This window comes from Mesorhizobium sp. USDA 4413, from assembly GCF_056280365.1.
Window position 1 is genome coordinate 617,151 of the sequence record NZ_JBVPRP010000001.1, and the last position, 112,242, is coordinate 729,392.

Annotated in this window: 109 protein-coding genes, 1 tRNA gene and 1 pseudogene (1 of these 111 cut by a window edge); 56 read left to right on the top strand and 55 right to left on the bottom strand. The window is 63.4% G+C overall.

Going from position 1 to position 112,242, the window contains the following annotated elements; all coding sequences use genetic code 11:
- Positions 1-111: 111 nt before the first annotated feature.
- A complete protein-coding gene (locus ACVMIM_RS03135; RefSeq protein WP_476110347.1) occupies positions 112-357 on the bottom strand; it encodes a hypothetical protein in 246 nt (81 codons plus the stop codon).
- Positions 358-669: 312 nt separating this feature from the next.
- Here ACVMIM_RS03135 and ACVMIM_RS03140 point away from each other — a divergent pair, with 312 nt between their 5' ends.
- From ACVMIM_RS03140 to ACVMIM_RS03150, 3 genes are all read left to right on the top strand, one after another.
- Positions 670-2,127 (top strand): DHA2 family efflux MFS transporter permease subunit, encoded by a 1,458-nt coding sequence (locus ACVMIM_RS03140; RefSeq protein WP_476110348.1) that lies wholly within the window; start codon positions 670-672, stop codon positions 2,125-2,127.
- Positions 2,128-2,233: 106 nt separating this feature from the next.
- The gene (rlmN, locus tag ACVMIM_RS03145) at positions 2,234-3,466 is read left to right on the top strand and encodes a dual-specificity RNA methyltransferase RlmN (protein ID WP_476110350.1); all 1,233 of its coding nucleotides are present in this window, start codon (positions 2,234-2,236) and stop codon (positions 3,464-3,466) included.
- Complete coding sequence (locus ACVMIM_RS03150; RefSeq protein WP_476110351.1) at positions 3,463-3,930, top strand: hypothetical protein; 468 nt, start codon at positions 3,463-3,465, stop codon at positions 3,928-3,930. The genes rlmN and ACVMIM_RS03150 overlap by 4 nt, the downstream gene beginning before the upstream one ends.
- 13 nt (positions 3,931-3,943) lie before the next feature.
- Here ACVMIM_RS03150 and ACVMIM_RS03155 read toward each other — a convergent pair whose 3' ends face one another.
- The gene (locus ACVMIM_RS03155) at positions 3,944-4,585 is read right to left on the bottom strand and encodes a LysE family translocator (RefSeq protein WP_476110353.1); all 642 of its coding nucleotides are present in this window, start codon (positions 4,583-4,585) and stop codon (positions 3,944-3,946) included.
- Between the two features lie 192 nt (positions 4,586-4,777).
- On the opposite strand from ACVMIM_RS03155, the gene ACVMIM_RS03160 reads away from it, so the two are divergent.
- Both ACVMIM_RS03160 and ACVMIM_RS03165 read left to right on the top strand, forming a co-directional pair.
- Positions 4,778-6,001: an argininosuccinate synthase gene (locus ACVMIM_RS03160; protein WP_476110355.1), complete on the top strand. Its 1,224-nt coding sequence runs from the start codon at positions 4,778-4,780 to the stop codon at positions 5,999-6,001.
- Positions 6,002-6,144: 143 nt separating this feature from the next.
- A complete protein-coding gene (locus ACVMIM_RS03165; RefSeq protein WP_476110357.1) occupies positions 6,145-6,732 on the top strand; it encodes a hypothetical protein in 588 nt (195 codons plus the stop codon).
- A gap of 86 nt (positions 6,733-6,818) precedes the next feature.
- On the opposite strand, the gene ACVMIM_RS03170 is transcribed toward ACVMIM_RS03165, so the two are convergent.
- Complete coding sequence (locus ACVMIM_RS03170; protein WP_476110358.1) at positions 6,819-7,622, bottom strand: lytic murein transglycosylase; 804 nt, start codon at positions 7,620-7,622, stop codon at positions 6,819-6,821.
- Between the two features lie 438 nt (positions 7,623-8,060).
- Between ACVMIM_RS03170 and ACVMIM_RS03175 the strand changes: the two genes are divergently transcribed.
- From ACVMIM_RS03175 to rpsP, 5 genes and pseudogenes are all read left to right on the top strand, one after another.
- Positions 8,061-8,666 carry a DUF1236 domain-containing protein gene (locus ACVMIM_RS03175; RefSeq protein WP_041000439.1) on the top strand — a complete coding sequence of 202 codons (606 nt, stop codon included), beginning with the start codon at positions 8,061-8,063 and terminating at the stop codon, positions 8,664-8,666.
- Positions 8,667-8,811: 145 nt separating this feature from the next.
- Positions 8,812-9,762, top strand: coding sequence for a lysostaphin resistance A-like protein (locus ACVMIM_RS03180; RefSeq protein WP_476110360.1), 951 nt, complete (start codon positions 8,812-8,814; stop codon positions 9,760-9,762).
- A 285-nt stretch (positions 9,763-10,047) separates the two neighbouring features.
- Positions 10,048-11,641: pseudogene (gene ffh / locus ACVMIM_RS03185) on the top strand (signal recognition particle protein).
- Positions 11,642-11,648: 7 nt separating this feature from the next.
- Positions 11,649-11,975 carry a chorismate mutase gene (locus ACVMIM_RS03190; RefSeq protein WP_476110362.1) on the top strand — a complete coding sequence of 109 codons (327 nt, stop codon included), beginning with the start codon at positions 11,649-11,651 and terminating at the stop codon, positions 11,973-11,975.
- Positions 11,976-12,032: 57 nt separating this feature from the next.
- Entirely contained in the window at positions 12,033-12,434 is a 402-nt protein-coding gene (rpsP, locus tag ACVMIM_RS03195; protein WP_041000448.1) for a 30S ribosomal protein S16, read from the top strand.
- Between the two features lie 65 nt (positions 12,435-12,499).
- On the opposite strand, the gene ACVMIM_RS03200 is transcribed toward rpsP, so the two are convergent.
- The 5 genes from ACVMIM_RS03200 to ACVMIM_RS03220 form a co-directional block, all read right to left on the bottom strand.
- The gene (locus tag ACVMIM_RS03200) at positions 12,500-12,763 is read right to left on the bottom strand and encodes a YMGG-like glycine zipper-containing protein (protein WP_041000450.1); all 264 of its coding nucleotides are present in this window, start codon (positions 12,761-12,763) and stop codon (positions 12,500-12,502) included.
- A 147-nt stretch (positions 12,764-12,910) separates the two neighbouring features.
- Complete coding sequence (locus ACVMIM_RS03205; protein ID WP_476110365.1) at positions 12,911-13,438, bottom strand: SRPBCC family protein; 528 nt, start codon at positions 13,436-13,438, stop codon at positions 12,911-12,913.
- 9 nt (positions 13,439-13,447) lie between these two features.
- The gene (locus ACVMIM_RS03210) at positions 13,448-13,858 is read right to left on the bottom strand and encodes a DoxX family protein (RefSeq protein ID WP_476110367.1); all 411 of its coding nucleotides are present in this window, start codon (positions 13,856-13,858) and stop codon (positions 13,448-13,450) included.
- Positions 13,859-13,968: 110 nt separating this feature from the next.
- On the bottom strand, positions 13,969-14,343 hold the full coding sequence (locus tag ACVMIM_RS03215) for a bestrophin family protein (RefSeq protein ID WP_476117080.1): 375 nt from the start codon (positions 14,341-14,343) through the stop codon (positions 13,969-13,971).
- Positions 14,321-14,875, bottom strand: coding sequence for a bestrophin family protein (locus ACVMIM_RS03220; protein WP_476110368.1), 555 nt, complete (start codon positions 14,873-14,875; stop codon positions 14,321-14,323). The genes ACVMIM_RS03215 and ACVMIM_RS03220 overlap by 23 nt, the downstream gene beginning before the upstream one ends.
- Positions 14,876-15,031: 156 nt before the next feature.
- Between ACVMIM_RS03220 and ACVMIM_RS03225 the strand changes: the two genes are divergently transcribed.
- Entirely contained in the window at positions 15,032-15,439 is a 408-nt protein-coding gene (locus ACVMIM_RS03225) for an ACT domain-containing protein (protein WP_476110370.1), read from the top strand.
- 143 nt (positions 15,440-15,582) lie between these two features.
- On the opposite strand, the gene ACVMIM_RS03230 is transcribed toward ACVMIM_RS03225, so the two are convergent.
- Positions 15,583-16,617 carry an aspartate-semialdehyde dehydrogenase gene (locus ACVMIM_RS03230; protein ID WP_041000460.1) on the bottom strand — a complete coding sequence of 345 codons (1,035 nt, stop codon included), beginning with the start codon at positions 16,615-16,617 and terminating at the stop codon, positions 15,583-15,585.
- A gap of 462 nt (positions 16,618-17,079) precedes the next feature.
- On the opposite strand from ACVMIM_RS03230, the gene ACVMIM_RS03235 reads away from it, so the two are divergent.
- Together ACVMIM_RS03235 and ACVMIM_RS03240 are read left to right on the top strand one after the other, a co-directional pair.
- Entirely contained in the window at positions 17,080-18,921 is a 1,842-nt protein-coding gene (locus ACVMIM_RS03235; protein WP_476110372.1) for a DEAD/DEAH box helicase, read from the top strand.
- Between the two features lie 142 nt (positions 18,922-19,063).
- Positions 19,064-19,720 carry a DUF805 domain-containing protein gene (locus tag ACVMIM_RS03240; RefSeq protein WP_476110374.1) on the top strand — a complete coding sequence of 219 codons (657 nt, stop codon included), beginning with the start codon at positions 19,064-19,066 and terminating at the stop codon, positions 19,718-19,720.
- Here ACVMIM_RS03240 and ACVMIM_RS03245 read toward each other — a convergent pair.
- From ACVMIM_RS03245 to leuD, 7 genes are all read right to left on the bottom strand, one after another.
- Positions 19,710-19,949 (bottom strand): GNAT family N-acetyltransferase, encoded by a 240-nt coding sequence (locus tag ACVMIM_RS03245; protein ID WP_476110376.1) that lies wholly within the window; start codon positions 19,947-19,949, stop codon positions 19,710-19,712. The genes ACVMIM_RS03240 and ACVMIM_RS03245 overlap by 11 nt on opposite strands.
- The gene (locus tag ACVMIM_RS03250) at positions 19,949-20,191 is read right to left on the bottom strand and encodes a hypothetical protein (protein WP_476110377.1); all 243 of its coding nucleotides are present in this window, start codon (positions 20,189-20,191) and stop codon (positions 19,949-19,951) included. The genes ACVMIM_RS03245 and ACVMIM_RS03250 overlap by 1 nt, the downstream gene beginning before the upstream one ends.
- A gap of 4 nt (positions 20,192-20,195) precedes the next feature.
- Positions 20,196-21,299 (bottom strand): 3-isopropylmalate dehydrogenase, encoded by a 1,104-nt coding sequence (gene leuB / locus ACVMIM_RS03255; RefSeq protein ID WP_041000467.1) that lies wholly within the window; start codon positions 21,297-21,299, stop codon positions 20,196-20,198.
- 375 nt (positions 21,300-21,674) lie between these two features.
- Complete coding sequence (locus tag ACVMIM_RS03260; RefSeq protein WP_476117082.1) at positions 21,675-22,025, bottom strand: VOC family protein; 351 nt, start codon at positions 22,023-22,025, stop codon at positions 21,675-21,677.
- A 62-nt stretch (positions 22,026-22,087) separates the two neighbouring features.
- Positions 22,088-22,471: a RidA family protein gene (locus ACVMIM_RS03265; RefSeq protein ID WP_320309239.1), complete on the bottom strand. Its 384-nt coding sequence runs from the start codon at positions 22,469-22,471 to the stop codon at positions 22,088-22,090.
- A gap of 332 nt (positions 22,472-22,803) precedes the next feature.
- Positions 22,804-23,721 (bottom strand): hypothetical protein, encoded by a 918-nt coding sequence (locus ACVMIM_RS03270; RefSeq protein WP_476110380.1) that lies wholly within the window; start codon positions 23,719-23,721, stop codon positions 22,804-22,806.
- A 65-nt stretch (positions 23,722-23,786) separates the two neighbouring features.
- The gene (gene leuD, locus ACVMIM_RS03275; RefSeq protein WP_041000473.1) at positions 23,787-24,392 is read right to left on the bottom strand and encodes a 3-isopropylmalate dehydratase small subunit; all 606 of its coding nucleotides are present in this window, start codon (positions 24,390-24,392) and stop codon (positions 23,787-23,789) included.
- Between the two features lie 187 nt (positions 24,393-24,579).
- Here leuD and ACVMIM_RS03280 point away from each other — a divergent pair, with 187 nt between their 5' ends.
- The 5 genes from ACVMIM_RS03280 (at position 24,580) to ACVMIM_RS03300 (ending at position 27,252) form a co-directional block, all read left to right on the top strand.
- Positions 24,580-25,005 carry a GNAT family N-acetyltransferase gene (locus ACVMIM_RS03280; RefSeq protein WP_041000475.1) on the top strand — a complete coding sequence of 142 codons (426 nt, stop codon included), beginning with the start codon at positions 24,580-24,582 and terminating at the stop codon, positions 25,003-25,005.
- A gap of 98 nt (positions 25,006-25,103) precedes the next feature.
- Positions 25,104-25,424 (top strand): ArsR/SmtB family transcription factor, encoded by a 321-nt coding sequence (locus ACVMIM_RS03285; protein ID WP_476110382.1) that lies wholly within the window; start codon positions 25,104-25,106, stop codon positions 25,422-25,424.
- A complete protein-coding gene (locus ACVMIM_RS03290; RefSeq protein WP_041000478.1) occupies positions 25,421-25,870 on the top strand; it encodes an SRPBCC family protein in 450 nt (149 codons plus the stop codon). The genes ACVMIM_RS03285 and ACVMIM_RS03290 overlap by 4 nt, the downstream gene beginning before the upstream one ends.
- A 44-nt stretch (positions 25,871-25,914) precedes the next feature.
- Positions 25,915-26,400, top strand: a complete 486-nt coding sequence (locus ACVMIM_RS03295; protein ID WP_476110384.1) for an SRPBCC family protein — start codon at positions 25,915-25,917, stop codon at positions 26,398-26,400.
- A gap of 42 nt (positions 26,401-26,442) precedes the next feature.
- On the top strand, positions 26,443-27,252 hold the full coding sequence (locus ACVMIM_RS03300; RefSeq protein WP_476110386.1) for a DUF72 domain-containing protein: 810 nt from the start codon (positions 26,443-26,445) through the stop codon (positions 27,250-27,252).
- On the opposite strand, the gene ACVMIM_RS03305 is transcribed toward ACVMIM_RS03300, so the two are convergent.
- The 3 genes from ACVMIM_RS03305 to ACVMIM_RS03315 are packed head-to-tail and all read right to left on the bottom strand — an operon-like array spanning position 27,171 to position 30,623.
- Positions 27,171-28,337, bottom strand: a complete 1,167-nt coding sequence (locus ACVMIM_RS03305; protein WP_476110388.1) for an NAD(P)/FAD-dependent oxidoreductase — start codon at positions 28,335-28,337, stop codon at positions 27,171-27,173. The genes ACVMIM_RS03300 and ACVMIM_RS03305 overlap by 82 nt on opposite strands.
- A 28-nt stretch (positions 28,338-28,365) precedes the next feature.
- Positions 28,366-29,937: a sensor histidine kinase gene (locus ACVMIM_RS03310; RefSeq protein ID WP_476110389.1), complete on the bottom strand. Its 1,572-nt coding sequence runs from the start codon at positions 29,935-29,937 to the stop codon at positions 28,366-28,368.
- Positions 29,925-30,623 carry a response regulator gene (locus ACVMIM_RS03315; protein WP_476110391.1) on the bottom strand — a complete coding sequence of 233 codons (699 nt, stop codon included), beginning with the start codon at positions 30,621-30,623 and terminating at the stop codon, positions 29,925-29,927. Before ACVMIM_RS03315 ends, ACVMIM_RS03310 begins: the two co-directional genes overlap by 13 nt.
- A gap of 721 nt (positions 30,624-31,344) precedes the next feature.
- On the opposite strand from ACVMIM_RS03315, the gene ACVMIM_RS03320 reads away from it, so the two are divergent.
- Positions 31,345-32,226 carry an HpcH/HpaI aldolase/citrate lyase family protein gene (locus ACVMIM_RS03320; RefSeq protein WP_476110393.1) on the top strand — a complete coding sequence of 294 codons (882 nt, stop codon included), beginning with the start codon at positions 31,345-31,347 and terminating at the stop codon, positions 32,224-32,226.
- An 83-nt stretch (positions 32,227-32,309) separates the two neighbouring features.
- Positions 32,310-32,516, top strand: coding sequence for a DUF1737 domain-containing protein (locus tag ACVMIM_RS03325; RefSeq protein WP_476110395.1), 207 nt, complete (start codon positions 32,310-32,312; stop codon positions 32,514-32,516).
- A 154-nt stretch (positions 32,517-32,670) separates the two neighbouring features.
- On the opposite strand, the gene ACVMIM_RS03330 is transcribed toward ACVMIM_RS03325, so the two are convergent.
- Positions 32,671-33,108, bottom strand: coding sequence for a metallopeptidase family protein (locus ACVMIM_RS03330; RefSeq protein ID WP_041000495.1), 438 nt, complete (start codon positions 33,106-33,108; stop codon positions 32,671-32,673).
- A gap of 320 nt (positions 33,109-33,428) precedes the next feature.
- Here ACVMIM_RS03330 and ACVMIM_RS03335 point away from each other — a divergent pair, with 320 nt between their 5' ends.
- The 5 genes from ACVMIM_RS03335 to ACVMIM_RS03355 all read left to right on the top strand — a co-directional run bounded on the left by ACVMIM_RS03335 (position 33,429) and on the right by ACVMIM_RS03355 (position 41,121).
- The gene (locus tag ACVMIM_RS03335) at positions 33,429-34,115 is read left to right on the top strand and encodes a HipA family kinase (RefSeq protein ID WP_476110397.1); all 687 of its coding nucleotides are present in this window, start codon (positions 33,429-33,431) and stop codon (positions 34,113-34,115) included.
- Positions 34,112-34,906, top strand: coding sequence for a DUF3037 domain-containing protein (locus ACVMIM_RS03340; protein WP_476110399.1), 795 nt, complete (start codon positions 34,112-34,114; stop codon positions 34,904-34,906). The genes ACVMIM_RS03335 and ACVMIM_RS03340 overlap by 4 nt, the downstream gene beginning before the upstream one ends.
- A gap of 398 nt (positions 34,907-35,304) precedes the next feature.
- Entirely contained in the window at positions 35,305-36,360 is a 1,056-nt protein-coding gene (locus ACVMIM_RS03345) for an ImuA family protein (RefSeq protein WP_476117084.1), read from the top strand.
- Positions 36,302-37,792 (top strand): DUF6504 family protein, encoded by a 1,491-nt coding sequence (locus ACVMIM_RS03350; RefSeq protein WP_476110401.1) that lies wholly within the window; start codon positions 36,302-36,304, stop codon positions 37,790-37,792. Before ACVMIM_RS03345 ends, ACVMIM_RS03350 begins: the two co-directional genes overlap by 59 nt.
- A complete protein-coding gene (locus tag ACVMIM_RS03355) occupies positions 37,789-41,121 on the top strand; it encodes an error-prone DNA polymerase (protein ID WP_476110403.1) in 3,333 nt (1,110 codons plus the stop codon). The genes ACVMIM_RS03350 and ACVMIM_RS03355 overlap by 4 nt, the downstream gene beginning before the upstream one ends.
- A gap of 156 nt (positions 41,122-41,277) precedes the next feature.
- Here the strand turns inward: ACVMIM_RS03355 and ACVMIM_RS03360 are convergent, their stop codons facing one another.
- From ACVMIM_RS03360 to ACVMIM_RS03375, 4 genes are all read right to left on the bottom strand, one after another.
- Positions 41,278-41,523 carry a Trm112 family protein gene (locus tag ACVMIM_RS03360; protein ID WP_041000500.1) on the bottom strand — a complete coding sequence of 82 codons (246 nt, stop codon included), beginning with the start codon at positions 41,521-41,523 and terminating at the stop codon, positions 41,278-41,280.
- 14 nt (positions 41,524-41,537) lie between these two features.
- Positions 41,538-42,209 (bottom strand): LON peptidase substrate-binding domain-containing protein, encoded by a 672-nt coding sequence (locus tag ACVMIM_RS03365; RefSeq protein ID WP_476110405.1) that lies wholly within the window; start codon positions 42,207-42,209, stop codon positions 41,538-41,540.
- 364 nt (positions 42,210-42,573) lie between these two features.
- Entirely contained in the window at positions 42,574-43,566 is a 993-nt protein-coding gene (gene trxA, locus ACVMIM_RS03370; protein WP_476110406.1) for a thioredoxin, read from the bottom strand.
- A gap of 104 nt (positions 43,567-43,670) precedes the next feature.
- Positions 43,671-44,165 carry a prolyl-tRNA synthetase associated domain-containing protein gene (locus tag ACVMIM_RS03375; protein WP_476110408.1) on the bottom strand — a complete coding sequence of 165 codons (495 nt, stop codon included), beginning with the start codon at positions 44,163-44,165 and terminating at the stop codon, positions 43,671-43,673.
- 279 nt (positions 44,166-44,444) lie between these two features.
- On the opposite strand from ACVMIM_RS03375, the gene ACVMIM_RS03380 reads away from it, so the two are divergent.
- A tRNA-Gly gene (locus ACVMIM_RS03380) sits at positions 44,445-44,519 on the top strand.
- A 280-nt stretch (positions 44,520-44,799) separates the two neighbouring features.
- Positions 44,800-46,623 (top strand): hypothetical protein, encoded by a 1,824-nt coding sequence (locus ACVMIM_RS03385; protein WP_476110410.1) that lies wholly within the window; start codon positions 44,800-44,802, stop codon positions 46,621-46,623.
- 107 nt (positions 46,624-46,730) lie between these two features.
- On the opposite strand, the gene ACVMIM_RS03390 is transcribed toward ACVMIM_RS03385, so the two are convergent.
- Positions 46,731-47,057 (bottom strand): helix-turn-helix domain-containing protein, encoded by a 327-nt coding sequence (locus ACVMIM_RS03390; protein ID WP_476110412.1) that lies wholly within the window; start codon positions 47,055-47,057, stop codon positions 46,731-46,733.
- 80 nt (positions 47,058-47,137) lie between these two features.
- Here ACVMIM_RS03390 and ACVMIM_RS03395 point away from each other — a divergent pair, with 80 nt between their 5' ends.
- Positions 47,138-47,890, top strand: a complete 753-nt coding sequence (locus ACVMIM_RS03395; RefSeq protein WP_476110414.1) for a hypothetical protein — start codon at positions 47,138-47,140, stop codon at positions 47,888-47,890.
- A 45-nt stretch (positions 47,891-47,935) separates the two neighbouring features.
- A complete protein-coding gene (locus ACVMIM_RS03400; protein ID WP_476110416.1) occupies positions 47,936-48,484 on the top strand; it encodes a hypothetical protein in 549 nt (182 codons plus the stop codon).
- A gap of 185 nt (positions 48,485-48,669) precedes the next feature.
- Here the strand turns inward: ACVMIM_RS03400 and ACVMIM_RS03405 are convergent, their stop codons facing one another.
- The 7 genes from ACVMIM_RS03405 to ACVMIM_RS03435 all read right to left on the bottom strand — a co-directional run bounded on the left by ACVMIM_RS03405 (position 48,670) and on the right by ACVMIM_RS03435 (position 56,170).
- On the bottom strand, positions 48,670-48,831 hold the full coding sequence (locus ACVMIM_RS03405; protein WP_476110417.1) for a hypothetical protein: 162 nt from the start codon (positions 48,829-48,831) through the stop codon (positions 48,670-48,672).
- Between the two features lie 236 nt (positions 48,832-49,067).
- Positions 49,068-50,306: a tyrosine-type recombinase/integrase gene (locus ACVMIM_RS03410; RefSeq protein ID WP_476110419.1), complete on the bottom strand. Its 1,239-nt coding sequence runs from the start codon at positions 50,304-50,306 to the stop codon at positions 49,068-49,070.
- Positions 50,307-50,770: 464 nt separating this feature from the next.
- Positions 50,771-52,510, bottom strand: coding sequence for a hypothetical protein (locus tag ACVMIM_RS03415; protein ID WP_476110421.1), 1,740 nt, complete (start codon positions 52,508-52,510; stop codon positions 50,771-50,773).
- A 1-nt stretch (position 52,511) separates the two neighbouring features.
- Positions 52,512-53,042 (bottom strand): bifunctional DNA primase/polymerase, encoded by a 531-nt coding sequence (locus ACVMIM_RS03420; protein ID WP_476117085.1) that lies wholly within the window; start codon positions 53,040-53,042, stop codon positions 52,512-52,514.
- A 190-nt stretch (positions 53,043-53,232) separates the two neighbouring features.
- Positions 53,233-53,466 carry a hypothetical protein gene (locus tag ACVMIM_RS03425; RefSeq protein WP_476110423.1) on the bottom strand — a complete coding sequence of 78 codons (234 nt, stop codon included), beginning with the start codon at positions 53,464-53,466 and terminating at the stop codon, positions 53,233-53,235.
- Positions 53,467-54,031: 565 nt separating this feature from the next.
- The gene (locus ACVMIM_RS03430; protein WP_476110425.1) at positions 54,032-54,832 is read right to left on the bottom strand and encodes a GIY-YIG nuclease family protein; all 801 of its coding nucleotides are present in this window, start codon (positions 54,830-54,832) and stop codon (positions 54,032-54,034) included.
- Between the two features lie 78 nt (positions 54,833-54,910).
- A complete protein-coding gene (locus tag ACVMIM_RS03435) occupies positions 54,911-56,170 on the bottom strand; it encodes a DNA cytosine methyltransferase (RefSeq protein ID WP_476110426.1) in 1,260 nt (419 codons plus the stop codon).
- Positions 56,171-56,349: 179 nt separating this feature from the next.
- On the opposite strand from ACVMIM_RS03435, the gene ACVMIM_RS03440 reads away from it, so the two are divergent.
- The 8 genes from ACVMIM_RS03440 to ACVMIM_RS03475 all read left to right on the top strand — a co-directional run bounded on the left by ACVMIM_RS03440 (position 56,350) and on the right by ACVMIM_RS03475 (position 64,837).
- Positions 56,350-57,585, top strand: coding sequence for a hypothetical protein (locus ACVMIM_RS03440; protein ID WP_476110428.1), 1,236 nt, complete (start codon positions 56,350-56,352; stop codon positions 57,583-57,585).
- Between the two features lie 10 nt (positions 57,586-57,595).
- Complete coding sequence (locus ACVMIM_RS03445) at positions 57,596-58,996, top strand: DEAD/DEAH box helicase (protein ID WP_476110430.1); 1,401 nt, start codon at positions 57,596-57,598, stop codon at positions 58,994-58,996.
- 16 nt (positions 58,997-59,012) lie between these two features.
- Entirely contained in the window at positions 59,013-59,438 is a 426-nt protein-coding gene (locus ACVMIM_RS03450) for a very short patch repair endonuclease (RefSeq protein ID WP_476110432.1), read from the top strand.
- Positions 59,439-59,609: 171 nt separating this feature from the next.
- Complete coding sequence (locus tag ACVMIM_RS03455) at positions 59,610-60,929, top strand: hypothetical protein (protein ID WP_476110434.1); 1,320 nt, start codon at positions 59,610-59,612, stop codon at positions 60,927-60,929.
- Positions 60,930-61,153: 224 nt separating this feature from the next.
- Positions 61,154-61,864 carry a CHAP domain-containing protein gene (locus ACVMIM_RS03460; RefSeq protein WP_476110436.1) on the top strand — a complete coding sequence of 237 codons (711 nt, stop codon included), beginning with the start codon at positions 61,154-61,156 and terminating at the stop codon, positions 61,862-61,864.
- Between the two features lie 13 nt (positions 61,865-61,877).
- Positions 61,878-63,182 carry a caspase family protein gene (locus ACVMIM_RS03465; protein ID WP_476110438.1) on the top strand — a complete coding sequence of 435 codons (1,305 nt, stop codon included), beginning with the start codon at positions 61,878-61,880 and terminating at the stop codon, positions 63,180-63,182.
- A gap of 8 nt (positions 63,183-63,190) precedes the next feature.
- Positions 63,191-63,754: a hypothetical protein gene (locus ACVMIM_RS03470; RefSeq protein WP_476110440.1), complete on the top strand. Its 564-nt coding sequence runs from the start codon at positions 63,191-63,193 to the stop codon at positions 63,752-63,754.
- 870 nt (positions 63,755-64,624) lie between these two features.
- The gene (locus ACVMIM_RS03475; RefSeq protein WP_476110442.1) at positions 64,625-64,837 is read left to right on the top strand and encodes a hypothetical protein; all 213 of its coding nucleotides are present in this window, start codon (positions 64,625-64,627) and stop codon (positions 64,835-64,837) included.
- 164 nt (positions 64,838-65,001) lie between these two features.
- Here the strand turns inward: ACVMIM_RS03475 and ACVMIM_RS03480 are convergent, their stop codons facing one another.
- Positions 65,002-65,442 (bottom strand): Lrp/AsnC family transcriptional regulator, encoded by a 441-nt coding sequence (locus ACVMIM_RS03480; protein ID WP_476117087.1) that lies wholly within the window; start codon positions 65,440-65,442, stop codon positions 65,002-65,004.
- Positions 65,443-65,572: 130 nt separating this feature from the next.
- Here ACVMIM_RS03480 and rocF point away from each other — a divergent pair, with 130 nt between their 5' ends.
- Together rocF and ACVMIM_RS03490 are read left to right on the top strand one after the other, a co-directional pair.
- On the top strand, positions 65,573-66,505 hold the full coding sequence (rocF, locus tag ACVMIM_RS03485; RefSeq protein ID WP_476110444.1) for an arginase: 933 nt from the start codon (positions 65,573-65,575) through the stop codon (positions 66,503-66,505).
- Positions 66,506-66,507: 2 nt separating this feature from the next.
- Positions 66,508-67,566 (top strand): ornithine cyclodeaminase, encoded by a 1,059-nt coding sequence (locus ACVMIM_RS03490; RefSeq protein WP_476110446.1) that lies wholly within the window; start codon positions 66,508-66,510, stop codon positions 67,564-67,566.
- 82 nt (positions 67,567-67,648) lie between these two features.
- On the opposite strand, the gene ACVMIM_RS03495 is transcribed toward ACVMIM_RS03490, so the two are convergent.
- The 5 genes from ACVMIM_RS03495 to ACVMIM_RS03515 all read right to left on the bottom strand — a co-directional run bounded on the left by ACVMIM_RS03495 (position 67,649) and on the right by ACVMIM_RS03515 (position 73,500).
- Positions 67,649-68,650, bottom strand: coding sequence for a LacI family DNA-binding transcriptional regulator (locus ACVMIM_RS03495; protein WP_476110448.1), 1,002 nt, complete (start codon positions 68,648-68,650; stop codon positions 67,649-67,651).
- A 22-nt stretch (positions 68,651-68,672) separates the two neighbouring features.
- Entirely contained in the window at positions 68,673-69,680 is a 1,008-nt protein-coding gene (locus ACVMIM_RS03500) for an ABC transporter permease (protein WP_476110450.1), read from the bottom strand.
- Complete coding sequence (locus tag ACVMIM_RS03505) at positions 69,677-71,176, bottom strand: sugar ABC transporter ATP-binding protein (RefSeq protein ID WP_476110452.1); 1,500 nt, start codon at positions 71,174-71,176, stop codon at positions 69,677-69,679. The genes ACVMIM_RS03500 and ACVMIM_RS03505 overlap by 4 nt, the downstream gene beginning before the upstream one ends.
- 132 nt (positions 71,177-71,308) lie before the next feature.
- Positions 71,309-72,274 (bottom strand): substrate-binding domain-containing protein, encoded by a 966-nt coding sequence (locus tag ACVMIM_RS03510; RefSeq protein ID WP_476110453.1) that lies wholly within the window; start codon positions 72,272-72,274, stop codon positions 71,309-71,311.
- Positions 72,275-72,480: 206 nt separating this feature from the next.
- Complete coding sequence (locus tag ACVMIM_RS03515) at positions 72,481-73,500, bottom strand: LLM class flavin-dependent oxidoreductase (RefSeq protein WP_476110455.1); 1,020 nt, start codon at positions 73,498-73,500, stop codon at positions 72,481-72,483.
- Between the two features lie 237 nt (positions 73,501-73,737).
- Between ACVMIM_RS03515 and ACVMIM_RS03520 the strand changes: the two genes are divergently transcribed.
- The 6 genes from ACVMIM_RS03520 (at position 73,738) to ACVMIM_RS03545 (ending at position 79,582) form a co-directional block, all read left to right on the top strand.
- Positions 73,738-74,640: a MurR/RpiR family transcriptional regulator gene (locus tag ACVMIM_RS03520; RefSeq protein ID WP_476110457.1), complete on the top strand. Its 903-nt coding sequence runs from the start codon at positions 73,738-73,740 to the stop codon at positions 74,638-74,640.
- An 84-nt stretch (positions 74,641-74,724) separates the two neighbouring features.
- Positions 74,725-75,729 carry an ABC transporter substrate-binding protein gene (locus tag ACVMIM_RS03525; RefSeq protein ID WP_476110459.1) on the top strand — a complete coding sequence of 335 codons (1,005 nt, stop codon included), beginning with the start codon at positions 74,725-74,727 and terminating at the stop codon, positions 75,727-75,729.
- 22 nt (positions 75,730-75,751) lie between these two features.
- Positions 75,752-77,548, top strand: a complete 1,797-nt coding sequence (locus tag ACVMIM_RS03530) for an ABC transporter permease (protein ID WP_476110461.1) — start codon at positions 75,752-75,754, stop codon at positions 77,546-77,548.
- Positions 77,545-78,588 carry an ABC transporter ATP-binding protein gene (locus tag ACVMIM_RS03535; RefSeq protein WP_476110463.1) on the top strand — a complete coding sequence of 348 codons (1,044 nt, stop codon included), beginning with the start codon at positions 77,545-77,547 and terminating at the stop codon, positions 78,586-78,588. The genes ACVMIM_RS03530 and ACVMIM_RS03535 overlap by 4 nt, the downstream gene beginning before the upstream one ends.
- 26 nt (positions 78,589-78,614) lie before the next feature.
- A complete protein-coding gene (locus tag ACVMIM_RS03540) occupies positions 78,615-79,370 on the top strand; it encodes a COG4280 domain-containing protein (protein WP_476110465.1) in 756 nt (251 codons plus the stop codon).
- Complete coding sequence (locus tag ACVMIM_RS03545; protein WP_278049828.1) at positions 79,367-79,582, top strand: hypothetical protein; 216 nt, start codon at positions 79,367-79,369, stop codon at positions 79,580-79,582. Before ACVMIM_RS03540 ends, ACVMIM_RS03545 begins: the two co-directional genes overlap by 4 nt.
- Before the next feature lie 272 nt (positions 79,583-79,854).
- Here the strand turns inward: ACVMIM_RS03545 and ACVMIM_RS03550 are convergent, their stop codons facing one another.
- Positions 79,855-80,487 carry a methyltransferase family protein gene (locus ACVMIM_RS03550; protein ID WP_476110467.1) on the bottom strand — a complete coding sequence of 211 codons (633 nt, stop codon included), beginning with the start codon at positions 80,485-80,487 and terminating at the stop codon, positions 79,855-79,857.
- A gap of 181 nt (positions 80,488-80,668) precedes the next feature.
- On the opposite strand from ACVMIM_RS03550, the gene ACVMIM_RS03555 reads away from it, so the two are divergent.
- The 3 genes from ACVMIM_RS03555 (at position 80,669) to ACVMIM_RS03565 (ending at position 84,099) form a co-directional block, all read left to right on the top strand.
- Positions 80,669-81,466, top strand: coding sequence for a COG4705 family protein (locus ACVMIM_RS03555; protein ID WP_476110469.1), 798 nt, complete (start codon positions 80,669-80,671; stop codon positions 81,464-81,466).
- Positions 81,467-81,924: 458 nt separating this feature from the next.
- Positions 81,925-82,602, top strand: coding sequence for a winged helix-turn-helix domain-containing protein (locus ACVMIM_RS03560; RefSeq protein ID WP_041000520.1), 678 nt, complete (start codon positions 81,925-81,927; stop codon positions 82,600-82,602).
- Positions 82,603-82,725: 123 nt separating this feature from the next.
- On the top strand, positions 82,726-84,099 hold the full coding sequence (locus tag ACVMIM_RS03565) for a sensor histidine kinase (RefSeq protein WP_476110471.1): 1,374 nt from the start codon (positions 82,726-82,728) through the stop codon (positions 84,097-84,099).
- A gap of 7 nt (positions 84,100-84,106) precedes the next feature.
- Here the strand turns inward: ACVMIM_RS03565 and ACVMIM_RS03570 are convergent, their stop codons facing one another.
- Complete coding sequence (locus tag ACVMIM_RS03570; RefSeq protein WP_476110473.1) at positions 84,107-84,976, bottom strand: helix-turn-helix domain-containing protein; 870 nt, start codon at positions 84,974-84,976, stop codon at positions 84,107-84,109.
- A gap of 106 nt (positions 84,977-85,082) precedes the next feature.
- Between ACVMIM_RS03570 and ACVMIM_RS03575 the strand changes: the two genes are divergently transcribed.
- Genes ACVMIM_RS03575 through ACVMIM_RS03595 form a run of 5 tightly spaced genes read left to right on the top strand, consistent with a single transcriptional unit; the run spans position 85,083 to position 91,288 of the window.
- Positions 85,083-86,351: an ABC transporter substrate-binding protein gene (locus ACVMIM_RS03575; RefSeq protein ID WP_041000522.1), complete on the top strand. Its 1,269-nt coding sequence runs from the start codon at positions 85,083-85,085 to the stop codon at positions 86,349-86,351.
- A 60-nt stretch (positions 86,352-86,411) separates the two neighbouring features.
- Complete coding sequence (locus tag ACVMIM_RS03580) at positions 86,412-87,272, top strand: carbohydrate ABC transporter permease (protein ID WP_476110475.1); 861 nt, start codon at positions 86,412-86,414, stop codon at positions 87,270-87,272.
- Positions 87,269-88,105: a carbohydrate ABC transporter permease gene (locus ACVMIM_RS03585; protein WP_476110476.1), complete on the top strand. Its 837-nt coding sequence runs from the start codon at positions 87,269-87,271 to the stop codon at positions 88,103-88,105. Before ACVMIM_RS03580 ends, ACVMIM_RS03585 begins: the two co-directional genes overlap by 4 nt.
- Positions 88,106-88,116: 11 nt before the next feature.
- Positions 88,117-89,202: an ABC transporter ATP-binding protein gene (locus ACVMIM_RS03590; RefSeq protein ID WP_476110478.1), complete on the top strand. Its 1,086-nt coding sequence runs from the start codon at positions 88,117-88,119 to the stop codon at positions 89,200-89,202.
- 58 nt (positions 89,203-89,260) lie between these two features.
- Positions 89,261-91,288 (top strand): aldo/keto reductase, encoded by a 2,028-nt coding sequence (locus tag ACVMIM_RS03595; protein WP_476110480.1) that lies wholly within the window; start codon positions 89,261-89,263, stop codon positions 91,286-91,288.
- A 99-nt stretch (positions 91,289-91,387) separates the two neighbouring features.
- On the opposite strand, the gene ACVMIM_RS03600 is transcribed toward ACVMIM_RS03595, so the two are convergent.
- Entirely contained in the window at positions 91,388-91,816 is a 429-nt protein-coding gene (locus ACVMIM_RS03600; protein ID WP_476110482.1) for an Lrp/AsnC family transcriptional regulator, read from the bottom strand.
- Between the two features lie 136 nt (positions 91,817-91,952).
- Here ACVMIM_RS03600 and ACVMIM_RS03605 point away from each other — a divergent pair, with 136 nt between their 5' ends.
- On the top strand, positions 91,953-93,056 hold the full coding sequence (locus tag ACVMIM_RS03605) for a saccharopine dehydrogenase family protein (RefSeq protein WP_476110484.1): 1,104 nt from the start codon (positions 91,953-91,955) through the stop codon (positions 93,054-93,056).
- Between the two features lie 158 nt (positions 93,057-93,214).
- On the opposite strand, the gene lpdA is transcribed toward ACVMIM_RS03605, so the two are convergent.
- From lpdA to ACVMIM_RS03625, 4 genes are all read right to left on the bottom strand, one after another.
- Positions 93,215-94,612: a dihydrolipoyl dehydrogenase gene (gene lpdA / locus ACVMIM_RS03610; RefSeq protein WP_476110486.1), complete on the bottom strand. Its 1,398-nt coding sequence runs from the start codon at positions 94,610-94,612 to the stop codon at positions 93,215-93,217.
- A gap of 237 nt (positions 94,613-94,849) precedes the next feature.
- Positions 94,850-96,166, bottom strand: coding sequence for a dihydrolipoamide acetyltransferase family protein (locus ACVMIM_RS03615; protein WP_476110487.1), 1,317 nt, complete (start codon positions 96,164-96,166; stop codon positions 94,850-94,852).
- 13 nt (positions 96,167-96,179) lie between these two features.
- A complete protein-coding gene (locus ACVMIM_RS03620) occupies positions 96,180-97,193 on the bottom strand; it encodes an alpha-ketoacid dehydrogenase subunit beta (RefSeq protein ID WP_278049812.1) in 1,014 nt (337 codons plus the stop codon).
- 2 nt (positions 97,194-97,195) lie between these two features.
- Positions 97,196-98,428, bottom strand: coding sequence for a 3-methyl-2-oxobutanoate dehydrogenase (2-methylpropanoyl-transferring) subunit alpha (locus ACVMIM_RS03625; protein ID WP_278049811.1), 1,233 nt, complete (start codon positions 98,426-98,428; stop codon positions 97,196-97,198).
- Positions 98,429-98,875: 447 nt separating this feature from the next.
- On the opposite strand from ACVMIM_RS03625, the gene holA reads away from it, so the two are divergent.
- Complete coding sequence (holA, locus tag ACVMIM_RS03630) at positions 98,876-99,919, top strand: DNA polymerase III subunit delta (protein ID WP_476110490.1); 1,044 nt, start codon at positions 98,876-98,878, stop codon at positions 99,917-99,919.
- Between the two features lie 14 nt (positions 99,920-99,933).
- Here the strand turns inward: holA and ACVMIM_RS03635 are convergent, their stop codons facing one another.
- The 7 genes from ACVMIM_RS03635 to mnmE form a co-directional block, all read right to left on the bottom strand.
- Positions 99,934-100,713 (bottom strand): DUF2182 domain-containing protein, encoded by a 780-nt coding sequence (locus ACVMIM_RS03635; protein WP_476110491.1) that lies wholly within the window; start codon positions 100,711-100,713, stop codon positions 99,934-99,936.
- A gap of 34 nt (positions 100,714-100,747) precedes the next feature.
- On the bottom strand, positions 100,748-101,374 hold the full coding sequence (locus ACVMIM_RS03640; protein WP_476110492.1) for a DUF1326 domain-containing protein: 627 nt from the start codon (positions 101,372-101,374) through the stop codon (positions 100,748-100,750).
- Positions 101,375-101,858: 484 nt separating this feature from the next.
- The gene (locus ACVMIM_RS03645) at positions 101,859-102,752 is read right to left on the bottom strand and encodes a ParB/RepB/Spo0J family partition protein (RefSeq protein ID WP_040999221.1); all 894 of its coding nucleotides are present in this window, start codon (positions 102,750-102,752) and stop codon (positions 101,859-101,861) included.
- A 60-nt stretch (positions 102,753-102,812) separates the two neighbouring features.
- On the bottom strand, positions 102,813-103,610 hold the full coding sequence (locus tag ACVMIM_RS03650; protein WP_040999223.1) for a ParA family protein: 798 nt from the start codon (positions 103,608-103,610) through the stop codon (positions 102,813-102,815).
- Between the two features lie 17 nt (positions 103,611-103,627).
- The gene (rsmG, locus tag ACVMIM_RS03655) at positions 103,628-104,269 is read right to left on the bottom strand and encodes a 16S rRNA (guanine(527)-N(7))-methyltransferase RsmG (protein ID WP_476110493.1); all 642 of its coding nucleotides are present in this window, start codon (positions 104,267-104,269) and stop codon (positions 103,628-103,630) included.
- Complete coding sequence (gene mnmG, locus ACVMIM_RS03660; RefSeq protein WP_476110494.1) at positions 104,266-106,140, bottom strand: tRNA uridine-5-carboxymethylaminomethyl(34) synthesis enzyme MnmG; 1,875 nt, start codon at positions 106,138-106,140, stop codon at positions 104,266-104,268. Before mnmG ends, rsmG begins: the two co-directional genes overlap by 4 nt.
- A 158-nt stretch (positions 106,141-106,298) precedes the next feature.
- Positions 106,299-107,606, bottom strand: a complete 1,308-nt coding sequence (mnmE, locus tag ACVMIM_RS03665; RefSeq protein ID WP_476110496.1) for a tRNA uridine-5-carboxymethylaminomethyl(34) synthesis GTPase MnmE — start codon at positions 107,604-107,606, stop codon at positions 106,299-106,301.
- Between the two features lie 129 nt (positions 107,607-107,735).
- On the opposite strand from mnmE, the gene ACVMIM_RS03670 reads away from it, so the two are divergent.
- On the top strand, positions 107,736-109,751 hold the full coding sequence (locus ACVMIM_RS03670) for a thioredoxin domain-containing protein (protein WP_476110498.1): 2,016 nt from the start codon (positions 107,736-107,738) through the stop codon (positions 109,749-109,751).
- A gap of 166 nt (positions 109,752-109,917) precedes the next feature.
- Here the strand turns inward: ACVMIM_RS03670 and rho are convergent, their stop codons facing one another.
- The 3 genes from rho to hemE form a co-directional block, all read right to left on the bottom strand.
- Positions 109,918-111,183, bottom strand: coding sequence for a transcription termination factor Rho (gene rho / locus ACVMIM_RS03675; protein ID WP_476110500.1), 1,266 nt, complete (start codon positions 111,181-111,183; stop codon positions 109,918-109,920).
- Positions 111,184-111,434: 251 nt separating this feature from the next.
- On the bottom strand, positions 111,435-111,962 hold the full coding sequence (hemJ, locus tag ACVMIM_RS03680; protein ID WP_476110501.1) for a protoporphyrinogen oxidase HemJ: 528 nt from the start codon (positions 111,960-111,962) through the stop codon (positions 111,435-111,437).
- Positions 111,959-112,242, bottom strand: partial view of a uroporphyrinogen decarboxylase gene (gene hemE / locus ACVMIM_RS03685; protein ID WP_476110503.1) — the 3' portion only. It continues 745 nt past the right edge of the window; 284 of the gene's 1,029 nt are visible here — the last part of the coding sequence; its start codon lies beyond the right edge, outside the window; it ends in the stop codon at positions 111,959-111,961. The genes hemJ and hemE overlap by 4 nt, the downstream gene beginning before the upstream one ends.

Here is a 112,242-nt window from a genome sequence, read left to right on the forward strand (position 1 = left end):
GCGAACTCCCCGCCGGCATACCGGCCGGCGGGAAGGTCCTCACGCAGGCTCGGCGAGGTCACATCGCCATTTTCTCACATTCGGCCTGGGCCTTCTTGGTCGACGTATCGATCATGTAGGTTTGCCTTTGGCATCGGTGATTATCATCATGCAATGCTTGATCGGCTTCGCCATCTTCATCATTTCGGCGCTCATCTTGGCGTCCGGCATCATGGTGCCCATGTGGCCGTCCGGCATGATTGCGGTGACTTGCCCGCCCTTCATCATCGTCATGGCGCCCATCGTATCTTCGGCAAAGGCTTGCGAGGCGCAAAGACCGGCGAGGCCGGCAATGAGTGCGAGCTTGATCGAGTGCATCTGAAAACTCCCATTGTTGAGGGGCATGGTCGCCCTCTTCCGGTTCGTGGATGCGCTTCGATTGGTTACGCCAACACGAATATGTGATCGAGTTTCAGCCGAAGATGGCGGCAGCCGGTCGCGTTCCGCCGCAGGGCAGGGTCAAAATTTGTTGACCTCTGTGCCAGTCGAAATAGCTACCGCTTCGCATCGGCCGGGACATAAAGCAGTCCGGTGCGGTGGGCCGGCTGAGCCGCATGACGCCGACGCCGGCTTGAGGGCGGATGGCTCGCAGCGGACCACCGCTTCCTGCGCGACGGAACTGGCGGACAATTGGAACAGCAACTCTTTGCGACAGAACGCGACCCGCGTCTCAAGCTGATCATCCCGGCAATCGTCGCCATCGCCTTCCTGATGGAACAGCTCGATTCCACCATCCTCACCACCGCTATCCCGGCAATCGCGCAAAGCCTCGACACGACCCCGGTCCGCCTCAATTTGGCGATCACCACTTACATCCTGACCTTGGCCGTGTTCATTCCGGTCAGCGGCTGGTTCGCCGACCGGTTCGGCGCCCGCAAGATCTTCGCGCTGGCGCTCTTCACCTTTACCCTCGGCTCGGTCCTGTGCGGCGTGGCGGGCAGCATCGGCATGTTGCTTGCCATGCGCGCGCTGCAGGGGCTGGGCGGCGCCATGATGACGCCGGTCGGGCGGCTGATCCTGCTGCGCTCCTTTCCGCGCAGCGGGCTGATCACCGCCATGACGTACATGACCTTGCCGGCGATCATCGGTCCCGTCATCGGGCCGCTGCTCGGCGGCCTCTTGACCACCTATGCCTCCTGGCGCTGGATCTTCTACGTCAACGTGCCGTTCGGCCTCATCGGCATTTTCGCCGCCCTGCGCTTCGTCGACGATTTCCATGGCGGGGAGCTTCAGCCTTTCGACTTCGCCGGCTTCCTCATGGTGGGCGCCGGCGCAGCACTCCTGCAGTTCGGCCTGGAGAATATCGGCAGGCCAGTCATTTCGCCGCTGGCGACCGTGCTGGTCTTGGCCGCATCGGTCCTGCTGCTCTTCGCCTTCGGCCGCTATGCGCGCCGCGTCGAAGCACCGGCGGTCGATCTCACGCTGTTCCGCTTTCGCTCCTTCTGGGTCGGCACGCTGGCCGGGGGGCTGTGCCGCATCGGCCTCAACGGCGCGCCGTTCCTGTTGCCGCTGATGCTGCAGGTGGGCTTCGGCATGAGCCCGGTCACGTCCGGCTCGCTGACCTTCGTCGGCAGCTTCGGCGCGCTTCTGATGCGGCCGCTGCTGTCGTTCTTCCTGCGGCGCTTCGGCTTCAAGGCCGTGCTGAGCGGCAGTGCGGTGGTCGGCTCGGTTGCCGTGGCGGGCTTTGCCCTGCTCGATGCCGACACCCCGCATTGGCTGATTGGCTGCTACGTCTTTTTCTTCGGCATCGTCCGTTCGGCGCAATTCATGTCGTCCAACACGCTCTCTTATGCCGACCTGCCGGCCGAGAAGCTCAGCCGCGCCACCAGCCTGGGCGGCGTCCTGCAGCAACTCAGCGTCTCGCTCGGCGTCTCGATCGCCGCCATGGTGCTGGGCCTCGTCTCCGGTGAGGTCCATGCGCCGACGGCGGGTCAGTTCCATTGGGCGTTCCTGCTGACGGCAGTCATCCCGCTGCTTCCCATTCCAGGTTTCTTTTTCCTGCATCCGGAAGACGGCCAGCAGGTCAGCGGCCATCGCCGGCGAACGGATACTCGTTGCCAGTGGCAGCTCCCCTTCTCCCTTGTGTGAGAAGGAAGGCCGGCGCATGACTCCGGCGCCGAGCTGTGCTATGCGCCGCGCTTCCCATGCGGGCCGATGCTGAAATCGGCCGCAAATCGCTTATATTGGCGCCACCATGACCGTTTCGCTTGATCTTACCGCCGAAGGCGCCCGTGACGCCTTGCGCCGCGCAGCACCGGCCGAGAAGCCGTCGCTGATCGGCCTGACCCGTGCCGAGCTCGGCGAGGCTCTGGTCGGCGCCGGCATCGTGCCGGAGCGCCAGGCCAGGATGCGCGCCCAGCAGCTCTGGCATTGGATGTATGTGCGCGGTGTCTCCGATTTCGCGCATATGTTCAACATCTCCAAGGAATTGCGCGCCGCGCTCGACAAGCATTTCACCGTCGCGCGGCCGGAGATCGTCGAGGAGCAGATCTCCTCCGATGGCACGCGCAAATGGCTGTTCCGCTTTCCGCCGCGCGGCGCCGGCCGTCCCGTCGAGATCGAGACCGTCTACATTCCTGAGGAAGGCCGCGGCACGCTCTGCATCTCCTCGCAGGTCGGCTGCACGCTGACCTGCTCCTTCTGCCACACCGGTACGCAGAAGCTGGTGCGCAATCTGACGACGGAAGAGATCCTGGCGCAGCTGCTCACCGCGCGCGACCGGCTGGGCGATTTCCCCGACCGCGACACGCCGGACGGCGCCATCGTGCCGGCCGAGGGCCGCAAGGTTTCCAACATCGTCATGATGGGCATGGGCGAGCCGCTCTATAATTTCGAGGCGGTGAAGAAGGCGCTGCTGATCGCTTCCGACGGCGACGGACTTTCCCTGTCGAAGCGCCGCATCACGCTGTCGACCTCGGGCGTGGTGCCGGAGATCGCCCGCACCGGCGAGGAGATCGGCGTCATGCTGGCGATCTCGCTGCATGCCACCAATGACGATCTGCGCGACCTGCTGGTGCCGATCAACAAGAAGTTCCCGCTGAAGGAGCTGATCGCCGCCTGCAAGGCCTATCCGGGCCTCTCCAACGCCAAGCGCATCACCTTCGAATATGTGATGCTGAAGGACGTCAACGATTCCTTGGAAGACGCCAAGGCGCTGGTCAAGCTCTTGAAGGGCATTCCGGCCAAGATCAATTTGATCCCGTTCAACCCGTGGCCCGGCACCAACTACCAGTGCTCGGACTGGGAGACGATCGAGAAGTTTGCCGACTACATAAACAACGCCGGCTACGCCTCGCCTATCCGCACGCCGCGCGGCCGCGACATCCTCGCCGCCTGCGGCCAGCTCAAATCGGAATCGGAACGCATGCGCAAGGTGGATCGCCTGGCGCTGGAAGCGATGATGATCGCGGGGCACGGCGAGGCGTGAGGCGCATCATCGCGTATCTGGTCCGCTTCGCCGTCATCCTGGTCGGTTATGTCGTCGCCTCGCTGGCGGCGAGCGCCTTCCTCAACATCTTGGTCCTGGCGCATCTCGGCTACACGCCCGCCGATCCCGAGCCGACCGCGACCGCCTCGCTTTATTTCTCGGTGCCTTTCGTGGCGCTGTTCGTCGCCTATTTTGCGTTCATGCCGGCGGCGGTCGTCATTTTGATCGCCGAAGTGCTCGGCCGGCGCGACTGGCTGTTCTACGCGCTGGGCGGCGCCGTCATCGCCGTCGTCTTCCTCGGCTTCGTCCATAGTGTGGGCGACGCCAATTTCGATGTCACCGCGACCAACGCCAGATTGGCCGTGATCGGCTGCGGCATGGTCGGCGGCATCTTCTATTGGCTCTCCGCCGGCCGCTTGGCCGGAAGCTGGCGCCGCGAGGCGCTACCCGATCTGGAATCCTGATCTCCGCGCGAGCCTATCTCGCCTGCGCGGTCAGGATCTTCAGCGCGAAAGCCGAGAACACGCCGCCGAACAGATAATCGACCACGCGCGTGACGCGCGGGCTTGCCTTCATCGCCGCCGAGAACTTTTCCGCCGCCAGCACCATCGGCGCCGTCACCGGGATCGACAGCACGATGAACATCATGCCGAGAAAGAACAGTTTCGCCGAGGCGTTCGGATCATGAGCGGAGACGAATTGCGGCAGGAAGGTCATGAAGAACAGGATGATCTTCGGGTTGAGCAGGTTGACGCCGAGCCCGGCCGCCCAGCTGCGGAATAAGGAGACTTGCGGTCCCGTTCTCTTTTCCGGCGAGAAGGCCGAGCCCTTGGCGACCGCCTGCCAGGCCAGGAACACCAGATAGCCGGCGCCGAAGATCTTCAAGGCGAAGAAGGCCATCGGCGAAGCGACGATCAGCGCCGAGATGCCGACCACCACCAGCGTGGTGTGGATCAGCGTGCCGCAGAGCGCGCCGGCCATCGAGGCGAAGCCGGTGGCGCGGCCCTGGCTCAGCGTGCGCGAGACAAACAGCGTCATGTCCGGTCCCGGCGTGATCGCCAGGATGACGGTGGCGATGGCGAACTGGATGAGCGTCGAAGTGTCGGGAATGAAGGACATGGGTCGCCTCAGGGGTCGCCTCGGACTGGATCGCACTGCCTATAACGCGGCGCTTTTTCCCTCGCCAGCCCCTGCCGGAGCAAACATCTGACCCAGCCTGTGCCATGGCGAGGCGCAGCTTCGTCTCTTGCGCCGCCCGGAAAGGCCGTGATACCTCGCCCGCGAAGCTCTTTTCCCGCGGAACCGCCAAAAATGTCCAAGACCAAGAACGTCAAGAAAGTCGTGCTCGCCTATTCCGGCGGCCTCGACACCTCTATCATCCTGAAGTGGCTGCAGACCGAGCTCGGCGCCGAGGTCGTCACCTTCACCGCCGATCTAGGCCAGGGTGGCGAGCTGGAGCCGGCGCGCCGCAAAGCCGAGATGATGGGCATCAAGGACATCCGCATCGTCGACGTGCGCGAGGAATTCGTCGCCGACTTCGTCTTCCCGATGTTTCGCGCCAATGCCGTCTATGAAGGCACCTATTTGCTCGGCACCTCGATCGCCCGGCCGCTGATCTCGAAGCACCTGGTCGAGATCGCCAAGGAGACCGGCGCCGACGCGATCGCCCACGGCGCCACGGGCAAGGGCAATGACCAGGTCCGCTTCGAATTGTCGGCTTACGCGCTCAACCCGGACATCAAGGTCATCGCGCCGTGGCGCGACTGGTCGTTCAAGTCGCGCACCGACCTTCTCAACTTCGCCGAGCAGCACCAGATCCCGGTGCCGAAGGACAAGCGCGGCGAGGCACCCTTCTCGGTCGACGCCAACCTTCTGCACTCCTCTTCCGAGGGGAAGGTGCTGGAGGATCCGTGGAGCGAGCCGCCGGAATTCGTGCATCAGCGCACCGTCTCGCCAATGGACGCGCCTGATGTGGTAACCGAGATCGAGATCGAATTCCTGAAGGGCGATCCGATCGCGCTCAACGGCAAGAAGCTGTCGCCGGCCACCATGCTGGCGGCGCTGAACGATCTCGGCCGCGACAACGGCATCGGCCGCCTCGATCTGGTCGAGAACCGTTTTGTCGGCATGAAGTCGCGCGGCGTCTACGAGACCCCCGGCGGCACCATACTGATCGCCGCCCACCGCGCCATCGAATCGATCACGCTCGACCGGGGCGCGGCCCACCTCAAGGACGAGTTCATGCCGCGCTATGCCGAGCTCATCTATAACGGCTTCTGGTTCGCGCCCGAGCGCGTGATGCTGCAGGCGATGATCGACAAGAGCCAGGAAGACGTCGAGGGCACGGTGCGGCTGAAGCTCTACAAGGGCAATGTCATAGTCACCGGCCGCAAGTCGAAGAAGACGCTTTACTCCGACGCGCTGGTCACCTTCGAGGACGACCGCGGCGCCTACGACCAGAAGGACGCCGAAGGGTTTATCCGGCTCAATGGCCTGAGGCTGAGGACGCTGGCGGCGAGGAATCGCAGGCACTGATCATTTGCCGATACGGCTGTCATCAAATGACCCGGCGGAAACGCCGGGTTTTATTTTTGCACGCTAATATAAGAGATATTGGTACCACTCTCATACTATTGACCTGCTCGCGATGTAGGCTACTTTGTTCGCGGGACAGGGGGGTGGATTTGAAGAATCGAATTATTTTGCTGCTGACCGCAGCAGTAATCCCAATCGCATGTCAGGTGGCCATTGCGGGCAGCAAGCCGCCAGAGCCAGACATGGCCAAATGTGTTGCCTCGGCTCGTGTCTGGGATCTTACGGTCAAGCATCAGCTCGCGTCGTTTATGGGCGTGTCATTGGACCGCATGCCAGCGCTTTTTTGTCAGCGTATCTTCGAAGGCGTCCGCACGGGACGCATCAGCTTCTCGGACTTAAATGCCATTCAGTTCAACCAGCCGACGGAAATCTGGAGTGTGATCAAGGGCAAGCCAAGGGCAGCTGCAGTCACGCGAGCCCCAGCGCCGCAGTCGTCCAGGTACCGCAACTGCACTGGCATTGACGGTGCATTCCAGGTTCCGATTTCCCAGAGATGTCCGTTCAGTGGCTATGCGCATGGCGACCAGCCGACAAAAGCAGACACCAGGCGCAGTTCGAAACCGGCCTCAGCGCCACGGTCGACCAAGTACCGCAATTGCACTGGAATTGACGGCACCTTCCAGGTCCCCATTTCCCAGAAATGCCCGTTGAGCGGCTACGCCCATTATTGAGAGGGCCGGTCCGGATTAACTCCAGTTCCCACAAACAAACAGCCCGGCACTGGCCGGGCTGGTTGTTGCAGTGAATGCAAATTCGATCAATCCGCGTCGATCGCCTCGGCGATGCGGGCGATGGCCTGCTGGTAGACGCTGGCTGAGTTCCAGCCGGCGATGGCGCCCATATTGGCCTCGTAGCTTGCGCCGGCCTGCCAGCCATGGGCCTTGAGATAGTTGGCGGTGGAGGCCAGCGCCGTGTTGCGGTCGCGCAAATTGCCGCTGCCGACGCCGTATTTCAGCACGTTTCCGGGCAGGAACTGCGTGTGACCGATCTCGCCATGCATGGCGCCGACCGAGGAGGCGCTCAGCGCGCCGCGATCGACGAGCTTCAGCGCCGCGATGGCATGCGGGGTGAAGTAGTCGGGACGGCGGCAGTCATAGGCGAGGGTCAGGATGGCCGAGATCGTGTTCTGGTTGCCCATCGAGGCGCCGAAGCCGGTTTCCATGCCCCAGATGGCGAGCAGCACGCCCGGCGGCACGCCATAGGTCCGCTCGATATCGGCGAACATCGCTGCATTCGCCTTCTTCAGCGCGCGGCCTCTCGAGATGATGGCGGACGCGCCGCGGCGTTTCATGAACGCCTCCACCGAGCCGCTGAACGCCTTATGGATGGCGCGGTCGGCGGCGATCGTCCTTGTCGCGTAGGTGGCCCCGGCCAGCGCCGAAAGCCCCCTTTGGCCGACGCCGTTGGCTTTGGCCTCGGCGGCGAAGTCCTGCTTCCAGGCGTCGAAGCCGGCGCCGGTCTTGCCGCAGCTGGCAGCGGCCTCGGCCCCCGTCGCCAGCCCAAGCATCGCCACCACCGCCGCGGCGGCCGCGAAAATCCTTCCTTTGGCAAAAAATGCCATGTCCTTCTCCTGGTTGCCTTGAATCACGTCCCGGTTGCGAATTTGCCAGCGAAACGCCGGGTTGTCACCGCCCCCGCGGGGGACGTGGCATCCGACACTGGCGAAAGAAGGGCAATTTGCCGACGATCAAGGGGCAGGTGTGGCGTGCTTGCCGCATGGAGAACGCGGACTGTCGTGGCTCTTGGGCGCCGGTTCCACGGTTTGCGGCGTAAAGCGCTTCGAGCGCCCGGCCCTTTGCCCGTTCTTCATCCGCGGCGAAATGCCCGGGAAAATGTCGTCCGGAACCTGGAGAGGCTCAAGCCTGCTCACGCGCTGTTGACCAGACCGGCGAAAAACCGGGGAACAATTCGTGAGCGGGCGAAAAGGACTTTAGCCGGAACGCATAAGCCTCTGTCTCGTTTCCAAGCCCGAGGGAGCGTTGAAAACGGAGAGAAAACCATGAAACGCGTCTTGTTTCCGGCGCTGGCCGGTGCGTTGCTCACTGTCTCGGGCGCCGCTTTCGCCGATACCCCCGTCCAGGCGGTGACCGATCTGAACGTTCGCGCCGGTCCCGGTCCGCAATATCCTGTCATCGGCGTGCTGGCCGCCGGCCAATCGGCCACGCTCAATGGCTGCATCCAAGGCAGCAAATGGTGCACGATCGCCGAAGCCGGCGGCAAGGGCTGGGTGTATTCCGACTATGTGACGGGCGATTTCGGCGGCAGCCGCGTCGTCGTGACCCGCCGCCCGGCGGACGCCGATATCGCCGTGGTGGCGCCGCCGACCGATGATCTCTACACCACGGGCAGCTACACCGGCGCCATCGTTTCGAGCGACGACGCCATCGAGTCGATCGGCAGACCGCCGGCCGAGGTCGGCACCTATGTCACGACGCACCGGGTCGATCCGGTCTATCTCGAAGGCGAGGTGGTGACCGGCGCCACGCTGCCCGACACGGTCGAGCTGCGCGAGATCCCCGATTATCGGTATCGTTACGTCTATGTGAACAACCAGCCAGCGCTGGTCGACCCCGGCACGCGGCGCATCGTCTATGTGATGCGCTGATCGGGCTTTATCGTCGTGAGAAGAGCGGCCGCCAGCGATGGCGGCCGTTTTTCACTCGGCATATGGCAACCCGCGTGGGCGGTAATCGCGCGGTAACTACCGATCTCCTATTTCATTCAGCCTAAGCCTCCGGCAGGGGAGCCGCGTGACGATCGAGAATGCCGCCTTCGAGGGCTATCGCCGCTCGCCGAACGAAAAGACCAATTTGCCGCGCCTGTTCTTCGGCACGGAAATCGTCGTCGCCTTCTGGATGGCGATGACGGCTCTCGTGCTGTTTGCCGGAACCTATGTCTATATCGTCTGGCGCCTTCCCGGACCGTCGACCGGACAGTACATGCAGGATTTCCTGGCATCGCCCGTCGGAATCTTGAGCGCCCTGACCTCCTTCGCCGGCATCTGGATCGGTCTCTGGGTGGCGATGCGCTTCCTGCATGGCGAGCCGCTGTCCGCCCTCTTCGGCGTCACCCGCCGCGTCGCCGGCTCGGATTTCCTCAAGGGCCTGGTCGCGGTGCTGATCACCTCGCTGTTTTCGGAGGTACTGCTCTATTGGCTGCAGCCGGAGATCGCGCGCGGACCGATCGCGTTGTCGTCCTGGCTGCTCTTCCTTGTTCCGATCGTGCTGCTCGCTTTCCTGCAGACCTCGTCGGAGGAAATGCTGTTTCGCGGCTATCTGCTGCGCGGCCTCGCCTGTCGCTTCAGGAGCCCGCTGGTCTGGGCGGTGCTGCCGGGCCTGCTGTTCACGTCGCTGCACTGGAACTCGGCCTCGACGCTGGCCATCAATGCCAGTGTCTTCATCTCGATCGGCACCTTTGCGCTGCTGCTGACGCTGCTCGTCTATGTCACCGGCAATCTGGGCGCCGGTTTCGGCGCCCATCTCGGCAACAACCTCACCGGTTTCCTGCTGATCTCGCATCAGGAAGGCTATAATGGCTTCGCCCTGCTCAACGCCAAGCCGCTCGAAGGTCCAGGCTGGAGCAATCTGGACGCTGTGCTCATCGCCGCGATCGGCGTCGTCAGCACCCTCTTGACGATGCTTTTGCTTTTGCACCGGCGCTCGCCGCTGCGGGTCGGGACGAGCACGCAAAGCCTGGGCTGAGCGATCCCCCGATCGCGGCGTTTTGGCCTAGGTTTGGGCCCAAGCCTTGACTCCAAGGCCGATTTCCTGTTCTAGACGCCTCGAATTCCGCGACGAGTAACCCTTTCGCGAAAGCCGACCAGGACGCCGAAGCCCCTTTGAGGCGAGTGCTGTAAAGAGATCCCGGAGGCCAACACCCGGCAGCGCGATGCGCCCCCGGGTGCTTTTTGGCTTTGCGCTTTTGCTTGGCGCCCCGGCGCGAACGCACTACCTCTCGGTCGAACCCACCGAGATCAAGGACCGCAGATGTTTGAATCCCTCCAGGAGCGTCTTGGCTCCATCCTGAACGGCCTGACCGGCCGCGGCGCGCTGTCCGAGGCGGATGTCTCGGCGGCACTTCGCGAGGTGCGCCGCGCGCTGCTCGAGGCCGACGTCGCGCTGGAAGTGGTTCGCTCCTTTACCGACAAGGTGCGCGAGAAGGCGGTCGGCGCCGCGGTGCTGAAGTCGATCAAGCCCGGACAGATGGTCGTCAAGATCGTCCATGACGAGCTGGTCGAGATGCTCGGCGCCGAGGGCGTCGCCATCGATCTCAACGCGCCGGCGCCTGTCGTCGTCATGATGGTCGGCCTGCAAGGGCTCCGGGAAGACGACCACCTCGGCCAAGATCGCCAAGCGGCTGACCGAGCGGCAGAACAAGAAGGTCCTGATGGCCTCGCTCGACACGCGGCGTCCTGCCGCGCAAGAGCAGCTGCGCCAGCTTGGCGAGCAGACCAAGGTCGCGACCCTGCCGATCATCGCCGGCCAGAGCCCGGTCGACATCGCCAGGCGCGCCGTGCAGGCCGCCAGGCTCGGCGGCCATGACGTGGTCATCCTCGACACCGCCGGCCGTACCCATATCGACGAGCCCCTGATGGTCGAGATGGCCGACATCAAGAAGGTGTCGAGCCCGCACGAAATCCTGCTGGTCGCCGACTCGCTGACTGGCCAGGATGCCGTGAACCTGGCGAAAAGCTTCGACGAGCGGGTCGGCATCACCGGCCTGGTGCTCACCCGCATGGACGGCGACGGCCGCGGTGGTGCGGCGCTTTCGATGCGCGCCGTCACCGGCAAGCCGATCAAGCTCATCGGCACCGGCGAGAAGATGGACGGGCTGGAGGAATTCCACCCCAAGCGCATCGCCGACCGCATCCTCGGCATGGGCGACATTGTCAGCTTGGTCGAGAAGGCCGCCGAGACCATCGACGCCGAGCAGGCGGCGGCGATGGCGAAGAAGATGCAGTCGGGCAAGTTCGACCTGAACGACCTTGCCCAGCAGCTTCAGCAGATGTCGAAGATGGGCGGCATGGGCGGTATCATGGGCATGATGCCCGGCATGGGCAAGATGAAGGACCAGCTCGCCGCCGCCGGCTTCGACGACAAGATGTTCCGCCGCCAGCTCGCCATCATCTCCTCGATGACCAAGGCCGAGCGCGCGAACCCCGACATCCTGAAGCACTCGCGCAAGAAGCGCATCGCCGCTGGCTCCGGCACCGATGCTGCCGAGATCAACAAGCTCTTGAAGATGCATCGCGGCATGGCCGACATGATGAAGGCGATGGGCGGCAAGGGCAAAGGGGGCGGCCTCATGCGCGGCATGATGGGCGGCCTTGCCTCGAAGATGGGCCTTGGCGGCATGATGCAGGGCGGCGGCATGCCCGATCTGTCCAAGATGGATCCCAAGCAGCTCGAGGCCCTGCAGAAGCAGGCGCGGGCCGCCGGTCTCGGCAAGGGCCTGCCGGGCGGCTTGCCCGGTGGACTTCCCGGCGGTGGCGGACTGCCGGGCCTGCCCGGCGGTATGAAGCTTCCGGGTCTTCCCGGTCTGGGCGGCGGCGGGCTCCCTGGCCTCGGCAAGAAGAAGTGAGGGGGCGATGAACGAGGAGAAAGACATGGCCGAAGCACGCGCCATCCTGGCCGGCTACCGCGCTTCGATCGACAACATCGACGCCGCCCTCATCCATATGCTGGCCGAGCGCTTCCGCTGCACCAAGGCGGTCGGCGTGCTCAAGGCCGAGCATGGCCTGCCGCCCGCCGATCCGGCGCGCGAGCAGCAGCAGATCGCCCGCCTTCGCCAGCTGGCGAAGGATGCGAACCTCGATCCGGATTTCGCGGAGAAGTTCCTGAACTTCGTCGTCCGTGAAGTGATCCGGCATCACGAACAGATCGCCGCCAACAACGGCGCTGCCAAAGCCGGCTAACAGCATCAGCCGAAGCCACAACATCAAACGAAATCAGAGCTTTTTAGGAGATAAAGAATGGCACTGAAGATCAGACTGGCCCGCGCGGGCTCGAAGAAGCGTCCTTACTACCACGTCGTCGTTGCCGATGCCCGTTCGCCGCGCGACGGCCGTTTCATCGAGGCACTGGGTTCCTGGAACCCGCTGCTGCCGAAGGACGGCGAGCGCGTCAAGGTCGACGCCGACCGCGTCAAGCACTGGCTGTCGCACGGCGCCCAGCCGACCGACCGTGTGCTGCGCTTCCTCGACGAAGCCGGCATCGCCAAGCGCGAAGCCCGCTCGAACCCGACCAAGGCCCTGCCCGGCAAGAAGGCGCAGGAACGCGCCGCCCTGTTGAAGAAGGCGCAGGAAGACGCCGCTGCGGCGGCTGCCGCTGCGACCGCGGCGCCGGCCGAGGCTGAAGCCGCCAGCGCCGAGTAATCACGGCTTTCATTTACAAAAACGGCGGGGCCAGGCCCGCCGTTTTTCTGTGCCGGCTTGCTGCCTCAATATCCCGACGGGCATCTTGCGATGTAAACGCGGCCATAGCGGTCGCGATAGCGGCACTTGCCGCTTTCGCTGGCATGGCCGATCAGCGCGCCGGCCACTGCGCCGACCGCGCCGCCGACCACTGCGCCCTCGACCGGGTCATTGGCGACGGCCGCGCCGACCGCCGCGCCGCCCAGGCCGCCGACCGCCGCGCCCTTTTCCGTTTGCGAGCAGGCGCCCAGGGCCACCGTCAGCACCAGAATGGTAATTGCTTTCTTCATTGCTGTTCCTCTCTCAAGCGCCGTCCTCGCCGCCATGCCCTAAACTCACGAACAGCTAAATTGATCCCGGCGATGATGAAGATTGGCCGGCTATGTGCCGGTCAGATTTGTGGCGCTGGGCAGCAACTTTTTGAAATCGCGTAATTTTTACCGCTCGGCGAGGCGTCTCAGATTGTCGAGCCCGGCCTCGAAATCCCTGCCGATCAGCGCGTCGAAATTCATGAACAGGCCCATCAGCTTGGCGATGAAGGGCCTTGTGCCGCGCATTCCCCAGGTGACCGTGGTGAACTCGCCGGACGGCGAGATCGAGAAGTCGACCGTATTGTTGGCTCGGAACGGCTTTTCGAAATCGAGCTTGAGCGCGACCTGCGACGACGGCTCTGAATTTGTGATCTCCATGCGGCCCTTGCCGGCCTTGGAATTGCCTTCCCAGGCATAGACCGCGCCCCTGCCGCTGTCGGCGCCGGACAGCGTGCGCTGCATCCCGGGGTCGAGCTTTTCGAAGGGCGACCATTCCGGCCAGCGCCGGAAATCGTTGATCAGCGGGAAGATCGCCTCGGCCGGCGCCTTGATGCCGGCCGAGCGTGAGACGACGAAGTCGTTCGGCCGTGTCGCGGCATAGACGAGCACGGCGGCGATGACGACGGCCAGGACGACGAGGATGGTGGTGAGCATTTTCTCCCCCTATCGTGAGAACGGAATCAACGCGCGCACCCTCGCATCGCGCAGATAGAGCCCGCCCCACAGGATAATGCCGAGATAGACGCCGAACAGCGTGTGCGAGAACAGCGGGTTGCCGATCCGCACATGGGTCGAAATCGCGCCGCCCATATAGGCGGTAAGCAGGATGGCGCCGAGCACCGAGGTGCGCGGGATGGCGTAAAGCGCGGTCGAGATCAGCCCGATAACCCCGATCAGGCGCGCGACATTGGCGTCCGCCGGCCAGCCGAGTTCGGTCATCGTCCGGGTGACGATATCCAGCGGCGGCAGCTTGATGACGCCATCGAAGATCATGAACAGCACGACGACGGCGCTGAGCGCGCGCCCCGTCCACAAGGCGCCGTTCGAGACAGGCACGGCTTCGGAAAGGCTCATGGATGTTCCCTCCTGACGGTTTCGAATGCCGGCTGTTTGCCGGGTTCGATCCAAGGACGGAGGAACATGCCGCGATCCTACACGCCTTCGTCATCCTCGGGCGCCTGTGGCTACGAGAAGTAAAATTTATCGGCCGCGATCATCGTCGGCGGCGTTTCGTCCAGCGCCTCGAACACGGAGATCTCGCAGACGCGGCAGAGCCCGTCCAGCGCGAGGTCGTTGGCCTCGACGCCGAATGGGTCCTCGAGCTCTTCCGACAGCGCGTCGAGGCCGAAGAAGGTATAGGCGATCAGCGCCGTGAACAGGGGCGTCGCCCAGCCCGTGGTCGAGATCAGGCCGATCGGCAGGAGCAGGCAGACGACATAGGCCGTGCGGTGCACCAGGAGCGTATAGGCGAAGGGCAGGGGGGTGCCGGCGATCCGCTCGCAGCCGGCCTGGATGGCGGCGATCGCGGCCAGCCGTTCATCGAGGATGCGGAAACCGATCGGATCGAGCGCGCCTGCCTCGCGCCGCGCATTGGGCGCGCCGGCCCATGCGGCGGACCATGTCGTCGGCCGGGTTGGTGCGGGCGGCGACCGTGTCGACCTCGTCGCCGATGAAAGTGCGCGCGTCCTTTGTGCCGTCGATCCGGCGCAATTGCCCGCGCAGGAGATGGCAGAAGGCAAGCGCTTCCATCAGAAGCGCGCGCTGCTCGGCGCGGTCGCCGATCAGGCCGGTGGTGGCGCGCGCCAGATTGCGGATCTCGAAAACCAGCGCGCCCCAGAGCTTGCGGGCCTCCCACCAGCGGTCATAGGCGGCGTTGTTGCGGAACGACAGATAGATCGACAGCGTCACGCCGACGAGCCCGAAAGGCGCGATGCTGAAGGCGCTGAGATCGAGCTGGAAGTGCCGCGCGAGCAGCAGGATGACCGTCGAATAGAGGGCGAAGCCGAAAATCTGCGGCAGGATGCGCGGCACCACCGAGCCGCGCATGATGAAGAACAGCTGCAGGAATGTCGGGCGCGGGCGGACGATCATCGGGTGAACCTTTGCGAGCCGTTATGTCTCTACGGCGATAACGGGTTTGCGGCTCAGCCGCCAGCGACATCGCCATGTCGTCCAGGCGCCGGACCGTTGACGTTTCGAGCAGGACTGTCGAGAACGTCGCGGAACATCACACGAAGGGGAGGAGACATGAGCGGCGAGACGGACCTGCAAAAGTTGCTGGCATCGATGACGCCGCTGCTTTGCCCGGAAGTCTATGTCTTCGCGACCTTGCCGCCCGGCGCAGCCTTGCCGGAGGGGCCGGAGCCGGTCATGCGCTTCGTCGAGCGCGAGGGCACGACGCTGATCCTGGCCGAAAGCCAGGCGAAGGCGGCCGGCCTCGCCGGCACGTTCCGCTGCCGAATGATCACGCTCGACATCCACTCCTCGCTGGAAGCCGTCGGCTTCCTCGCCGCCATCACCAAGCGGCTCGCGGCGGCCGGCATGGGCGTCAATCCGGTCTCAGCCTTCTACCACGACCACCTGTTCGTGCCGGCCGAGCGGGCGGAGGAAGCGCTCGCCATCCTGCAGCAGCTGGCGGCGGAAAACGGTGGCTGACTTCAGCGCCTGAGCACGTAGAGAACCGAGGAAAAGGAAGGCGCCCCGGCCAAAGGCCGAGCCCGCGACCGCGGGCCGCCGGTCGTCCGGCGCCCCCGCGGAGGGCCCGCCGCGGTAGCGGCGATACGGCCCGTGAGCGAGAACTAAGCCGCCTTCTTCTTCGGCTGGATCAGGCCGCGCTCGACCAAAAGCTCGGCGATCTGCACGGCGTTCAGCGCCGCGCCCTTGCGCAGATTGTCGGAAACGACCCACATCGACAGCCCGTTGTCGACGGTCGAATCCTCGCGGATGCGCGAGATGAAGGTGGCGTCCTCGCCGGCCGATTCGAGCGGGGTGATGTAGCCGCCATTCTCGCGCTTATCGAGCACCTGGCATCCGGGCGCCTCGCGCAGGATCTCGCGCGCCTCGTCGGCCGTGATCGGCTTCTCGAACTCGATGTTGACCGCTTCCGAATGACCGATGAACACCGGCACGCGCACGCAGGTCGCCGTCAGCTTGATCTTGGGGTCGAGCATCTTCTTGGTCTCGGCGACCATCTTCCACTCTTCCTTGGTGAAGCCGTCGTCGAGGAAGACGTCGATATGCGGAATGACGTTGAAGGCGATGCGCTTGGTGAACTTCTTGACGTCGACCTGGTCGGCGACGAACACCGCGCGGGTCTGGGTGAAGAGCTCGTCCATGCCTTCCTTGCCGGCACCCGACACCGACTGATAGGTGGCGACGACGACGCGCTTGATGGTGGCGACGTCATGCAGCGGCTTCAGCGCCACGACCAGCTGCGCGGTCGAACAGTTCGGGTTGGCGATGATGTTCTTGCGCGAGAACAGGGAGACCGCGTCCGGGTTCACCTCCGGCACGATCAGCGGCACGTCCGGATCGTAGCGGAAGGCCGACGAATTATCGATGACGACGCAGCCCTGCTTGCCGATCTTGGGCGACCATTCCTTGGAGACGTTGCCGCCGGCCGACATCACGCAGAGGTCGGTGTCGGAAAAATCATAGGTGTCGAGTGCCTTGACCTTCAGCGTGCGGTCGCCGAAGGACACTTCGGTGCCCTGGCTGCGCCGCGAGGCCAGTGCCACGACCTCGCTCACCGGGAAGCCGCGCTCGTCCAGAATATTGAGCATTTCGCGGCCCACATTGCCCGTGGCGCCGACTACCGCAACCTTGAAACTCATCTGATATCTCCTGTCCCTCTCCGCTTGCTTGTTGGAGAAAACCCGCTGGCCTCATGCGGGTTTCGTCCCCCGGGCCGTTCCCGGGAGAGGGTGGTTAGGCCAAGGGAATCACACCGTTTTGGTGGTGGTTTTGGCCGTAGTTTTGCTGGAACGGACGGACGCGTCGAACCGCCCCGCCCGATGCGCCGCATCGTGGCTGGGGGCATCGAATGCAAGAAGAGCCATCAAAAGGCCGCGCATCGAAGACGATCCCGTTCGCTGCCGGCTTTTACGCGCTTTGGCAGAAGAGTCAATTGGCAGCAAGCGCTGCTCTCCCCTTCCCCCTTGTGGGCAAGGCGGTGCCGCTTGCCCTGTACAATGGCGGCCGCAGGAAGTAGGAACGCCGCAAATATTCTTTGGCTGGCGCGGTGCCCGCCTTGTGCTCCGCGACGAGCACTGAGCTCCGAATTCCGAAAGAAGAGAATGTCCAGTTTCGAAACGATCGTGCCTGCGCTGGCGCAGGCGCTGCGAGATCGCGGCTATGTCGAGTTGACGCCGGTGCAGAAGGCGGTGCTGGGGCCGGAGCTCGGCGAAGCCGACGCGCTGGTGTCGGCGCAGACCGGATCCGGCAAGACCGTCGCCTTTGGCCTTGCCGTGGCGCCGACCCTGCTTGGCGAAGCTCAGCGTTTCGCCAATGCCGGCGCGCCGCTGGGACTGGTGGTGGCGCCGACGCGCGAGCTGGCGCTGCAGGTGCGGCGCGAGCTGGAATGGCTTTACGCGCTGGCCGGCGCTGAGATCGCCTCCTGCGTCGGCGGCATGGACATGCGCACCGAACGGCGCGCGCTGGAGCGCGGCGCCCATATCGTCGTCGGCACACCTGGCCGGCTGCGCGACCACATCACGCGCGGCGCGCTCGACCTGTCGGCGCTGAAAGCCGTGGTGCTCGACGAAGCCGACGAGATGCTCGACCTCGGTTTCCGCGAGGACCTCGAATTCATCCTCGATGCGGCACCCGCTGACCGCCGCACGCTGATGTTTTCAGCCACCGTGCCGCGCGCCATCGCCACGCTGGCCAAAAGCTACCAGCGCGACGCCGTGCGCATCTCGGCCGGCGGCGAGGCAAAGCAGCATCTCGATATCGAGTACCGGGCGCTCTCCGTCGCGCCCGCCGATCGCGAGAATGCTATCATCAACGTGCTGCGCTATTACGAGGCCTCCAACGTGATGGTGTTCTGCAACACGCGCGCGGCGGTGAACCATCTCACCGCGCGCTTCAACAACCGAAATTTCGCGGTCGTGGCGCTGTCCGGCGAGCTCAGCCAGAACGAGCGCAGCCACGCCCTGCAGGCGATGCGCGACGGCCGCGCCAAGGTTTGCATCGCCACGGACGTCGCGGCGCGCGGCATCGACCTGCCCAATCTCGATCTCGTCATCCATGCCGACCTCCCGAGCAACCCGGAGACGCTGCTGCACCGCAGCGGCCGCACCGGCCGCGCCGGACGCAAGGGCGTCAGCGCGCTGATCGTGCCGGGCAATGCCCGCCGGCGCACCGAGCGGCTGCTTGCGAATGCGGGTCTCACCGCGAGCTGGGAGAGCCCACCCTCGGCCGACGAGGTGCTGCGGCGTGACGACGAGCGCATCCTGGCCGACCCATCCTTTCGCGAGCCCGTGAAGGACGAGGAGCGCGACTTCGCCGCGGCGCTCCTGGAGCGGCATGGCGCCGAGCTGGTGGCCGCCGCCTTCGTGCGGCTGTGCCGTGGCAGCCGGTCGGCGCCCGAGGACCTGATCGACGTCGCGCCCTTCGCGCCGTCGAAGGAGAAGTTCGCACGCCGGGAGGAAACACCCGCGCGCCGCGAGGACTTCGGCGACAGCGTCTGGTTCTCGCTCTCGGTCGGCCGCCGGCAGAATGCCGAGCCGCGCTGGCTGATCCCGATGCTGTGCCGCACCGCCGGCATGTCCAAGCGCGAGATCGGCGCCATCAAGATGCAGCCGGAAGAGACCTTCGTGCAGATCGCCGCCGACTGGGCCGACCGGTTCGTCACCGCGATCGGCCCCGACCGCAAGCTGCAGGGCAGCATCGCGGTCCGGCGGATCGACGGCACGCCGGACCTGTCGCGCGCCGGCTACCAGCCACCGAAGCCGGAGAAGAAGCCGCATCGCGGCAAGCGGCCTTTCGACCAGAAGGCGGCCGGTTTCGAGAAGCGGGCGCCGGGCGAGCAACAGCCTGCTGGCGAGGCAAAATCTTGGGTGAAGAAGCCTGGCAAGCCGAAGTTCGACAAGCTGGGGCCGATGAAAAACAAGAAGTCGAAGAAGCGGCCAGTATGACTATTCTTGCGCGGCTGTCGCCGACATCGGCAGTAAGAACAAATGGGGGCTTATCCTCGCCGGTGTCACGATCTAGCGCTGTGCGTGCATTGCGTTCCTCTGCAACTATTGGTAGCCTTGAAGGCGATGCAGGGGGGGGTCAATGCGCGGCGCTGTGTTTCACTACGACGAGGATCACGACTACGGCTACATTAACGGCGTTGACGGCAAGCGCTACATCTTCGGCCGCAAGGACCTGACAAAGGACATGCCCCTCGCCAGAGGTCTGCTGGTCGAGTTCACGCCAGACGACGGGACTGCACACGACATCGTAACCGCGAGCCGACCTTCGCTCCCGGCAAACGGCAATCCGGAACAGCGCGGCCGCATCGCCCAACGCCATTCCGCCAGCTCCACGGGACTGTGGGCTTATTTTCTACGTGCGCTCGGCGACGACTACCGAAATCTCACCGGCCGGGCGCGCCGTAAGGAGTTTTGGGCGTTCTATCTGTGGTTCTACATCGTGCTCGTCGCGCTGTTCGGTTTCGGCATCCTGCTCAACCTGGCGATAAGTGGTTTCGATGACGGCCCAAGGACGTCGATCGGGTACATTCCTGCCCTGCTTTTCGTGCTGGCAGCAATCCTGCCGTCGATCGCAGTCGTCGTGCGGCGTCTGCACGACATCGGGCTGACCGGCTGGCTTGCCTTGCTTTGCTACATCCCGGCTTTCGGAGCCGTGGCCTTTCTGATCTTCGGACTTCTAGCTTCACAATTCGGGGAGAACCGATGGGGGCCGACACAGGTCGGCGTCAGGTTCTAGCGACTCTGTTCAGCGCTGCTTTCGGCAGCCGCAGAAAGACCTTCTGGCCGTGGCGCTCGGCGCCAAGCCGGTCGTAGAAGCGCAACGCGCCCTCGTTCCAGTCTTCGGTCATGAGGTCGATGCGGCCGATGCCTTTGCTGACGCAATAGCCGGCGAGAAAGCCGACCAGCGCGCGGCCGACGCCCTTGTCGCGGGCGCTGTCGCGCACGAACAGATCCTTCAGGAACATCAGCCTTTCGAGATCGATGCCGGGGTGCGCGATGGCCACCGAGGCGAGGCCGGCCACCTCAAGGCGAAATGCGGATAGGCCGGGCTCTCTTCGCTCAGCCACTGCCGGGCCGTGGCCGCCGCCCGGCTGTGATCGAGCGGCGCCTGGCGGTAGTGCACCGCCATCGCGCAAAGCACAGTGGCGAGCGCTTCGGCGTCCTGGGTCGTCGCCCAGCGAACGTCGACCGCCGCCTCGTCAGCCATGGGGTCAGCCGAGGAACTTGGCGATGATGGCATCGCCCATATCAACCGTGCCCACCTCGGTTTTGCCTTCGGACATGATGTCCTTGGTGCGCAGACCGTCATCCAGCACGGCGGCGATGGCAGCTTCGAGCTTGTCGGCTTCGGCGACCATGCCGAAGGAATAGCGCAGGCACATGGCGAAGGAGGCGATCATCGCGATCGGGTTGGCGATGCCCTTGCCGGCGATGTCGGGCGCCGAGCCGTGCACCGGCTCGTAGAGCGCCTTGCGCTTCTTGGTCTTGGCATCCGGCGCGCCGAGCGAGGCGGACGGCAGCATGCCGATCGAGCCGGTCAGCATGGCGGCGATGTCGGACAGCATGTCGCCGAACAGATTGTCGGTGACGATGACGTCGAACTGCTTCGGCCAGCGCACCAACTGCATGCCGCCGGCGTCCGCCAGCATATGGTCGAGCTTGACGTCGCTGTATTTGGCCTTGTGCGTCTGGCTAACCACCTCGTTCCACAAGACGCCCGACTTCATGACGTTGCGCTTTTCCATCGAGGTGACGTGATTCCGGCGTGTCCGCGCCAGCTCGAAGGCGACGCCCGAGATGCGCTCGATCTCGAACGTGTCGTAGACCTGGGTGTCGATGCCGCGCTTCTGGCCGTTGCCGAGATCGATGATCTGCTTCGGCTCGCCGAAATAGACGCCGCCGGTAAGCTCGCGCACGATCAAGATATCGAGGCCTTCGACCACCTCCTGCTTCAGTGAGGAAGAGGCAGCCAGCGCCGGATAGCAGATCGCGGGCCTGAGATTGGCGAACAGCTCCATATCTTTGCGCAGGCGCAAAAGCCCGGCCTCGGGGCGCACCTCGTAAGGCACCGCATCCCATTTCGGTCCGCCGACCGCGCCGAACAGCACGGCATCCGCAGCCATTGCTTTTGCCATGTCGGCGTCCGAGATCGCCGCGCCATGCGCGTCATAAGCGCAGCCGCCGACCAGCCCCTCGTCGGTGGTAAAGCCGCTGCCGAGCTTGTCGTTCATGGCCTTGATCAGCTTCTTCACCTCGGCCATGGCCTCGGGGCCGATGCCGTCGCCGGCGAGCAGGAAGAGATTTTTCGAAGCCATGGAGAACCGTCCGATGAGAGTTTGGAGAAATCGCGGCTTTTGCTAAACGCCAAGCGGGCTGCGCGCAAGAGGACGACTGGGCATTGCGAGGTTCGTCAGGCGTGACTGATCAGGCCGAGGCTTGATTTCCACGCGGTTCCCCCAATCCGTCGCTGCTTCGCAGCGCCACCTTTCCCCCTCCGGAGGAAAGGAAGGGAGCGCTGCTGGACGAGCGTTGACGGCAAAAGGCTTGGCGCCTTTCCTCTACCCCGTCGATCGGGGGAGAGGTGGCTCGGCGAAGCCGAGACGGAGTGGGGGTCGACCAGCGCTACATTGGACAATGCATGCGCCAAGCTGCCATGGCCAAAGACCAGACGCTTGGAAATGTGTGCACACCTACCGATGCGCCAAAATATTCACCAGCCGGCCGAACGGGTCGCGTACATAGAAGCGGCGCACGCCCCAAGGCTCGTCCGCCGGGCCGTATTCGATGGCGAAGCCGGCGGCCTTCATGGCATCGAGCGCCGCGTCCACATCGTCGACCTCGATCGACAGGTCCGGCACAGGCGTGCCCGATCCGCCCTCGGCCATGAAGCTCACCTGCACCGTCATTGTCTCGGCCGAGCCGCAAGTGAGGATCCAGCCTTGATCCATGAGAACATCAAGTCCAAGCACATCTTGGTAAAAGCGCTTGGCCGCGGCGATGTCGCGTGTTTCGATATTGGCGACGATGCGCCTAACCTTCACCATGAGCCGTTCCTTGCCTTTGCGTGTCCCGGGAGCCCTCCGCATTTGCTATACGGCCACCCTTATGCCGTGCGTCGCAGCGCCGTCACCTCGATCTCGATCTTCATTTCCGGCTTGTTGAGCTGGCACACGATCATCGTCGCCGCCGGGCGAATGTCGCCGAACGCCTCGCCGAGGATCGGGAAGACCACGTCAACGAAAGCCTGGTCGGTGATGTAGTAATGCGCCCGCACCACATCGGCCATGTCGAAGCCGCCGTCGGAAAGAGCCTTGGCGATGGTGGCGAGGCAGTTTCGCGTCTGCGCCTCGACCGTGTCGGGCATGGTCATGGTGGCATAGTCGTAGCCGGTCGTGCCGGAGACAAAGCACCAGTCGCCCTGCACCACCGCACGCGAATAGCCTGCGGTTTTCTCGAAGGGGGAGCCGGTGGAGATGAGCTTGCGCATGGGGTGCCTCGCTTTGGTTGTCATCGTCTAGCAGGAGAAGACGGTGTGGTCGTGGGCCAAGCCCGGCGGAGCATTGTCAGGAAGGCTGGCGCGGGCCTCAGAGATTCGGCTGCGGCTTCCCCCCTTCCTCATTCCAGGGCGGAGCAAGGAACGAAGCGACGCGCACAGACCCTGGAATCCATGCCGTTACGCCAAGGCGCCGCCAACCGTGCAGAATTCTGGGCCCTCGCGCTCTACGGCAACGGGCATGGCATGGATTCTAGGGTCTGCGCTCCGCTACGCGTCGCTCCGCCCTAGAATGACGAAGGCAAGGATAGTCGTCGCGATGCGCCCTAATTTCCCCGCGCGTCGTCATAGGCCTTCTTGATATCGTCCGGCCAGTCCTTCATCGGCGGCCAGGCCTGCGGCTCGCCATTGTCGCCGCGGCGGGCGAAATAGACTTTCTGCTTGCCCGGATCGACCGCCATGAAGCCGTCATTGCCGCCGCAGTCATGCGGCACGCAGCCGGTGGCGTAGAAGGCGCCGGACGCCGTCTTTTCGGTGCCGCCGCCGACCAGAAGGCTGGTCGCCATGTCGGGCATGTCGTCGCCCAGCAGCGCCTGCCCGGCCTTGTAGACGGCCGCGTTGTGGAAGGCGTCGATGATGTTGTCGTATTTCGACGGATCGACATCCTTCCAGCCGGTGCCCGGCTCCGGCGTGTAGGTCAGGTTGCCGGAGGTCGTCAGCCCTTCCGTGGGCGACCATTGCAGCGCCGGCTTGGACTCGCCCGGCAGCAGATAGGGCACGAAATAGATGGCGCTGTCGGAGACGGCGGCCGGCGGCGCGCCGCATTCGTCCTGCTCGACCGTGGTGGTCTGGATCTGGCCGTCCTTCTTCCAGACGATGACCTTGGCCGGCCCGCACTGATTGCCGCCGTCGCCGACATCGACCAGCGCGACGTTGACGTCGCCGATCTTGACGATCTTGTCGAAGAAGACGTCGTAATTGCTGGCAAGCTGCTTGCCGTCATAGGACAGCACTTTCTCGCCGTCCTGCTCCGGCTGCGTGATGGTGAGCTGTCCGCCCTCGAACGGGATCGGCGCCTGCTTGTCTTCATCCGACCCGGCCTGGTCGCTGCCCTGGCCGGCCGCGCCTTGATCGGACGCGGCGGGTGTCGTCTGCGCGGCCGGCGCGGTGGTCTGCGCATTGGCGCCGATCGTGGCGAGAAGGATAGCCACCGTGGCGCCGGCGGTCAGAAGCGAACGTGTCATGATTGTCCCTCCATTCAGCCGCCACGAACCCGACCTGCGATGGCCGGGTTATAAGTTCGGATCGCTCAGGCCCAGGGGCGCAGCTCGGCATTCTTCTTCTCGAAGGACGCGATGGCGCCGGCCTTCTCCATGGTGAGCCCGATGTCGTCGAGGCCATTCAGCAGGCAATGGCGCTTGAAGTCGTCGAGGTCGAATTTGACCACGCCGCCATCCGGCCCGCGGATTTCCTTGGCCTCGAGGTCGATCGACAGCGTCGCGTTGGAGCCGCGCGAGGCGTCGTCCATCAGCTTGTCGAGGTCTTCCGGGCTGACCGTGATCGGCAGGATGCCGTTCTTGAAGCAGTTGTTGTAAAAGATGTCGGCGAACGAGGTCGAGATCACGCAGCGTATGCCGAAATCGAGCAGCGCCCATGGCGCATGCTCGCGGCTCGAGCCGCAGCCGAAATTGTCGCCGGCCACCAGGATCTGCGCCTTGCGGTAGGCCGGCTTGTTGAGCACGAAATCCGGGTTCTCCGAGCCGTCCTCATTGTAGCGCATCTCGGCGAACAGGCCGGTGCCGAGACCGGTGCGCTTGATCGTTTTGAGATAATCCTTCGGGATGATCATGTCGGTGTCGACATTGACGATCGGCATGGGCGCGGCGACGCCGGTGAGCTTGGTGAATTTATCCATGGATACCTGCCCGTCTTCTTCTTGGCTTGCGGGGAATTTGCCGGACGGTTTACACAAAGCCGGCGGCAAATGAAAGGCAACTGTTCGTGCGCTGCCCTTGGGCCAATAGCGGCAGGGCGCGCGGACCGGAGCCGGAACGCCTCAAAAAGGGCTTCGAAATCCTGGCCGGCTGGTGCAGTCTGCGGCCATGGCCGATCCTTCCAAAGTCCTTTACGCCAGCGAGCCCGCCCTCGATGTCGCCGAATTCCGCCGCGTGCTGGTGGAGTCGGGCCTCGGCAAAACACGCCCCGTCGATGACGAAGCCCGCCTGAGGGCGATGCTCGGCAATGCCAGCCTGGTGCTGACGGCGCGCCTTGACATCGAGGGCGAGCCGCTTGTCGGCGTCGCGCGCGGCGTCACCGACTTCTCCTGGGTCTGCTATATCTCCGAGCTCGCCGTCTCGAAGGCCGCGCAAAGGCTGGGCGTCGGCAAGGGCCTGATGGACGAGGCGCAGCGCCGGCTCGGCCCTTCTGTCGCCATCAGCCTGATCTCGATGCCCGACGCCGTCGGCTTTTACGAGCGCATCGGCATGACGCGCATGCCCGACGCCTTCTGGTTCTCCCGCAAGCTCTGACCGCCTCCGCACGTTAATCGCGCCGTTCCGCGCCAGCGGGCCAAATCTTTTTCCGCCTCATCGCTTGACATGCAACCAAATGGTTGCATATTAAAGTCATGAGCATGGATGCCGTCTTTCGCGCTTTGGCCGACCCGACCCGCCGGCAATTGCTGGACAGCCTCTATGCCCGGAACGGGCAGACGCTGAACGCGCTCTGCGAGCACATGGATATGACGCGCCAGGCGGTGACCAAGCACCTGGCGATCCTCGAGGAGGCGAATCTCGTCACCACCATGCGCCGGGGCCGCGAGAAGGAGCACTATCTCAACCCCGTTCCGATCAACGAGATCGCCGAGCGCTGGATCGGCAAGTTCGAGCGCCATCGGCTCAGTGCATTGAGCGACCTGAAGCAACGCCTTGAAAGGGAAGAGCCGTGAGCGAGAACAGCTTTGTCTATGTCACCTATATCCGCACGACGCCCGAGAAGCTTTGGCAAGCGCTGACCGATCCGGAATTCAACCGGCAGTTCTTCCTCTGCTCCTACCAGGAGAGTGACTGGAAGGTCGGCTCGAGCTGGAAGCTGGTCTTCCCCGACGGGCGCGTCGCCGACTCGGGCGAGATCCTCGAGATCGACCCGCCGAAACGCCTCGTCATCAAATGGCGCAACGAATGGCTGCCCGAGGTGAAGGAGGACGGCTACACGCGCTGCACCTTCACCATTGAGCCGGACGGCGAATTGATGAAGCTCGCCGTCATCCACGAGGCCGACGGCCCGCACAGGCTGATCCCGAACGTCTCCAAGGGCTGGCCGCTGGTGCTGGCGAGTCTGAAGAGCCTGCTCGAAACCGGCAAGGGTTTCGAGCGCCCGCCGTCGAAGGGTTGACTTTCGTTTCGGATGCGAGACGATTTCTAGCAAAGGTTGGTTAGATGCTTCACTTGTCCTCGCCGCAAGCCATGGCGAATGCCGACACGGTCATGGCGTCGGCGGAGCTTCCCGTCTCGCCGGACGAGGTGATAGCGGCACTCGTCACCAAGGAGGTCGAACGCTGGTGGGGTTCGCCCGAGACCTACTGCATGACCGGTTGGGCGGCCGATCTCCGCGCCGGCGGAAGCTGGCGCGTCACGGTGCGGACCGCCGACGGCAGGCGCCTGCCCGCCAGCGGAAAATTCCTCGAAATCGAAACGCCGCGCCGCATCGTGCAGACGCGGCGCTACGACTGGGAGCATCCGACGCTCGGCCGTCATGAAACGACGGCCGCTTACCTGCTTGAGCCGATCGACGACGGCACGCGGCTCATCATCTGCCATGGCGGCTTCGCCGGCTTCCCGGACGCCGCGGCGGAGCACGCCGAAGGCTGGGCGCGCGTGCTCGGCTGGCTACAGGCACATCTGGGCTGCCGCCTCGCTGCCTGAGCTCCGCCTTGACCTGCAGGCGCGCCTATCCAGATTGTGGACATGGCCGAAAACAAACCTTTTATCGGAACAGCCGGGTGGACCATACCGGCAGCGCACAGGTCCTCTGTTCCGGCGACAGGCTCGCAATTGCAGCGTTACGCTTCGCGTCTTCCTGTTGTGGAGATCAACTCCTCGTTCTACAAACCGCATCAGCGCGAAACATATGAGCGCTGGGCGCGCTCGGTCCCGGATGATTTTCGGTTCTCTGTTAAAATCCCCAAAGCCGCGACCCATGAGCGCCGCCTGGAAGATTGCCAGGATATTTTGGATGCATTCATAGGTGAGGTCAGAGGTCTCGGTGAAAAGCTGTCCGCCCTCCTGGTCCAACTGCCGCCCAGCCTGCAATTCGACAGCCAGATAGCCAGAAAGTTCTTCGCCTCGTTCCGCGATAAGACCGACTGCCGCTTGGTCTGCGAACCGCGTCACGCCAGTTGGTTCGAGCCGGGAGCGGATGCTTTGCTGAGCCGCCTTCGTGTCGGGCGCGTGGCGGCGGACCCCGCCCCAGTTTCCGGCGCTTCCGCGCCCGGCGGCTGGCATGAGCTCGCCTATTTCCGCTTTCATGGCGCGCCGCATGTCTATTTTTCAGACTATGAGGCCGGCCGGCTGTTGGAGATCAGTGCCCAACTCGCTGACGCGGGCGCGTCCGCCACTGAGGTGTGGTGCATTTTCGACAATACGGGGCGCGGGCATGCGCTCGGCAACGCGTTGTCGGTCGATGCGATTATGCGTCAGATGACGTTCAACTCCCGGAACGCCCTTCCTTCTGCCACACGACGATATCCGAACGCCGTACAGTCCACCGTGCGGTAGCCGCCATGCACGATGAGCTCGGCGAGCGATTTACCCACCGCCGGCGCCTGCTGCAGGCCGTGGCCGGAGAAGCCGTTGGCGAACAGGAAGTTCTCGACCTCCGGATGCGGCCCGATCACCGCGTTCTGGTCGAGCGTGTTGTAATCGTAATGCCCGACCCAGGCGCGCGTCGGCTTGATTGCCTCGAAGGCCGGGATGCGGGTGGCCAAGGTCGGCCAGATCACCTCTTCGAACAGCGGCCAGTTGACGTCGAAATCCGTCGGGTCGGGCGCGACATCGCCTTCCTCCGGCTCAGCGCCGCCGGTGAGGTAGACCGAGCCCTCCGGCCGCACATAGATGCCCGACGGATCGACCAGGAGCGGCATGTCGGCATATTTCTCGCGCGCCTCGAAGACGAAGACGTTGCGCTTGCGCGGCTCGACCGGCAGCTTGAGCCCGGCAAAAGCCGCCACCTTGCCGGCGTTCGGCCCGGCAGCGTTGACGATGATACCCGCTTCGAGCGTCTCGCCATTGTCGAGCGACACACTGGTCACGCGGTTGCCCTCGCGTTTGATGCCGGCGGCGGAAGCCGTGATGAAATCGATCTTCTTGTCGCGCAGCGCCTTGCGGAACAGCGTCAGCAGCGCATGCGCGTCGAACCAGCCCTCGCCGCTGCGGCCAAAGGCGCCTGCGGAAACATCTTCGACCGACAGCCATGGGAAGCGGCGCGCCAATTGCCCGGCGTCCTCGAGCAGGATATCGGCGCCCTCGGCGACCTGCGTCTCGTGATTGGCCTTGAGGATCGGCAGGCCAGCCTCGCCGGCGAGGATCAGATAGCCGCCCTCGCGAAAGCCGATATCGGCATCGGCGCCGAACGTCTCCTTCAGCCGGCGGAACAGTTTCAGCGTGAACTGCGACAGGCGGATATTTTCCGGGATCGAAAATTGCTGGCGGATCGAGGCGAGGGACAAGGTCGTCGCCGCGTGGGAAAACTGCGGATCGCGCTCGATCAGCGCGACGGAGCCGGTAAAGCCTTCCTCGCGCAAATAGTAGGCGACCGAGGACCCGACAATGGCTCCGCCGATGATGACGATGTCGTAGCGCATTTTTTCTCCAATTGGGCGGGTCGCGCGTTCACGCAACCGGCAGATCGATCTCGAAGCGCGTGCCGCGCTCGGAGTCAACCAGCCTGATCGTGCCATCATGCGCTTTCAGGAGGGCCAGCACGATGCCGAGCCCCATGCCGGTGCCGCCGGACTCGCGCCGCGTGGTGAAGAACGGCTCGAAGATCCTAGCGCGGTTGGCGGCCGAGATGCCGTCGCCGTCGTCGCCGATCTGGACCGACGCACGCTCGCCATCGGCCGCGGCGTGGATCGCCACCTGCCGGGCGCCGTGCCTCGCCGAATTATCGATGAGGTTGGCAAGCACGATGCCGAGATTCTCGGCCGAGATGCCGAGCCTGATATCGCCTCCGCCTTCAAGCCGTGCTTCCAGCCTTGTGTCGATCGGCAAGGATGCCAATGCCACGTGAAGCGTCGTGCTTTCGCCGCTCGGTTCCAGGTTTTCCGCGCGCGCCAGGTCGAGCAGCCGGCGCACCAGGAGATTGAGCCGTCCCGCATCGGTGACGATGTTGTTGGAGAAGCGCTTGCGTTCGGCCTCGTCCATCGCGCCGCCGGAATCCCTCAGCAGCTCGGCCGCGCCCTGGATTGCGGTGAGCGGCGATTTCAGCTCATGCGAGACGTGGGTGGCGAAGGTCTGGATGCTGTCGGAGCGCGCCTGCAGCTTTTGCGCCATGTCGAGGAAAGCCGTCGACAGCGCCGCCATCTCGCGCGTGCCGTGATGGGCGAGCGGCCTGATCGCGTCGCGATCGCCGGCGGCGATCCGCTTCGTCCGCTCGATCAGCGCATAGATCGGCCGGCTGACGGTGCGGATGAACACCAGCGCGATCAAGAGCGTGCCGCCGACGATCGTGATCGCCGCCAACGTCACCTTGCCCCGTTCGCCATAGAGGTGCTTGACGATGTTGTTCGGCGTCCGCGACAGATAGACGACGCCCGCGACCCGGCCGTCGAGCTCGACCGGCATGGCGACGAAGACGCGCACCCTGGTGCCGCGGCTGACCGAATAGAGCGGCGGCGCCGGCTGGTCGGGGATCCTCAGGCGCAGCTCGCTGGCATAGAGGCCTGAAAGCGCGGTCCGTACCTCCTCGACATTGCCGAGCGACCGGCCGATCTCGTCGCCGCCGGCAATCACCACGCCATGCGGGTCGAGCAGCCGGAAGCCGGCAAGCGTCGTTTTCTGCGTTTCGTCGAGAATGCCGTCGAGCCGGGTGCCGATAGCCGCGAAGGCCGGGTCGGGGGTGGCGGGAAGCGCCGCGGGGCGCATCGGCATGACATCGTCGGAGGCAAGGTCGAGCCGCGGCTCGATTGGATCATAGGGATAGTTGTTGTCCCTCGCCGGATCGGCCGAGATCGGCGAGCCCAGCCTTTCCTGGGGAATGCCTGCGGCGCGCACCTCCCGGGCGTAGAGGGCCGCGACGACCGCCCCTTGAGCGATGAGCTCGCCTTCGGTCTGACGGATCAGCTGGTTCTCATAGAGCCGGAAGAAGAACAGCCCGACCAGCGGCAGCGCCATCACCATAACCAGGATGACGATGACGACGGTGGCGAGCCGCGGCCGCCACCTTTCCTTGCTTAACCACCGCATCGGCCGAGCCGGAAGCCGACGCCATGCACCGTCGCGATCGCATCGATACAGCCGACCGCCGCCAGCTTGGCCCGCACATTGCGGATGTGGCTGTCGACCGTGCGTTCCGAGACATGGATGTTCGAGGCATAGGCATTGGCCATCACCGCGTCGCGGCCAAGCACATGCTGCGGGCGGGAGAGGAAGCCTTTCAGGATGGCGAATTCGATCGCCGTCAAGGTGAGCGGCTTGCCGTCGAAGCTCGCTTCATGGCTTGCCGGGACGAGCATGAGCTTGCCATGCGTGAATTGACGGTCGTCGGCTTCTTCTTCGACCGGCGCTGGCCGCGCGCGCCGCAGGATGACGTTGACGCGGGCGACCAGCTCGCGCGGGCTGAACGGCTTGGTCACATAATCGTCGCCGCCCATCTCCAGCCCGAGCACGCGGTCGATCTCCTCGTCGCGCGCGGACAAAAACAGCACCGGCACGTCGGATTTTTGCCTGAGCCTGCGGCAGACCTCCAGCCCGTCCATCTCCGGCATGCCGATGTCGAGCACTATGAGATCGGGTGCGCGGCGCTCGACCGCCTGGAGCGCCGCCGCGCCGTTGGCGACGGCGGCCGTCTTCATGCCGGCCTTTTCCAGCGCGAAGCAGATGATCTCGCGGATATGCGGGTCGTCGTCGGCGACGAGTATGTTGTGCGGCATCGATCGATAGCCCGGCGGGTAAGCTTGGGTGACGGCAGGATTAGAGCAATTCCAAGGAAAAGTGCGAAATTGTTTTTCGGCCGCGAGCTGTGTGGGGAAAGGCCGTGAAACCGCAAGGCGCTCGGGCATTTGCGAATGCCTGCGCGGAACCCATGGCAGGGTTGGCAAAGAGCGTCATCGCCGGACCCTCCTCGGCGTGTCCGCTCGCACCGTGTGGGGCGACCTCGGGGCGAAAAGCAGGATACCCGCCTCATGGCATGGCCTTTGCGGCTCGACGAGCCACCATCCTTCGGTGCGGAGCCGGCGCGGCAGGGACCAGCGGGATATGTGAGGTGTTCGCATGACGGCCTTCTCGCCGGTCAGCGGGGTAAAGGCGCGACGGAATCCCGGAGCTTTTCAGCAAGGGTTTGCAGATTTGGTGCAGTTGAGCCCGACGCTGACATCCCCCTCGAGTAGGGCAAATTGCATATGGGCGGCGCCAGTACCGCAGATGTCGCCGAAGGCGACAGGATTTTTGCGCGTGAAGTGGCGGCCTATCCTTCGTCATTCTAGGGCGGAGCAAGGAGCGAAGCGACGCGCGCAGACCCTAGAATGACGAAGTGAAAGAGGCCGCGTTCCTTCGCGCCCTCTGCTCTGCCCGGCATCTCCCCCTTTGCGGGCTTTCAAGGGGAAGATTGAGCTCCGCCTTGCCTCATCCGCCATCACCCGGCATAGATCGGCCATGGCTCAAGAACCCTACAGCCCGCGCCGCTCGGTGCTCTACATTCCCGCCTCGAACGACAAGGCGCTCGCCAAGATCGGCTCCCTGGCCTGCGACGCCGTGATCATCGATCTCGAGGACGCCGTCTTGCCCGCTGACAAAGAAGCGGCGCGCAACAAGATCGCCGGCATCCTGGCTGCGCGCCCCGAACGGCGTTGCGAGATGGTGGTGCGCATCAATCCTTTGGCCAGCGAGTGGGGCGCCGACGACCTGTTGGCGATGGCCAAGGCCGAGCCCGACGGCATTCTCCTGCCCAAGATCGGCACGCCGCGCGATATCCTCGAAGCCGGCGACCTGCTCGACGACAATTTCGCGCCGGACAGCCTGAAACTATGGGCGATGGTCGAGACGCCCAAGGCGCTGCTCAACATCGGCGCCATCGCCGAGCTCGGCCGCGATCCTGCTTCCAGGCTGGCTTGTTTCGCAGCCGGAACGAACGATCTGGTGAAGGCGACCGGCATCCTGGCGACGCCCGACCGGCGCTATCTGACGCCTTGGCTGATGCAGCTGGTGCTTGCGGCGCGCGCCGGCGGTCTCGACGTCATCGACGGCGTCGCCAATGATTTCCGCGACCTCGACGGCTTTGCCCGTGAGTGCGCCGAGGCTGCGGCCATGGGTTTCGACGGCAAGTCGCTGATCCATCCGGCCCAGATCGAGCCGGCGAACCGCGCCTTTTCGCCGTCGGCGGAAGCGTTGGCCAGGGCCCGCGCGATCCGGGATGCGTTCGCGCGGCCCGAAAATGCCGGCAAGGGCGTGATTGCGCTGGACGGCCGCATGATCGAGCGGCTGCATCTGGCGGAAGCCGAGAAACTTCTGGCGAAGGCCGCGATCATCGGCGCATGATGCCGGGCGAGATTTTTCAGACCCGGCTTTTCGCGCAATCAAGACAGATCAGGCACGGCAGATAGGCACGACAGGATAAATCCATGAAACTCTACCGCTTCCTCACCGGCCCGGACGACGCCACCTTCTGCCACAAGGTGACGGCGGCGCTGAACAAGGGCTGGCACCTGTTCGGCTCGCCGACCTACGCCTATGACAGGACGACCAAGTCGATGCGCTGCGGCCAGGCCGTGGTGAAGGATGTCGAAGGCCAGGACTACACGCCGGACACCAAGCTGAGCGATTGGTAGGGAAAGCGCTTAGAGACTGTTTCGAAATTCGCTCTGGCGAGTCATATGGTGGTGGTTTGAGAACCGGAGCGGAGCGGACATTTAGGTCCGTGAGCATCGGAAGCGCAGAAAGCGCCGCCAGATGGCCGCCGGAGTAGAATTTCCAAACAGTCTCTCAGCCCGGCGCCACCTGCTCGGCCGCCTCCTCGATCCGCTCCATGTCGTCGTCCGACAGGCCGAAATGGTGGCCGATCTCGTGGATCAGCACATGGGTGACGATGTCGCCCAGCGTCTCTTCGTTCTCGGCCCAGTAGTCGAGGATGGCGCGGCGGTAGAGCGTGACGCGGTTCGGGCCCTCGCCGGTCTGCGGGTTCCAGCGCTCGGCGATGCCGCGTCCCTCGAACAGGCCGAGCAGGTCGAAGGGGGTCTCCAGCGACAGGTCGTCCATGATCTCGTCGGTCGGGAAATCGGCGATCTGGATGACGATCTCGCCGGTGAGCTTGCGGAACTCTTCCGGCAGATGGGCGTAGGTCTCCAGCGCCAGAAGCTCCATCTCGTCCATCGACGGCGAGAGCTGATCGTGCCAGGTGCGTGTCTTATAGATGCGGGCCATGAGCTTTCCTTTGATCCCGGCATATAGGCTTTCGCGTCGATAGAGGCAAATGAGCCGGCTGGCGGCCCGCTTTCAGGGTAAAAGACGAAGGAATAAATTCCGCATATTATACTTCGCGTACCCAAAGCTCGATTCCGTTTGCGATGCGATGTATGCAACTCCGAATTGGGATCGGGTGGGGGCACATGGCTCTTGCGTGTGGGGCGGTATGTCAGCCGGCGGAGGTGCGTCGGGAAATAGAGTCGTTTGGCTCAAGCACAAGCCCGATCCGGGTGGACACAGATGCGGGCGAAGGGTTTCTCAAATCTCTGGGAAATCCGATGGGTTCCGCGATACTCGTTTCTGAACTGGTGGCGGGAGAATTGGCTTCTTGGATTGGCCTCAAGGTGCCGCCGTTTGCCATAGTGAACGACTGCCAGATTGACCTGATCATGCAAAGGAATGGGGCGCAAATGGCGCCACCTTTGTTCTTTTCGAGCGCGGTTGACGGAACTCCGCATGACGGCGGAGACACCTTTTTGTCTCGTCTTCGGGAACCTGGGGATGTGGCGTTGCTCGTCATCTTCGATACGTGGGTCCGGAATTGGGACCGGTATTTTGATGGACAGGACAACGCCGACAATCTGCTCTATGTGAAGGCAGAGGGGCGTCGCAAATACGATCTTGTCCCCATCGATCACTCAAGCTGCTTCATCGGGAACGACGTTGATTTTCCGATTGGCCCAGCCCCCGAAGCGTGGGTTGTAGACCCCAATGTCTATGGCAAGTTCCCCGCCTTCGATCCATATATCGATGCAAAGTCGGTCAGGCGCGCCGTCGAGAGGCTGTCTCAATTAAAGCGCGATTTCGTGGTCGAAGTCGTTAATTCTGTTCCTGCACAATGGGGCTTCGGACCCAATGCCGCGCTCTCGCTGATCGATTTGATTTGTGGGCGCGCGGAATATGTGGTGAACACGATCGCAGGGCGATTGGTGGATGAACCGGAAATCCCGGGGTTGGTAAAATGATCCGAGAGTCTCAAGGCTATTTTTCGCTCGTTCAATACTCAGAGTTCCCGGAGCGGGCTGAGTTTGTGAACATTGGCGTTATCGTATTCGCCCACGGCTCGGTGTTCGTGAAGTTTAGCCATCGCCCACGCCGCGCGGAACAGGCGTTCAAGATCCATCTCGGAAACCATTTTCAGCACCTGAAAGAATCGATGGAAGATCGGTTGCGGTATGAATTTGGCAATGGCTGGGACAGAGAGAAAATCGAGAAATTCATAGCGCTCAGGTCCGGGAAGGTCCGCCTGTCTCCAATTCGATCTGTGTTGGTTAAGGACCCCGATCAGCTTGTCGGGGAGTTGTTTGAAAAGCTGGTTGGCGAGGTTCCCAGTTCCCCGCGCGGGCAAAGGTTGTCGACTAAACTGGCGCAAGCCTTTCGCTCCAACGGCGTTGAGGACTTCCTCGTAAAGCCCGATCCTATCCATCTTTCTGGAGGCGTAAAAATTGAAGTTCCCTTTGCCTATCAGAATGGAGCCTTCAATCTGATCGACGCCGTGTCGCTTGCGGGTGACCCGGACAAAGCGCTCAACCGCGCCAGCCCACACATGATAGAAGGCGAACTTCTTTACCAAGAAACCGCCCTTGATCGACCTGCCCGGTTAGTGGTGGTCGGAGACGATGCTCAGGTGCAGGATGCGGGATTTGTCAACATGATTGCCGACCAAATGGAACGCCACCATGTCCGGTTCTATACCCTAAACGAGATAGAGCCGCTGGTTACGGATATCCGCCAGAACTACGTCCTCCATCGCTAATTCCGCGTTCGGCGCCCTACGATTTGTTCATCACAGCTTCGAACGCCTTCCCACTGTCGTCCTCTTGAAGCTCCCGAGCGGTCTGCTTAAACCGCTCGGGTTGCTCTTTCTGACGAAGTGGCTTTGCCATTTTCCGGGCGGTATTTGGAAGGACGCCAGACGCCATAGCTCACCTTGCGTTAGTCGTTTCATAAGTGGGACGCTTCTTGATTTACGGACGGCCATGACGATGTTTAGACGACTCCGGATTGGCCTTCTTGCCCAATTGGGCTCGTCGGCGTCTACAGTCAGACCGTTGCCCCCAAGGAATAAATTCCTTGCGAGTCTGCTTGACTCTTCCGGACGCCTCTGGAATCTATAAGAACATAACAGGAACAATGCTGCCGGAAGTGAACGTCATGGCGATGAGCGCCGTGGCGCGGGACACTATTTTTGCCCTGCGCCGCCAGATCGCGAAGATCGAAGGAACGCTGCCCGAGCGCCTGCAGGCGCCGGCGCCCGGCGCGCCTGGAGCAATTCCAGGAAAAGTGCGAAGCGGTTTTCCGTCCGGAATTGCGGAAAATCAAATATCCAACAATGCCGGCGGAACGGACATGACACTTGTCCGGCGCGGCCTTGCCGTGGCTTCGGCGGACGCCTTCCTGCACACCGGCATCGATCGCCTCGACACCGCCCTCGGCGGCGGTCTGCCCAAGGCGGCGCTCAGCGAGATCCATGGCCTGGAGACCCGCGCTGCCGGTGCCGTCGCCGGCTTCGCGCTGTCGCTCGTAAGCCTGATCCTCAAGGAAAAGCAGGGCCTGCCGATCCTGTGGGTCGGCACGGCGGAAATCTTCCACGAGGCCGGCCTTCCCTATGCCAAGGGCCTTCACGCTTTGTTCGGTATCGAGCCGGAGCAATTGCTGTTTTCCGAGGCGCCGAAGCTGCTGGACGCGCTGTGGATCGCCGAGGAGGCTGCCCGCATGACGGCCTTCGCCGCCGTCATCCTCGAGATCCGCGGCAGCCCGCGGCTTCTCGACCTCACCGCCACGCGCCGGCTGCACGCGCGGGCTCAAAGCGCCAACCGTCCCGTATTGTTGCTGCGCCAGGCCGGCGCGGCCGAACCCACCGCAGCCCCGGTGCGCCTCATCGTCTCGGCAGCACCTTCGGCAAGCCGCGAGACCGTCGCCGGGCCGCTCGCCGGCTCGATCGGCCGCCCCGCCTTCACCATCGATATCGGCAAGAGCCGCACGGCCCTGCCCGGACAATTCACACTGGAGTGGAACCCCGATGAGCACGCTTTTACAGAAAGAACAGAGAATTCTGTCGCTGTGGTTCCCACATCTCAGCGCGGAGCGGATCCTACGCCAGCGTCTGGGGCGGTCCTGGCGTTCCCGGCCGTCGCATCATCTGCCTCTGGTGATCAGCCACCGCGACAACAACACCCAGCGCATCGCAGCCCTCGACGAGCGGGCTGAGGCGCTGAAGCTGAAGCGCGGCATGGGCATTGCCGATGCCCGGGCCATGCATCCTTCGATCGACGTGGTGGAGGCGGACGCGGAAGCCGACCGCCGCCTGCTCGAGGGCCTTGCCGACTGGTGCGACCGCTACACGCCGCTGGTGGCGATCGATGGCGAGGACGGGCTGTTCCTCGACGTCACCGGCTGCACGCATCTCTTCGGCGGCGAGCGCGCCATGCAGGACGAGATCCTCACCCGCTTCTTCCAGCAGGGCTTCGATGTCCGCGCTGGCCTCGCCTCGACGCCGGGCGCCGCCTGGGCGGCGGCGCGCTTCCATGGCGACCGCATCGTGGCCGGCGGCGAGGAGGAGGCGCTGCTTTCGCCCCTGCCGCTTTCGGCGCTGCGCATCGCGCCGGAGACCCGTACCGGCCTGGAAAGTGTGGGCCTGCGCACCGCCGGCGCGGTGATGGCAGCACCCCGCGCGCCGCTCGCCCGCCGCTTCGGCGCCACCTTGCTTCTGCGTCTCGACCAGGCGCTCGGCCGCCTCGACGAGGCCGTGTCGCCGCGCCTTCCCGTCGCGCCGCTCTCGGTCGAGCGCCACCTTGCCGAGCCGGTCGTGCTCACCGACGACATCGAGCGGCTGGTAAGCCGGCTGGCGATCGCCTTGAAGACCGATCTCGAACGGCGCGGCGAAGGCGCGCGGACACTGGCGCTGCTTCTCTTCCGCGTCGACGGCGCCGTCAGCCGCATCGCTGTCGGCACCTCGCGCCCGATGCGCGAGCCGCGGCTGATCCAAAGATTGTTCCATGAGCGGCTGACCGCATTGGAGCAGACCATCGACGCCGGTTTCGGCTTCGACCTTGTGCGGCTGTCCGTGCTGTCGGTCGCCGCCTTCGATTTGGCTCAGGGCGACCTCACCGGCGAGGTGGCCGACGATGATGCCGACATCGCGCTCTTCGCCGACCGCGTCCGCGCCCGCCTCGGCGAGACCGCCGTTCTGAAGCCGTTGATTGTCGAGAGCCATCTGCCGGAACGCGCCGTTAAAACCGTGCCTTTCGCCGAAGCGCCGCAAAGGCGCGCGCCGGCAGCTGGCCGGGCAGTGGCGCCCCGAACGGCGCCGCCGATGACGGTCTATCCGCCGGAGCGGCCGGTGCGCCTGTTCCGCTCGCCCGAGCCGATCGAGGTGCCGGCGACCGAGATCCCGGAGGGACCGCCGATGAATTTCCGCTGGCGCCGCGCGCTCTATCGCGTCGCCCGCGCCGAGGGGCCGGAACGCATCGCCGCCGAATGGTGGCGGCAGCTGCCCGGCGAGGAAGAGGCGCCGACCCGCGACTATTACCGCATCGAGGACAGCGAGGGACGCCGCTACTGGCTCTACCGCCAGGGTCTCTACGGCAGCGTGTCGCGGGCCGCGCCGCCGCGCTGGTTCATGCATGGGGTGTTCGCATGAACGCGCTGACCGTCATCCCCTATGCCGAGTTCGGCATCCAGTCGAACTTCTCCTTCCTGCGCGGCGCCTCCAAGCCGGAGGAGCTGGTGGTCACGGCGAAATTCTACGGCTTTGCCTCGATCGGCCTTGCCGACAGGAACACCGTCGCCGGCGTCGTGCGCGCCTGGCAGCAGGCCAAGGTGGAGAAGATGGCCTATCATCCCGGCTGCCGACTGGTGTTTAGCGATGGCACGCCGGACATCCTCGCCTATCCCCGCGACCGCCAGGGCTGGGGGCATCTCTGCCGCATGCTGACCCAGGCCAATCTGCGCGACGAGACCGAGAAGGGCGCGACGCTGCTCGAATTGAGCGATTTTCTCGAATGGGGCGATCGGATGTCGCTGGCGATCTTGCCCAATCTGTCAGCTCGCGCCGAGGACAATCTGGAGATCATTAGCCGGCTTAAGGGTCGCTTCGGCGCGGCGCTCCGGCTGGCCGTGGCGCCGGATTATGGCGGCAACGACCGCTTCCGCATCGAGCAGGCGGCGGCGATGGCCGAGCATGCGCGCCTCCCGCTGATGGCGACCAACGATGTGCTCTACCACACCGCCGAGCGCCGTCCCCTGCAAGACGTGCTGACCGCGATCCGCCTCAACACGCCGGTTTCCGAGGTCGGGTTGGAACAGACCGCCAATGCCGAGCGCCATCTGAAGCCGCCGCTGGAGATGGCGCGCCTGTTTCGCCGCCACCCGCAAGCGCTGGCCGAGACGCTGCGTTTCGCCGACGAATTGACCTTCTCGCTCAGCGATCTCGAATATAATTATCCGGACGAGCCGACCGAATCCGGGCTTGGACCGCAGGCCGAGCTCGAGCGCCTGGCGCGCGAAGGCGCGGCCGTGCGCTATCCGGCCGGTGTTCCCGCCCATGTCTTGCAACGCATCGAAGAGGAGCTCGCGCTGATCGAGCGCCTGAATTATGCGCGCTATTTCCTGACCGTCCACGACATCGTGAAATTCGCCCGCAGCAAGGACATCCTTTGCCAGGGGCGCGGCTCCGCCGCCAATTCGGTCATCTGCTTCTGCATCGGCATCACCGAAGTCGGCCCCGACCGGATCGATGCGCTGTTCGAGCGCTTCATCTCCGAGGAGCGCAACGAGCCGCCCGATATCGACGTCGATTTCGAGCATGAGCGCCGCGACGAGGTCATCGCCTATATCTACGAGAAATACAGCGCCAAGCGCACCGCCTTGGCCGCCGCCGTCATCAGCTATCGCGGCCGTTCGGCCCTGCGCGAAGTGGCCAAGGCCATGGGCCTGTCGGAGGATGTCAGGAGCGCGCTGTCGAGCACCATCTGGGGCTGGTCGACCTCCGAGCTCGGCGAAAGGGAAGCCGATGCCGGCGGCCTCGACCGTACCGACCCGCTGTCGCGCCAGGTGCTGGAGCGCGCCAACGAGATCATGGGCTTTCCCCGCCATCTTTCCCAGCATGTCGGCGGCTTCGTCATCACCCGCGACCGGCTCGACGAGGTCGTCCCCATCGTCAAGACGGCGATGGAGGAGCGCAAGATGGTCGAGTGGGACAAGGACGACCTCGACGCGGTGAAGATCCTCAAGGTGGACGTGCTGGCGCTCGGCATGCTGACCTGCCTGAAGCGCGCCCTGACCCTGCTCACCGATCATTATCCGGAAGCGCGGGATCGGTTTGGACGACCCTACGTGCTCGCCACCCTCCCGGAAGAGGACAGGCGCGTCTACGACATGATCTGCCGGGCCGACACGCTTGGCGTCTTCCAGATCGAGTCGCGCGCGCAGATGTCTATGCTGCCGCGGCTCAAGCCCCGCGAATTCTACGATCTCGTCATCGAGGTGGCGATCGTGCGGCCCGGTCCGATCCAGGGCGACATGGTTCATCCCTATCTGCGCCGCCGACAGCGCAAGGAGAAGGCCGAATACCCCAAGCCTGAGTTGGAAGAAATCCTTGGCAAAACGCTCGGCGTGCCGCTGTTCCAGGAACAGGCGATGAAGATCGCCATCGTCGCCGGCGGCTTCCGGCCGGGCGAGGCCGACGAGTTGCGCCGCGCCATGGCGACCTTCAAGCGCACCGGCACGATCGGCAATTACCGCCAGCGCATGATCGACGGCATGGTCGGCAGGGGCTACGAAAAAGAGTTCGCCGAGCGCTGCTTCAAGCAGATCGAAGGCTTTGGCGAATATGGCTTTCCCGAAAGCCATGCCGCGTCCTTCGCGCTCTTGGTCTATGCCTCCTGCTGGTTCAAGACCTTCTTTCCCGATGTCTTCTGCGCCGCGATCCTGAATTCGCAGCCGATGGGTTTCTACCAGCCGGCCCAGCTGGTGCGCGACGCGCGCGACCATGGCGTCGAGATACGCGAGGTCGACATCAACCATTCCCTCTGGGACTGCACGCTGGAGCAATCCGCCTTCGATGCCTCACGCATCCTCGAGCGCCACGCCTCGATGCGCGGCGTCATCGAAACGGCGCATGCGGTGCGGCTCGGCTTCCGCCAGATCAAGGGCCTGTCCAAAGGACGCATGGAATCCGTCGTCGCTCGGCGCGGCGGCGGCTATCGATCGGTCAGGGATGTCTGGTTGCGTTCGGGCCTCGATGTCGGCGAGATCGAAAGATTGGCTGAGGCCGACGCGTTCCGCTCGATCGGTCTCGACCGTCGTGCCGCGCTCTGGGAGGTGCGGGCGCTTGACGGCAAGAGCGCCGCCGAGAAACTGCCGCTGTTCGATCAGCCCTCGCTCAGCCTGCGCGAGCTGGAGCCGGAAACCAAGCTGCCGAAAATGCCGCTCGGCGAGCATGTCGTGCACGACTACCGTTCGCTCGGCCTGTCGCTGAAGGAGCATCCCGTCGCCTTCCTGCGCGAAAGGCTCACCCGTGCCGGTATCACACCCAATGCCAGCCTGCCGTCGGTGCGCGACGGCCGCCGCGTCTCCGTCGCCGGCCTCGTGCTGGTGCGCCAGCGTCCCGGCAAAGGCAATGCCATATTCCTCACGCTGGAGGATGAGAAATCGATCGCCAACGTCATCGTCTGGCCGCGCGTCTTCGACCGCTTCCGCTCGGTGGTCATGGGCGCCCGCTTCATCCGCGTCACCGGCAAGCTGCAGCACGAATCGGACGTCATCCACATCGTCGCCGACCGGATCGAGGATTTGACCTCATGGCTGAGCGTGCTGCTGGAGTCCGCCAGTCGCCCGGTCATCGAGCATAACCCCGCCGAACGGCCGGTTGGATCCGCCGCAAGCCGTGGCCTGCCGTTCCATCAGGACGTCGCGACGCTGTCGAGCACCGCACAACAGGTCATGCCGAAGGGGCGGAATTTTCAGTAGGCACAGAGGCCTTCTGCCCTTAATCGGAGCGAAGTTGCCAGGATGGGAGAAAGATATTGTGAAGCCGCGTTCCTTCACACCCCCTCTGTCCCGCCAGCGTTTCCGACCAGTGCGCTGCAGCGCTTCCGCCCAATCTCGAAGGCCTGCAGGGTCCCGTCACGAAGGCCCGCCGAGCCGCGGCGGCGGTGGCGTCAGCATGTCCTCGGCCGAGATCGTGCGCGCCTCCGAGGGCAGCATGATCGGGATGCCGTCGCGCACCGGATAGGCGAGCTTCGCCACGCGCGAGACCAGCTCGTTGCGCTCCGGGTCCCAGGTCAGCGGCCCCTTGGTCAGCGGGCAGGCGAGCAATTCCAGAAGCTTCGGATCGACCGTGGCTTTTCGTCCGTCCCGTCCGTCCGCCATGAGCTCACCCCAAACTATTGCAGGCTCGACCCAAACTCGTCGTCCTCGCGCGCCAGCGTCATCTCGGTGATGGCGATCAGCGTCTCGGCGCGCGTCTTGAGATCCGGCGCTTCCAGCAGCGCCTGTTTCTCGGCCGGTCCATAGGGCGCCATCATCGACAGCGCGTTGACCAGCATGCCGTTTTCGGCGCGGCTGACGCTCTCCCAATCGGCCTCCAGGTCGTTGGCCTGCAGATAGGCGCGAAATGCCTTGAGCAGCGCCGGCCGGTCGACCTCGGCGCCGGCCGGGTCCTCATCGAGGTCGGCGAGAAACGGTGTGATCTTGCACTGCCGGAACGGCGCCTTTGCCGTGAGCTCCTGCACGATGCGGAACCGGCACACGCCCTGCAGCGAGATCAGGTAGCGGCCGTCGCCCGTTTCGGCTAGCGAGATGATGCGCCCGGCGCAACCGACGCTGCATAGCTCCGGCTCGCCGTCATCGCGCAATGCGCCGTCGAGGCTCGGCTGGACCATGCCGATCAGCCGCGAGCCGGCCATCGCCTGATCGATCATCTGCAGGTAGCGCGGCTCGAAGATGTTGAGCGGCATGCGGCCGCCGGGCAGAAGCAGCGCTCCGGCGAGCGGGAACACCGGGATTGCGGTCGGCAGATCCCTGGCAAGCCGGTAGAGTGCGTTACCGACGCGCACCGCATCCCTCCCAAAGCAACGCCGGCAAGCGCTTCACCCTGCAATCTCCTCTCGCACCGGCAAACCCGTCTTCGATCGGCGGCGAACCGCCGGCCTGCCCTTATCTGGCGCTGACGCTCCGCCGCTCAAGCCTGCCGGCCGCGACAGTCGGCAAAAAACTTGACGACAATTCCAGGAACCAGCGGTTTCCGCCCGGAATTGCGCAAAACCAAGCCTAAAGCATGTCTCCCGAAAGTGGTAACCGGTTTCGGGATAAAGACATGCATAAATCAAGAATCTAAAGCGCATGGAGCGAATCTGAAAGATCGCGACGCGCTTTAGAGCAATTCCAGGAAAAGTGTGAAACGGTTTTCCCGGAATTGCTCTACGAGAACAGCAGCGACGAGAGCTTGCGGCGTGCCGCGAGCGTCGCCTCGTCGGTCATTCCCCAAGCCTCGAAGAACTTCAACAGCTGCGCCCTGGCCCCGTCGTCGTTCCAGGTCCGGTCGGCCTTGACGATCGCCAGCAGATTGTCGGCGGCCGCATTCCGCTCGCCGCGCGCGTTCTGGATCATCGCCAGGTCGAAGCGCGCCTGATGGTCGGCCGGATTGGCGGCGAGCCGGCGTTCGAACTCGGCCGGATTGCCGAGCGCCGCCGCTTCCGCCGCCAGCGTCATCTTGGCGCGCAGCGCCGCCAGCGCCGGCGCGTCCTTCTTGTCCTCGGGCGCCCGGGCGAGCACGGCCTCGGCGCCTTGCGCGTCGCCGGCATCGAACAGGATCTCGCCCAGCCCCGCGATCGCCTCGAGTGTCTCGGGAGCCTGCTCGAGGATCGCGTCATAGATGTCGGCCGCGGTCTGCACGTCGCCGGCCGTGCGCGCCTCCGCCGCCGCGGCAAGCGCGTCCGCGATCTGCGGCGCGCCGCCGCCCTTGCCGCCGATCTTCTGGATGAACTGGTTGATCTGGCTTTCGGGAATGGCGCCCATGAAGCCGTCGACCGGCTGGCCGTCCTTGAAGGCGATGACCGCCGGGATCGACTGGATGCCGAGCTGGCCGGCAATCGACGGATGGTCGTCGATGTTCATCTTGACCAGCTTGACCTTGCCGCCGGCGGCCTGCACCGCCTTCTCGAGCTGCGGCGTCAGCTGCTTACAGGGCCCGCACCATGGCGCCCAGAAATCGACCAGCACCGGCTGGCGGCGCGATTCCTGGATGACGTCGGCGGCGAAGGTCGCGGTCGTGGTATCCTTGATCAGGTCGGCCGCCGCCGGCGCGTCGCCCAGCGAAACCTTGGGCCGGTCGCCGCCGCCATACTGCACCGTCTGGGCGTATTGGCCGCCATTGCCGCCGAACGCGCCGCTATACGGATTGTTGTCGCTCATCGTGTCGCCCTTTCGGTCGCGCTCTCAGGCGTCGTCGCCCGGCGCGTCATTTTTCGGATTTTGGAACCGCCTTCCATGTGGCGATCAAGCCCTGACTTTCAAGATTATGAGACTTTCAAGATAACAGGATCGTGGCCGGTTGCCTCGACGAATCTGATCAGATCGGCGGCGGCGATCGAGGTCGTCGCCTCATTGGTCAGCGGGTGGCCGTTGATGATGTCATGGCTCATCAACGCCTCGTCGAGCACAACCTTCACGCGTCCTTCCGTGTCGTTGATCAGCCCGAAGACGGTGACCGCGCCGGGGATGACGCCGAGCAGCTCCATCAGCATCTCCGGCTTGCCGAACGACACCCGGCTGGCGGCGCCGATCAGATCGTGGATCTGCTTCAGGTCGACAACGGCGTCCTCGCCGACGGTGACGAGGAAATAATTGTCCTTCTTGTCCTTGAGGAACAGGTTCTTGGTGTGGCCGCCGGGAATCTCGCCGCGCAGGCTTTGCGAATCGGCGACCGTGAACAGCGGCGGGTGCCTGACAGTCGAGACGGAAATGCCGAGATCGGCAAGAAATTCATTGAGCTCGGCTTCGGTCTTCGGCATCGGTCCTCGCGCGGTCAAAAGAGCGGTCATGCCGTTTACGGCCAACGGTGCCATCGGGGCAAGGCCGCCGAAGCAATTCCGGGAAAGGGGCAATTCCCGGAAAGGCGGGCGGCGGCTTTGCCTGCTGATTTGCGATCGCCCCGGCTCCGCGCTGCTTCGATGCTTTTCGAGCGAACATCGCCGCGGAAAGAATTAGCTCCAAAAAGACCGTCATTTCCCTGTTGCAATCGCCGCGCTCTTCGGCCATATAGGCGCGGCTTGCGGCCCAAGGCCGCGCGAGCGGGTGTAGCTCAGGGGTAGAGCACAACCTTGCCAAGGTTGGGGTCGGGCGTTCGAATCGCCTCACCCGCTCCAAGTAACCTCACCGAAAAGGCCGCGGAATTCCGCGGCCTTTCGTCTTTTCAGGCGGTTGAGATCGCAAGGTGCCGGAGCGGCTCGCGAGGCGCGGGTTACCGCCGGGTTACGAGCAACTAACTCTCGCTTACTGCGGACCCAAATGGGGCTGAATGATCATAACCGACGTTCGAGCGCGCCACCACAACATCCTTGTTGCACTTCTATCGTTGTCCCGTCTGTTGCTTTCGATTTGAACACGCTAAATAACGCGAATTCATAGTCGTGTTGGAGGGGGCACATGATCGAACAACTATGCACAACCAAGTCCGCAACCTTCTATGCTGGCCGTCGCGGACTAAGCAATGATGCTGTTGACAAATTGTTCCGATCTATCCGAGCCCGATACACCGCACCGTCGCAGAATCTATTCCTTCATCGGCGCCAGCCCTACGAGAGCGGGGCAGTCTGGCCTGCCCTGTCGTTCTTTTACGAACGACCGCCTTCTTTTCTGACCGAGGAGGCGAATGTACGTGAACGAGTCTGTGGGTTTGTTCTTCTGATAGAATACCGAGATCATGTGGCGGTATTCAGGTCGGGCTTGGAAATTCCGAGTGGTTTTAAGACACGCTATCTAGGACGAGTTGACGCCAGCAGAGTTGATGCGGCGATTGCCCATAGAGATGCGATTTTCGAGCGTATTCGTCTCAGGGGAATGTCGGTATCCAAGCAGACGATGCGCAGCAAGACCCTGGAGGCTGCCGATTTAGCAAACGTTGTCGGGCCACTCGGGGCGAGTCGATATGCCCCGCAGGGGTATTTGGTAAACACTCCAGACGGGCACTATTCTGCGACCCCGAGCACCGGAAGAATCACGCATCGGTCGGATCGAATTGGCCACGAGGAGTTGATAGACTACGCTTGCGAGATAATAGACCTCCTACGAGCGGATGCTCAGGTCCCATCAGAATTCATCCGCTCCTTCGCCCGCGTAGTGGATTTCGCTACCGCAATAGGGAGCGGGGAACATCCCTCACATCTCAGTATCGACGTTGCCCAGTTAACAGACGAGATTTTTGCCGACGACCCTAAGATCCGATTGGTCCGACAGGACGGGGGCAACTATGTCGAACTCTCGGCCCAAGAAATCCAGGCAGTGCTGCAAGAGTTGGACGCCGTTCTGGGCTTCGAAGGTACAGGCCGGGTGGTGGACTTAGTGCGGTTGCCGGGAAATGAAAAAGTTGGCACGGCGGCCATCAATAAGGGTCGTATCGCTCTTCGCAGTCTTGATCTACCAGCAACTGCTACCATTGAGGTTGAGCACACCAGCAATCAGATCGGCACTGACCCGGAGCGCGTTAGCTTGCGTCGATACATCGATCAGAACGATGCCTTCATAGTGCTTTTCGACAATTTGTCGCTGGCATACATCACCGGCACGCTGTTCAAAGACGACGCATTCGTTACCGGGGGAGGAAATTTTCTGAGGTACCTCCAGGTGAACGCTCTTCTAGAGAATGTCACCTCTGAAAAAGGTGCGTTTGTGGCGCAGCAAGTGGCGTTCGATGCGCTTTCCACGTTTGGGGTAATAGTCGCCAACGCGGCAGCCGACGACAATGTTTTGGTATGCGATGATTTGGACGATGAATGGGCTGATTTCATAGGACTGAACACAACCTCTGTGCCACTACGCATCACCTTTTATCATGCGAAGCACGGTGCCCTTTCGCTAGGAGCTGGCCCGTTTCACATTGCCGTAAGCCAAGCGATAAAGAACCTCGGACGATTGGCGCTCTCTCAAGACCGCCTTCCCGGCAAAATCCAGAGATGGCTGACGACATACAACAACGATGGCGTCGAAACCGCCATCTCCCGTCTGAGTCGGGGTACACCAGCTGAACTCGCGGCTGACTTTGAGGGCGCCAGGACGTCACCAGATGCAATTAGGCGCGTCTGCATCGTAACATCGTCGCTCAGCAAGACGGCAGTTCAACAGGCTTTTGCGTCAATCGCAAACGGGCAACGACCAAGCCCATATTTCGTCCAGCTCTACTGGCTTCTTTTGTCGTTCTTTTCGGCGTGCCAGGAGGCTGGCGCGTCTGGCCATATTATTTGTCGTCCATGATCTTCGGTCGCTGACGGCCAGTATTCGTCCTCATCGACTCTTGGCGGTGACGGGACGGTACCTTGGTGGTTGCTAACAACCGGGAGGCTTATCCCCTGGCAATGCGCCTAAGGCCTAGTACGTTCCGTCGCCAGCGCTTCCAGCATAACGGCTACAGTTTCAAGTTCGAAGTCATCCAAAACGGTAAGCGCTGCGATTGCCCTCTGCCGGGGCGATTTCGCGCTTGGCGCATCAGCCGCAGGCGCGAGCAACCTGTCTGGTGTGGTCGCAAGCACTGTTGCGATTTTTACCAACGTTGCGAGATCTGGCTCGCGCCGACCGCTGACGTAGTTCCCATACCGCCGCTCGCTCAAACCAGCACGGCGAGCCACTTCCGCATTGGAAAGTCCAAGCTCCTCGGCCCGACGCCGGAGATTTGTCGCAAACAACTCCATGCGAACGAAATGTTCATGACATACCCCACGGGTCTATGTACGTTGTGGCGTGGTGATTCACGCCGTTTCGTGGTGGTGAAGTGAAGCATCAATACGTCGGGGACATCAGCGACTATCGGAAGTATGCGCTGCTGCGCGCGCTTTCGTGGGGCGGCACCAATCGCATCGGGGTGTGCTGGATGCTGACGCCTTCAGACGGAAGCTCCGACGGCGGGAAGCTGGCCTACCTCCAGCAGCCCGAGCGATACCGGCTATTCGATCCCCAGCTCTTCGATATCCTGGTGCACGCGGCAGCCGAGTCAGATCGCCGCCGGCTGCAAACCATCGAGGATAGCGGGACTGTCCCCGCCGCCACCTACTTCAACGAGCTGTTGCCAGATGAAAAGGCCGCGCGCGCGGCCTACATGACTGGTTGTCTAACCACGTTCGAAGCAGCGGACATTGTTTTCTTCGATCCGGACAATGGCCTTGAGGTGTCACTGGCCAAGGGTCGGAAAAACTCTTCCAAATTCCTCTACCTGGACGAGGTAACCCGCTTTTACGGCACAGGGAAATCGCTGCTTATCTACCAGCACTTTCCCAGGGTAGACCGGCGCACCTTCCTTGGGATCAGCATCGAGCGATTGCGGAAAAGCGCGGCCGATGCGTTGGTCTGGACGTTCACCACGGCCCACGTGGTCTTCTTTCTTGTCGTGCACCCGGAAGCGCCGGCCCGATTGGCAGTGGCCGCGAGTGAGGCATGCGGGCTTTGGGACGAGAGCTTCATTGCGGGCCGATATATCGGCTCATCGCGCAGAGCCCTCCAAATAATTGACAGCGAAATCTGCGCGTGATTTTTCGAATAATCGTTATTTGACAACAGGTTATGGGGGTACTTGATGCGCCGCTTCGCCACTTTCCTGGTTTCAGCTCTCGCCCTGACGGCATGCTCACCCGTCGAAACTAAAACCGCCCTGGTAACACCGGCCTCTGGCCAGATCCGGTCAGCCGGCCCAGGCGATGTCGTGATGAACTTCCAATCTCGCCGCCCGCTTCCCAACATCGTCGGCAAAGCGGACCTTTTCGGGCGAACCACCGACGCCGGTCGCACAACGGTCCGCTACCTCGGCACGCGGGGCAACCAAGCAATCTTCGAACGGTCGGACATTTTGGTCGAAAGCAACGCGACCACAATGAGCGAGACACCGCTCATCCTGCCGAGCACCACCAACACCAACATCAGCGGAACAGTCGGCGGCATGCCCGTTTCGGGGACAGCAAGCTCGACGTCTTACAAATACATTCCGCCGCGCGGCTCATCCCAATACGCAACGGCAACGCAGCCCATCCAGCTCGCACTGGGGGCTGGTCAGAGCGTCAGGATCGAGGGCAGACTGCTCCGCGTCGTGCGAGTTTCAGGGAACTCCGTAGACTACCGGGTAGAGTAGTCGCGAGCACGGTTCCGTACCGGGTACGCACTTCGGACGCTATCAGACGGGCGCGGGGGTCCCATAGGCATTACCTTGGCATTTGGTCGGAGGGGGAGAGGTCGCGCGACGCGCGCGGAGAGCGCCATGCATGCATGGCGCTCGGGATGGCAACCGCCGCTATGGGGCGGAGATGGCGGGCGCGGCTACTCTGGGTCGACGGCAATGTAGTTGACAGACTCGCACTCGCCGAACTCTTCCAGCGCCCATTCGATCTCGGCGGGATCCAGCTTCATCACTTCGGCCGCTTTCTCCAGCGGCAGCCATTCCTCGCTACCGGTTCGCTTGTCTCTGACCATGATATGCATGACCGCCTCCTGTCCAACAGGACAGGAAAACACGGCGCGAGGTCGAGCACAATTATCTGCGTAATATCAGAGAGTTAGCCGACGCCAGTATAGTGCATGCCTGCCACATACCGCCCTGCGCCGCGCCAGGCCACGGGGCGCGCCAGGCGCCCGTGCCGCCCCTGCGGCAGCGCCGGCCCGCCAGCACCCACGGACGTACGGTCCCCGTGGCGCGGCGTAGCCGGCGCCGGCCATGCCTAGCCCCCGTAGGCGCGGTCGAGCGCTTCGATAGCGGCGCTGCCGTCGCGAACGGCTTGGGTGTAGTGGCCGAGCGTGACCGTCGGATTGGCATGGCCGGCGATCTGGGCCACAAGGCCCACCTCGATGCCATGCGCCTGAAGGGTCGAAATAAAGGAGTGGCGCGCCGAATGCGGCGTCACGTATGGAAGGCCCAGCCGCTTGAAGGCTGGCGCCCAATACCGCTTTCGGAAGTTCTGGTAGAGCAATGGGCCGCCCCCGCCGAGACGAGGCTTCGGCCATTCCTGCAAACGGCCAGGACCAGGAAATACGCGGTGCAGCTCTTTACCCTTCCGTGGGCAGCGAATGCGCCAGGCCAGCAGCATCTCGCGCAGGGTCGCGCTCATCGGGACGTCGCGCGTGCCTGCTTCCGTTTTGGTCATCTCGGTCAGCGAGCCGTCCCGCTCCTGGATGCGCCGGATTCGGATCACGTTCTTGTCGAAATCCACCTCGGACCACAGAAGCCCGAGTTGCTCGGATGGTCGTGTACCGGCCAAAAAAGGGAAGGCGTAATAGATGCCATTCTCGGGGTCACCTTTCGCCGCCCCTATAAGCCTACCGATATGTTCGGGCGTGAGGATCGCTTTTTTCGGCTTGTGTCGAACCCGGGCGAGGCCAGTCGGCATCGACGGCGCGCGGGTGGAGAAGTCCTCTTCGGCCAGCGCCAAGATGGACTTGAGATGGCTCTTGGCCCGATTGGCAGTATAGGTGCCGCACTGGTCGACGATGGTCTTGTGCCACACGCGGATCATCGCGGTATTCAGGTCAGTCAGCTTGATGTCGCCGAGCAGCGTAACAAACCGGGCGCCCTGCGGTGCCACACCGCTTTCCGTGTAGTCCGCTCGTTCCTGCGCGGTTCCAATCAGCAAAGGGCCACGGATCGCGCCGTTCGCGACGACCTTGTACCCCTTTAGGGTCGAGGCTTTCACCTTGCCTTCCTTGTCGGCCAACCAATGATCAATAGCCTTGCCGACCGTCGGAGCAGTTCGCTCGTCGACGTAACTGCCCTCAGCCACCTTGAGCAGCAAGGCATTCCGGAAGGCCTCGGCGTCTTTTCGGCGGTTGAATGCGCGCCTGCGCCTCCTCTTCAGCTTAGGATCCCGATACTCGCAATAGTACTGCGGATAAAGCGCAACGTTGCCGTCCTTCAGCTTGCGGCGGCGTGTCGCCTGCGTGATGGAAACCGTGAAATCGTTCATGTCTGTGCTCTCGCTACGAAAAACGGCCAGGAAAACACGCGCTGGTAACCCGCACAATTAATCGCGAATTGCGCTCCACAGCCGGCAAAGCGGCTTCAATTGTAACCAGCGCAGTAACCTGAACCCAATGTCATGAGATGAGACCGCGAAACGCCGCGGCATCGGATATCCCGGATCACTCGGCCACCGAGGTTGAAATCGCAGTCCGCGAATACCCGACAAGTGGCGAGCGACATGCGGCGTCGCACTGGCCCCCGACGAGTGATTTAGCGCCCGGCACACCGACGCCGCGAGTTCCAGGCGAATGCAGTGGCGAGTGGCGCTGGTGTGGCTGGTGTGGCTGCGCCGCCGCTCCGTGCGGGTCACGGCCTGCCTACCCCACGCCGCCACCGCGCCCTGCCATAGCCCCCTAGGGCTGCGGGGCAGCGCCACCGGCACCACCAGCGCCACTCGCACAATGGTGTTCACCAGAGCCGTTTTTTCATAGCATCGGGTTCGGGCGTATGTTCTGTTGCCTCGATCCAGATTCGCACGGGCTTGGCGCGATTAGTTCGCTGCATCAGCTCGACCTTGATCCCGATCTCCGCCATGCCATGCGCGAGACGCTGGAGCGTGTTCGACAGGTGCGCGGCCGTCTGAGGCAATTGCGGATCGAGCCTGCCGTGATGGTCCCGCAGTCTATCATGGAGATCGCCCATGGTTCCCTCGTAGGCGCGCTCGGATCCGAGGGCGTCGAGTAGCTTGAAGATCGCCAGCACGAGCGGATGGTTGATCGTGTTCTCGATGGTGACCTCCTTAACGCTCGCCTCGAGCGCGTGGAGGAACGCGCCTTCTGGCAGGCCCGTGGCCGGCTGGGCAGCCATGAGCCATTGCGCAGCGTCCGCCATTCTGACGGTTGTAGGCGACTCGACCTCATCGAAGCGGCGCAACGCGACGCTGACGATGTCGAACAGGCAGCCGAGGACGCCGGGCAAGATCGCCTCGAAGCGGGCGTTGATCGCTTTCTCGGTGCGCCGGGTGCCTTCTGGCATCGTTGGCAGTTTCACCGCGATGGCCCGGTCTAGCAAATCATGCTGACTGGCGAACTCTCCAATGCCGTTGATGATGGCAGGGCGAGCATTCTTAAACATACGCTGTTCGTCGTCGGTATAGTATTTCCGGGTGCTGAACCCTCCGCCCGTCAACATCGCGCAGAGGGCGTCCGATAGGTCCCAGCGCACGGCAGAGGTGTTGTCGTAGACCAGCAACCAGGTCATCGCCGCCTGAATCGCCAACGTGTGTTCATCCTTGGGCAGCCGGAACTTCTCCAGCGTATTCGGGTCGATGATGCGCTTTATCAGCTCGCTGATTTTACTCTTGCCGCTGCCGTGCCCGCCGCTTAGTAAAAGCACCATATACGGGTGCCTCGGTCTCAGCGCGATGAGCAGGAACGCGAGCAGCAGAACCCAGCTTTTGTCGTCGCGTTGGAGCAAGTCGCGCAGGTCATTGAGGTTGCCGCCACGCTCTGGGGTAACCTGTACGCCGAAGCCGTTAGGGCGATAAAATCGCACCGGAGCTTCCCTCACCAGCGTCCAGCCAGTTGGCGAGATTTTTGCTACCATGCCGTCCGGCCGGCCGAGGTCGTAGTACATGTCGCCACCAAAGCCGGCGATGCGCACATGCACCTCTTCCTCGGGCGACGTAAAGATTGCCTCCGCGTCCATGAGGTCGATGACCTCCGCTACGCCCTCACGGCTAATGGTCTTTCCAGTCGCACGATGGTATTGGAGCCGGACATATCCCTTCATTGCTTCCGAGCGGATCGGGTAGCAAACCGTGCCAGTTTCCGGGCGCGTTAGTGCGGCAAAGCCGACCTGCTGAGGCGAGTGGAAAAGCTCCATACCCACTTCGCGAACAAGCTTGAGTCCAAGTTCGGCTGCCGAGGGCTTTCTTTCGCTCGTTTTCGGCGAGCCGTAACCCTTCTTCAAGCTGTCGGTGATCATCCCGGGGACTTCATTGAGCGTGTTGCCGGAATAGCCGAGAGGTAGATAGCCAGCCGCCAGCTCCGTGATCCACTGGGGGTCCTGCGTGTGCGGGACAATCTCGCCAACGAAATGCAAAGCCGACATGTGCGTTTCGCCGCCGGCCATGAGGCCAGCGGCATGTGGGGTGTTCAGAACGGCTTCGATCAAGCCAATAGGTACTCTGGGTGCCGTGTCATCCATTTTATGCCTCAATGACAGGGAGTTCGCGGTAGTCGACCTCAAGCAGAGGTCGGCCTACCCAGCGATAGGGTTGCTTTGTCTCGGGGTGGATGGTCGGCGGCAGGACAAGGAAACGGTTATCGGCAAGGATTTCGCCAATCTTTGCTCCGCCCTCGCCCTTGACCTTCAGAGCACGGTATTTGCCGTCTCCGCGCAGGCGTACGGGATAGGCGATTCCCTTCGCGCCTATCCGCCCGCAGGGCGGGTTGCGCAGAAGTGCCTGCGTGACGCGCACATAGTCGTCGCGGTCGATGTCCACGGCCGCCAGTCTCGTCTCGTCGGGGAATGGCGAACCTAGGACAAGTCCGATCCCCCAATTGCCGAACTGTTCGGTCCAGCCGTCCAGTTCCCCGAGTTTTCGCTCGGGGTCGGGGACGTTCCACCTCTTAATAGGACAGGTTTTCGTATCTGGGCGCACTGGCCGAGGCCAGAATCCCGCCTTGCGGTAGAGCGGCGCAAGTTCCCCGAAGATGCGTTCCGATTGGGTCACCATCACGCGCGCCACCTCCCAACGGTAATCTGGAGAAATGGGCCATGCGATCCGGTATTGACGACTACCGCAACTTCCAAACCCCTGATTGGGATTTCATGGTAGCCAGCCTGCAGTGGCGCATGTCGGTAAGTTGATATTGTCAGATACTCTACCGGGTCGTCGAATTTCAGTTCTAGTTGGCGTTCGTTTTTCACTGCACGCCTCCCTGGCGGCAGGAGTCGATGTAAGCCACCACCTCGCTCAGTTTGACCAGGGGTCGAGAATTGAACGGCGTGTAGCTCGGTATACTCGCGCGCCGCACTGCACGTTGCACTTGCCAGTACTTGGCGCCGATCGCGTCGGCGGCCTCGTGGATGGTGAGCAACCTCTCGGCGGGAGTGCTTGGTGCGTGATACGGACCAGGCAGCTTGAATAATGCTTTCATGTTCGTCTCCTAATGGAGGCGAGACGACAGCCAACTGCATAGGATGAGTTGCGCAGTGCATCCTCGCCCCGTTGAAAATTCGGGGTGAAAATGCAACCGCCAGCCTTACGGTCCGAGAGGTCTTTTTGCGGCTTGTCAGGGCAGCCACAGAGCAGAGTTGCTCACCCTACCCAGAACTTATCAACCTAGCGGAACGGCTTCAGCCAATTGCGCATCGGTTGTTGCGTCTGGAGGGACCGCGGTTACATGGCAGCCTTGACTGCGCGCGGTGCAACGCTTGGTTTCGATTGCAGCCCCACATGTAGCGAATCGGACTGCGCTTGTCCACACTATATAGCGAAGGTCTTTGGAGTTTAGTTGCTGCAAATCACGACGAAGGGGTCGCGCGCCCGCGTAGCTGCGCCGCCGCTGAAAGACGGGGTATGTGCGTAGCGAGGCACGGCGGGGCATGGAGTATCGGGCGCACGCGCGGGGAGAAGCTGCTTCTCGATAATTCAGCAGATCGACACCCACTCTGTCGAAACAGGGCTCGGGACCACCCGAGCGGTATGATTGGCGCGGCTGGTCAGCTCAGGAAATCCGGCAGTATCGCTTCCGGGACAACCGCGAACTCTCCGCCTCGCCAATAACGGTCTAGTCTCAAGCGCTCCAACCGCTCCCCCTCAAACCGCCAGGCCCGGCTTCCATCCGCAAAGTGGCGAACGGACACTTGGCTCCATTTCACCTTTGAGCCCGGAGGAAAACCGGCGTTCAGCTCCGCGAGCCTTCTCTCAGGATTGTTCGACATACCGACCTTAATGAGCACGTGTCCTGCCGGTAAGTCGAACAGCGCATCCACCCTGCCGGTCGCGCGAAAAAGATAGACGTCAGTGGGGCCATCGACTCTTTCGATCCAAACGCCCCCATCTGTCGGCGGTGGCCCTCGCTGCCACTTAGGCCCATTTTGCAGTTCAATGTCGACTCGGGAACCAGACGTGAAGTCGTCGAACGACCAGACGATCTGGATCGGCGTTTCAGTGTTTGCTTCAACCGCTGTTGCGTCACCAGCGTATGTGAAAGGCGAGCGATCCTGCGCACGCCAGAAAAGATGGACAGGTCGCGTGTTGGATATCATCCGGTCGATTTGAGGCTGGCCGCGATGTGAATTGGTCTTGCCGTACCAGATTAGGTTCTTGCCGACCCAACGGTTCGCGTAATCATGCCCAGTTCGACCAGGCACGCCAACGTTTGTGAAGACGTAGGTCGCTCCATTCCAATCAGTGTAGCCGGTCATCCAAGAGCCGCCGGAACGATCGCGCTCCGACAGCCGTACAATCTGGCCGACTTGCTCACGCGTATAGTGCTCGCCAACGATGAAATCGGGCACTTCCAGTCCTTAATGGCTGCGCCACTTCCGACAACATTGTCCCTGCTGATCCTAGGAGATGGGCGCCTTTTAAAAGATTTATGCGGCTTGTTTCAGTCTTGGTTTCCGGTAGCCTTTAACGCTCCAGCGGCGGACGTGCATCAGCACAGCTGCAGCGATTGCCTGGGCTACTTGTACAGGCACGGCATTACCGACTTGAGCGTATTGCTTGCTGAGATGTTCCCCCGCGAACCTGAACCAGTCCGGGAAACCTTGAAGCCTGGCGGCCTCCCTCACGGAAATGGTTCGATCTTGCGTCGGATGAACGTATGCGCCCCAATGAGGATCACATTTCGTTAGGATCGTCGACGCAAACCCGTCCCGCGCCAACCGTCCGTATCGCTTTGTGTGATCTTGAAGTCTGGCCCTTTGCATACCCGCAGGGAGAAGCTCGCGAGGCACGTCGCGCCAGTTGCCTCCCTCCGGCACATGAACAATCCGACTTAGATTCACCTCAGCCAGCTTATGGCAGATGTGATTGTAGAGTTCGGATGACCCGCGGCGCGCTTCGCGCTGATACTTCGATTTGGGTTGGGCTGCGCCCAACCGAGACGCAGCATGACTGCCACCCCCGTTCTCGATCTCTGGAAGGTCGCCAATCGCTTGCCACACTGTGACGGGTAGCCTTGTTGCGCCGGCCGGTCTCTCCCTCGAGCCGCCGCATTGCGCCAATGTTGGCGACCAATGAGTCGGAGCGGGGATTAACTCTGAAGCGGGACCTAGCCTGCTGGCGACTATGAAAACCCGTCTGCGGAGCTGGGGCGTCCCGTACTCCTCGGCTGCAAGACGTGCTACCGCGGCGTCGTAGCCTAGGTTGCCAAGTCGATTAAGTATCTCCTCGACTACCCTCCCAGCGTCGATGGACAGTATGCCGGGTACATTTTCCATGACGAGCGTTTTGGGATTTAAGCGCTCCACCAGATCCAAGTAATATTGGAACAAACGCGCCCGTTCGTCGGCGGCTGACCTGTGGTGGTTATTGTGACTAAAGGACTGGCAAGGCGGCCCACCGACAAGGCAGTCCAGTTGGCCGGGGATCAGTCTGCCATCGTCGAGGAAATCGCTGGCAGAGAGATCTGATACAGGCCCCTCGAAAAACGAAGCTTCCGGGAAATTGAGCCTGAACGTTTCGGCCGCGTCGGGATCGATATCATTTCCCGCTAAGACGCCCCAGCCGGCTGACCTAAAGCCCACTGCTAACCCACCCGCGCCAGCAAACAGGTCAATGCAACGGACCTCTGATTCGGACCACCGCCTCCGCTGCGTGTATCTGATTTCACTCAAGCTTCTTGCTCTCAAAGGCAGCGGTAACCGACGGGAATGCCTGCTTTAACATACATGGTTAAGCGACAAAAGGTGAACATACGGTTTCCGACGCCCGCACGCCAAGTCGCCCCGGCGGCTGCTCTCTTGACTTCTTGCCAAACTTTCCCGATATTGCTCCGACTTGCCTGAGCAAGATAGGAAAGGGTGTCGCTATGCCTGAGAATGTCGCCAAGCTTGAGGTCCCTCCGCCGCAAGCCGAGAGGGTACTGTACGAGAAGATCGGACACACCGAGTGGGAACTCAGAGAGATTCGGCTCGATGTTCACGAGGAGGTGGCCCTGTGGGCGGACAACCCGCGACTACAGACATCCATGATGGAAGGCTTTTCGTCCGAGGCGGACCTTGAAGAGGCGCTTAGGCTTTCCCCTGGCTACGATGGCTTGCGCCGTTCGATCCAGGAGATCGGCCAAATGCAGTCGATCTACGTTCAACGCACCGCCACCGGGAAGTACCTAGTGTTGGAGGGAGCTACTCGGGTTACCATCCTTCGGGAGTTGGACCGAAAATTCACCACCGGAAAGAACCAAGGGATTTTCCGCCATGTGCAGGCGAAAATTCTCCCGCAGAATTTCGGCGAACGTGACGTTGCAATCCTGCTCGCCGGCATTCATGTCCGCGGCTCCGGTGTAAGGGACTGGGGTCGCTATATCGAGGCGAAGTTCATCTATGAAACCGTCGTGGGACGCCCAGGGCATCCTCCGCTAATGAACCAGGCGGCTCTCGCGGAAAACATGGGCAAATCGGAGTCCTGGGTCGCGCGGTTGAAGAGCGCGTACGAGTTCGCGCTCAAGTTCGTGGAGCATGTGGACGACGACGCAAATCCGAAGAAGCTTGCCGCGGAGAAGTTCAGCGTCCTCGAAGAGATCAGCAAGGCGCGCGTAATCGGCTCGCAGCTCCGGGACTTTGAAAACAAGGCATACGACGAACTCCGCGAAGATGTCTTCGATATGGTCCGGAACGACGTGTTCAAGGAGTACCGCGACGCACGATTTCTGAAGGAATTCTACGACGATGCGGACGCCTGGGCTCAGCTGAAGTCGGGAGAGAAGCATGTCGCCAACAAGCTTGCCCAGCAGACTCAGGATAAGAGTAGCAGCCCTAAGGCGAAGATTGCCGCTATGCCGCAGCTTGTCCGGCGGGCCATTGACCGGGGGGAAGACGGTTTCGACGATGAAGACATTGCAATCCTCCAGCAAACCATCGACGTGATTGAGGACAAGGTCCACGACGGCGTTCACCCCTATCGGCTCGCGCTTAAGAAGGCGACTAGGACGCTTAACAAGGCGAGCCGGGCCGACGTGCTGGATCTCCAGCCATCCGATGTCGCCGAGTTCCGGGAGGCCTATCGGTACTTTGACGGGCTGATCGGCCAGCATTATCAGATTTGAGGGGCATACAGTGACATTTGAACTGCTTGAGCATCAGCACGAGGGCGTCGACTTCCTGATGGGGCGAGGCGCCGGACTGCTCGCCTTCGAGCAGGGGCTAGGAAAGACCTTTGTCGCCATCGAGTCTTTCCGACGCGTCCTCGACGGCGGCCGCGCCGACAGGATGCTCGTGATCTGCCCCAACTCACTCAAGCGGAATTGGGTCGCCGAGTTTGCGAAATTTGCACCGGCTGTGTCAGCCGACGTCGCGGAAGGGACGCCGAAGAAGCGGCGTACCGCCTTTCGAGAATCTCGTGCCCGCGTCCTCATTACCAGCTATGAAACGGCTCGGGCAGAGACCACAGCACTTCTCGCCTTCGCACAACGCCAGCGGACCGTGCTGGTTTTGGACGAGTCCCATGCCGCCAAGAACTGGCGTTCTCTGACATCAACCGCCGCCAGGATTCTGGCGCCGCACTGTGCGTTCAGATGGCTCCTCTCTGGCACGCCCGTCACGAATACGGCGACCGATCTCTTCACCCAGGTTGAGATCATCGAACCAGGTGGCGGCTCGCTCGGGTCGCTGGAGTCTTTCTCTGCCCGCCTTGAAGAAGACCCCGATGCCTCCTTTGCCAAGGACGTGATAGACCGGTTGGTGCTGCGCCGCACCAAGGACCAGTGCCTCGATCTTCCGGACAAGTCGTTCGCCGACATTCGCATCGAGTTACAGCCGTGGCAAAGACGGTTATACGATGAGATGCGCGACAAAATGGTCTGCGAAATAGAAGCAATGAGCGGTGATCAATACCGGGCGTTTGCTCCGAGTGCGCTTGCGAAGCTCACCCGGCTTGTCCAACTGGCATGCAATCCTTCGCTGATCTTCCCTGAGCTGGAAAATGTACCGGCGAAGTTTGAAGCGCTCGACGGCATCATCAGTGACATCCTTTCTGTGCCGGGCAGGAAGGTGATCCTGTGGTCGAATTACGTCCGCTCGATAGAGATGCTCCTCCAGCGGATCGAGGGATCGGTTGCTATCTATGGCGGAACTCCCACATCGGAGCGCCAGGGAATCGCCGCGAGTTTCCAGAACGACCCGCACATCCGCGTGCTCATCGCAAATCCCGCAGCCGCGGGCACCGGATTCACGCTCACCGCAGCGAGCTACACGATCTACGAATCGCTCTCTTGGCGGTACGACCATTATGCCCAGAGTCAGGACAGGAACCACCGAATCGGCCAAACGGAGCCGGTCACCTATATGCGGCTGCTGGCAGCCGACACAATCGAGGAGGCCATCGTCTCGGCACTTGAGAGAAAGTCGGCGCTGGCGCGCAGCCTATTGGGCGATCAGGGGTCGGGTGACATCGTCTCGCAGCTCAGCAAGGAGGAAATGTGCGAGTTGCTGAAAACGAACCGCCTTCCCACTGAATAGCACAAGGCGCGAAACTGTGGCTGACAGGATCACGACCGAGCAAAGGTCGCGGAACATGTCCCGGATCAGGGGCCGCGACACGGAACCCGAGGTATGCCTGCGCTCGGCGCTGCATAGAGCGGGCCTCCGGTTCCGCGTCTGCCGAACTGATCTGCCCGGGCGTCCGGACATAGTGTTTGTGCGCCCGAGGCTCGCCGTACAGGTTCGCGGATGCTTCTGGCACCAGCATCGGGACTGCAGGGGAGGCCGGCTCCCACAATCCAACGTGGATTACTGGAAGCCTAAGCTGGAGCGAAACGTGAAGCGTGATGCCGAGAAGGACGCCGCGCTGTGCAGTCTCGGCTGGCGAGTGCTGGTCGTCTGGGAGTGCGAAATCAACACTGGTGACGATTTGGCGTGCGTCGTTGAGAGGGTGGTTAAAGAACTAGGCGGAGAGGGATGAGATGATGAGCTGTAGCGCTGCTCCAACTGTCAGGTGATCGAATCCACCGAATGCGCTCGGCTCTGATGCGCCGGGTGTCTAGCTGCCTGGCCGCACTGCGAGGCTTGTGTCAGTAGATGTAAAAAACCCGCATGCTGTTTCGGGCTTTCAAAAAGGTATTGGGATCTAAAAATGGCGGACATTAACCTTCCGGCGGTACACAGTCAGACGCTGCCGGTTCTAAATGACTTGACGAAAGCCCTTGGCGTTCCTCGCGACATATTAGCTTCCGACGAGGAAATCGATGGGGCTTGGACCAATTTGCCTGGGGTCCTCAAGAAGATTCCGGTGGAACTTCGGTCTGACCAGTTGGCGCGAATGTGCGTGGCGGTATCTGCAGGCCTGTTCGACAGTGCAATAAACTACATTTGGAATTGTTCGATTATCGAACTTCGTGAGAAGATACGACGTTTTGGATTGAACGTCGTTGCACAAATCACGGCAAAAAGCGGCTTTGATGAAACTGCACTCCTTGATCTCAAGGATGCGGAACTCCTTTCACTTTGCTTGAAATTGAACCTCATAACGGAGGATGGCTACTTTTTCCTCGACCAGTGTCGAGACATCCGTAATAACTTTTCTGCAGCTCATCCAGTCGTTGGCAAGATAGATGATCATGAATTTATCGGGTTTGCAAATAGGTGCGCGAAATACGCTCTTAACTATGACAATAATCCGGTCGGTGTAGATCTTTCGGCATTTATAACGGCAGTTAAGGGTGCGAAGTTTACGACCGAACAGACAGCTCAGTGGGTTCATAGAATCCTAAAAACCCATGATGCGCAGCAGAACCTGATCTTTGGGTCGCTCCACGGTATTTACAGCGACCCTGCCAGCCCGGAGGAGGCCAGAGTCAACGCTCTCGGCATTGCAGTGGAATTGGCGACGCATTTCACTCCGAAAACCAAGTCTGATCTAATCAATAGGCATCATGATTACATCGCGAAGGGAGACGAGAAGCGCCACAAAGCTTCGCAGCAGTTTTTCGAGAAACTCGGGATTGTCGGACTTCTCGGGGAACATGAGATACACTCTCTTATCTCGCACGCCGCTAAGCGTTTACTGTCGGTGCATCAAGGATTCGATAACTTCTACAATGAACCGCCGTTTGCTGAGAGGCTACTTCAATTGTCCGAGCAAGTCGCTGTCCCAGATACCGCTCAGCAGGAATTTGTGGACGCAGTCATTACATGCGCTATCGGCAACCAGTACGGTGTCTCGCATGGGGCTGTTGGTAGCTATCACAAGCTCGTCAAGGGATTCTCCCCGGCTGAGGTCGAAATTATGCTCAGCCTGCCGGATAGTAAGGGTGTCGTGGCCAATCGCTTGAAGAACTTCAAGAGTTGCCGGGACCGGTTTACAGGCCTCGTCAAACTGATTGACGAATCAACTGTCCCGTCCAAGCTTGCCTCCACCTATAAGCAATGGCTCAAGGTCCCAGACCCAGCATAGCTGTAAACGTGGATCACACTCGGCAGTCCCTCCTCACCCGAGGGCTATCGATTCCATTCGATTCTTCAAGGCGTATGACCGCGCGACCGAAGTTACACCACCGGTCTCGATCTTCGCTCATGAATCGTAGCCGTGTGTTTTCACATTGTCATCTGCGTAAGGACAGGCGTATATGTAGCAAATCAGTACATGCTAACCTGCTCAAACATTGGGAGAACAATCCAATGAACCGCAGAGTTTTGCTCTTGGGAGCGCTGGGGCTCAGCGCCTGCCCAAGCCTATCGGCTGCAAGTGCTCCGGATTGGCGAGCTGATCTCGCCGACTGGGTAAAGAAGAACGGAAGCGGCCCAACCACCCTTGGAACAAAGTTGCTACCCCTGGACGATCCTCGGTGGGACGAGGCGCACAAGATCCTCGACTCTGCTCCCTGGGGGCAAACGCCAATCGATGTGGCACGCTATTTTATCGGAGACGTTCCGCAGACGTGGATAAGGGCGTGGCGCGACAGCGACTTTGCTAATCCGATTGTGGTGCTGTTTTTCTCGGCTACACATGACAAGCCCGCAGGCGACACTACCGCGTGGTGTTCGGCCTTTTTAAACTGGTGCCTCCAACGTTCTGAAATTCCAGGTACCAAAAGCGCAGGCTCACAAAGTTTCGCAACCTGGGGCCGAACGGTTTGGACACTAGGTCAAGAGCTTCCGGGCAAAGCCAAAACTGGAGATATCGCGCTCTTCAAACACAAATCTGACCCAGCCCATGGCCACGTTGCACTTTTCGAAAAGGTGAGCGATCAGCAAGCTGCCTCAATTGAGGTAATCGGCGGCAATCAAATTGCGGGCAAGAACCATATAATACAAGAAAAGACGATGCGGATTGACGTGGACTTACAGTTGGTTCGAATTGCTACCGTAAAAGGGCTTCAGCGCGAATAAGGGACACGGCGCCGTGTTGGTACCTCTTTGGATCAGGCCGATCGCGGTTCTTTCGGCGACCATTGTCGCGACTACACTCACTGGGAGCCGTGCCGAGTCGGCGAAATGGGCCGTCCCTCCAGCCTACGAGAGCCCTCAAAACGATTCCTCGTTCAAAATTCCCGATGCCGACGGCCACGTTAGGGAACTTTACTCGGCCAGCAACGCCGTCCTTATCATGGAAGGCGCCTACCAAGGCGCGCCTTGGGATCCCGTTGTAGAACAGGCGAACCACAACGAAGAGGACCTTCGCACCGCTTTGGAGGAACGTGGCTTCAAGGTTTTTGTATGGAGAAATCTCGGTTCTAGCGATCTATTCCGAACAATTGAAGACATCAGAAACAACTTGGGTTTTGTCCGCGAGTCGCGGTTCTTCCTATATTATTTCGGGCATGGAAAAAAGATAGGCCAAGATGGAGATCAGCAGCCGCCACAAACCTTTCTGGTGCCTGTAGACGCTCCGAACCCGGTTAAAGACGAAGAAGGATTCTACAGAACAGCTTTTCCGATCAACCGGCTGCTGGAGCTGGCCGGCGAGATCCAAGTAAGGCATGCCTTCTTTGCCTTGGAGGCGTGTCAGTCAGGCAACATCATTGCCACTCTTAGCGACATTAGCCCCAATAGATCGGGATACATACTCAGTAGCGGAATTCTAAATAGGTCGAGGCAAATATTAACGGCCGGCAGCGTGGGGGATGATGTTCCAGCGAACGGAATTTTCTCGCAATTGCTTGTCAAAGGGATGGCGCTAGCCGACGGCGGTAGCAAAGACAACTACGTAACTGGCTCGGAGATGATGTCATACATGGTTAATGAGCTTCCGACGCAAAGCCCTGGCCAAAGGCCGGACCACGCGGAGCTTGAGAAGAAGAACAGTGGTGACTTTATCTTCGGCCGCATAAACCGCGATGTTCCTGTTTTTCCTGCTGACAGCGAGCCTTCAAAAACGAACCCGAGCATCCAAATAGACATTCCTGCTGAACTGGCCTCCCAGTTGATCGTGGTGATCCACGTGCGCGGCAAGGATGTAGACCGCGCCAACGCTGTCAAGGCCGAGCTCGCGAAGTACGGCATACTTACAAGAGCTATCGTGCCATCTGACAACTCGGGGACCGCAAAACCGGATCAGGTGAACGTTGTGCGGTTTTACAACCCGGGCGACCTGCGTGCCGCTAATGCGGTTAGAGACATACTGCGGGCTACACTGGGCGTGACTGCGCAGATGGAAGAACCTCGGGATGTTCTTGGTGAGCACGGATTGGTGGAATACTGGCTATGAGAACTAACATGTTGTGGTCGAGGCCTTTTGGCTCCTACTTTGCCGCAGTAGGTGCTTTGCTATTCCTGCTTGGTGTATATCCCGATTTGGGCCTAGCGGCACAAATAAGTTGTCCAGTGAATGATCGAAAGTTTGAGCTGATCAAAGGTTCGGACGAGTACCTGCTGTTGTACTACAACACTGTGGTCGCTTTCATAGGCCGTGCTGAACTCAATGACCTTTACGGCGGAAAGCCAGCTGACGTATCGTGCGATGACGTTTTCTCTTCACCAGATGTGATCGGGTTCGTTGCCGGCTGGGACCACGACCTATTGATAGCCTACGGAATCACTAGGGATATTTCTGGTCAAGCGGTTTCGCTGAACAAACTTGGTTGGGCGCCCCACGGAAATCAGTTGCATATTCAGATGCTCGGCCCAAAGGATTTCTTTGATCCTACCAGTCACGTGCATATATGCTGGAACCAGCTCGGCAACGGACGATGGATGTTTGGGAATTCTAGTCACAGCCCTTGTACGGGTGATCCACCTGGCTACAGCGCCAGGGAAACCATTTTTACGGTTAAGCTATGATGTGGCGACGGATTTCCCCTCTGCTGTACCCCCTCCATCGGACAACGCGTTGAGTTGTGTGGGGCTCTGTGCCTGCCTTCGGGCTCAGCAAACCGGTAACGCCGGAGCTGTCAGGTCACCACGCGGTTACAGTTTCTAGCGTGCACGAAATTTCGCCAGAGTCCATCGGAGTTGTTCTGAGTCGAAACGGCTATAAGGGGGGATCCCGTTCGGGCGTGCATTCGAGGGCAATCCAGGGTACTGCTTTGAACCCGCGTGACGGCGTAATTTTTGCCTTGCCAAGGTTGGGGTCGGGCGTTCGAATCGCCTCACCCGCTCCAGTTTCCTCACTGAGGATCAAGCAAACGAAAAGCCGCGGTTCGCCGCGGCTTTTTCGCGTTTAGGCCTGCAGACAGGCCTCGCCGGGCAGAGCCCCGGAGGTGCACCCGAGCGACCGGCGAGGGCCGGCGGCGCCATGCGCCAATGCCGGTATCGGCGGGCCGGCGGGCGATTAGCAGTCCCGTTCGCATGAGGACGCGGATTGCGGCGCCGCGATTCAACCGCAGATCACATCGGATAACGTTTGCGTGCCACGCCATTCCAACGTTGCGCCGGCTTCTACATTTCCTCCCTGGGCCGAGAACCGCCGGCGGTGAATGGCCTGCACCGCGACACGACGCGACCGGACGGCCCGTTCGGAAAAGCGGTTTGACCGCTTCAGAGGAGATGTCATCATGCGTTCTTTCATCCCAAAATCATCGCGGCCGCCTCGATTTTCGCGGCCATCCCGCTGTCGAGCGCCTATGCCGTGCACCGCCACCATAGGGGACAGGTCGACACCATGACCACGGCGTCGGTGCCGGTGGACCCGGAAGCCAGAGCCGCGACGGCGTGAAACAGGGTATCCGTGAGGCCAGGGAGGTCGGCAATATCTCTGAGGATCAGGCCCGCGACCTGATGCGGCAGGCGGATGCAATCCGGCCGACCGGAGGCCGTTCGGTGATGGGCCAGATCAATGATCTGGATCAGCGGCTTCAGAATGCCACCGGCCAAGGTACCTACATGGGCGGCGGCGCCGACGGCGGCTACTATCCGAACGGCTGACGATATTCGCTCGTCCAATGCTGCCGCCGGTGTGATCAGACCTGCCTAAAGCGCGTCGCGATCTTTCAGATTCGCTCCCCGCGCTTTAGGCTTTTGATTTTGCGCATGTCTTTACCCTGAAAAGTGTTCCCGCGTTGCCGTCCGGGTTGAAAGCGGACCCGCAACTACGACAGCCTTGCCCTCGTCGTCCGCGGCGTCGCCAGCAAGAGGCTCGTTTCGCTGCCCGTTATGCCGGGGATCAGCCGGATGCGGCGCAGCACCGCGTCGAAATCCGTCAGCGTGGCGGTGCCGAGTTCCACCACCAGGTCCCAGCGCCCATTGGTGGTATGAATGGTCGAGACCTCGGCGAGGCCGCCCAGCGCCTTGACAACGCGATCGGCGGCGTGGCCCTCGATCTCGATCATCATCACGCCGCGTATCTTCTGATCGACCGCGTCGGCGCGCAGCACCACCGTGTAGCCGATGATCTCGCCGGATTTCTCCAGCCGCTCCATGCGCGCCCGGACCGTGGCGCGCGAGACGCCGAGATCGACCGCAAGGTCGGAGACGCTGCGCCGCGCATCGTGCCTCAGAAGCGTGACCAGCCTTTCGTCGAGCGCGTCCATGATTGCCAGTTCGATCAAAGTGTTTGCCCAGAATGATAAATCAATCTTCCCGAAATGCCAATTTCGCCTGTTCAAACCGCCAGCGGTCGGTGATCCAATCGAGACGATCAATCGCGAGGATGAGACAATCATGCGCTGCAGGATCGTCGGTGCGCCGGTGCAGGACGGCGCGGGCAGGATGGGATGCGAAATGGGGCCGAGCGCGCTGCGCACGGCGGGACTGGTCTCGGTGCTGGCCGAGCTCGGCCACGAGGTCGAGGATTGGGGCGCGGTCGAGAAGGCCGTGGCGCGCCCGGTGGTGCACGGCAATCTCGCGCTGAAGGCGCTGCCCGAGATTTCCGCCTGGACGGCGGCGATCGCCGAGACCGCCTACGCCGCTTCCAGGGACGCCATGCCGATTTTCCTCGGCGGCGACCATTCGATCTCCGCCGGCACGGTGTCGGGCGTGGCGCGCCGCGCCGCCGAGCGCGGCCGGCCGCTCTTCGTGCTGTGGCTCGACGCGCATCCCGATTTCCACACGCTCGACACCACCACCAGCGGCAATCTGCACGGTGTGCCGCTCGCCTATGCGAGCGGACAGGCCGGCTTCAAGGGGTATTTCCCGGATCTGCCGCAGGCGGTCGACCCGGCCCGTATCTGCGCCATCGGCCTGCGCAGCGTCGATCCGGCCGAGCGCCGCGCGCTTACCGAAGCCGGCGTCACCGTGCATGACATGCGCGCCATCGACGAGCACGGCATCGCGCCCTTGCTGCGCGCCTTTCTCGCCCGTGTCGAGAAGGAGAACGGGCTCCTGCATGTCAGCCTCGACGTCGATTTCCTCGACCCGTCGATCGCGCCGGCCGTGGGCACCACCGTGCCCGGCGGCGCCACGTTCCGCGAGGCGCATCTGGTGATGGAGATGCTGTCCGACTCAGGCCTGGTCTCCAGCCTCGACCTTGTCGAATTGAACCCGTTCCTCGACGAGCGCGGCCGCACCGCCATCCTGATGGTCGACCTCACCGCCAGCCTGATGGGCCGCCGCATCATGGACCGCCCGACCCGCAGCCATTCCGGAAGCCTCTGACCATGACCCAGCCTTCGCGCCTCGCCATCGTTCCCTTCGTCAGCGTCGACCGCATGATGAAGCTCGTGCTCGCCATCGGCGTCGAGCGTTTCCTCACCGAGCTCGCCGCCTATATCGAGGAGGATTTCCGCCGCTGGGAGCTGTTCGACAAGACGCCGCGCGTCGCCTCGCACAGCCATGACGGCGTCATCGAGCTGATGCCGACCAGCGACGGCAAGATGTACGGCTTCAAATATGTCAACGGCCATCCGAAGAACATGCGCGAGGGGCGCCAGACCGTCACCGCCTTCGGCGTGCTCGCCGATGTCGGCTCCGGCTATCCGATGCTGCTCACCGAAATGACGATCCTGACGGCGCTGCGTACCGCCGCCACCTCGGCGGTAGCGGCAAAATACCTGGCGCCCAAGGGCTCGCGCGCCATGGCCATCATCGGCAACGGCGCCCAGTCCGAGTTCCAGGCCATCGCCTTCAAGGCCTTGCTCGGCATCGACCGGCTGCGGCTCTACGACATCGACCGCCAGGCCTCCGAGAAATGCGCCCGCAACCTCGCCGGCAAAGGCTTCGACATCACCATCTGCGCGACCGGGCAGGACGCGGTGGAAGGCGTCGACATCATCACCACGGTGACGGCCGACAAGCAGTACGCCACGATCCTCACCGACAACATGGTCGGCTCCGGCGTCCACATCAACGCGGTCGGCGGCGACTGCCCGGGCAAGACGGAGCTGCACCGCGACATCCTGTTGCGCTCCGACATCTTCGTCGAGTTCCCGCCGCAGACGCGCATCGAGGGCGAGATCCAGCAGCTCGACGCCGACCATCCGGTGACCGAGCTGTGGCAGGTGCTGACCGGCCAGGCGCCCGGCCGCAAGGCGCCGGAACAGATCACGCTGTTCGATTCCGTCGGCTTCGCCACCGAGGATTTTTCCGCGCTGCGCTACGTCCGCGACCAGCTCCAGGCCACCGGCCTCTATGAAGAGCTCGACCTGCTCGCCGACCCCGACGAGCCGCGCGACCTGTTCGGCATGCTGGAGAGGGCGGCCATGCAGCCGGCTGCGTGAGCCTTCCCTTCTCCCCGTTTCACGGGGAGAAGGTGCCCGAAGGGCGGATGACGGGCGGCGCCTGCGTTGATGATGCTGGCACCTACTGCCGCCGCGCCGCGCAGCTTTCCCGTTCAACCAGCACCGGCGCCAGCACCTCGCGCCTTGAGGGTGCCGCCGGCTCGCCCAGCCTCTCGAGCAGCAGGCTCACGGCCCGCGTGCCGATCTTTTCCACCGGCTGCGCGATCGTCGTCAGCGGCGGCCAGGTGGTAACGGCGTAGGGGATGTCGTCGAAGCCGACCATCGAGATGTCGTCGGGAACCCGCAACCCGCGCGAGCGCAGCGCGGTGACGGCGCCCATCGCCATCAGGTCGTTGCAGGCGAATACCGCCGTGGTTTCAGGCGCCTGCGCAATCAGCTGCTCCATCGCCAGGCGGCCGCCGGCGAAATGATAGTCGGAATCGACGGTCGACGAGGACGGCAGCTCAAGGCCTGCCTCTTTGAGCGCGCGCGCGAAGCCGCGCAGGCGGGCGGGACTGGAGCTCGAATCGCGCGGGCCGCCGATGACGCCGATCTTCTCGTGGCCGAGACCGGCCAGGTATTTGCCGGCGAGATAGCCGCCATGCTCGTGGTCGACCAGCACCGAATCGACGTTGACCGACTGGATCTCGCGGTCGAGCAGCACCGCGGGCACGCTGGGCAGGAGGCGCGCGAACACGCGCGCATGGTCGGACGAGCCGGCGAAGATCAGCCCGTCGATCTGTTTGGCCATCAGCACCGAGAGATAGCGCTCCTCCTTCTCGGCATTGCCGTCGGAGTTGCACAGGATCACCGTATAGCCGGAAACGAAGCCGGCATCCTCGATCTGCCGGGCGACGCTGGCGAAGAAAGGATTGGAATTGTCGGGGAGAAGCAGGCCGATGGTCTTGGTCTCGCCGCGCCTGAGGCTTCGCGCCACCGAGTTCGGGCTGTAGCGCAGCGCCGCGATCGCGGCGCGCACGCGCTCGGCGGTTTCCGGCTCGACATGGCGCGTGCGGTTCATAACATGCGAGACGGTGGCGACGGACACCCCCGCTTGGCGCGCGACATCGGCAATGGTCGTCATGGCCCTGGTTCCCCGAGGTCTCCTACCGAATCTTCCGCAGCAGCCTCTCCCGATACGCGTCTAGGATGACCGCGAGCACGATGACAAGGCCGATCACGATGGGTTTGAAATTGTCGCCGACGCCGAGCAGCTGCAATCCGGTGCTCAAGACCTGCAGGATGCAGGCGCCGACCAGCGTACCGATGATCGAGCCCTTGCCGCCGCTGAGGCTGGTGCCGCCGATGATGACGGCGGCGATCGCATTGAGCTCGTAGCCGACGCCGGCGATCGGGCTGCCGATGTTGAGGCGCAGAAGATAGACCATGGCCGCGATGCCGGCGGTGAGCCCGCTGATGGTGAAGGCGGCGACCTTGTAGAAATCCGGATTGTGGCCCGACAGCCGCACCGCCTCGTCATTGGTGCCGACGGCGAAGATCATGCGGCCGAAGACTGTGAAGCGCAGTACGAACCAGCCGGCCGCGATCACCAGCACGGCGATCAGGAAGATCGACGGCAGGAAGCCGCCGATGATGAGATTGCCGAAATCGACGAAACTCTGCGGCAGGCCCGTGATGGTCGAATTGTCGCTGACGACGCGGGCCGCGCCCGCCGCCATGTTGAGCATGCCGAGCGTGACGATGAAGGACGGGATCTTCCAGCGCGTCGAGATCCAGCCGTTGAGGAAGCCGCACACCGCGCCCGTTGCCATGCAGGCGATCAGCGCCAGCGTGATCGCGACCGCCGGCGACAGGCTCTCGCTTATCATCACGGTGGCGCCGACCACGGTGCAGAGCGCCAGCACCGAGCCGACCGAAAGGTCGATGCCGCCGGTCAGGATGACGAAGGTCATGCCGGCCGCCAGCACGGTGTTGATGGCGATCTGCACGAAGATCTTCAGCGCGTTTCCGGACGTGGCGAAATAGGGCGCGGTGGCCGAGAAGAACAAGGTGATCAGCACCAGCGCCAAGAGCACGCCGGCGTCGCGCACCAGGAAGCGCAGGAATTTTGCCCTTCCGGGTGAAACAGGCGCGGAAGCGGTCGTCTCGCTCATGGTCGCACATACTCCTGATAGGCGAGCGACAGGATGCGCTCCTGGTCGAATTCGGATCGCGGCACCTCGCCGACGATCCGGTTCTTGGAAAAGACGATGATGCGGTGGCACATGCCCATCAATTCAGGCAGGTCGGACGACACCATGATGATGCCCTTTTGCTGCGCCGCCAGCATCCACAGAAGCTGATAGATCTCGCGCCGCGCGCCGATATCGACGCCGCGCGTCGGCTCGTCGAGGATCAGCGTCGAGGTGCCGCGGAACAGCCATTTCGCCAGCACCACCTTCTGCTGATTGCCGCCGGAAAGATTGCGCACCGCCTGCTCGATCGAGCTTGCCTTGACGCGCAACTGGCCGACCAGATCGTTGGCCGCGGCTGCCTCCGCACGGCGGTTGAGCAGCCCGTTGCGCGAGACTTTGCTCAGATCGGTGATGGTGATGTTCCTGTCGACGGCCATGTCGAGCAGCAGCCCCTGGCCCTTGCGGTCCTCGGTGAGCAGGCTCAAGCCATGCCGCACCGCATCCTTGGGCGCGGCGATCGCCACCGGCTTGCCGCCGATCTCGACGACGCCGTCGAGTTTCGGATCGGCGCCGAACAGCGCCCGCATGGCTTCGGTGCGGCCGCTGCCGACCAGCCCGGCGACGCCGAGGATCTCGCCATGGCGAACGGCGAAAGAAATCTCCGGAGTGGAAGCGTCGCGCTTCAGATTGGCGACGCGGAGCGCGACCTTGCCCGGCACGATCGACGCGTCGAAACCATATTCGTCGGCAATGTCGCGGCCGATCATCATGCGCACCAGATCGGGCACGCCGAGGCCCTCGAGATCGCGGGTCGCGACCAGCCTGCCGTTGCGCAGCACCGTCACCCGGTTGCCGATCTCGAACACCTCATGCAGCCGGTGCGAGATATAGATGATGGTGACACCCTTGGCCTTCAGCCGCTTGATGATGGAAAACAACCGCTCGATCTCGGGCGGCGTCAGCGTCGCCGTCGGCTCGTCCAGCACCAAGAGCTTCGAATCGTAGCTCAGCGCCTTGGCGATCTCGACCAGTTGCATCTGCGCGACGCCGAGCGCCTCGACGCGCGTGCGCGGATCGATGTCGAGACCGACATCCTCGAGCAGGGCCACGGCGCGGCTGTTGAGCGCCGTGCGGTCGACGATGCCGAAGGCGCGGCGCGGCAGGTTTTCCAGCATCAGATTCTCGGCGATGCTGAGATAGGGCAGAAGGTTCAGTTCCTGGTGCACGATGCGAATGCCGCTCTGCTGCGCGTCGTGCGGGGTCTTCGGCTGGTAGGGCTGGCCGTTGAAGGCGATCGTGCCCGAGTCTGGCTGGTAGATGCCGGCCAGGAGCTTGATCAGCGTCGACTTGCCGGCGCCGTTCTCGCCCAGGATGATGTGGGTCTCGCCGCGCGCGATTCCCAGCGACACGTCGCTCAGCGCGACGGCGCCGGGAAAGATCTTTCCGACCCCTTCAAGGGAGAGAATCGCATCCATGGGCAGGCAGAACCCTAAATCGCTCACGTCCGCGGCGATAGCGGCGCTCCGTCACCGCCGCCGGAACTGTCGGCGGCGGTCACGGAGAGACGAAGCGGATCGCCGGAAGGGAGTGCCGGCGGCTCCCTCGCCTCATGCGGTGATCAGCTTGATGTCGGTCTTGACCCAGCCGGAGAACTTCTCGCCGGCAAGCTCGCGCAGGCCGTAGTCGATGCCCATGGCCGCCATCTGCGCGCCATATTGCTCGACGGTGGCAAGCATCTTGCCGCTCTTCAGGAGCGGGCCGACGGCCGGGATGTTGTCGAAGCCGACGACCTTGATCTGACCCGATTTGCCGGCCGCGTCGATCGCCTTGACGACGCCGAGCGCCATCGAGTCGTTCGCCGCCATTACGCCCTGGATATCGGGATGCTGGGTGAGGAAGTTGGTCATCAGCGTGTTGGCTTCCTCGGTTTCCCAATGCGCGGTCTTGGAATCGAGCAGGTCGAGGCCGTACTCCTTCACTGAATCGTCGAAGCCGAGCTTGCGCTGCTTGGCGTTGTCCGCCTCCGGATTACCTTCCAGGATCACCACCTTGCCGCCCTTGCCCAGCGCTTTGCCCAGCGCATCGCCGGCGAGCTTGGCGCCCGCGCGGTTGTCCGGACCGAAGAAGGCGAGGTCGATGCCGGCCTTTTTCTTGGCGTCCTCGTCGAGCGCCACGTCGATGTTGATGACCTTGATGCCGGCCTTCAGCGCCTTGGCGATCGGCGTGACCATCGCCTTCGAATCGGCCGGCGCCACGACGATGATGTTGTAGTTCTGGGTGATGAAGTTCTCGATGGCGTCGACCTGGGCGGCGAAGTCGCGCTCGTCCTTCATGCCGACGGCGGCGAAATCGAACTTGTCCTTGTTCTTGGCCGCATACTCCTCCGCCCCGGCCTGCATCTGCTTGAAGAACTCGTTGGCCAGCGACTTCATCACCAGGCCGACCTTCGGCTTGTCGGCGGCAAAAGCCGGTCCAAGCGGCAGCGCCAGCGCGCCGGCGGCCAGCGCGCTGGTCTTCAGAAACTGACGGCGCGAGAACGGGCCAAGCCCGTGCGTGTTCGGAATCTTGCTCATTAGTCTCCTCCACTTGATTGAGCCGTAATCGGTTACGTAACCGATTACGCGTCAAAGTAGAGCCTGAATTCAGCGGGTGTCAATATCAAGGGGTGCGACAGACGAGAGACCACTAGCCCGAAGCTGACATTGGCGATTGGCGAAAGCCGGCGTGAAATTTGATCTTCCCCTTGCGGGGGAGATCAAGCGCTTTGCCGTTTCGCCAATCACCGCCACCCCAGCGCCGGCGCGACGTGCTTCAGGATCGACTCGATGACATGGGCGTTGTAGTCGACGCCGAGCTGGTTAGGCACGGTGAGCAGCAGCGTGTCGGCCTCGGCGATCGCCTCGTCTTGTCTGAGCTGTTCCACAAGCTTGTCAGGCTCGGCGGCATAGGTGCGGCCGAACACGGCGCGCTTTTCCGGCTCGATATAGCCAAAGTGGTCCTCGCCCTCGCTGCCGCCGAAATAGGCGCGGTCCATGTCGTTGACGAGGGCAAAGATGCTGCGGCTCACGGAGACGCGCGGCTCCCTGGCATGGCCGGCTTCCTTCCAGGCGGCGCGATAGGCTCGTATCTGTTTGGCTTGCTGGACATGCAGCGGCTCGCCGCTCTCGTCGAATTTCAGCGTCGAGCTCTGCAGATTCATGCCGAGCTTGGCCGCCCAGACCGCTGTGGCATCGGTGGCCGCGCCCCACCAGATGCGTTCGCGCAGGCCCGCCGAGAAGGGCTCCAGCCTGAGCAGGCCGGGCGGATTGGGGAACATCGGCCGCGGATTGGGCTGGGCAAAGCCTTCGCCGCGCAGCAGGTCGAGGAAGATCTCCGAGTGCCGGCGCGCCATATCGGCGTCGGTCTTGCCCTCTTCCGGCACATAGCCGAAATAGCGCCAACCATCGATCACCTGCTCGGGCGAGCCGCGGCTGATCCCGAGCTGCAGGCGCCCGCCGGCGATCAGGTCGGCAGCACCAGCGTCCTCGGCCATGTAAAGCGGGTTCTCGTAGCGCATGTCGATGACGGCGGTGCCGAGCTCGATGCGTTTGGTCTTGGCGCCCGCTGCGGCAAGCAGCGGGAAGGGCGAGGCGAGCTGCCGGGCAAAATGATGGACGCGGTAATAGGCGCCGTCGGCGCCGAGCTCCTCGGCCGCGACCGCGAGGTCGATCGACTGCAAGAGCGCATCGGCGCCCGAGCGCGTGCCCGATTGCGGCGAGGGCGACCAATGCCCGAACGACAGAAATCCGATCTTCTTCATGGCTCCATTCCTGCTGCAGCGGCCCACTGACCGCTCGAACTCCTTGTTGCTCCAGCAGATAGCCAGGGCGGGGCCGCGATACAACGGACACCGAACGGATACAGACCGTCAATCGGCACGGGCCTAGGCATCCTGGCGCTGTCACACGGATGTGCTGTCATACGGGTGTAATGAACATTTCGGAATGTCGCCGCCGTAGCGATCGCTACGAACCTTCCCGACGAATGGCCGGCCACCATGACATCCGAAAATCCCGCCGACCGGCAAAGCGCCTTCGACGACCGCGTCGAGGCGGCGCTGGAAGCCCTGCCGCCGGCCGAACAGCGCATGGCGCGCTTCTTCGTCAGCCAGAAACAGGCGGTGCTGCTTGGATCGGCGGCCGAGATCGCCGCCCTTGCCGGCGCCAGCGACGCGACCGTGGTGCGCACCGCGCGCTCCCTCGGCTTCGACAGCCTGTCGGCGCTGCGCCAGGTGCTGCTCGCGGACCTGACCGGAACGGCCTCGCCCGGCAAGCGGCTGGCCCGCACCTTGCAGGAGACGGGCGGCGACAGCGCCTCGGCACTGCGCCATGTCGTCGGCCTCCATGAAAGTGCGCTCGAGGCGCTGAAGCAGCCCGACATGGAAGCGGCCTTCGCCGACGCCGTCGACCTCCTGGCCGCCGCCCGCCGCCGGCACATCTTCGGCATCGGCCCGTCGGGCGCCATGGCTGAATACGCGGCCCTGCAATTCAAAAGGATCGGTCTGCCGAGCAGCGCGCTGTCGGTTTCCGGCGTCGCGCTCGCCGACCGTCTGCTGTGGCTGGAAAGCGGTGACGCCGTGCTGATGATGGCCTACGCGCCGCTTTACCGCGAGGTCGAGATCGTCCTCGACCAGGCCGGCCTGCATGAAGTGCCGGTGGTGCTGATCAGCGACAATCTCGGGCCGCTCGTCTCCGACAGGATCGCGGCCACGCTGCCGGTTCCGCGCGGCAAGGCCGACCACCTCGCCACCCATGGCGGCACCATGGTGCTCATCGAGGCAATGATCATCGCGCTCGCGGCAAAAGCCGGCGAGACCGCGTTCGACAGCCTGGACCGGCTGAGCAGCCTGCGCGGCGCGATCGACAAGGCATGGATAAAACGCGGGACACGCAAGAAGTAATCGCCGCCGACATAAAAATGTCAGCCAAACGCTACTAATATAGAATTGGCATTACTTTGCCTTTCGAAACAACAGGAGAGCGATATGAATATAAAGACAACGCTTGGACTTGCCTTTGGTTTGACGGCTCTGTCCATTGCCGCGCCGGCATGCGCCGCCGACCTGGTGCTCTACGACGCGCTCGACTTCGCCGGTCCGGTCGCCAAGGCTTTTCAGGCCAAGACCGGGCTGACCGTCGACGTCGTCGAGCCCGGCAGCACCGGCGAGACGCTGGGCAAGATCGCCGCCGAGGGCAGCAACCCGCAATTCGACATCGTCTGGCTCGACGGCTCGGCCGTGATGGAGCGCATGGCGGCCGACCATGTGCTGCAGCCGGTGCCGGCCGAGGCCTATGACAAGATCGCCTGGACCGATCTCGGCAAGTCGCTGATCCCGCGGAGCCACGCCTTCCTGCCGACCGGCACCAGCACCACCGCCATCGAGGTCAACACCAAGAAGGTCAAGGCCGACAAGATGCCGAAATCCTGGGCCGACCTTGAGGGCTTCGCCGGCAGCGTCGCCGCCAAGGACCCGAACCTTTCCGGCCCGGCCTATCAGTGGCTTGCCGGCCTGTTCCAGACCAATGGCGTCGACGCCGGCAAGGCGCTGCTCGCCAAGACGCTGACCAACAAGTCGCTCTCCGGCCTCTCCAGCGGCGGCAAGGTCAACAAGGCCGTGCTCACCGGCGACGCCGCGGTCGGCATCAACCAGGACAGTGCCATCTTCTCCAAGATCGCCGCCGGCGAGCCAGTCGTCGCCGTCTATCCGAGCGAAGGCTCGGTCTCGCTGCCGCAGGGCCTCGGCATCAGCGCCAAGACGCAGCACATGGACGCCGCGCGCAAATTCATCGACTTCGTCACCAGCGCCGAGGGCCAGGCCGCGATGCAGAACGGCGACGACACCGATTTCTTCTTCATCCCGATCATCAAGGGCGTGAATCCCAAGCCCGGCCTCGAGACCAACATCGCCTACACCCATCTCGACGACGCGACCGCCTCGGCGCACGAGACGGAGTGGAAGCAGTGGTACAAGGAAAAATTCGTCCAGTGACCGTGCTCGCCAGGCAATGACGATGGTGCAGAAATTCGATGCCGCCGCCGGCGGCATCGGCTCGAGCGGGTGGGCGCGCAGGCGCTCGCCCGCGCTGGCGCGTCTTGCCGGACCGCTGGCGGTCTACGCCGTCTTCGCGCTGCTGATCGGCCTGCCGCTGGCGCTCGTGCTGCTGCAGGCCGTGATGCCCGGCCTGTTCGCGGCCGAGGGCGCGCAAGGCCTCTTCAGCGCCGAACCGCTCGCGCGCATCTTCTCCTCGCCCCATGTCGCCGGCTCGATCCTGCATTCGCTGGAGCTCGGCCTGCTTGCGGCCCTGACGACGACCATCCTCGGCGGCGCCTCTGCCGTGCTGGTGCAGCGTTGCGACATACCGCTGCGCGGCGCGATTTCGCTGGTGCCCTGGCTGGTGTTCCTGACGCCATCCTACCTGAAGGCGCTGGCCTGGGTGCTTTTGATGTCGTCCGGCGGCTATCTGGCGCAGCTCGGCCTTTTGCCGCCTTGGCTCGGCGCTTCCTTCTTCGGCTTGGCCGGCCTGGTCTTCGTGCATACGCTGAGCCTCTTCCCGCTCGCGGTCTTCATCATCGGCAGCGCGCTGGCGGGGCTTGGCAGCGAGCTGGAAGACGCCGCGCGTCTCTCGGGCGCCGGACCGCTCAGGATCTGGCTGCGCGTCAACGGCCCCTTGCTGGCGCCGGCCATCATGCTCTCCTTCATCGCCACCTTCGCCGAGGTGCTCTCCGATTTCGGGCTGGCGTCGACGATCGCCAGGATGTCGAGCTTCGGCGTGCTGACCTACGGCATCTACGCGGCGGCAAGCGACTACCCGGTCGACTTTCCCGCCGCCGGCGCGCAGGCCCTCGTGCTGCTGGCGCTGGTTCTGCTCGTGGTCGTCGGCGACAGGCTGCTGCGCCGCCGCGCCGATCCGCAGCCCATCTCCGGACGCGCCCGGCCGGCCCGGCGCTACGATCTTGGCGCGTGGCGCTGGCTCGTTTTCGCGCTGGCGCTGCTGGTCGCCTTCCTGGCGCTGATCCTGCCGCTCGGCGCGATCGCGGTAAGGGCGCTCACCAGCACGCTCGGCCACGGCCTGGCGCCGGACAATTTCACGCTTGCCAATATCGGCGCGGCGCTCAGCCTGAACACGGCGGCCAATGACGGGTTGGTGCGCAGCCTCTTCTATGCCGGCCTCACCGCAATCATCGCCAGCACGCTGGCCCTGCTGCTGTCGGCCCGGCTCGATCGTTCGAGCCCCGTCATGCGCACCGCGGTGCTGGGCCTGTCGCTCGGCGCGGTCGCGATCCCTGGCATCGTGCTCGGCTTCGGCTACATCCTGGTCTGGAACCGGCTGCCCGGCTTCCGCGACTGGCCGTTCCCGCATTATGGCGACGGCTCGCTGCTGGTCATGGGCTATGTCGCGGCGGCGCTGCCCTATTGCCTGGTGGTCATCCTCTCGGCCATCGGCCAGCTAGCGCCGAGCCTGACCGACGCCGCGCGGCTCTCCGGCGTCGGCGCGGTCCGGCGTCTGATATCGGTGACCTTGCCGCTGATCCTGCTCAGCGTCGTCACCGCCTTCCTGCTCACCTTCATCCGCACCGTGTTCGAATTGCCGATGTCGCAGATGCTCATCCCGCAAAGCGGCCCGCCGGCGCCGACGCTGATCCTGAAGCTGTTCAGCCATGATCGCGACGGGCTGGCCTGCGCGATCGCGCTTGCCGCCATGACTGCCGCCGGCGGCGCGGCGGCGTTGATCTGGTATCCGCTGAAGCGCATCATTGCCTTCGGTCGCCACCAAGCCATCCCCGCCGCCTCGGGAGAGCCGCCATGACCGCTTCGCTCCATTGCGCCGGCATCTCGAAGTCGCTCGGCGGGCGCGCCGTGCTCAGCAATCTCGACCTTGCGATCAAGGCCGGCGAGGTCGTCTCGCTGCTCGGCCCGAGCGGCTCCGGCAAGACCACGCTGTTGCGCAGCATCGCCGGACTGGTCGACCCCGACAGGGGCACGATCACGCTCGGCGACCGTGTCGTCTGGAGCGAAAGATCGGTCCTGCCGGCGGAAAAGCGCCGGATCGGCATGGTGTTCCAGGACTATGCGCTGTGGCCGCATATGACGGTGGCGGGCAATCTGTCGTTCGGGCTTCGCGCGCAGCGCCTCGCCGAACCGGAGATCGCCGCCCGCGTCGGCCATGCGCTGGAGGTCACGCGGCTTGTACCCTATCGCGACCGCTTCCCGTCCGAGCTCTCGGGCGGACAGCAGCAGCGCGTCGCCATCGCCCGCTGCCTGGCGGCGCGGCCCGCCCTGATGCTGTTCGACGAACCGCTCAGCAATCTCGACGCGGCACTTCGCGAGGACATGCGCATCGAGATGATGGATCTGGTGCGCCGCGAGGCGGCGACCGTGATCTATGTGACGCATGACCAGGCCGAAGCCATGGCCGTTTCGGACCGCATCGCCGTAATGCGCGACGGCCGCATCGCCCAGTTCGACACGCCGCGGGCGATCTACGAGGCGCCGGCCGATTCCTTCGTTGCCGGGTTCATCGGCGGCTTTTCGGTCGTGCCGGGCACCGTGCGCGACGGGCTCTTCAGCCCGAGGGGCGCCGCCGCCGACAGCTTGGCGACGCCCGGCGCGAAGCCGGGCGACGGCATGCTTGTGGTGCGTCCGGAGGATGCCCGGCCGGCCGAGGCGCATCCCGCAAACCGCCTGCGGGGCAAAGTGCTGTCGAGCGCTTTCCAGGGCCGCTGCTGGCGGCTGGCGGTGGAGCTTGGCCCGCAACGCGTCCGCCTCGACTGGCCGGAGGCGCCGCCGGTCGGCTCGTCGCTGGCGTTCTCGTTGCCGCCGGAGCGTTGTATCGTTCTCGCCGACTGATGATTCCCGAACTGTAGGATGCCTTGATGCATGGCCTGACGCCCATACTTTCCACCGTGACGGCCTCTTTCCTGGCGTCCTTCGTCGAAGTGGTCGAAGCCTTCACCATCGTGCTCGCCGTCGGCGTGACGCGCAGCTGGCGCCCGGCGCTGACCGGCGCGGCGCTGGCGCTCGCCCTGCTGGCGGTGCTGGTGCTGGCCTTCGGACCGCTTTTGGCGCTCGTCCCCATCACCGTCCTGCAATTCGTGGTCGGCGTGCTTTTGATCCTGTTCGGCATGCGCTGGCTGAGAAAGGCGATCCTGCGCAGCGTCGGCGTCATCGCGCTGCATGACGAGGAGCAGGCCTTTTCCAAGGAGACGGCTGCCTTGCAGCGGCAGGCCGCCGACCGCCGCGCCGACTATCTGGCGGCCGTCGCGTCGTTCAAGGCGGTGCTGCTCGAGGGCGTCGAAGTGGTGTTCATCGTCATTGCCGTCGGCGCCGCGCATGGCCAGACGCTTTATGCCGGCCTCGGCGCGCTGGCGGCCTTCGTGCTGGTGACGCTGGTCGGCCTTGCCGTGCACCGGCCCCTGGCGCGCGTGCCGGAGAATGCCCTGAAATTTGTCGTCGGGCTGATGCTGACCAGTTTCGGCGTGTTCTGGACCGGCGAGGGCCTCGGCGCCGAATGGCCGGGCGAAGACCTCGCTTTGCTCGCCATCTTCGCCGTCATTGCCGTTGCATCCTTCGCCATCGTGCGCTGGCTGCGCGGCGCTTACCCGGCGCCCGCCGAAGGAGTTGCCCGATGACCGTGATCCGTCTTGTCTTCAAGGAGCTCGTCGGCATGTTCGTCGACGACGGCAGTCTGGCGCTGCTGGCGCTGATTCTGATCGCGCTGATCACCGCCGCGGTGAAATTGCTGGCGCTGCAGCCGCTCATCGGCGGCTTCCTGCTTCTCGCCGGCTGCCTGGCAATTCTTCTGGAGAGCACCCGCCGCGCCGCGCGCGACAAGGCGCGCTGATCGGCCTGCATTTTCTGGGAAATCAGCGCAAACGCTGGAGACTGACGGAAGCCCCACAGCTTCGTCATTCCAGGGCGGAGCAGCCGCGAAGCGGCGTCGCGGAGACCCTGGAATCCATGCCGTGACCTAAGCCGTGGAATGCAGCGGAGCAGAATTCTGCACCGTTGTGACGCTTCGAAGTAACGGCATGGATCGGACAAGCGCTTCAGCCAATCTCCAACGTATGCCGCTTGCCGGCAAAGATAGCCGCCGGTCAAATCCGCGCCGGAAACCTAATAAACCGTGAAAAGCGTCGGCAGGTCCCCGCTGAGGCGCAAATGCTCGACCGCCTCGATGATCGGAAACAAGGCCAGGAAATAGAGCCCGTCGCGGAACGTGTTCCGCAGCGCGCTGGTCGAAAACAGCCAGTGCGCCTCGTCGCGGTAAAGCAGCGGATTCGGCCAGAAGGACGGCGTGCGCTCGGCATAGGCCGCGTAAGCGGCGCCGAACTTGCCGGCAAGATATTCGGCCTCCTTGCGCGCGGTGACGCGGAAGACGAGGAAGCTCGCCAGTCCGAGCATTCCAGCCGCTAACGCCGAGCCGAACATCTGCCCGATGCCGGCCGCGCCGACGGTCGAGAAGAAATAGAGCGGATTCCGGGTCATCGAGAACGGACCGCACATGACCAGCTCGTCATTCTTCCTGCCGCCGACGAAGAGGATGCTCCACAGCCGGCCAAGAAAGCAGGTCAGCACCATCGCGAAGCCGATCGTTTCGACGATCTCGTGCCCGTCCGACCCTTCGGCCAGCGCCGGCTTGCCGAACAGCAGCAGGATCAGGGCGAGCACGGCGGCCACCTGCACGACGATCAGGCGCTTGTGCTGGTCGAACGCGTTCGGCGCCGATTTGAGGGACGTGTAGGCCATTCTTTCTCACCGCTCCGGCGCCGACGGGACACCAAGGCTTCTCTAGCTTCTCCGCCGCGTGATGGCGAGGCTCGCCCGATGTTTTTGGCCGACCTTACGAATTTGTAAGAGCGCGGACAGGCTGCGGTGATTTCGCCTGTCTAGCCTGACGATCGCCGCCATTTTCGAGCGGAGACCGGAAATGAACATCGCCATGACCGCAACGATCATCGAACACGATTTCGAATTGAACCGGGTCCCGGACGTCACCGTCGATTTCTGGCTGATCAAGATCATGGCGGTGACCATGGGCGAGACGGCGGCCGATTATCTCGCCGTCAATCTCGGCCTCGGCCTTACCGTCACGTCGCTCATCATGACAGGCATTCTGATTGTCGCGCTCGTCCTGCAGTTTGCGCAGAAGCGCTACGTGCCCTGGGCGTATTGGCTCGCCGTGGTCCTGATCAGCATCGTCGGCACCCTGGTCACCGACAACCTCGTCGACAATTTCGGCGTGCGGCTGGAGACGGCGACGATCGTCTTCTCGGTCGTGCTGGCGCTGACTTTCATCGCCTGGTACGCCGCCGAAAAGACCCTGTCGATCCACACCATCGTCACCACCAGGCGCGAGATCTTCTACTGGCTGGCGATCCTCTTCACCTTCTCGCTCGGCACCGCTGCCGGCGACCTGGTGGCCGAGCGTTTCGACCTGGGTTATCTCACCACTGGCCTCATCTTTGGCGGCGTGGTCGCCGTGATCGCGCTTGCCTGGTTCTTCCTCAGGCTGAACGCCATCCTGGCCTTCTGGCTCGCCTATATCCTGACCAGGCCGTTCGGCGCCTCCTTCGGCGACCTGCTCTCAAAGCCCGTGGAATATGGCGGCATGGGCTTCGGCGCCACCGCCACCAGCTTGACCTTCCTCGGCGCTATCGTGGTCATCGTTCTTTACATGACCCTCAAGAGCATGATCGACGAGGACGACCTTGCGCTGCTCGACTAGTGGCACTGGGATTGACCGGTCGGCTGTTTGCGTTGGCAGGTGGCATACGTTGGAGGTTAGCCGAAAACGCCCATCAGATCGTCATTCTAGGGCGGAGCAGGAGCGAAGCTCCGTCGCGAAGACCCTAGAATGACGAGGTTGGGCGGCTTCAACCGATCCCAGTGTTTGCGCTGATTTCACGGAAATAATGGAAAATCTTACACCAAGACAAACGGCAACCTTTCAAAATCCCTGTGTCGGGGAACTGGGGCGCCGAAAAGCGTGGAATGGGTTTCGGACCGCGTCGTGCCTGTCGCTAAAACGGCTCTCTCAAAAATGTGTAGCGGTTTTCGGTCTGCAAGCGCGTAAAGACAGATGGTCGGTTCGGAGCCGCATCAACGAAGACTATCAGCCAAGAAAAAGCCGCAGCCGGCGCTACCATGCCGGTGAGGTTGAGGCGGCAAGGACAGCACGGGGCGATGCGACTTCTGCTTGTTGAAGACGATCCGAGAACCGCCGACTATATCGTCAGGGGACTGACCGAGGCCGGCCACGTCTGCGATTTGCTGCGCGACGGCCATGACGGCCTCTTCGCCGCGACCCGCAACGCCTATGACGTGATCGTCGCCGACCGCATGGTTCCGGGCCTCGACGGCCTGTCGATGATCAAGGCGGTGCGCGCAGCCGGCATCCGCACGCCGGCCATCTTCCTGACCTCGATCGGCGGTGTCGACGACCGCGTCGAGGGCCTGGAAGCCGGCGGCGACGACTATCTGGTCAAGCCCTTCGCCTTTTCCGAGCTGCTTGCGCGCATAAACGCGCTCGGCCGCCGGCCGGCGGCGCAGGAGCAGAAGACGGCTTTGCGCGTCGCCGATCTCGAGATGGACCTGATTCAGCGCCGCGTGACCCGGCAGGGCCAGCTGATCGATCTGCAGCCGCGCGAGTTCAGCCTGCTCGAAGTGCTGATGCGCGGCGAGGGCCGCGTCATCACCCGCACCATGCTTCTGGAGCGCGTCTGGGATTTTCATTTCGATCCCAAGACCAGTGTCGTCGAGACGCATATCAGCCGGCTGAGAGCCAAGGTCGACAGGCCCTTCGACGTGCCGCTGATCCACACCGTGCGCAACACCGGCTATAGCCTGCATGTTCCGGCCTGAAGCGGTTCGGCATTGATGGATTTGCGGACGGAAAACCGCTATGCGCTTTTCCTGGAATTGCCGCAGGAGGTTTGAACGCATGTGCGGCTCTGGGATCGGCGCGTCGCCGGCCATAGGTTTGGGATGAGCGAGACGCGCTCCAACCTGCTGCGCAGCACGCCGTTCAGGCTGGCGCTGACCTTCGCCTTCCTGTTCCTGCTGGCCTTCATCCTGTCGGGCGCGATCGTCTATCAACTGATGAGCGCCTCGCTCGCCAGGCAGCTCGATCAATCGATCAAGGAGACCTATTCGCTCATCGCCGCGACTTATGCCGAGAGCGACGAAGAGGATCTCACCACCGCAGTGAGGGACCATGCCCAGTTCAGCCAGGACAAGGATGAGATCTTTTCCCTCACCGACAAGAACGGTAACCGCCTCGCGGGTGATTTCACCGCATCCGGCCTGCCGGAGGGCTTTTCCATGTTCGCCGCCGACTTGCCGGGTGTGTCGCCTGGTACCGAGTATCGCGCCTATTCCGGCACGGTCGGCGGCAACAATTTGACGGTCGCCTTCTCGCTTTCGGAAACCGAGGATCTCGAAAGGATCGTGTTGATGAGCTTCGGCTGGGCGACGCTCTTCATCACCGGCCTGGCGGTCGGCGGCGGCGCCGTGCTTGCCTCGCGCGTCCAGCGGCGCCTCGACGGCATCGCCAGCACCATGGTCGACGTCTCGCATGGACGGCTCGATGCGCGCATTCCGCTGATAGGCAATGGCGACGACATCGACGCCGTCTCGGCCCAGGTGAATGCGGCGCTCGAGCGCCTCTCGGCCTTGGTCGACGGCATGCGGGAAGTGAGCGCCAACATCGCCCATGATCTCAAGACGCCGCTCAACCGGCTGCAGATGATCCTCGAATCCGCGGCCGACAAGACGGCATCGGGCGAGAACGTCTCGACCGAGCTGGCCGACGCCCGCGCCGAAAGCCAGCAGATCAACAGCACCTTCGACGCGCTTCTTCGCATCGCCCAGATCGAGGCCGGCGCCCGCAAGGCGCGCTTCGTCGATCTCGATGTCGGGCCGATCGTCGAGACCATCGGCGAAGTCTATGCCGATGTCGCCGAGGACGACGGCAAGTCCCTGTCCACGGTGATCGTTCCGGAGACGAAATGGTTTGTGCACGGCGACCGCGACCTGCTCATGCAGATGCTGGCCAATCTGGTCGAGAACGCGCTCAGGCATTGCCCGCCGGGCACCGCGATCGAGCTGTCGGTGACCGGCGGAGGCGGCCATGTCCTCGTTCACGTCAATGACAATGGCCCAGGCATCCCCGCCGAGGAGCGCGAAAAAGTGTTCCGCCGACTCTACCGGCTGGATGCCAGCCGCACCACGCCGGGCAGCGGCCTGGGCTTGAGTCTCGTCAAGGCGGTGGCCGACCTGCATGGCGCCGCGATAATGCTCGAGGACCGCAATCCGGGTCTCGGCGTCACCGTCAGCTTTCCGGCCGTCGTGTGCGCCTGATGATCCGCTACCGCGCGGCGGCCGCACGGCGGAAATCGGAGGGCGACATGCCGGCGAGCTTGCGGAACGATTTGTTGAAGGCGCTGAGCGAGCCGAAGCCCGATTCCATGGCGACCCTCAGCACATTGGCGTCCTCATGCATCAACAGCGCCTGCGCGTAGCTCAGACGCAACAGATTGACATATTCGTTGAGCGTCATGCCGGTCGATTTCTTGAACAGGCTCATCGCATATTTGGGATGGATGTCGGCGGCCGCGGCGATGGTCACGCAGTCGATATCGTAAAGGAAATTCTCAGCGATGAAATCGCACATGCGCCCGACATTGCGCGAGGATTGCTGGTCGAAAGCATTGCCGGCGCCTTGCCCGGCCAGCCTTTCCGGCACCAGCCGGTAAGGCTCGAAGCGCACCCGCTCGAGCCGAAGCAGCAGCTCGTTGACGGCATGCTCGGCCTTGGCCGGATCGCCCGAGCGCGCATATTCGTTCCAGCGCTTGAAATTGTCGTTATCCGACTGGTCGGTGGCGTTGGTCACCAGCGTCGCGCCGGTCATCAGCCTGTGGCGTATGTCGGCCGGCAGGTGCAGGCGGAAGAAATGCACCAGCGGCAGATGCGCGCCGGCATAGATCGCGTCGTCGGAAAGATCGTCCATCTGGTGCGGCAGGCCGCCCCAGAACAGGCACATCTCGCCGGCCGACAGCGCGATTTCGTGCTCGGCCATGCGGTAATGCACCGAACCCTGCACGATGAAGTTCACCTCCACCTGGGCGTGCCAATGCGGCTTCAGCATCACCAGCGGGTGGTTGTGGAACATCTGCAGCATGAGCGGCAGTCCTTCGACACTGCTCGCGCCAGGCTGGTAGAAGGGACGCTCCGGCATCTTACTTTCCGCCAACTTCTTATTCCCTTCGTCGGGGACAAGCCTTCCGCGCCGCATAGTCTAGCCACGCTCACGGTGAGAGAGCAAATGAAATGGGAGGATTTCAATGCGCACTACACTGACCTGCGCCGCGCTTATGCTTGCCCTGGGTTCCGGCCCGGCCCTGGCGCAGTCCGGCGAAATCACCATCTGGAGCTGGAACATCGCCGCCTCGTCGCTGAAGGCAACGGTCGAGGGCTTCAACAAGAAATACCCCGACATCAAGGTCACGGTTCAGGACCTCGGCAACCAGCCGACCTATGACAAGTCGATCGCCGGCTGCGCCGCCGGCGGCGTCGGCCTGCCGGACATCGTCTCGATCGAGAACGGCGAGGCCGAGAACTACTGGAGCCAGTTTCCCGACTGTTTCGTCGACCTGCACACGCTGGGCTACACGGCGGAAGACCAGAAGAAATTCCCCGATTTCAAGCGCACCGAGCTCGAAGTCGGCGACAAGGCCTATGCCATGCCCTGGGATTCCGGCCCGGTCGCCGTCTTCTATCGCCGCGACTTCTACGAGAAGGCCGGCGTCGACCCGGCCTCGATCAAGACCTGGGACGATTTCATCGCCGCCGGCAAGAAGATCCAGGCCGCCAATCCCGGCGTGTCGATGACCAATGCGGATTTCAACGGCGACACCGAGTTTTTCCGCATGATCTCCAACGAACAGGGCTGCGGCTATTTCGCCGAGGACGGCCAGTCGATCACCGTGGCCGAGCCGAAATGCGTCGACGCCATGGCCAAGGTCAAGGAGATGAAGGACGCCGGCATCGTCTCGTCGGCCGACTGGTCGACCAAGATCACCAACAACACCGCCGGCACCGTCGCCAGCCAGGTCTATGGCGGCTGGTACGAAGGCACGATCCGCACCGAATCACCCAAGGAGAGCGGCAAATGGGGCGTCTATCTAATGCCCAGCCTGACCGCCGACGGCCCGCGCGCGGCCAATCTCGGCGGCTCGTCGCTCGCCATCACCTCGGCCTCGAAGAACAAGGAAGCGGCTTACGCCTATTTGAAATACACGCTGGAGACCAATGAGGGCCAGATCACCATGCTGAAGGATTTCGGCCTGGTGCCGTCGCTGATCTCGGCGCTCGACGATCCTTACGTCTCGCAGCCGCAGCCCTATTGGGGCGGCCAGGCCGTCTGGAAGGACATCCTGGCGACGCTCCCCAAGGTGGTGCCGAGCCGCGGGACGCAGTTCCAGAGCGACGCCGAGATCATCCTGCGGGCCGTGCAGACCAAATATCTGGCCAACGGCTATCCCGACGCCAAGGCCGCGCTCGATGACGCCGCCAAGCAGATCGCCGCCGCGACCGGCCTGCCGGTGAAGTAGAGCGCCGCTTTCCCTTCTCCCCTTGTGGGAGAAGGGAAAGACAGAGAAAGGAGGAAGCCAATGCGCACGCAGAACGCCACCGCGTACCGCTTCCTCACGCCTTACCTTCTGATCTTCGCCATCTTCTGGATCTGGCCGATCATCTCCTCCTTCCTGATTTCCTTCCAGGCGACGCGCACCGTGCCGTGGCGCTTCGCGCCGAGCTTCAACTGGGGCCGCCTGATCGGCGACCCTGCCTTCTACAATGCACTGAAGAACACGCTTCTGATCCTGGTCATCCAGGTGCCGGTGATGATTGCGCTGGCGATCGTCATGGCGGTGCTGCTGAATTCGCCTCTGTTGAAGGCGCGCGGCCTCTACCGCTTCGCCTTCTTCGCCCCGGTGGTTGTCGGCGAGGTCGCCTATTCGGCGGTGTTCCGGCTGATGTTCAGCCTCGATTTCGGCATCATCAACAAGCTCCTGGAGAGCGTCGGCCTGGAGAAGATCGACTGGTTCTCCAACGTCACGCCGGCCATGGCGGTGATCATGATCGCGGTGACCTGGCGCTGGGCCGGCTACAACGCCATCATCATCCTGGCCGGCCTGCAGTCGATCCCGGAGGACGTCTATGAAGCGGCGACGCTCGACCGCGTCAGCAAGCTGAAGCAGTTCTTCTACATCACGCTTCCGTTGCTCAAGCCCGTCATCGTCTTCTGCGCCGTGCTGTCGATCATCGGCACCATGCAGCTCTTCACCGAGCCCTTCCTGATCACCGAGCGCGGCGGCCCGGGCGGCGGCACCGAGACGCTCGGCCTCCTGCTCTACCGCCAGGGTTTTCGGTCACTCAATTTCGGCTATGCCTCGGCCGTCGCCTACACCATGGCGGGCCTCGCCATCGCCATCACTTTGGTGCAGCTCTGGCTGACGAGGGAACCGAAATGACCTCGCGTTCGCAAGCAAGGCTCGGGCGCAGCATCCTGCTGCATCTTTTCCTGACGCCGCTGGCGCTGATCTGGCTGTTTCCGCTGTGGATGATGGTGGTGTTCTCCACCATGCCGGACAACGGCATCTTCAGCCCCGGCATCGAGCTTCTGCCGCAGGACAATTTCATCGACAATTTCAACAATCTGCAGCGGGACACCAATTTCATCGGCGCCATCGGCATCTCGGTCTCGGTGGCGGTGACCTACACGGTGCTTTCGGTGCTGCTCACCTCGATGGCCGGCTGGGCGCTGGCGCGCTACGAATTCCACGGCAAGGGCGCGGTGGTCGCCATCATCTTCGGCACCATCACGCTTCCCTACGCCGTGGTCCTCATCCCGCAATTCACCATGGTGGCGCGCGACTTCGGCCTGGCCAACACCTGGATCGCCCTGATCGTGCCGCCGCTCTTCAATTCGCTCGGTGTGCTCTTCATGCGCCAGGCCTTCTCGATGATGCCGGCCGAATTGTTCGACGCCGCCCGCGTCGAGGGCGTCAAGGAATGGCGCATCTTCCTGTTCGTGGCGCTGCCGCTGGCCCGCCCGATGCTGGCCGCGCTTGCGATCATCCTCTTCCTCGCCTCGTGGAACAACTATCTCTGGCCGCTGCTGATCAACAGCCAGCCCGGCGCGATGACGGCGCCGGTGGCGCTCGGCACGCTGGTCGGCCTCACCAAGGTCTCCTGGGGCGGCATCATGGCCGGCGCGGTCATGCTGACCGTGCCCATGCTCATCGTCTTCGTGCTGTTGCAGCGCCATTTCATCGCCGGCATCGCCGCCGGCGCGGTCAAGTAGGAAGGAGCGCGATGGCGGCCGTCACCCTCACCAATGTCGTCAAGCGCTTCGGCGTCTTCGAAGTCGTCCACGGCGCCAACATCGACATCGCCGATGGCGAGTTCGTCGTCTTCGTCGGCCCCTCCGGCTGCGGCAAGTCCACGCTGCTCAGGATGGTCGCCGGGCTGGAGGACATCAGCGGCGGTAAGATCGCCATCGGCGGCAAGGTGATGAACGACGTCGAGCCTGCCGACCGCGGCATCGCCATGGTGTTCCAGTCCTACGCGCTCTATCCGCACATGACGGTGGAGCAGAACCTCTCCTTCGGCCTCAGGATGAATGGCAATCCGAAGGCCGACACCGATCGCCGGGTGAAGCGCGCGGCGGAAATCCTGCGCATCGACGAATTGATGCAGCGGCGCCCGAAGCAATTGTCCGGCGGCCAGCGCCAGCGCGTCGCCATCGGCCGCGCCATCGTGCGCGAGCCGCAGGTGTTCCTTTTCGACGAGCCGCTCTCGAACCTCGACGCGGAGCTCAGGGTACAGATGCGGGTCGAGATCTCGCGCCTGCACAAGGAGCTCGGCGTCACCATGATCTATGTGACGCACGACCAGACCGAGGCGATGACGCTGGCCGACCGCATCGTGGTGCTCAAGGCCGGCAATGTCGAGCAGATCGGCGCGCCGCTCGACCTTTATGATGACCCGGCCAACCGTTTCGTAGCCGGCTTCATCGGCTCGCCGAAGATGAATTTCCTCAGCGCCAAGGTCGTCGAGACGTCCAACAGCGCCGCGACTGTCGAGCTCGTCAATCACGGCGGCGCGCGGTTGCGCAAGCCGCTCTGCGACGCCTTTCCCGCCATCGGCGCCGAGGTCGTGCTCGGCGTCAGGCCGGAACATTTCTTCGAGGCCGGCGAAGGCGATTGCGACATTCCGGTCAAGGCCGATGTCGCCGAGCATCTGGGCTCGGTGAGCTATGTCTATGCCAATGCCGGAGCCGAGGAGCTGATCGTCGAGCGCGAGGCCTCGCGCCAGCGCGCCAGCGGCGATCATTTCACGGTCTCGATCAAGGCGGAACGCGCGCTGCTCTTCGACAAGCAGGGCGCGAGGATCCGCTGACCCGCAATTTTTCTTTGCCGGCATGCCAGGCGTGCCGGCGACCCATGGAGAATTCGATATGACATCCAGGAAAATCCGCTGGGGCATTCTCGGGCCCGGCAGCATCGCAAAGTCCTTCGCCGGCGGCGTGGCGGGGTCGCGCACCGGCACGCTTGAGGCGCTCGGCGCCCGCAACCCCGCCAAGCCGGGCCTTGCCGACACCTTTCCGGGCGCGCGCATCCTCGACGGCTATGACGCGCTGCTCGCCGACGAGAATGTCGACGCTGTCTACATTTCGATGCCACATCCCGGTCACGCCGAATGGGCGATCAAGGCCGCCGAGGCCGGCAAGCACGTGCTATGCGAAAAACCGCTGGCGCTCACCGCCTTCGAAGCCGACGCCATGATGCATGCCGCGCGCAAGGCCGGCACATTTCTGGGCGAAGCGTTCATGTACCGGCTGCATCCGCAGACCCGGCAGCTGGTCGAGCTGATCAAGTCGGGCGCCATTGGCGAGGTCCACATGATCAAGTCGAGTTTCGGTTTCGCCATGCCGCGCTTCATGCCGGAGCACAGGCTCTACGCCAACGAGCTCGCCGGCGGCGGCATCCTCGATGTCGGCGGTTATCCGGTGTCGATGGCGCGGCTGATTGCCGGCGCCGCGGCGGGGCAGCCTTTCGTCGAGCCCGACAAGGTTGTTGGCGCCGCCCATCTCGGCCGGTCCGGCGTCGACGAATGGGCTTCCGCTTTGCTCCATTTCCCCGGCGGCCTCGTCGCCGAAATCTCCTGCAGCATCTCGCTCGATCAAGACAATGTGCTGCGCATCTTCGGCACCAAGGGCCGGATCGAGGTGCCCGATTTCTGGTTCGCCGGTGGCAACCGCGATGTCGGACCGGGCCGGATCGAGGTGATCCGGTCCGGGGCGGCTCGCGAGGTGATCAGCCTCGACGAGACCCGCCACCTCTACTCCTTCGAGGTTGATGCCGCCGGCGAGGCGATCCTCGCCGGACGGCAGGAATTCGCCTGGCCGGGCATGTCCTGGGCCGACAGCCTGGGCACGCTGCGCGTGCTCGACAAATGGCGGGCCGCCATCGGCCTCGAATACGAGATCGAAAAGCCGGCTAAGCGCGTCAACACCATTGCCGGCCGGCCGCTGCGCAGCGATGGCAAGGCCATCGGCAAGCGTGACATTCCGGGCCTGCCGCGCGCCGTATCCCGGCTGGCGCTCGGCTTCGAGGATTTCCGCACCTTCTCCTCCGGCTCGATCCTGCTCGACGCCTATTTCGAGGCCGGTGGCAATCTGTTCGACACCGGCTTCGTCTACGGCGCCGGCTACACCGAGACGCTGCTTGGCCAATGGCTGAAGAATCGAGGCGTGCGCGAGCAGTCGGTGATCATCGCCAAGGGCGCGCATTCGCCGCTCTGCTATCCCGATGTGATCGGCAAGCAGCTGGCCCAGTCGCTCGACCGGCTGCAGACCGACCATGTCGACATCTATTTCATGCACCGCGACAATCCGGACGTGCCGGTCGGCGAGTTCGTCGACGCGATGGACGCCGAGGCCAAGGCCGGCCGCATCCGCGGCTTGTTCGGCGGCTCCAACTGGACGATGGAGCGCATGGACGAAGCGATCGCCTATGCCGAGAAGAACGGCAGGCAGAAGCCTGGCGCGCTGTCCAATAATTTCTCGCTGGCCGAGATGCTGGAGCCGATCTGGGCGGGCTGCGTCACCTCGTCCACCGACGCCTGGAAGGCCTGGCTGACGGCGAGGCAGATGCCCAACTTCGCCTGGTCGAGCCAAGGCCGCGGCTTCTTCACCGACCGCGCCGGCCGCGACCGGACCGACAATGAGGAACTGGTGCGGGTCTGGTACTCGGAAAAGAATTTCGGCCGCCGCGACCGCGCCATCGAGCTGGCGCGCAAGCTCGGCAAGAGCCCAATCCATGTTGCGCTGGCTTACGTGCTGGCGCAGCCCTTCCCGTCGGTCCCGCTGATCGGCCCGCGCACGTTGGACGAGTTGGACGACAGCCTGAAGGCCCTGGATATCAAGCTGACGCCGGAGGATGTGGCATGGCTGGACGAGGGGCCGGAGAGAAGGAGGGCTTAGCGCCGACGCTGGAGGCTGGCGAAACCCGCCGCGACGGCCAATCCCCCCCTTGCGGGGGGATCAGCAGCTTCGCCGCCCCGCCGACATCTCAGGCCCCCTTCACCGATCCACCCTCGTCGACAAAATAATCGACGACGACGTCCGCTCCACCCCGTCCATCGCGCCGATCTTGTCGAGCAGCGCGTCGAGATCCCGGATCGACGGCGCGTCGACAATGACGATCATGTCGAAATTGCCGCTCACCGAATGGACCGTGCGAACCGGCGCCATCGCCGCGAGACTGCGCACCACCTTGTCGGCAAGCTTCGGCGTGACGGTGAGCAGCACATGCGCCTTGACCAGCCCCTGCTCGTAATCTGGCGACAGCCTGACCCCATAGCCCTTGATGATGCCGCGCTGCTCCAGCCGCTCGATGCGGCTCTGCACCGTGGTGCGCGACACGCCGAGCTGGCGCGCGAGCTCGGCGGTCGAGGCCCGCGCATTGGCGCGCAGCAGGGTGAGCAGGGCTTGTTCGGCTTCGGTGATCATTTCGACGAAACTCTTCGGCAAATCGCTTGAAGTTCAGCTTCATATTGCCAGATTCCACGCTTCCTTTCGACAGGCAAGCTGCGATGATTCCCGCCAATCGAATTGGCCCAAATCAGGATTGGCAGGGGTATTGACCATGAAGAGCATCGTTGTCGTCGGCGCCGGCAAGATCGGCTCGACCATCGCCGAAATGCTGAGCGCTACCGGCGACTACCACGTCACCCTCGTCGACCGCTCAGCCGCCCAGCTTGCCGCCGCCGAATTGCCGGCCGGCGTCGAGACCCGCGAGCTTGACATCGCCGCCGCGGGCGACCTCGAAAAGGTGCTTGCCGGCAAATTCGCCGTGCTAAGCGCCGCTCCCTTCCACCTCACCACCCGTATCGCCGAGGCGGCCGCCGCCACCGGCGGTCATTATCTCGACCTCACTGAGGACGTGGTCTCGACCCGCCGGGTGAAGGAACTGGCGCGTGACGCCAAAACCGCCTTCATCCCGCAATGCGGTCTGGCGCCGGGCTTCATCTCGATCGTCGCCAACGACCTCGCCAGCCGCTTCGACACGCTGGAAAGCGTGCGCATGCGCGTCGGCGCGCTGCCGCAATATCCGTCGAACGCGCTGAACTACAACCTGACCTGGAGCACCGACGGCGTCATCAACGAATATTGCGAGCCCTGCGAGGCGATCGTCGAGGGCGAGCTGATCGAAGTGCCTCCGCTGGAGGAGCGCGAGGAGTTCTCGCTCGACGGCGTCACCTACGAGGCCTTCAACACCTCCGGCGGCCTCGGCACTTTGGCCGAGACGCTGAAGGGCAAGGTGCGCACGCTGAACTACCGCACCATCCGCTATCCCGGCCATGCCGCGATCATGAAGGCGCTGCTCAACGACCTCGGCCTGCGTCACCGCCGCGACGTGCTGAAGGACATCTTCGAGAGCGCCCTGCCGGCGACGCTGCAGGACGTGGTCATCGTCTTCGTCACCGTCTCCGGCCGCCGCAACGGCCGCCTGCTGCAGGAGACCTACGCCAACAAGATCTATTCGCAGCGCATCGGCAACATCGTGCGCAGCGCCATCCAGATCACCACCGCCTCCGGCATCTGCGCCGTGCTCGACATGCTGGCCGACGGCTCGCTGCCGGCGAAGGGTTTCGTGCGCCAGGAAGACATCGCGCTCGACGCCTTCCTCGCCAACCGTTTCGGCCGTGCCTACGCCCAGCACGAAATGGTGAGCCGACTGGCGAGCTGAGGAGCTTCACGCCTTTTCCTCTCCCATCGCGCCTTGCTCTCCCTCGTCGACCGGTTCGCGCCTTTCCTCTCCCCCCTCGATCGGAGGAGAGGTGTCGAGCGAAGCTCGACGGAGTGGGGTCGACCGGCGCCGGCGGTTGTTGCGGCAGAAGGGGGGAGCTAAACATGCAGCGCGTGGCCGAGCGCCTTCAGCGCCGCTTCCTGGAAACCTTCGCCATGCGTCGGATGCGTGTGGATCGTCCCGGCGATGTCCTCGAGCCGCGCGCCCATTTCCAGCGCCAGGCCAAAGGCCGCCGCCAATTCCGATACGCCCTGCCCGACCGCCTGGATGCCCAGCACCAGATGATTGTCGGCGCGCGCAACGACCCGCACGAACCCATCCTCGCCCTGCTTTGTCATGGCCCGGCCGTTGGCGGCGAAGGGAAAATGGCCGATCTTGATCTCGCCGGCGAGCGCCTTCGCCTCGTCCGGTGACAGCCCCGCGGTGACCAGCTCCGGGTCGGTGAAGCAGATCGCGGGAATGGCGCGCTTGTCCCAGCTTCTTTTATGGCCGGCGACGATCTCGGCCACCATCTCGCCCTGCGCCATGGCGCGGTGCGCCAGCATCGGCTCGCCGGTGACGTCGCCGATCGCAAAGATGCCGCGCATCGAGGTGCGGCACTGGTCGTCGATGCGGATGAATTTTCCCGCCATGTCGAGATCGATCTGCTCCAGCCCCCAGCCTTCCGTGAGCGGCTTGCGCCCGACCGTGACCAGGATCCTGTCCGCCGCGACCTTGCTATTATTTCCGTCGGCCGTCTCGATCAGTAGCGCATCGCCCTTGGTCGAGAGCCCCTTGGCTTTCGCGCCGGTCATCACCTCGAAGCCGAGCTCACCGAGCCGCTTCAGCACCGGCCGGACGAGTTCCGCATCATACTGCATGAGCACACGCGGCAGGGCTTCGACCACGGTAACCCTGGCGCCCATCTTGGCGAAGGCCATGCCGAGCTCGAGCCCGATATAGCCGCCGCCGACGACGGCGAGCTTCTCCGGCACTTCGCTGAGCGCCAGCGCTTCGGTCGACGAGATCACCGGACCGCCGAAGGGCAGGAACGGCAGTTCGATCGGCGCCGAGCCGGTGGCGATCACCACGGTTTCGGCACGGATGACTTGCGTCCCGGTCTCGGTTTCGACCTCGACGGTCTTGCCGTCGCGGAAGGTCGCCCAGCCCTGCACGGTCTTGACCTTGGCCTTCTTGAGCAGGCCCGCCACGCCGCTGTTGAGCCGGCTAACTATACCGTCTTTCCATGCTATGGTCTTGGTCAGATCGAGCGTCGGCGCACCGACCTTGATGCCGAGCGGATCCTTGCCGCCGGCAATATGCGCGATCTTGCCGAACTCTTCGGCGGCATGGATGAGCGCCTTGGACGGGATGCAACCGACATTGAGGCAGGTGCCGCCCGGCCTGCCGAACTCGACGATGACCGTATCGACGCCGAGCTGCCCGGCGCGGATGGCGCAGACATAACCACCCGGCCCGGCGCCGATGACGAGCAGCTTGCAGGAGATTTCTTTCATGACGTGACCCTTCGATCCGAGGAAACGTTCCGTCGAGATCCTTCGCGCCCCCCTCTGTCCTGCCGGACATCTCCCCCACGAGGGGGAAGATTAGAAGCTTCGGCGCCTCGCTCATTCCGGGAGCGCTGGTGATTGGCGAAAGCCGGCTTGACGGCCAATCTCCCCCCTTGTGGGGGAGATGCCTGGCAAGGCAGAGGGGGGCGCTGTCCCGCCGACATCTCTATCGTCCCGCCTCCTTCAATCCACGAAGATCAGCGCCGGCGTCTCCAGCAGCGCCTTGATCCGCTGCACGAACACCGCGGCATCCCAGCCGTCGATGACGCGGTGGTCGAAGCTGGACGACAGGTTCATCATCTTGCGCGGAATGAACTGCGTGCCGTCCCACACCGGCCGCACCATGATCTTGTTGACGCCGACGATCGCCACTTCCGGATAATTGATGACCGGCGTCGTCGCCACGCCGCCCATGGCGCCGAGCGAGGTGATGGTGATGGTGGAGCCGGACAGTTCCTCGCGGCTTGCCGTGCCGGCCTTGGCCGCATCGGCCAGGCGGTTGACCTCCGCTGCGCAATCCCAGAGATCGCGCGCCTCGGCATGTTTCACGACCGGCACCACCAGCCCGTTCGGCGTCTGGGCGGCGATGCCGATATGGATGCCTTCATGCTGGTGGATGATGCCGGCATCGTCGTCGAACAGCGCGTTGAGGTTGGGCTGCTCGCCGACCGCCTTGACCATCGCCCGCATCAGGAAGGGCAGCAGCGTCAGCTTGGGCCTCTCTAGACCACTCTTGGCCGCCCGCTTCTCCTTGTTGAGCGTCGCGCGCAATTCTTCCAATGCCGTGACGTCGATCTCCTCGACATAGGTGATGTGCGGGATGCGCGATTTGGCGAGCGACATCTTTTCGGCAATCTTACGCCGCAGCCCCACGACCTTGATGTCCTCGACGCCGTCCTTCTGGGCAAGCCCGGAGGCACGGGCGAGTTGCGGGCCCCGCGCGAGGAACGCGTCGATGTCCTCATGGCTGATCCGTCCCGCCGGACCGCTGCCCGGCACCTGGCGCAGATCGATGCCGGCCTCCTTGGCGCGCAGGCGGACGGCAGGCGAGGCCAGCGGCTTCTCGCCTTCCGCGCGCGGCGCGCCGGAGACGGAGGCGGGGCGCATGGCTTTCGGCGGGGCTGCTGGCGACACCTTAGCCGGCGGGTCGGCTGGCTTTGGCGCCGCGACCGCCGCCGGCGACGGTACCGCCTCGGCCGGCTTAGTCGCTGCCTTCACCTCCGGCGCTGGCTCGACTGCAGCCTTCACATTGCCTTCGCCGGCCACCTTCAGCCGCACGATCGGCGAGCCGATCGCCACCGTGTCGCCGATCTCGGCGCCGAGCCAAAGGATCTCGCCGTCGACGGGGGACGGGATCTCGACGGTCGCCTTGTCGGTCATGACGGCGGCCAGCACCGTATCCTCGCGCACGAGGTCGCCGACCTTGACATGCCATTCGACAAGCTCGGCCTCGGCGACGCCCTCGCCGACATCGGGAAGCTTGATGACGTGCTCGCCCATCTCAGGCCTCCTCCTAAGCTTCCAACGTTTCGACGAGCGCGCGCCCGACCCGCGCCGGGCCGGGGAAATAGTCCCATTCCTGCGCATGCGGATAGGGCGTGTCCCAGCCAGCGACCCGCGCCACCGGCGCCTCCAGTTGGTAAAAGCAGTTTTCCTGCACCAGCGAGACCAGCTCGGCGCCGAAGCCGGAGGTCAGCGTCGCCTCATGCACGACGACACAGCGGCCGGTCTTCTTCACCGAGGCGACGATCGTGTCGAGGTCGAGCGGCAGCAGCGTCCTGAGGTCGATCACCTCGGCGTCGATGCCGGTCTCTTCGGCCGCGGCCTGCGCCACATAGACCATCGTGCCGTAAGCGAGCACGGTGACCGCCGATCCCGGCCTGCGGATCGCCGCCTTGCCGAGCGGGATCGTGTAGTGGCCGTCGGCGACCTCGCCGAGCTCATGCTTCGACCATGGCGTCACCGGCTTGTCATGGTGGCCGTCGAACGGGCCGTTATAGAGCCGCTTCGGCTCGAGGAAGATCACCGGATCCGGATCCTCGATCGCCGCGATCAGCAGCCCCTTGGCGTCGTGCGGATTGGAGGGCACGATCACCTTCAGGCCGGAGACATGGGTGAACAGCGCTTCCGGGCTCTGGCTGTGCGTCTGGCCGCCGAAAATGCCGCCGCCGGTCGGCATGCGCACCACGATCGGGCAGGTGAAGTCGCCGTTCGAACGGTAACGCAGCCGCGCCGCCTCCGATACGATCTGGTCGTAGGCCGGATAAACATAGTCGGCAAACTGCACCTCGACACAAGGGCGCAGTCCGTAGGCGGCCATGCCGATGGCCGAACCGACGATGCCGGATTCGCTGATCGGCGCATCGAAGCAGCGGCTCTTGCCGTATTTGGCCTGCAGGCCTTGCGTGGCGCGGAAGACGCCGCCGAAAAAGCCGACATCCTCGCCATAGACGATGACCTGGCTGTCGCGCCCCATCGAGACGTCGAGCGCGTCGCGGATCGCCTCGATCATGGTTTTTCTCGGCATGGTCAGACCCCCGCCTGCTGGCGCTGCCGCCTAAGATGCGGCGGCATCTCGGCATAGACGCCTTCGAACATGTCGCGCGTCGATGGCTTGCCGCCGGCATGCAGCGTGCCATGGCTTTCGGCCTCCTTCTGCGCCGCGATCACCGTTTCGAGGATCTCGGCCTCCGCCTGGGTGTGCCGATCCTCGGACCAGACTTTCTTGTGGATCAGATGGTTCTTCAGCCGGATGACCGGGTCGCCGAGCGGCCAGGCATCCGACTCGGCCTTCGGCCGGTAGGCGGACGGGTCGTCCGACGTCGAATGCGCGCCGACGCGGTAGGTGACATATTCGACCAGCGTCGGCCCGAGATTGGCGCGCGCCCGCTCGACCGCCCATTTGGCTACAGCATGGACGGCGAGATAGTCGTTGCCGTCGACGCGCAGGGAGGGGATCCCGAAGCCCAGCCCGCGCGCGGCAAACGTGCCGGAGCCGCCGCGCGCGATCCCCTGGAAGGTCGAGATCGCCCACTGGTTGTTGACGACGTTGAGCACGACAGGAGCCTTGTAGGTGGAGGCAAACACCAGCGCGGAATGGAAATCGGACTCCGCGGTCGAGCCGTCGCCGATCCAGGCGGCGGCGATGCGCGAATCGTTGGAGATCGCCGAGGCCATCGCCCAGCCGACCGCCTGGATATATTGCGTCGCCAGATTGCCGGAGATCGAGAAGAAGCCGTGCTCCTTCGACGAATACATGATCGGCAGCTGCCGGCCCTTCAGCGGATCGGCCTCGTTGGAATAAATCTGGTTCATCATCGAGACCATCGGATAGCCGTCGGCGATCAGAAGGCCTGCCTGTCGATAAGTCGGGAAATTCATGTCGCCCGGCTGCAGCGCCTTGCGGAAGGCGCAGCTCACCGCCTCTTCGCCCAGATGCTGCATGTAGAAGGAGGTCTTGCCCTGGCGCTGCGCCATCTGCATGCGCGCATCGAAGGTTCTCAGCGTCATCATGTGGCGCAGGCCCTCGAGGAGCTCCTCGTCGCTGAGCAGCCCGGCCCAGGGCCCGACGGCCTCGCCGGCGCGGTTGAGCACGCGGATGATGGAGAAAGCCATGTCGCGGATGGTGCGCGGATCGACATCGATCTCGGGGCGCGGCACCGAGCCGGCCTTGGGAATGGTCACATTGGAGAAATCGGGCGTGCCGCCTGGCCGCACCTCGGGCTCGGGCACATGGAAGCGCAACAGTCCAGCATCGGCCATAAGCTCACATCCTCCAATGTTGCCGGTGCGATATTTGCACATCCGCGCCGCCGGACCAGTGCGAATTCGCCGAGTCTGGGCGCGGTCGTCCTCCCCGGTCGCTGGCCCTGGCAGGCCGATGCGGCACGCAAGCGCCAAGATGCAGATATGGCGGCGAAATTTCTTGTCGATGTTTTCGGCTGGCGCGCAATTTGGCGGAAGTTTGCGGGGCGACTGCCGCCAGATTAGGTAAGTGGGAGGTGGAGGCGCCGCCTTCCCCTTCTCCCCTTGTGGGAGAAGGTGGATCGGCGCGCAGCGCCGAGACGGATGAGGGGTGTTCCAGCGGAGTGAGACGTTGGCTTTCCCTGGAGCACCCCTCATCCGTCGCCTTCGGCGACACCTTCTCCCACAAGGGGAGAAGGAAGAGACGCTGGTTCCCTGCCCCCACGCCATGCTAACTCACGCCCCATGGCACAGAAGAAAGGATACGAGGTCGATTCGTGGCTGGCGCGGCCGGACCCTGCCATGGCGATCGTCCTGCTTTACGGCCCCGACCGCGGCCTTGTCGCCGAGCGGGCGAAAACCTTCGCCGCGAAAACCGGCCTGCCGCTCGATGACCCGTTCTCGGTGGTCAAGCTCGATGGCGCTGACGTCGACCGCGACGAGGGTCGGCTGCTCGACGAGGCGCGTACCGTGCCGATGTTTTCCGACCGGCGGCTGCTTTGGGTGCGCAACGCCAGCGGCCAGAAGGCGCTGGCCGACGACGTCAAGGCGCTGACCGCCGAACCCGCCCGCGACGCCATCATCCTCATCGAGGCGGGCGACCTGAAGAAGGGCACCGGGTTGAGGGCCATTGTCGAGGCCGCCGGCAACGCCATTGCCTTGCCCTGCTATGCCGACGAAGCCCGCGACCTGGACTCGGTGATCGACGACGAATTGCGCAAGGCCGGCATGTCGATGACGCTGGACGCCCGCCAGGCGCTGCGCCGCAATCTCGGCGGCGATCGGCTCGCCTCGCGCGGCGAGATCGAGAAGCTGGTTCTCTACGCCCACGGCAAGAAGGAGATCGACCTCTCGGACGTCAATGCACTGTCCGGCGATGTCTCCGGCGCTTCCTTCGACGCCGCGGTCGACGCCATGCTGGACGGCAAGGTCGGCGACTTGGACATTGCCTTCAACCGCCACTGCCAATCGGGCGGCCATCCCTTCCTGGTGCTGTCCTCGGCGATGCGGCAATTGCAGGCGATCCAGGTGATGCGCGGCCAGATGGAAAGCGGCGGCCGCAACGCCGCCTCGGTCGTCGCCAGCGCCCGCCCGCCCGTCTTCTTCTCGCGCCGCAAGCTGGTGGAAAAGACACTGGAGCGCTGGAACGTCGAGGCGCTCGGCCGCGCTCTCGGCCGACTGCAGACGGCGGTGCTGCAAACACGCAAGCGGCCGGATCTTTCGGAAGCGCTGGCACGGCAGGCGCTGCTCGGCATCGCGATCGAGAGCGCCCGGCTGGGGCAGAGATAGCTGCCTGCCACCGGTCAGTTCATCATCATCATGTCTGCCGGCTGAACGGTAGGCAGCGCCTGTGGAAAGACCAGTACCGCCGCTCCGTAAAGAAGCAGGGCGACACCCGACACCTTCGCTATCCGCTCTCCATAGGGGAGGGTCTTCTCCGCAAAGACCAGCAAGGTGACCACGGCCATTGCGGCGACATTCATGATCCCGAGCGGAAAGAGAGCCAGGAACAAAAGCCAGCAGCAGCCCAGGCAAAAGAGCCCGTGCTCGAGGCCCATGCGCACCGCGCCCCACTGGCCATCGCGCCATGAGGTCAGGATGAAGGCGATCGGCGTACGGCATTTGGCCAGGCACAGGTCTTTCAATGGCGAGAGCTGGTAGGCGCCCGCAACCATCAGCAGCGCGCCGCCGATGCGCGCGGCTGTCGCTTCGGACAATCCCAGATGCGCGGCAAGCATCTCCGCGCCCGCCGCGCCGGCAAAGGCGAGAACGCCCGTCGCGGTCCAAACCAGCATGTACCCGGCCACGAACACCCAGGTCGAGACGAACGCCTGGCCGCGCCCCCGTTTGCCGCTCTGGATCTGGTGAAAGGTCAGGATCATGGGCGCGGCCGCCGGAAACATCATGGCAATCATCATGATCAACCACACGGCGAGAAACAGCGCGGCCGTCATGCCCATGGTGGGGGAATACATGCCCATATCCGCGTCCATGCCGGTCTGCGGCCGGACGAGCAGGGTCCATGCCGCCGCTGCGGCGGCGATCAGCAGCGCGAGGACAATGTTTCGCTGCAGCGTCAGCATCGGCGATTGCCCGTTTCGACTATGCGGGCAGGCGCTATTGCTGGCCGGACCAATTGATCGGAGCGTAATGTCCGTTCCGGCGGGAGTTGTCCCAGCTCATGCCATGGTCGCCGAACGTGCTGCCTTCCGCCCCCATCGCCAGACCGAGCCAGTCGGGATTGATCGGATGGCCGGTGGCCGCCCACATCTCGCCGTCCTCTCGCATCGTCGGCAGCGGCTCGACCGCCATCTTCATGACGCCCGCAATCTCCGCCGAGCGCTTCTTGCCATCCACCTGGTAGTCTATCGGAACCTTCCTGACACCGAGATTGGTGCCGATCATCGGTGCCAGCAATGCCATCGGACCGCCCGCGCCTCCGGTGAAGATTGCGCCTAACGCCTCCGTTTGCCTGTTATCGGCCCGCTCGTCGATATAGGCGGCGGCCGTCCAATTGCCGTCCGCCATCGGACCTGGCGTGTGCGCGACCATTGCCACGCTGAGGCCATCCAATCGAACGTCGCCGAAATTGCCCTTGTCGATATGAAAGACCAATCCGACGTCGCAGACGCCTTTCGTCGGCTTCGATGTCAGCTGTGCGTTAGTGGATAGCAGACAGGGACACACGACATCGCAGCTGCAATTTTCGAAATAGCTTCCAGACAATTGCCAGCTGACTGCCATTTACGCCTCCCATCGTGTCAGGCGTGCGGCGGATCGCTTTGGCGAGGCGGTGCCGTCTCACGAACGATTCGGAACGGCAGATAGCCCTCATAGCGACTGATCGGCACGCCAGGGCATATAGTTTAGCTGTATCTAATGCAGGTTACGCCGATGCCTTGGGGTGTCAAGCGAAAGGCTCCGACGTTGAATCCGCATCTTCTCGTGCAGGCAACCAGATCAAGCGCGGCCGGATAAAGCGCGGTCGCAAGGCGCGGTGCTAGCTGATCTCCCCTTTTTGGCTATGGCATGGGCGTTCCGTCGCGCCCACTCTGCGCTGCTCCCCCGCAAAGAGGGAGATTAGCCCCGCCGCGCTCGTTAGCCACCGTCGCCAACAAAAAAGGCTGGCACATTGCCAGCCCCTCCTTGTCTATCACCAATATATCAGGCGTATCCAGCTTTAAGCCAAAACCTCAGCCACAGCCAAATACCGTGGCGTCCCAGCCGCCTACCGCTCGTCCTTAAGCCGCCGGCAGAGCTCGTCGAGCTGCTCCAGCGAGCGGTAATCCACCTTGAGCGTGCCGCCTTTGCCCTTGTGCTCGATGCTGACGATCATGCCGAGCGTGTCGGTCATCAGCTTTTCGAGCGCCAGCGTGTCGGGATCCTTCTCGGGCGCGCTCGGGGCGGACTTCGCCTTGGCCGGCGTCGGGCCGGCGGGCATCTGCGCCAGCGCTTCCGCCTGGCGCACCGAAAGCCCCTCCTGGACGATGCGCTTGGCGAGCCCGGCCGGGTCTTCGGCGGTGACCAGCGTGCGGGCATGGCCGGCTGACAGGTCGCCGTCGACCAGCATCGAATGGATGACGGGAGGCAGCTTCAACAGACGCAGCGTGTTGGCGACATGGCTGCGGCTCTTGCCGATCACCTGGCCAAGATCAGCCTGGGTGTAACCATGCTCGTCGATGAGTTGCTGATAGCCTTGCGCCTCCTCGACCGGATTGAGGTCGGCGCGCTGCACGTTCTCGATGATCGCCAGCTCCAGCGCCGTGCGGTCGTTGACGTCGCGCACGATCACCGGGATCTCGGTGAGGCCCGCGCGCTGCGCCGCCCGCCAGCGCCGCTCGCCGGCGATGATCTCGTAGCGGCCGGGCTGCGAGGGCGAGGGGCGCGCCACCACCGGCTGCACCACGCCATGCTCGCGGATCGACTGGGCAAGGTCGGTCAGCTCGGCGTCGCCGAAATGCCGGCGCGGGTTCTTCGGATTCGGGCTGACGAATTCGATCGGCACCTTGCCGTCGGCCGCCACCGCCGCGCTCGGCTTTTCCGGCGCCGCCGGACGGTCGATTTCGCCGATCAGCGCCGCGAGGCCGCGGCCCAGTCTTTTTCTCGATTGGTCTTCGCTCATTACACTATCCAGATCGTTTCGGAATCGAATTGGCCGATTAACCAAAGCCGGCGACTGCACTCAGGCGGCGCGCAGCTTGCGCTCGCGGCGGATCACCTCGGAGGCGAGCTGCAGATAGGCCTGGCTGCCCGAGCATTTCAGGTCGTAGAGGATCGCCGGCTTGCCGTAGGACGGCGCTTCGGAAACGCGCACATTGCGCGGGATGATCGTCTCATACACCTTGTCGCCCATATGGGTACGCACATCCTGCACCACCTGGTTGGCGAGGTTGTTGCGCCCGTCATACATGGTAAGCACGATGCCCTGGATGGTGAGATCCGGATTGATCGTGTGGCGCACCTGCTCGACTGTCTCCAACAACTGGCTGAGACCTTCGAGCGCGAAGAACTCGCATTGCAGCGGCACGAGAACGGAATCGGCTGCCGCCATTGAATTCAAAGTCAAAAGATTGAGCGAGGGCGGGCAGTCGATCAGCACATAGCCGAACGGCGCCGAACGCTCAGCCGCGGCGCGCAGCGCGTTGCGCAGCCTGAGCACGCGATCGGGCGCTGAGGCGATCTCCATCTCGATGCCGAGCAGATCGAGCGTCGAGGGCACGATGGACAGGCCCGGCACCGCCGTCGGCACGGCGGCCGCTTCCAGCTCGAGCTCGCCGGTCAGCACGTCATAGGAAGAAACCGTGCGGTCCTTTCGGTCGATGCCGAGCCCGGTGCTGGCATTGCCCTGCGGGTCGAGGTCGACGATCAGCACGCGCTCGCCGATCGCGGCCAGCGCCGTGGCCAGATTGATGGCCGTCGTCGTCTTGCCGACGCCGCCTTTCTGGTTGGCGACAGTGATGATACGCGGTGCTGTGCTCATGGGCCTATGCCAGTAGTTCATTGCTGTTTCGCCGGACGCAAATCGGTGATTTCGAGGATGACGCCGTGCGGGTCGGTCATGCTCGAATGTTCTACCAGATCGAAGGTCCAGCGGTGAGTGCTTTCTTCCACTTCGGCCCGGTAATCCCGGCCTTTGTGGAACAGCGCCCGCGCCCCTTTGGTCAGCCAGGGCGCAGCCAGATCGAGCAGGTCCGGGAGCGCGGCGAGCGCTCGCGCCGTGACGATTTCCGGTGCGGAAACAAGCGCATAGCTATCATCGATACGCCTGGCCAGAACGCGTGCAGGAAGGTTGAACCGGCCAATGACCGACTGCAGGAACGATGCCTTCTTGCGATTGCTTTCGACCAGATCGATCGAGGCGCCGGCACGCTCGGCCAGCAGGAAGCCGAGCACCAATCCGGGGAACCCGCCGCCCGAGCCGAGATCGACCCAGCGTGTCGCGGCGGGCGCGATTCGCGCGAGCTGGGCGCTGTCCAGAATATGGCGGCGCCAGACATCGTCGAGCGTCGACGGCGCCGCCAGATTGATGCTGCGGTTCCATTTCAGGAACAGCTGCTCGAAGGCCCGCAGCCGTTCGAATGTTTCACGTGAAACCGGACCCGCTGCTTGCCGCAGGTCCGCCCAGGGATCCGCAGTCACGCCACAGACCTTCGTGCGGCAAGCTCGGCATTGCGGACATGTGCGACGATGATCGCCAGCGCCGCCGGCGTCATGCCTTCCATTCGTTGCGCGTCGGCGATCGAACGCGGCCGACGTATCTTCATCTTCTGCTTCAGCTCATTTGACAGGCCCGGCACATCGGAAAAGTCGATCGCCTCCGGGATAAGCCGCGATTCCTCATGCCTGATCTGCGCGACATCGGCCTGCTGGCGATCGAGGTAAACCGAATATTTCGCCTCCGTTTCGAGCCGCTCGGCCGTCTTGGCGTCAAGCGCGGCAAAGCGCGGCTCGACGCGGGCGAGCCAGTCCATATCGACGCCCGGATGCGCGAGCAACTCGTAAGCCGAGCGCCGCACGCCGTCCCGGTTGATCTCGAGCCCATGCCGTGCCGCCTCGTTCGGCGTCCAGGTGACCGACTTGGCCAAGGCGCGAGCCTCGTCCAGCTTCTTCGCCATCCCGCCAAAGCGCTGCAGCCGCTCCGACGACGCGATGCCGAGCTTTTCAGCCAGCGGCGTCAGCCGCTCGTCGGCATTATCGGCGCGCAGCGAAAGCCTGAACTCGGCGCGCGAGGTGAACATGCGATAGGGCTCGGCGATGCCGCGGCTGGTGAGGTCATCCACCATCACGCCGATATAGGCCTCGGTTCGGCTAAGCACGACCGGCTCGCTCGCCGACGCCTTGCGCGCCGCGTTTATGCCGGCAAGCAGGCCTTGCGCGCCGGCCTCTTCATAGCCGGTCGTGCCGTTGATCTGCCCGGCCAGGAACAGGCCCGCGACCCGCTTCGTCTCCAGCGTCGTCTTCAGCTCGCGCGGGTCGACATGATCATACTCAATCGCGTAGCCCGGCTGCAGCATGGTTGCCTTTTCGAGCCCCGGAATGGTCTTCAGGATCTCGAGCTGCACATCCTCAGGCAGCGAGGTCGAGATGCCGTTCGGATAGACGGTGTAGTCATCGAGCCCTTCCGGCTCGAGGAAGATCTGGTGGCCCTCACGGTCGCCGAACTTGACGATCTTGTCCTCGATCGACGGGCAGTAGCGCGGCCCGACCCCTTCGATCGAGCCGGAATACATGGCCGAGCGGCCGAGATTGGCGCGGATCAGCTCATGCGTCGCCGGCATGGTCCGTGTGATGCCGCAATGGATTTGGGGATTGGCGATTGCGTCCGTCATCAGCGAGAACGGCACCGGATCGTCGTCCGCGGCCTGGCTTTCCAGCGCGGCCCAGTCGATGGTGCGGCCATCGAGGCGAGGGGGTGTTCCGGTCTTCAGGCGCCCTAGCTTGAAGCCCGCGCGGCTCATGGTCGCCGACAAACCCATGCTGGCCTGCTCGTTCATGCGGCCGGCGACGATCTTCTTCTCGCCGATATGGATCAGGCCACGCAGAAAGGTGCCGGTGGTCAGCACGACGGCGCCGCAGGCAAGGCGACGGTTGCCCGATATCTGAACGGCTGCGACCTGTCCCTCGACGATTTCAAAGTCGAGAACCTCGCCCTCGATCACGTCGAGATTGGTCTGCCGCCGAATCGCTTCCTGCATGGCCAGGCGATAAAGCTTGCGGTCGGCTTGGGTGCGCGGCCCGCGCACGGCCGGACCCTTGCGGCGGTTGAGCAGGCGGAACTGGATGCCGGCGGCATCCGCAATACGACCCATCAACCCATCCATAGCGTCGATTTCGCGCACGAGATGTCCCTTGCCGAGACCGCCGATCGCTGGGTTGCAGGACATGACGCCGATCGTATCGAAACGCAGCGTCACCAGCGCGGTCCTCGCGCCGCCGCGCGCGGCGGCGCTGGCCGCGTCGCAACCGGCATGCCCGCCGCCCACCACCACCACGTCATAGTGATCGGTCATTTTCCAAGAATCCGCTTTCAGAGATGGTTTGACACATGTCCCTGCTACCGCCGGCTGTCAAGGAGCGGAGCCGTTTCACGTGAAACATTGATCCGCATTCCAGCCGGTGTTTCACGTGAATCACTGCGGGGTAGGCTCCGCCCCATGTTTCACGTGAATCACTTACCGATGCAGAACTGCGAAAAGATGACGTCGAGCAAATCTTCGACGTCGACCGCACCGACAATGCGCCCCAGGCGCTCGGCCGCCAGCCGCAGATCCTCGGCGCGTAACTCCTGGCTTCGCCCTGACAGCGCCGCCCGCAGGAAATCCGTCGCCTCCCTGAGCAGCTCGACATGGCGCAGCCTGGACGGCAAGACGTCGCCCGCATCGCTAACCGCCGCGGCGGCGCGGACTGCGATCTCGTCCAGCAGGCGGTCCAGACCGCTGCCGTCCTTGGATGAGATCGCAACGTCGTAGCCCCCGACGCAGGCATCGGCAATATCCGACTTGGTTCCGATCCTCAACAGCGGGGCCCCGCTCGGAACACTTTCGACGGAAACCGGGACGGTCATATCTTCCAGCAACAGAACCAGATCCGCCCCTTCCGCTTTGGCCCGCGCCCGCTCGATGCCGATCGACTCCACCTTGCCCGCGGCCTCACGCAGCCCGGCCGTATCGACAAGCCGCACCTTCAGCCCTTTGAGGTCCATGACGATCTCGAGCAGATCGCGGGTCGTGCCGGGCTCGTCGGTGACGATCGCCGCCTCGCGCTTCGCCAAAGCGTTGAACAGGCTGGACTTGCCGGCATTTGGAGCGCCGATGATCACGACTTCGAAACCGTCGCGAATGATCTCCGCCGCCTTGAAGCCTTCGATGTGCCACTCGATCTCGCCGAGCATCGCGGCCACATCCGACCAGACCGCTTCCGAGACGGAGCCGGGCACATCCTCTTCGTCGGCGAAGTCGATCTCCGCCTCGATCATGGCGCGGGCATGGATGAGCCGGCGGCGCCAGTTCGAATAAAGCTCGCTCTGCGCGCCTCCGGCGTTGCGCACAGCGAAGCGGCGCTGCGCTTCCGTCTCGGCATTGACGAGATCGGCTAATGCCTCCGTCTCGACCAGACCCAACCGGCCGTTGAGAAAGGCGCGCCGAGTGAACTCTCCGGGCTCGGCGTGCCTGACGCCCTCGAAGCCGGTGATCGTCTCAAGCATTTTGGCCGCGACGGCGCGGCCGCCATGGACCTGGAACTCGGCGACGTCTTCGCCCGTGAAGCTGCCGGGGCCTGGAAAGAACAGGACAAGCCCGTGGTCGATCGTCGAGCCGTCCGCCGCCCTGAGCCTCCGCAAATTGGTAAACCGATCCTTAATCGGGCCGGCTATCGTTTCGACCACCAATCGAGTCTTCGGTCCCGAGACACGGATAACCGCGATGCCGGCGGGCAGTCGGCCGCTGGAAAGCGCTACGATCGAATCCTTCGAAGCCATTGGCGAAACCATTTGCCGGACCTGCCGAACCGCCTAGATTAAATGGTAGAGCATGTCAGCCGAAACCGCTCCACACGTTTCGGCATCATGCTCCAGCCTTTATCAAACCCGAATGCCGAGCCGCCCATCGTGACCTTGCCCGCGCGAAACTTGCTTGCCGAAGAAGCCAGCCCCTATCTGCGGCAACACAGCGACAATCCTGTCCATTGGCGCGGCTGGTCGCCGGCAGCCCTTGCCGAAGCGAAGGAACTGGAGCGGCCGATCCTGCTTTCCATCGGCTACGCCGCGTGCCACTGGTGCCATGTCATGGCCCATGAAAGCTTCGAGAACGACTCCGTGGCGGCCGTCATGAACCGGCTCTACGTGAATATCAAGGTCGATCGCGAGGAGCGGCCGGACATCGACCAGATCTATATGGCGGCACTGCATGCCATGGGCGAGCAGGGCGGCTGGCCGCTCACCATGTTCCTGACGCCCGACGGCAAGCCTTTCTGGGGCGGCACCTATTTTCCGCGCGAGGCGCGTTACGGGCGGCCGGGCTTCATCCAGGTGCTGGAGGCTGTCGACAAGGCCTGGCGCGAAAAGCAGCAGAGCCTCGCCGAAAGCGCCGATGGGCTGACCGCCCATGTCGAGCAGCGACTGGCCGGCGCGACGGGGAAGGCTGTGCTCGATCGCGATACGCTCAGCGATCTCGCCGGCCGCGTCGACGGCATGATCGACCGCGATCTCGGCGGCTTGAAGGGCGCGCCGAAATTCCCCAACGCACCTTTCATGCACACACTGTGGCTGTCCTGGCTGCGCGACGGCCGTGCGGAGCATCGCGACGCCGTGGTCACCAGCCTCGAAAAGATGCTCGCCGGCGGCATCTACGATCACGTCGGCGGCGGCCTCAGCCGCTATTCGACCGACGCCGAGTGGCTGGTGCCGCATTTCGAGAAGATGCTTTACGACAATGCCCAGCTCATCCGCCTGTGCAACTGGGCCTATGCCGCAACCGGCGACAACTTGTTCCGGCTGCGAATCGAAGAGACGGTCGCCTGGCTGCTGCGCGAGATGCGGGTCGAAGGCGGCGCCTTCGCCTCCAGCCTCGACGCCGACAGCGACGGCGAGGAGGGGCTTTTCTACACCTGGAGCAGGGAAGAGGTTGAAGCCGCGCTGGGCGGCGATGCACCGAGCTTCGTCCGGTATTTCGAGCTGGCTGCCCCGCATGGCTGGGAAGGAAAACCGATCATTCGCCAGAGCGAGGCGCAGCAGGTTCAGGGCATCGCCGACGACGCTCAGCTTGCGCCGCTGAAGGCAAAGCTGTTGGTCGTTCGCGAAACGCGGGTCAGGCCAGGCCGTGACGGCAAGGCGCTCACCGACTGGAATGGGCTGATGATCGCAGCACTCGCCGAAGCGGGACGCTCCCTTGGCAGGCGCGACTGGATCGAGGCCGCGGCCGAGGCTTTCGCCCATATCGCCGAGGCCAGTCAGGACGGCCGCCTGCCGCATTCCATGCTCGGGACGAAGAAACTTTTCCCCGCGCTGTCCAGCGACTATGCCGCCATGACCAACGCGGCGATCGCGTTGTTCGAGGCGACCGGCGATCCGGCCTATTCCGATCGCGCCAGACGCTTCATCGGTGAGCTCGACCGCTGGCATCTGGACGACGACAAGACCGGCTACTGGCTGACCGCGTCGGACAGCGGCGACGTGCCGATCCGCATCCGCGGCGATGTCGACGAGGCGATCCCCTCGGCCACCAGCCAGATCGTCGAGGCGCTGGTGCGGTTGTCATCGCTTACCGGCGATCTCGATCTTTGGGAAAAGGCCTGGGCAACCGCCGAACATGCCATGGGCCGCGCCGCGCAACAGGCCTATGGCCAGGCCGGCATTGTCAATGCCTGCGCGCTGGCGCTCGAACCACTGAAGCTCGTCATTATAGATAAGCCGGAGTCTTCAAGCCTCGTTCCGGTTGCGAATCGGAATCCCGACCCTCGCCGGGTCGATATCGTCGTGCCGATCGGTACGGAAGCGAATCGACCGCTCTTGCCGGGCGGCGTGCTGCCGCCGAGGGACAAAGCAGGCGCCTGGTTCTGCAGCGGCCAGGTCTGCCTGCCGGCGGTGACGGATGCAGAAGAGTTGGAAAAGCTGTTGCGGCGATAGCGCCTTTTCCCTTCTCCCCCTGTGGGAGAAGGTGGATCGGCGCGAAGCGCCGAGACGGATGAGGGGTGTTCCAGCGGAGTGACACGTCGGCTTTCCCTGGAGCACCCCTCATCCGTCGCCTACGGCGACACCTTCTCCCACAGGGGAGAAGGGGAGCGCTGCCCAATCACGTATTCATCGAATCGAAGAAATCCGCGTTGGTCTTCGTCTGCTTGAGCTTGTCGATAAGGAACTCGATCGCGTCGGTCGTGCCCATAGGCGCGAGGATGCGGCGCAGCACGAAAATCTTCTGCAGATCCGCGCGCGGCACAAGCAGGTCTTCCTTGCGGGTGCCCGACTTGAGGATGTCCATCGCCGGGTAGATGCGCTTGTCGGCCACCTTGCGGTCGAGCTGGATTTCGCAGTTTCCGGTGCCCTTGAACTCTTCGAAGATGACTTCGTCCATGCGGCTGCCGGTATCGATCAGCGCGGTGGCGATAATGGTGAGCGAGCCGCCTTCCTCGATGTTGCGGGCGGCGCCGAAGAAGCGCTTCGGGCGCTGCAGCGCGTTGGCGTCGACACCGCCGGTCAGCACCTTGCCGGATGACGGCACGACGGTGTTGTAGGCGCGGCCGAGGCGCGTGATCGAATCCAGCAGGATGACCACGTCGCGGCCATGCTCGACGAGGCGCTTGGCCTTCTCGATCACCATTTCGGCGACCTGCACGTGGCGCGCCGCCGGCTCGTCGAAGGTCGAAGAGATCACCTCGCCCTTCACCGAGCGCTGCATGTCGGTCACTTCCTCCGGACGCTCATCAATCAGAAGCACGATCAGATAGCATTCCGGATGATTGGCGGTGATCGAATGGGCGATGTTCTGCATCAGCACCGTCTTACCGGTGCGCGGCTGCGCGTTGATCAGCGCGCGCTGGCCCTTGCCGATCGGCGCGACCAGGTCGATCACGCGCGGCGAGATGTCCTTGGAGGTCGGATTGTCGACCTCCATCTTCAGCCGCTTGGTCGGGTAGAGCGGCGTCAGATTGTCGAAGTGAATCTTGTGCCGGATCTTTTCGGGATCGTCGAAATTGATGGTGTTGACCTTGAGCAGCGCGAAGTAGCGCTCGCCCTCTTTCGGGCTGCGGATCGGTCCTTCGACCGTATCGCCGGTCTTGAGCGAAAAGCGCCTGATCTGCGACGGCGAGATATAGATGTCGTCGGGACCTGGCAGATAGTTGGCGTTGGCCGAGCGCAGGAAGCCGAAACCGTCCTGCAGCACCTCGACGACGCCGTCGCCGATGATCTCGACGTCCTGCGCGGCGAGCTTCTTCAGGATCGCGAACATCAGCTCCTGCTTGCGCATGACGCTGGCGTTCTCCACCTCGAGCGATTCGGCATAAGCGATCAGCTCCGGCGGCTTCTTGTTCTTGAACTCTGCGAGTTTCATTTCTTGCATCAGATAGACTCTGGGTAGGCTTTTGGGAGAAAAATCGGCTGAATACGACAAATGCCGGGCGCGGCCGAAGCGAGTAAAAGGGGCGGCGCATGACGGGAAGGAAGACCCGTCTTTTATCGTCGGTCGCCTGAAAGAGCAAGCCGCCTTTTGCGGATCCTGGCTGGGGTCGGAGAAGCCAAAGCATGATCCCGAACCGGAGGTCAGCGTAAGCAAAAACGCGAACCAGCTCTCGGAAAGATCACGCTCCTGATCTAGAACGGCTTCACGACGACCAGGATGACGATGACGATCATCAACAATGTGGGGATCTCGTTGACGATTCGCCAGTGGCGCGCCGGTTTTTCGTTCTTGTCCTCGGCGAATTTCCTGACCGCGCCGGCGAGATAGCCATGCAGGCCCGATAGGACGAGCACCAGCGTGATCTTGGCGTGCAGCCAGCCGCCCTGGAATGCAAAGCCTTTCCAGGCCAGCCAAAGCCCGAACACCCAGGTCAGGATCATCGCCGGGTTGATGATGGCCCTCAGCAGCCGGCGCTCCATCACCTTGAAGGTCTCGGACTGGACCGAGCCTTTCTCGGCATCGACGTGATAGACGAACAGCCTGGGCAGATAGAGCATGCCGGCCATCCAGGAAATGACCGCGATCACATGGATCGCCTTCGCCCAGAGATAGAAGCCGTCGCCGGCGACGAGATAGAGCAGCGCCGTCAAGGCGACGAGCACGGCAATGCCGATCGTCATGCGCATCATCGCCTGGCCGGTGCTGTTCTCGTTGCTCATCGATGGCTCCTCACCATTTTCACCATCGTCTCGACATGCGCCACCGGGGTCTCCGGCGTGATGCCGTGGCCGAGATTGAAGATCAGCGGCCCACCACCCAAAGTGCTCAGAATGGCATCGACGCCGTCGGCTAGCGCCTTGCCACCGGCGACTAGGCGCAGCGGATCGAGATTGCCTTGCACCGCGCCGTCGCGCTGCAATTCCTTCGCCATCGACAAAGGCACGGTCCAGTCGAGGCCGAGACCAGCAATGCCGGTCTTCTTCCTGTAGTCGCGATAGC

Bases quoted from the DNA above. Each gene is read 5' to 3' on its own strand.
- ACVMIM_RS03305 (WP_476110388.1), bottom strand. From the start codon at position 28,337: ATGCGCTACGACATCGTCATCATCGGCGGAGCCATTGTCGGGTCCTCG.
- ACVMIM_RS03515 (WP_476110455.1), bottom strand. From the start codon at position 73,500: ATGAAGAAGATCGGATTTCTGTCGTTCGGGCATTGGTCGCCCTCGCCG.
- ACVMIM_RS03250 (WP_476110377.1), bottom strand. From the start codon at position 20,191: ATGGCTGACGAGGCGGCGGTCGACGTTCGCTGGGCGACGACCCAGGAC.
- ACVMIM_RS03555 (WP_476110469.1), top strand. From the start codon at position 80,669: ATGAACATCGCCATGACCGCAACGATCATCGAACACGATTTCGAATTG.
- hemJ (WP_476110501.1), bottom strand. From the start codon at position 111,962: ATGAGCAACGAGAACAGCACCGGCCAGGCGATGATGCGCATGACGATC.
- ACVMIM_RS03530 (WP_476110461.1), top strand. From the start codon at position 75,752: ATGGTGCAGAAATTCGATGCCGCCGCCGGCGGCATCGGCTCGAGCGGG.
- ACVMIM_RS03135 (WP_476110347.1), bottom strand. From the start codon at position 357: ATGCACTCGATCAAGCTCGCACTCATTGCCGGCCTCGCCGGTCTTTGC.
- ACVMIM_RS03565 (WP_476110471.1), top strand. From the start codon at position 82,726: ATGAGCGAGACGCGCTCCAACCTGCTGCGCAGCACGCCGTTCAGGCTG.
- ACVMIM_RS03650 (WP_040999223.1), bottom strand. From the start codon at position 103,610: ATGAGCACAGCACCGCGTATCATCACTGTCGCCAACCAGAAAGGCGGC.
- ACVMIM_RS03640 (WP_476110492.1), bottom strand. From the start codon at position 101,374: ATGGCAGTCAGCTGGCAATTGTCTGGAAGCTATTTCGAAAATTGCAGC.
- ACVMIM_RS03415 (WP_476110421.1), bottom strand. From the start codon at position 52,510: ATGGATGACACGGCACCCAGAGTACCTATTGGCTTGATCGAAGCCGTT.
- ACVMIM_RS03460 (WP_476110436.1), top strand. From the start codon at position 61,154: ATGAACCGCAGAGTTTTGCTCTTGGGAGCGCTGGGGCTCAGCGCCTGC.
- ACVMIM_RS03285 (WP_476110382.1), top strand. From the start codon at position 25,104: ATGAGCATGGATGCCGTCTTTCGCGCTTTGGCCGACCCGACCCGCCGG.
- mnmE (WP_476110496.1), bottom strand. From the start codon at position 107,606: ATGGCTTCGAAGGATTCGATCGTAGCGCTTTCCAGCGGCCGACTGCCC.
- ACVMIM_RS03300 (WP_476110386.1), top strand. From the start codon at position 26,443: ATGGCCGAAAACAAACCTTTTATCGGAACAGCCGGGTGGACCATACCG.
- rocF (WP_476110444.1), top strand. From the start codon at position 65,573: ATGCGCTGCAGGATCGTCGGTGCGCCGGTGCAGGACGGCGCGGGCAGG.
- ACVMIM_RS03525 (WP_476110459.1), top strand. From the start codon at position 74,725: ATGAATATAAAGACAACGCTTGGACTTGCCTTTGGTTTGACGGCTCTG.
- ACVMIM_RS03385 (WP_476110410.1), top strand. From the start codon at position 44,800: ATGATCGAACAACTATGCACAACCAAGTCCGCAACCTTCTATGCTGGC.
- ACVMIM_RS03310 (WP_476110389.1), bottom strand. From the start codon at position 29,937: ATGCGGTGGTTAAGCAAGGAAAGGTGGCGGCCGCGGCTCGCCACCGTC.
- leuB (WP_041000467.1), bottom strand. From the start codon at position 21,299: ATGGCTTCGAAAAATCTCTTCCTGCTCGCCGGCGACGGCATCGGCCCC.
- ACVMIM_RS03340 (WP_476110399.1), top strand. From the start codon at position 34,112: ATGATCCGAGAGTCTCAAGGCTATTTTTCGCTCGTTCAATACTCAGAG.
- ACVMIM_RS03470 (WP_476110440.1), top strand. From the start codon at position 63,191: ATGTTGTGGTCGAGGCCTTTTGGCTCCTACTTTGCCGCAGTAGGTGCT.
- ACVMIM_RS03580 (WP_476110475.1), top strand. From the start codon at position 86,412: ATGCGCACGCAGAACGCCACCGCGTACCGCTTCCTCACGCCTTACCTT.
- ACVMIM_RS03410 (WP_476110419.1), bottom strand. From the start codon at position 50,306: ATGAACGATTTCACGGTTTCCATCACGCAGGCGACACGCCGCCGCAAG.
- ACVMIM_RS03230 (WP_041000460.1), bottom strand. From the start codon at position 16,617: ATGAGTTTCAAGGTTGCGGTAGTCGGCGCCACGGGCAATGTGGGCCGC.
- rpsP (WP_041000448.1), top strand. From the start codon at position 12,033: ATGGCACTGAAGATCAGACTGGCCCGCGCGGGCTCGAAGAAGCGTCCT.
- ACVMIM_RS03360 (WP_041000500.1), bottom strand. From the start codon at position 41,523: ATGGCGGACGGACGGGACGGACGAAAAGCCACGGTCGATCCGAAGCTT.
- ACVMIM_RS03490 (WP_476110446.1), top strand. From the start codon at position 66,508: ATGACCCAGCCTTCGCGCCTCGCCATCGTTCCCTTCGTCAGCGTCGAC.
- ACVMIM_RS03540 (WP_476110465.1), top strand. From the start codon at position 78,615: ATGCATGGCCTGACGCCCATACTTTCCACCGTGACGGCCTCTTTCCTG.
- ACVMIM_RS03560 (WP_041000520.1), top strand. From the start codon at position 81,925: ATGCGACTTCTGCTTGTTGAAGACGATCCGAGAACCGCCGACTATATC.
- rho (WP_476110500.1), bottom strand. From the start codon at position 111,183: ATGCAAGAAATGAAACTCGCAGAGTTCAAGAACAAGAAGCCGCCGGAG.
- ACVMIM_RS03500 (WP_476110450.1), bottom strand. From the start codon at position 69,680: ATGAGCGAGACGACCGCTTCCGCGCCTGTTTCACCCGGAAGGGCAAAA.
- ACVMIM_RS03320 (WP_476110393.1), top strand. From the start codon at position 31,345: ATGGCTCAAGAACCCTACAGCCCGCGCCGCTCGGTGCTCTACATTCCC.
- ACVMIM_RS03315 (WP_476110391.1), bottom strand. From the start codon at position 30,623: ATGCCGCACAACATACTCGTCGCCGACGACGACCCGCATATCCGCGAG.
- ACVMIM_RS03505 (WP_476110452.1), bottom strand. From the start codon at position 71,176: ATGGATGCGATTCTCTCCCTTGAAGGGGTCGGAAAGATCTTTCCCGGC.
- ACVMIM_RS03175 (WP_041000439.1), top strand. From the start codon at position 8,061: ATGAAACGCGTCTTGTTTCCGGCGCTGGCCGGTGCGTTGCTCACTGTC.
- ACVMIM_RS03550 (WP_476110467.1), bottom strand. From the start codon at position 80,487: ATGGCCTACACGTCCCTCAAATCGGCGCCGAACGCGTTCGACCAGCAC.
- ACVMIM_RS03645 (WP_040999221.1), bottom strand. From the start codon at position 102,752: ATGAGCGAAGACCAATCGAGAAAAAGACTGGGCCGCGGCCTCGCGGCG.
- ACVMIM_RS03330 (WP_041000495.1), bottom strand. From the start codon at position 33,108: ATGGCCCGCATCTATAAGACACGCACCTGGCACGATCAGCTCTCGCCG.
- ACVMIM_RS03345 (WP_476117084.1), top strand. From the start codon at position 35,305: ATGGCGATGAGCGCCGTGGCGCGGGACACTATTTTTGCCCTGCGCCGC.
- ACVMIM_RS03155 (WP_476110353.1), bottom strand. From the start codon at position 4,585: ATGTCCTTCATTCCCGACACTTCGACGCTCATCCAGTTCGCCATCGCC.
- ACVMIM_RS03240 (WP_476110374.1), top strand. From the start codon at position 19,064: ATGCGCGGCGCTGTGTTTCACTACGACGAGGATCACGACTACGGCTAC.
- ACVMIM_RS03170 (WP_476110358.1), bottom strand. From the start codon at position 7,622: ATGGCATTTTTTGCCAAAGGAAGGATTTTCGCGGCCGCCGCGGCGGTG.
- mnmG (WP_476110494.1), bottom strand. From the start codon at position 106,140: ATGACCGATCACTATGACGTGGTGGTGGTGGGCGGCGGGCATGCCGGT.
- ACVMIM_RS03510 (WP_476110453.1), bottom strand. From the start codon at position 72,274: ATGAGCAAGATTCCGAACACGCACGGGCTTGGCCCGTTCTCGCGCCGT.
- ACVMIM_RS03355 (WP_476110403.1), top strand. From the start codon at position 37,789: ATGAACGCGCTGACCGTCATCCCCTATGCCGAGTTCGGCATCCAGTCG.
- ACVMIM_RS03535 (WP_476110463.1), top strand. From the start codon at position 77,545: ATGACCGCTTCGCTCCATTGCGCCGGCATCTCGAAGTCGCTCGGCGGG.
- ACVMIM_RS03595 (WP_476110480.1), top strand. From the start codon at position 89,261: ATGACATCCAGGAAAATCCGCTGGGGCATTCTCGGGCCCGGCAGCATC.
- ACVMIM_RS03210 (WP_476110367.1), bottom strand. From the start codon at position 13,858: ATGAGCCTTTCCGAAGCCGTGCCTGTCTCGAACGGCGCCTTGTGGACG.
- ACVMIM_RS03265 (WP_320309239.1), bottom strand. From the start codon at position 22,471: ATGCGCAAGCTCATCTCCACCGGCTCCCCCTTCGAGAAAACCGCAGGC.
- ACVMIM_RS03280 (WP_041000475.1), top strand. From the start codon at position 24,580: ATGGCCGATCCTTCCAAAGTCCTTTACGCCAGCGAGCCCGCCCTCGAT.
- ACVMIM_RS03545 (WP_278049828.1), top strand. From the start codon at position 79,367: ATGACCGTGATCCGTCTTGTCTTCAAGGAGCTCGTCGGCATGTTCGTC.
- rlmN (WP_476110350.1), top strand. From the start codon at position 2,234: ATGACCGTTTCGCTTGATCTTACCGCCGAAGGCGCCCGTGACGCCTTG.
- ACVMIM_RS03625 (WP_278049811.1), bottom strand. From the start codon at position 98,428: ATGGCCGATGCTGGACTGTTGCGCTTCCATGTGCCCGAGCCCGAGGTG.
- trxA (WP_476110406.1), bottom strand. From the start codon at position 43,566: ATGAGCGACAACAATCCGTATAGCGGCGCGTTCGGCGGCAATGGCGGC.
- ACVMIM_RS03570 (WP_476110473.1), bottom strand. From the start codon at position 84,976: ATGCCGGAGCGTCCCTTCTACCAGCCTGGCGCGAGCAGTGTCGAAGGA.
- ACVMIM_RS03600 (WP_476110482.1), bottom strand. From the start codon at position 91,816: ATGATCACCGAAGCCGAACAAGCCCTGCTCACCCTGCTGCGCGCCAAT.
- ACVMIM_RS03205 (WP_476110365.1), bottom strand. From the start codon at position 13,438: ATGCTCACCACCATCCTCGTCGTCCTGGCCGTCGTCATCGCCGCCGTG.
- holA (WP_476110490.1), top strand. From the start codon at position 98,876: ATGGCACAGAAGAAAGGATACGAGGTCGATTCGTGGCTGGCGCGGCCG.
- ACVMIM_RS03200 (WP_041000450.1), bottom strand. From the start codon at position 12,763: ATGAAGAAAGCAATTACCATTCTGGTGCTGACGGTGGCCCTGGGCGCC.
- ACVMIM_RS03235 (WP_476110372.1), top strand. From the start codon at position 17,080: ATGTCCAGTTTCGAAACGATCGTGCCTGCGCTGGCGCAGGCGCTGCGA.
- ACVMIM_RS03440 (WP_476110428.1), top strand. From the start codon at position 56,350: ATGCCTGAGAATGTCGCCAAGCTTGAGGTCCCTCCGCCGCAAGCCGAG.
- ACVMIM_RS03190 (WP_476110362.1), top strand. From the start codon at position 11,649: ATGAACGAGGAGAAAGACATGGCCGAAGCACGCGCCATCCTGGCCGGC.
- ACVMIM_RS03635 (WP_476110491.1), bottom strand. From the start codon at position 100,713: ATGCTGACGCTGCAGCGAAACATTGTCCTCGCGCTGCTGATCGCCGCC.
- ACVMIM_RS03575 (WP_041000522.1), top strand. From the start codon at position 85,083: ATGCGCACTACACTGACCTGCGCCGCGCTTATGCTTGCCCTGGGTTCC.
- ACVMIM_RS03590 (WP_476110478.1), top strand. From the start codon at position 88,117: ATGGCGGCCGTCACCCTCACCAATGTCGTCAAGCGCTTCGGCGTCTTC.
- ACVMIM_RS03390 (WP_476110412.1), bottom strand. From the start codon at position 47,057: ATGGAGTTGTTTGCGACAAATCTCCGGCGTCGGGCCGAGGAGCTTGGA.
- ACVMIM_RS03400 (WP_476110416.1), top strand. From the start codon at position 47,936: ATGCGCCGCTTCGCCACTTTCCTGGTTTCAGCTCTCGCCCTGACGGCA.
- ACVMIM_RS03480 (WP_476117087.1), bottom strand. From the start codon at position 65,442: ATGGACGCGCTCGACGAAAGGCTGGTCACGCTTCTGAGGCACGATGCG.
- ACVMIM_RS03405 (WP_476110417.1), bottom strand. From the start codon at position 48,831: ATGCATATCATGGTCAGAGACAAGCGAACCGGTAGCGAGGAATGGCTG.
- ACVMIM_RS03495 (WP_476110448.1), bottom strand. From the start codon at position 68,650: ATGACGACCATTGCCGATGTCGCGCGCCAAGCGGGGGTGTCCGTCGCC.
- ACVMIM_RS03270 (WP_476110380.1), bottom strand. From the start codon at position 23,721: ATGACACGTTCGCTTCTGACCGCCGGCGCCACGGTGGCTATCCTTCTC.
- ACVMIM_RS03295 (WP_476110384.1), top strand. From the start codon at position 25,915: ATGCTTCACTTGTCCTCGCCGCAAGCCATGGCGAATGCCGACACGGTC.
- leuD (WP_041000473.1), bottom strand. From the start codon at position 24,392: ATGGATAAATTCACCAAGCTCACCGGCGTCGCCGCGCCCATGCCGATC.
- ACVMIM_RS03220 (WP_476110368.1), bottom strand. From the start codon at position 14,875: ATGATCGTCCGCCCGCGCCCGACATTCCTGCAGCTGTTCTTCATCATG.
- ACVMIM_RS03160 (WP_476110355.1), top strand. From the start codon at position 4,778: ATGTCCAAGACCAAGAACGTCAAGAAAGTCGTGCTCGCCTATTCCGGC.
- ACVMIM_RS03620 (WP_278049812.1), bottom strand. From the start codon at position 97,193: ATGCCGAGAAAAACCATGATCGAGGCGATCCGCGACGCGCTCGACGTC.
- ACVMIM_RS03455 (WP_476110434.1), top strand. From the start codon at position 59,610: ATGGCGGACATTAACCTTCCGGCGGTACACAGTCAGACGCTGCCGGTT.
- lpdA (WP_476110486.1), bottom strand. From the start codon at position 94,612: ATGAAAGAAATCTCCTGCAAGCTGCTCGTCATCGGCGCCGGGCCGGGT.
- ACVMIM_RS03520 (WP_476110457.1), top strand. From the start codon at position 73,738: ATGACATCCGAAAATCCCGCCGACCGGCAAAGCGCCTTCGACGACCGC.
- ACVMIM_RS03375 (WP_476110408.1), bottom strand. From the start codon at position 44,165: ATGCCGAAGACCGAAGCCGAGCTCAATGAATTTCTTGCCGATCTCGGC.
- ACVMIM_RS03585 (WP_476110476.1), top strand. From the start codon at position 87,269: ATGACCTCGCGTTCGCAAGCAAGGCTCGGGCGCAGCATCCTGCTGCAT.
- ACVMIM_RS03615 (WP_476110487.1), bottom strand. From the start codon at position 96,166: ATGGGCGAGCACGTCATCAAGCTTCCCGATGTCGGCGAGGGCGTCGCC.
- ACVMIM_RS03335 (WP_476110397.1), top strand. From the start codon at position 33,429: ATGGGTTCCGCGATACTCGTTTCTGAACTGGTGGCGGGAGAATTGGCT.
- ACVMIM_RS03225 (WP_476110370.1), top strand. From the start codon at position 15,032: ATGAGCGGCGAGACGGACCTGCAAAAGTTGCTGGCATCGATGACGCCG.
- ACVMIM_RS03245 (WP_476110376.1), bottom strand. From the start codon at position 19,949: ATGTTCCTGAAGGATCTGTTCGTGCGCGACAGCGCCCGCGACAAGGGC.
- ACVMIM_RS03325 (WP_476110395.1), top strand. From the start codon at position 32,310: ATGAAACTCTACCGCTTCCTCACCGGCCCGGACGACGCCACCTTCTGC.
- ACVMIM_RS03420 (WP_476117085.1), bottom strand. From the start codon at position 53,042: ATGGTGACCCAATCGGAACGCATCTTCGGGGAACTTGCGCCGCTCTAC.
- ACVMIM_RS03605 (WP_476110484.1), top strand. From the start codon at position 91,953: ATGAAGAGCATCGTTGTCGTCGGCGCCGGCAAGATCGGCTCGACCATC.
- ACVMIM_RS03425 (WP_476110423.1), bottom strand. From the start codon at position 53,466: ATGAAAGCATTATTCAAGCTGCCTGGTCCGTATCACGCACCAAGCACT.